At 45.3% G+C, this 114997-nt stretch carries 108 protein-coding genes and 1 tRNA gene (2 of these 109 cut by a window edge); 58 read left to right on the top strand and 51 right to left on the bottom strand.

Going from position 1 to position 114997, the window contains the following annotated elements; genetic code table 11:
* Positions 1-634, bottom strand: partial view of an arginine decarboxylase gene (gene speA / locus R7Z41_RS10230; protein WP_047102851.1) — the 5' end (the start) only. Its footprint begins 1277 nt before the window's first position; 634 of the gene's 1911 nt are visible here — the first part of the coding sequence; it begins with the start codon at positions 632-634; its stop codon lies off the left edge, out of view.
* Between the two features lie 323 nt (positions 635-957).
* On the opposite strand from speA, the gene R7Z41_RS10225 reads away from it, so the two are divergent.
* Complete coding sequence (locus tag R7Z41_RS10225) at positions 958-1683, top strand: MBL fold metallo-hydrolase (protein WP_054574596.1); 726 nt, start codon at positions 958-960, stop codon at positions 1681-1683.
* A gap of 66 nt (positions 1684-1749) precedes the next feature.
* On the opposite strand, the gene R7Z41_RS10220 is transcribed toward R7Z41_RS10225, so the two are convergent.
* From R7Z41_RS10220 to R7Z41_RS10210, 3 genes are all read right to left on the bottom strand, one after another.
* The gene (locus R7Z41_RS10220) at positions 1750-2178 is read right to left on the bottom strand and encodes an ATP-dependent zinc protease (protein ID WP_206970452.1); all 429 of its coding nucleotides are present in this window, start codon (positions 2176-2178) and stop codon (positions 1750-1752) included.
* A gap of 65 nt (positions 2179-2243) precedes the next feature.
* Positions 2244-3149: a 30S ribosomal protein S6--L-glutamate ligase gene (gene rimK, locus R7Z41_RS10215; RefSeq protein WP_005374224.1), complete on the bottom strand. Its 906-nt coding sequence runs from the start codon at positions 3147-3149 to the stop codon at positions 2244-2246.
* A 329-nt stretch (positions 3150-3478) separates the two neighbouring features.
* On the bottom strand, positions 3479-4093 hold the full coding sequence (locus R7Z41_RS10210) for a TetR/AcrR family transcriptional regulator (RefSeq protein WP_025768062.1): 615 nt from the start codon (positions 4091-4093) through the stop codon (positions 3479-3481).
* A 155-nt stretch (positions 4094-4248) separates the two neighbouring features.
* Here R7Z41_RS10210 and R7Z41_RS10205 point away from each other — a divergent pair, with 155 nt between their 5' ends.
* Both R7Z41_RS10205 and R7Z41_RS10200 read left to right on the top strand, forming a co-directional pair.
* Positions 4249-5262, top strand: coding sequence for an MBL fold metallo-hydrolase (locus tag R7Z41_RS10205; protein ID WP_262678641.1), 1014 nt, complete (start codon positions 4249-4251; stop codon positions 5260-5262).
* Between the two features lie 95 nt (positions 5263-5357).
* The gene (locus R7Z41_RS10200; RefSeq protein ID WP_025768060.1) at positions 5358-5702 is read left to right on the top strand and encodes a DUF5329 family protein; all 345 of its coding nucleotides are present in this window, start codon (positions 5358-5360) and stop codon (positions 5700-5702) included.
* Here the strand turns inward: R7Z41_RS10200 and R7Z41_RS10195 are convergent.
* A complete protein-coding gene (locus tag R7Z41_RS10195) occupies positions 5670-6569 on the bottom strand; it encodes a LysR family transcriptional regulator (RefSeq protein WP_206970451.1) in 900 nt (299 codons plus the stop codon). The genes R7Z41_RS10200 and R7Z41_RS10195 overlap by 33 nt on opposite strands.
* 1331 nt (positions 6570-7900) lie before the next feature.
* Positions 7901-8239 (bottom strand): YggL family protein, encoded by a 339-nt coding sequence (locus R7Z41_RS10190; protein ID WP_206970450.1) that lies wholly within the window; start codon positions 8237-8239, stop codon positions 7901-7903.
* A 266-nt stretch (positions 8240-8505) separates the two neighbouring features.
* Here R7Z41_RS10190 and R7Z41_RS10185 point away from each other — a divergent pair, with 266 nt between their 5' ends.
* Positions 8506-10542 carry a PhoX family protein gene (locus tag R7Z41_RS10185; protein WP_149192196.1) on the top strand — a complete coding sequence of 679 codons (2037 nt, stop codon included), beginning with the start codon at positions 8506-8508 and terminating at the stop codon, positions 10540-10542.
* A 99-nt stretch (positions 10543-10641) separates the two neighbouring features.
* Here the strand turns inward: R7Z41_RS10185 and R7Z41_RS10180 are convergent, their stop codons facing one another.
* Positions 10642-12033, bottom strand: coding sequence for a glycoside hydrolase family 1 protein (locus tag R7Z41_RS10180; protein WP_258485236.1), 1392 nt, complete (start codon positions 12031-12033; stop codon positions 10642-10644).
* 147 nt (positions 12034-12180) lie between these two features.
* Entirely contained in the window at positions 12181-14241 is a 2061-nt protein-coding gene (locus R7Z41_RS10175; protein ID WP_262678620.1) for a sensor histidine kinase, read from the bottom strand.
* 178 nt (positions 14242-14419) lie between these two features.
* On the opposite strand from R7Z41_RS10175, the gene R7Z41_RS10170 reads away from it, so the two are divergent.
* Positions 14420-15769 carry a sigma-54-dependent transcriptional regulator gene (locus R7Z41_RS10170; protein ID WP_085569250.1) on the top strand — a complete coding sequence of 450 codons (1350 nt, stop codon included), beginning with the start codon at positions 14420-14422 and terminating at the stop codon, positions 15767-15769.
* Between the two features lie 43 nt (positions 15770-15812).
* Here R7Z41_RS10170 and R7Z41_RS10165 read toward each other — a convergent pair whose 3' ends face one another.
* Together R7Z41_RS10165 and brnQ are read right to left on the bottom strand one after the other, a co-directional pair.
* Positions 15813-17021, bottom strand: coding sequence for a GGDEF domain-containing protein (locus R7Z41_RS10165; RefSeq protein ID WP_054576191.1), 1209 nt, complete (start codon positions 17019-17021; stop codon positions 15813-15815).
* A 103-nt stretch (positions 17022-17124) separates the two neighbouring features.
* Positions 17125-18435, bottom strand: coding sequence for a branched-chain amino acid transport system II carrier protein (gene brnQ / locus R7Z41_RS10160; RefSeq protein ID WP_238852839.1), 1311 nt, complete (start codon positions 18433-18435; stop codon positions 17125-17127).
* 836 nt (positions 18436-19271) lie between these two features.
* On the opposite strand from brnQ, the gene R7Z41_RS10155 reads away from it, so the two are divergent.
* The 5 genes from R7Z41_RS10155 (at position 19272) to R7Z41_RS10135 (ending at position 25098) form a co-directional block, all read left to right on the top strand.
* The gene (locus tag R7Z41_RS10155) at positions 19272-20282 is read left to right on the top strand and encodes a TAXI family TRAP transporter solute-binding subunit (protein ID WP_005374185.1); all 1011 of its coding nucleotides are present in this window, start codon (positions 19272-19274) and stop codon (positions 20280-20282) included.
* A gap of 88 nt (positions 20283-20370) precedes the next feature.
* Positions 20371-22494 (top strand): TRAP transporter permease, encoded by a 2124-nt coding sequence (locus R7Z41_RS10150; RefSeq protein WP_318136356.1) that lies wholly within the window; start codon positions 20371-20373, stop codon positions 22492-22494.
* Between the two features lie 8 nt (positions 22495-22502).
* On the top strand, positions 22503-23735 hold the full coding sequence (gene lhgO, locus R7Z41_RS10145; RefSeq protein ID WP_262678618.1) for an L-2-hydroxyglutarate oxidase: 1233 nt from the start codon (positions 22503-22505) through the stop codon (positions 23733-23735).
* A gap of 195 nt (positions 23736-23930) precedes the next feature.
* Positions 23931-24626 carry a glycoside hydrolase family 19 protein gene (locus R7Z41_RS10140; protein WP_005374179.1) on the top strand — a complete coding sequence of 232 codons (696 nt, stop codon included), beginning with the start codon at positions 23931-23933 and terminating at the stop codon, positions 24624-24626.
* Positions 24571-25098 carry a hypothetical protein gene (locus tag R7Z41_RS10135; protein WP_231970768.1) on the top strand — a complete coding sequence of 176 codons (528 nt, stop codon included), beginning with the start codon at positions 24571-24573 and terminating at the stop codon, positions 25096-25098. Before R7Z41_RS10140 ends, R7Z41_RS10135 begins: the two co-directional genes overlap by 56 nt.
* Positions 25099-25140: 42 nt before the next feature.
* Here the strand turns inward: R7Z41_RS10135 and R7Z41_RS10130 are convergent, their stop codons facing one another.
* From R7Z41_RS10130 to R7Z41_RS10120, 3 genes are all read right to left on the bottom strand, one after another.
* On the bottom strand, positions 25141-25533 hold the full coding sequence (locus tag R7Z41_RS10130) for a cystatin (protein WP_149192193.1): 393 nt from the start codon (positions 25531-25533) through the stop codon (positions 25141-25143).
* Positions 25534-25707: 174 nt separating this feature from the next.
* Positions 25708-26706 carry a cytochrome d ubiquinol oxidase subunit II gene (gene cydB / locus R7Z41_RS10125; RefSeq protein ID WP_065275106.1) on the bottom strand — a complete coding sequence of 333 codons (999 nt, stop codon included), beginning with the start codon at positions 26704-26706 and terminating at the stop codon, positions 25708-25710.
* A 10-nt stretch (positions 26707-26716) separates the two neighbouring features.
* Entirely contained in the window at positions 26717-28105 is a 1389-nt protein-coding gene (locus R7Z41_RS10120; RefSeq protein ID WP_017635517.1) for a cytochrome ubiquinol oxidase subunit I, read from the bottom strand.
* 159 nt (positions 28106-28264) lie between these two features.
* Between R7Z41_RS10120 and R7Z41_RS10115 the strand changes: the two genes are divergently transcribed.
* Both R7Z41_RS10115 and R7Z41_RS10110 read left to right on the top strand, forming a co-directional pair.
* Complete coding sequence (locus tag R7Z41_RS10115) at positions 28265-29509, top strand: NADH:ubiquinone reductase (Na(+)-transporting) subunit B (RefSeq protein ID WP_225478021.1); 1245 nt, start codon at positions 28265-28267, stop codon at positions 29507-29509.
* Positions 29510-29807: 298 nt separating this feature from the next.
* Positions 29808-31208: a tryptophanase gene (locus tag R7Z41_RS10110; RefSeq protein WP_104976313.1), complete on the top strand. Its 1401-nt coding sequence runs from the start codon at positions 29808-29810 to the stop codon at positions 31206-31208.
* Positions 31209-31286: 78 nt separating this feature from the next.
* Here the strand turns inward: R7Z41_RS10110 and R7Z41_RS10105 are convergent, their stop codons facing one another.
* The 3 genes from R7Z41_RS10105 to R7Z41_RS10095 form a co-directional block, all read right to left on the bottom strand.
* A complete protein-coding gene (locus tag R7Z41_RS10105) occupies positions 31287-31898 on the bottom strand; it encodes a DUF2913 family protein (protein ID WP_005384170.1) in 612 nt (203 codons plus the stop codon).
* Positions 31899-31930: 32 nt separating this feature from the next.
* A tRNA-Leu gene (locus tag R7Z41_RS10100) sits at positions 31931-32014 on the bottom strand.
* Positions 31979-32161 (bottom strand): hypothetical protein, encoded by a 183-nt coding sequence (locus tag R7Z41_RS10095; protein ID WP_021035910.1) that lies wholly within the window; start codon positions 32159-32161, stop codon positions 31979-31981. The genes R7Z41_RS10100 and R7Z41_RS10095 overlap by 36 nt, the downstream gene beginning before the upstream one ends.
* A 412-nt stretch (positions 32162-32573) precedes the next feature.
* Between R7Z41_RS10095 and R7Z41_RS10090 the strand changes: the two genes are divergently transcribed.
* Positions 32574-33782, top strand: coding sequence for a NupC/NupG family nucleoside CNT transporter (locus R7Z41_RS10090; RefSeq protein WP_154204160.1), 1209 nt, complete (start codon positions 32574-32576; stop codon positions 33780-33782).
* Positions 33783-33836: 54 nt separating this feature from the next.
* Here R7Z41_RS10090 and R7Z41_RS10085 read toward each other — a convergent pair whose 3' ends face one another.
* Together R7Z41_RS10085 and R7Z41_RS10080 are read right to left on the bottom strand one after the other, a co-directional pair.
* Positions 33837-34925 (bottom strand): DUF3541 domain-containing protein, encoded by a 1089-nt coding sequence (locus R7Z41_RS10085; RefSeq protein ID WP_213916010.1) that lies wholly within the window; start codon positions 34923-34925, stop codon positions 33837-33839.
* A 69-nt stretch (positions 34926-34994) separates the two neighbouring features.
* Positions 34995-35600: an alpha-ketoglutarate-dependent dioxygenase AlkB family protein gene (locus tag R7Z41_RS10080; protein ID WP_213910678.1), complete on the bottom strand. Its 606-nt coding sequence runs from the start codon at positions 35598-35600 to the stop codon at positions 34995-34997.
* Positions 35601-35732: 132 nt separating this feature from the next.
* Here R7Z41_RS10080 and R7Z41_RS10075 point away from each other — a divergent pair, with 132 nt between their 5' ends.
* Positions 35733-37088 (top strand): diguanylate cyclase, encoded by a 1356-nt coding sequence (locus R7Z41_RS10075; protein ID WP_042523392.1) that lies wholly within the window; start codon positions 35733-35735, stop codon positions 37086-37088.
* A gap of 387 nt (positions 37089-37475) precedes the next feature.
* On the opposite strand, the gene R7Z41_RS10070 is transcribed toward R7Z41_RS10075, so the two are convergent.
* On the bottom strand, positions 37476-39032 hold the full coding sequence (locus tag R7Z41_RS10070) for a DUF3612 domain-containing protein (protein WP_080773721.1): 1557 nt from the start codon (positions 39030-39032) through the stop codon (positions 37476-37478).
* A gap of 174 nt (positions 39033-39206) precedes the next feature.
* Here R7Z41_RS10070 and R7Z41_RS10065 point away from each other — a divergent pair, with 174 nt between their 5' ends.
* Complete coding sequence (locus R7Z41_RS10065; RefSeq protein ID WP_005374156.1) at positions 39207-39785, top strand: malate synthase; 579 nt, start codon at positions 39207-39209, stop codon at positions 39783-39785.
* Between the two features lie 90 nt (positions 39786-39875).
* Here the strand turns inward: R7Z41_RS10065 and R7Z41_RS10060 are convergent, their stop codons facing one another.
* Positions 39876-40889, bottom strand: coding sequence for a GGDEF domain-containing protein (locus R7Z41_RS10060; RefSeq protein ID WP_005374150.1), 1014 nt, complete (start codon positions 40887-40889; stop codon positions 39876-39878).
* A 347-nt stretch (positions 40890-41236) separates the two neighbouring features.
* Between R7Z41_RS10060 and R7Z41_RS10055 the strand changes: the two genes are divergently transcribed.
* The 3 genes from R7Z41_RS10055 to R7Z41_RS10045 are packed head-to-tail and all read left to right on the top strand — an operon-like array spanning position 41237 to position 44840.
* On the top strand, positions 41237-42589 hold the full coding sequence (locus tag R7Z41_RS10055; RefSeq protein WP_206970443.1) for a DASH family cryptochrome: 1353 nt from the start codon (positions 41237-41239) through the stop codon (positions 42587-42589).
* Entirely contained in the window at positions 42589-44133 is a 1545-nt protein-coding gene (locus R7Z41_RS10050) for a cryptochrome/photolyase family protein (RefSeq protein WP_206970442.1), read from the top strand. The genes R7Z41_RS10055 and R7Z41_RS10050 overlap by 1 nt, the downstream gene beginning before the upstream one ends.
* The gene (locus tag R7Z41_RS10045) at positions 44133-44840 is read left to right on the top strand and encodes an SDR family oxidoreductase (RefSeq protein WP_017819732.1); all 708 of its coding nucleotides are present in this window, start codon (positions 44133-44135) and stop codon (positions 44838-44840) included. Before R7Z41_RS10050 ends, R7Z41_RS10045 begins: the two co-directional genes overlap by 1 nt.
* 61 nt (positions 44841-44901) lie before the next feature.
* Here the strand turns inward: R7Z41_RS10045 and R7Z41_RS10040 are convergent, their stop codons facing one another.
* Entirely contained in the window at positions 44902-45048 is a 147-nt protein-coding gene (locus tag R7Z41_RS10040; RefSeq protein WP_005374142.1) for a DUF2256 domain-containing protein, read from the bottom strand.
* A 33-nt stretch (positions 45049-45081) separates the two neighbouring features.
* Positions 45082-46224 (bottom strand): peptide-methionine (R)-S-oxide reductase MsrB, encoded by a 1143-nt coding sequence (msrB, locus tag R7Z41_RS10035; protein WP_005374134.1) that lies wholly within the window; start codon positions 46222-46224, stop codon positions 45082-45084.
* A 202-nt stretch (positions 46225-46426) separates the two neighbouring features.
* Between msrB and R7Z41_RS10030 the strand changes: the two genes are divergently transcribed.
* Positions 46427-46825 carry an OsmC family protein gene (locus R7Z41_RS10030; RefSeq protein ID WP_005374132.1) on the top strand — a complete coding sequence of 133 codons (399 nt, stop codon included), beginning with the start codon at positions 46427-46429 and terminating at the stop codon, positions 46823-46825.
* A 129-nt stretch (positions 46826-46954) separates the two neighbouring features.
* Entirely contained in the window at positions 46955-47515 is a 561-nt protein-coding gene (locus tag R7Z41_RS10025) for a sugar O-acetyltransferase (protein ID WP_053349374.1), read from the top strand.
* Between the two features lie 520 nt (positions 47516-48035).
* On the opposite strand, the gene R7Z41_RS10020 is transcribed toward R7Z41_RS10025, so the two are convergent.
* The 5 genes from R7Z41_RS10020 to R7Z41_RS10000 all read right to left on the bottom strand — a co-directional run bounded on the left by R7Z41_RS10020 (position 48036) and on the right by R7Z41_RS10000 (position 52043).
* The gene (locus R7Z41_RS10020) at positions 48036-49094 is read right to left on the bottom strand and encodes a glycine zipper family protein (RefSeq protein ID WP_225478022.1); all 1059 of its coding nucleotides are present in this window, start codon (positions 49092-49094) and stop codon (positions 48036-48038) included.
* Positions 49095-49608: 514 nt separating this feature from the next.
* Positions 49609-49791 (bottom strand): hypothetical protein, encoded by a 183-nt coding sequence (locus tag R7Z41_RS10015; RefSeq protein ID WP_064369688.1) that lies wholly within the window; start codon positions 49789-49791, stop codon positions 49609-49611.
* A 164-nt stretch (positions 49792-49955) separates the two neighbouring features.
* Positions 49956-50642 (bottom strand): helix-turn-helix transcriptional regulator, encoded by a 687-nt coding sequence (locus R7Z41_RS10010; RefSeq protein ID WP_005497912.1) that lies wholly within the window; start codon positions 50640-50642, stop codon positions 49956-49958.
* Between the two features lie 47 nt (positions 50643-50689).
* Positions 50690-51004: a hypothetical protein gene (locus R7Z41_RS10005; RefSeq protein WP_021452372.1), complete on the bottom strand. Its 315-nt coding sequence runs from the start codon at positions 51002-51004 to the stop codon at positions 50690-50692.
* A gap of 115 nt (positions 51005-51119) precedes the next feature.
* Positions 51120-52043, bottom strand: coding sequence for a LysR family transcriptional regulator (locus R7Z41_RS10000; RefSeq protein WP_104980365.1), 924 nt, complete (start codon positions 52041-52043; stop codon positions 51120-51122).
* Positions 52044-52181: 138 nt separating this feature from the next.
* On the opposite strand from R7Z41_RS10000, the gene yjjG reads away from it, so the two are divergent.
* Together yjjG and R7Z41_RS09990 are read left to right on the top strand one after the other, a co-directional pair.
* The gene (gene yjjG, locus R7Z41_RS09995; protein ID WP_005374109.1) at positions 52182-52856 is read left to right on the top strand and encodes a pyrimidine 5'-nucleotidase; all 675 of its coding nucleotides are present in this window, start codon (positions 52182-52184) and stop codon (positions 52854-52856) included.
* Positions 52857-52907: 51 nt separating this feature from the next.
* Positions 52908-53447, top strand: coding sequence for an NUDIX domain-containing protein (locus R7Z41_RS09990; protein WP_225478023.1), 540 nt, complete (start codon positions 52908-52910; stop codon positions 53445-53447).
* 79 nt (positions 53448-53526) lie between these two features.
* Here the strand turns inward: R7Z41_RS09990 and R7Z41_RS09985 are convergent, their stop codons facing one another.
* The 4 genes from R7Z41_RS09985 to R7Z41_RS09970 form a co-directional block, all read right to left on the bottom strand.
* A complete protein-coding gene (locus R7Z41_RS09985) occupies positions 53527-53961 on the bottom strand; it encodes a hypothetical protein (protein WP_104980368.1) in 435 nt (144 codons plus the stop codon).
* 20 nt (positions 53962-53981) lie between these two features.
* The gene (locus R7Z41_RS09980; RefSeq protein ID WP_225478024.1) at positions 53982-54533 is read right to left on the bottom strand and encodes a YtfJ family protein; all 552 of its coding nucleotides are present in this window, start codon (positions 54531-54533) and stop codon (positions 53982-53984) included.
* Positions 54534-54612: 79 nt separating this feature from the next.
* On the bottom strand, positions 54613-55332 hold the full coding sequence (locus tag R7Z41_RS09975) for a carbonic anhydrase (RefSeq protein WP_225478025.1): 720 nt from the start codon (positions 55330-55332) through the stop codon (positions 54613-54615).
* Positions 55333-55410: 78 nt separating this feature from the next.
* Complete coding sequence (locus tag R7Z41_RS09970) at positions 55411-56754, bottom strand: OmpP1/FadL family transporter (RefSeq protein WP_104980373.1); 1344 nt, start codon at positions 56752-56754, stop codon at positions 55411-55413.
* 771 nt (positions 56755-57525) lie between these two features.
* Between R7Z41_RS09970 and R7Z41_RS09965 the strand changes: the two genes are divergently transcribed.
* The 3 genes from R7Z41_RS09965 to R7Z41_RS09955 are packed head-to-tail and all read left to right on the top strand — an operon-like array spanning position 57526 to position 62058.
* On the top strand, positions 57526-58701 hold the full coding sequence (locus R7Z41_RS09965) for an efflux RND transporter periplasmic adaptor subunit (protein ID WP_033906270.1): 1176 nt from the start codon (positions 57526-57528) through the stop codon (positions 58699-58701).
* Position 58702: 1 nt separating this feature from the next.
* Complete coding sequence (locus R7Z41_RS09960; RefSeq protein WP_021484336.1) at positions 58703-60667, top strand: MacB family efflux pump subunit; 1965 nt, start codon at positions 58703-58705, stop codon at positions 60665-60667.
* A gap of 14 nt (positions 60668-60681) precedes the next feature.
* The gene (locus R7Z41_RS09955) at positions 60682-62058 is read left to right on the top strand and encodes an efflux transporter outer membrane subunit (protein ID WP_225478026.1); all 1377 of its coding nucleotides are present in this window, start codon (positions 60682-60684) and stop codon (positions 62056-62058) included.
* Positions 62059-62154: 96 nt separating this feature from the next.
* Here R7Z41_RS09955 and R7Z41_RS09950 read toward each other — a convergent pair whose 3' ends face one another.
* Positions 62155-62697, bottom strand: a complete 543-nt coding sequence (locus R7Z41_RS09950; RefSeq protein WP_005374097.1) for a carboxymuconolactone decarboxylase family protein — start codon at positions 62695-62697, stop codon at positions 62155-62157.
* Positions 62698-62808: 111 nt separating this feature from the next.
* Here R7Z41_RS09950 and R7Z41_RS09945 point away from each other — a divergent pair, with 111 nt between their 5' ends.
* On the top strand, positions 62809-63411 hold the full coding sequence (locus R7Z41_RS09945) for a TetR/AcrR family transcriptional regulator (protein WP_005384344.1): 603 nt from the start codon (positions 62809-62811) through the stop codon (positions 63409-63411).
* Positions 63412-63562: 151 nt separating this feature from the next.
* Here R7Z41_RS09945 and R7Z41_RS09940 read toward each other — a convergent pair whose 3' ends face one another.
* Positions 63563-64819, bottom strand: a complete 1257-nt coding sequence (locus R7Z41_RS09940; RefSeq protein WP_104980377.1) for a type 2 secretion system lipase — start codon at positions 64817-64819, stop codon at positions 63563-63565.
* 466 nt (positions 64820-65285) lie between these two features.
* Here R7Z41_RS09940 and R7Z41_RS09935 point away from each other — a divergent pair, with 466 nt between their 5' ends.
* The gene (locus R7Z41_RS09935; RefSeq protein ID WP_053307150.1) at positions 65286-67316 is read left to right on the top strand and encodes a S8 family serine peptidase; all 2031 of its coding nucleotides are present in this window, start codon (positions 65286-65288) and stop codon (positions 67314-67316) included.
* A gap of 9 nt (positions 67317-67325) precedes the next feature.
* On the top strand, positions 67326-67688 hold the full coding sequence (locus R7Z41_RS09930) for an ATPase (protein WP_213870230.1): 363 nt from the start codon (positions 67326-67328) through the stop codon (positions 67686-67688).
* A gap of 218 nt (positions 67689-67906) precedes the next feature.
* Here the strand turns inward: R7Z41_RS09930 and R7Z41_RS09925 are convergent, their stop codons facing one another.
* The 3 genes from R7Z41_RS09925 to R7Z41_RS09915 are packed head-to-tail and all read right to left on the bottom strand — an operon-like array spanning position 67907 to position 69963.
* Positions 67907-69163, bottom strand: coding sequence for a PTS ascorbate transporter subunit IIC (locus tag R7Z41_RS09925; RefSeq protein WP_005384349.1), 1257 nt, complete (start codon positions 69161-69163; stop codon positions 67907-67909).
* A gap of 9 nt (positions 69164-69172) precedes the next feature.
* Complete coding sequence (locus tag R7Z41_RS09920) at positions 69173-69460, bottom strand: PTS sugar transporter subunit IIB (RefSeq protein ID WP_171342666.1); 288 nt, start codon at positions 69458-69460, stop codon at positions 69173-69175.
* 59 nt (positions 69461-69519) lie between these two features.
* A complete protein-coding gene (locus tag R7Z41_RS09915; RefSeq protein WP_005384357.1) occupies positions 69520-69963 on the bottom strand; it encodes a PTS sugar transporter subunit IIA in 444 nt (147 codons plus the stop codon).
* A gap of 248 nt (positions 69964-70211) precedes the next feature.
* Between R7Z41_RS09915 and R7Z41_RS09910 the strand changes: the two genes are divergently transcribed.
* The gene (locus tag R7Z41_RS09910) at positions 70212-71240 is read left to right on the top strand and encodes a LacI family DNA-binding transcriptional regulator (RefSeq protein ID WP_005442357.1); all 1029 of its coding nucleotides are present in this window, start codon (positions 70212-70214) and stop codon (positions 71238-71240) included.
* An 85-nt stretch (positions 71241-71325) separates the two neighbouring features.
* Here R7Z41_RS09910 and phnX read toward each other — a convergent pair whose 3' ends face one another.
* The 3 genes from phnX to phnW all read right to left on the bottom strand — a co-directional run bounded on the left by phnX (position 71326) and on the right by phnW (position 74740).
* Positions 71326-72141 carry a phosphonoacetaldehyde hydrolase gene (phnX, locus tag R7Z41_RS09905; protein WP_225478028.1) on the bottom strand — a complete coding sequence of 272 codons (816 nt, stop codon included), beginning with the start codon at positions 72139-72141 and terminating at the stop codon, positions 71326-71328.
* An 89-nt stretch (positions 72142-72230) separates the two neighbouring features.
* Positions 72231-73610: an aspartate aminotransferase family protein gene (locus tag R7Z41_RS09900; protein WP_171342664.1), complete on the bottom strand. Its 1380-nt coding sequence runs from the start codon at positions 73608-73610 to the stop codon at positions 72231-72233.
* Between the two features lie 26 nt (positions 73611-73636).
* Positions 73637-74740 (bottom strand): 2-aminoethylphosphonate--pyruvate transaminase, encoded by a 1104-nt coding sequence (gene phnW / locus R7Z41_RS09895; protein ID WP_005432490.1) that lies wholly within the window; start codon positions 74738-74740, stop codon positions 73637-73639.
* Positions 74741-75006: 266 nt separating this feature from the next.
* On the opposite strand from phnW, the gene R7Z41_RS09890 reads away from it, so the two are divergent.
* From R7Z41_RS09890 to R7Z41_RS09870, 5 genes are all read left to right on the top strand, one after another.
* Positions 75007-76017 carry a putative 2-aminoethylphosphonate ABC transporter substrate-binding protein gene (locus tag R7Z41_RS09890; protein ID WP_005384363.1) on the top strand — a complete coding sequence of 337 codons (1011 nt, stop codon included), beginning with the start codon at positions 75007-75009 and terminating at the stop codon, positions 76015-76017.
* Positions 76018-76524: 507 nt separating this feature from the next.
* Positions 76525-77631 (top strand): putative 2-aminoethylphosphonate ABC transporter ATP-binding protein, encoded by a 1107-nt coding sequence (locus R7Z41_RS09885; protein ID WP_206970434.1) that lies wholly within the window; start codon positions 76525-76527, stop codon positions 77629-77631.
* Between the two features lie 8 nt (positions 77632-77639).
* The gene (locus R7Z41_RS09880) at positions 77640-79364 is read left to right on the top strand and encodes a putative 2-aminoethylphosphonate ABC transporter permease subunit (protein WP_005445406.1); all 1725 of its coding nucleotides are present in this window, start codon (positions 77640-77642) and stop codon (positions 79362-79364) included.
* Between the two features lie 9 nt (positions 79365-79373).
* Positions 79374-80078 (top strand): phosphonate utilization transcriptional regulator PhnR, encoded by a 705-nt coding sequence (phnR, locus tag R7Z41_RS09875; RefSeq protein ID WP_005442366.1) that lies wholly within the window; start codon positions 79374-79376, stop codon positions 80076-80078.
* A 66-nt stretch (positions 80079-80144) separates the two neighbouring features.
* Positions 80145-81050 carry an EamA family transporter gene (locus R7Z41_RS09870; RefSeq protein WP_206970433.1) on the top strand — a complete coding sequence of 302 codons (906 nt, stop codon included), beginning with the start codon at positions 80145-80147 and terminating at the stop codon, positions 81048-81050.
* 68 nt (positions 81051-81118) lie between these two features.
* Here the strand turns inward: R7Z41_RS09870 and R7Z41_RS09865 are convergent, their stop codons facing one another.
* A complete protein-coding gene (locus R7Z41_RS09865; RefSeq protein WP_005374044.1) occupies positions 81119-81670 on the bottom strand; it encodes an outer membrane beta-barrel protein in 552 nt (183 codons plus the stop codon).
* A gap of 12 nt (positions 81671-81682) precedes the next feature.
* A complete protein-coding gene (locus R7Z41_RS09860; protein ID WP_005384371.1) occupies positions 81683-82609 on the bottom strand; it encodes a VirK/YbjX family protein in 927 nt (308 codons plus the stop codon).
* Between the two features lie 412 nt (positions 82610-83021).
* On the opposite strand from R7Z41_RS09860, the gene R7Z41_RS09855 reads away from it, so the two are divergent.
* From R7Z41_RS09855 to R7Z41_RS09835, 5 genes are all read left to right on the top strand, one after another.
* On the top strand, positions 83022-83381 hold the full coding sequence (locus R7Z41_RS09855) for a DUF3316 domain-containing protein (protein WP_017819758.1): 360 nt from the start codon (positions 83022-83024) through the stop codon (positions 83379-83381).
* A gap of 217 nt (positions 83382-83598) precedes the next feature.
* Positions 83599-84999, top strand: a complete 1401-nt coding sequence (locus R7Z41_RS09850; RefSeq protein WP_206970431.1) for an FAD-dependent oxidoreductase — start codon at positions 83599-83601, stop codon at positions 84997-84999.
* A gap of 113 nt (positions 85000-85112) precedes the next feature.
* Entirely contained in the window at positions 85113-86237 is a 1125-nt protein-coding gene (locus R7Z41_RS09845) for a M14-type cytosolic carboxypeptidase (protein WP_017819760.1), read from the top strand.
* Between the two features lie 454 nt (positions 86238-86691).
* Positions 86692-87672 carry an OmpA family protein gene (locus R7Z41_RS09840; RefSeq protein ID WP_065275126.1) on the top strand — a complete coding sequence of 327 codons (981 nt, stop codon included), beginning with the start codon at positions 86692-86694 and terminating at the stop codon, positions 87670-87672.
* A gap of 200 nt (positions 87673-87872) precedes the next feature.
* On the top strand, positions 87873-88742 hold the full coding sequence (locus R7Z41_RS09835) for a LysR substrate-binding domain-containing protein (RefSeq protein ID WP_053349355.1): 870 nt from the start codon (positions 87873-87875) through the stop codon (positions 88740-88742).
* A 68-nt stretch (positions 88743-88810) separates the two neighbouring features.
* On the opposite strand, the gene R7Z41_RS09830 is transcribed toward R7Z41_RS09835, so the two are convergent.
* Positions 88811-89686 carry a LysR family transcriptional regulator gene (locus tag R7Z41_RS09830; protein ID WP_047102796.1) on the bottom strand — a complete coding sequence of 292 codons (876 nt, stop codon included), beginning with the start codon at positions 89684-89686 and terminating at the stop codon, positions 88811-88813.
* Between the two features lie 248 nt (positions 89687-89934).
* Here R7Z41_RS09830 and R7Z41_RS09825 point away from each other — a divergent pair, with 248 nt between their 5' ends.
* Positions 89935-90171, top strand: coding sequence for a hypothetical protein (locus tag R7Z41_RS09825; protein WP_318136355.1), 237 nt, complete (start codon positions 89935-89937; stop codon positions 90169-90171).
* Between the two features lie 121 nt (positions 90172-90292).
* Here R7Z41_RS09825 and R7Z41_RS09820 read toward each other — a convergent pair whose 3' ends face one another.
* Positions 90293-91663 carry an L-serine ammonia-lyase gene (locus R7Z41_RS09820; protein WP_005374028.1) on the bottom strand — a complete coding sequence of 457 codons (1371 nt, stop codon included), beginning with the start codon at positions 91661-91663 and terminating at the stop codon, positions 90293-90295.
* Positions 91664-91794: 131 nt separating this feature from the next.
* On the opposite strand from R7Z41_RS09820, the gene R7Z41_RS09815 reads away from it, so the two are divergent.
* Positions 91795-92637: a YdcF family protein gene (locus R7Z41_RS09815; RefSeq protein ID WP_206970430.1), complete on the top strand. Its 843-nt coding sequence runs from the start codon at positions 91795-91797 to the stop codon at positions 92635-92637.
* On the opposite strand, the gene R7Z41_RS09810 is transcribed toward R7Z41_RS09815, so the two are convergent.
* Together R7Z41_RS09810 and R7Z41_RS09805 are read right to left on the bottom strand one after the other, a co-directional pair.
* Entirely contained in the window at positions 92627-93283 is a 657-nt protein-coding gene (locus R7Z41_RS09810) for a hypothetical protein (RefSeq protein WP_005374025.1), read from the bottom strand. The two genes, R7Z41_RS09815 and R7Z41_RS09810, sit on opposite strands and share 11 nt — an antisense overlap.
* Positions 93284-93532: 249 nt before the next feature.
* Complete coding sequence (locus tag R7Z41_RS09805) at positions 93533-93799, bottom strand: DUF333 domain-containing protein (protein WP_005374023.1); 267 nt, start codon at positions 93797-93799, stop codon at positions 93533-93535.
* Between the two features lie 277 nt (positions 93800-94076).
* On the opposite strand from R7Z41_RS09805, the gene R7Z41_RS09800 reads away from it, so the two are divergent.
* Complete coding sequence (locus R7Z41_RS09800) at positions 94077-94595, top strand: NUDIX hydrolase (protein ID WP_005374021.1); 519 nt, start codon at positions 94077-94079, stop codon at positions 94593-94595.
* 435 nt (positions 94596-95030) lie between these two features.
* Here the strand turns inward: R7Z41_RS09800 and R7Z41_RS09795 are convergent, their stop codons facing one another.
* From R7Z41_RS09795 to flgA, 4 genes are all read right to left on the bottom strand, one after another.
* Positions 95031-95777: a lytic transglycosylase domain-containing protein gene (locus R7Z41_RS09795; RefSeq protein WP_054576173.1), complete on the bottom strand. Its 747-nt coding sequence runs from the start codon at positions 95775-95777 to the stop codon at positions 95031-95033.
* Positions 95758-96195, bottom strand: a complete 438-nt coding sequence (gene flgN / locus R7Z41_RS09790; protein WP_005374018.1) for a flagellar export chaperone FlgN — start codon at positions 96193-96195, stop codon at positions 95758-95760. Before flgN ends, R7Z41_RS09795 begins: the two co-directional genes overlap by 20 nt.
* 20 nt (positions 96196-96215) lie before the next feature.
* Complete coding sequence (flgM, locus tag R7Z41_RS09785; RefSeq protein ID WP_005374016.1) at positions 96216-96497, bottom strand: flagellar biosynthesis anti-sigma factor FlgM; 282 nt, start codon at positions 96495-96497, stop codon at positions 96216-96218.
* A 136-nt stretch (positions 96498-96633) separates the two neighbouring features.
* Positions 96634-97431, bottom strand: coding sequence for a flagellar basal body P-ring formation chaperone FlgA (gene flgA, locus R7Z41_RS09780; protein WP_206970427.1), 798 nt, complete (start codon positions 97429-97431; stop codon positions 96634-96636).
* A gap of 77 nt (positions 97432-97508) precedes the next feature.
* Between flgA and flgB the strand changes: the two genes are divergently transcribed.
* Genes flgB through R7Z41_RS09720 form a run of 12 tightly spaced genes read left to right on the top strand, consistent with a single transcriptional unit; the run spans position 97509 to position 107499 of the window.
* The gene (flgB, locus tag R7Z41_RS09775; protein WP_005374013.1) at positions 97509-97871 is read left to right on the top strand and encodes a flagellar basal body rod protein FlgB; all 363 of its coding nucleotides are present in this window, start codon (positions 97509-97511) and stop codon (positions 97869-97871) included.
* A 2-nt stretch (positions 97872-97873) separates the two neighbouring features.
* Complete coding sequence (flgC, locus tag R7Z41_RS09770) at positions 97874-98308, top strand: flagellar basal body rod protein FlgC (RefSeq protein WP_005374012.1); 435 nt, start codon at positions 97874-97876, stop codon at positions 98306-98308.
* Positions 98308-98991 carry a flagellar hook assembly protein FlgD gene (flgD, locus tag R7Z41_RS09765; RefSeq protein ID WP_005384410.1) on the top strand — a complete coding sequence of 228 codons (684 nt, stop codon included), beginning with the start codon at positions 98308-98310 and terminating at the stop codon, positions 98989-98991. The genes flgC and flgD overlap by 1 nt, the downstream gene beginning before the upstream one ends.
* A gap of 27 nt (positions 98992-99018) precedes the next feature.
* The gene (gene flgE, locus R7Z41_RS09760) at positions 99019-100215 is read left to right on the top strand and encodes a flagellar hook protein FlgE (RefSeq protein ID WP_005374010.1); all 1197 of its coding nucleotides are present in this window, start codon (positions 99019-99021) and stop codon (positions 100213-100215) included.
* A 12-nt stretch (positions 100216-100227) separates the two neighbouring features.
* Positions 100228-100959, top strand: a complete 732-nt coding sequence (gene flgF / locus R7Z41_RS09755; protein WP_005374009.1) for a flagellar basal-body rod protein FlgF — start codon at positions 100228-100230, stop codon at positions 100957-100959.
* Positions 100960-100983: 24 nt separating this feature from the next.
* Positions 100984-101769, top strand: coding sequence for a flagellar basal-body rod protein FlgG (gene flgG, locus R7Z41_RS09750; protein WP_005374008.1), 786 nt, complete (start codon positions 100984-100986; stop codon positions 101767-101769).
* Positions 101770-101801: 32 nt separating this feature from the next.
* Complete coding sequence (gene flgH / locus R7Z41_RS09745; protein ID WP_017635111.1) at positions 101802-102473, top strand: flagellar basal body L-ring protein FlgH; 672 nt, start codon at positions 101802-101804, stop codon at positions 102471-102473.
* Positions 102458-103594: a flagellar basal body P-ring protein FlgI gene (locus tag R7Z41_RS09740; protein WP_139831986.1), complete on the top strand. Its 1137-nt coding sequence runs from the start codon at positions 102458-102460 to the stop codon at positions 103592-103594. Before flgH ends, R7Z41_RS09740 begins: the two co-directional genes overlap by 16 nt.
* A gap of 10 nt (positions 103595-103604) precedes the next feature.
* A complete protein-coding gene (locus R7Z41_RS09735) occupies positions 103605-104153 on the top strand; it encodes a rod-binding protein (protein WP_206970425.1) in 549 nt (182 codons plus the stop codon).
* On the top strand, positions 104154-105527 hold the full coding sequence (gene flgK, locus R7Z41_RS09730; RefSeq protein WP_206970423.1) for a flagellar hook-associated protein FlgK: 1374 nt from the start codon (positions 104154-104156) through the stop codon (positions 105525-105527).
* Between the two features lie 13 nt (positions 105528-105540).
* Positions 105541-106440, top strand: a complete 900-nt coding sequence (gene flgL, locus R7Z41_RS09725; protein ID WP_225478030.1) for a flagellar hook-associated protein FlgL — start codon at positions 105541-105543, stop codon at positions 106438-106440.
* 18 nt (positions 106441-106458) lie between these two features.
* The gene (locus R7Z41_RS09720; RefSeq protein WP_136976308.1) at positions 106459-107499 is read left to right on the top strand and encodes a flagellin; all 1041 of its coding nucleotides are present in this window, start codon (positions 106459-106461) and stop codon (positions 107497-107499) included.
* A gap of 124 nt (positions 107500-107623) precedes the next feature.
* On the opposite strand, the gene R7Z41_RS09715 is transcribed toward R7Z41_RS09720, so the two are convergent.
* Positions 107624-110287 carry a DUF2339 domain-containing protein gene (locus tag R7Z41_RS09715; protein ID WP_395219511.1) on the bottom strand — a complete coding sequence of 888 codons (2664 nt, stop codon included), beginning with the start codon at positions 110285-110287 and terminating at the stop codon, positions 107624-107626.
* A 440-nt stretch (positions 110288-110727) separates the two neighbouring features.
* Here R7Z41_RS09715 and R7Z41_RS09710 point away from each other — a divergent pair, with 440 nt between their 5' ends.
* The 4 genes from R7Z41_RS09710 (at position 110728) to R7Z41_RS09695 (ending at position 114894) form a co-directional block, all read left to right on the top strand.
* On the top strand, positions 110728-112527 hold the full coding sequence (locus R7Z41_RS09710; RefSeq protein WP_104976290.1) for a cation:proton antiporter: 1800 nt from the start codon (positions 110728-110730) through the stop codon (positions 112525-112527).
* 238 nt (positions 112528-112765) lie between these two features.
* A complete protein-coding gene (gene fni / locus R7Z41_RS09705) occupies positions 112766-113785 on the top strand; it encodes a type 2 isopentenyl-diphosphate Delta-isomerase (protein ID WP_005373993.1) in 1020 nt (339 codons plus the stop codon).
* Between the two features lie 194 nt (positions 113786-113979).
* A complete protein-coding gene (locus R7Z41_RS09700) occupies positions 113980-114243 on the top strand; it encodes a DUF3012 domain-containing protein (protein ID WP_005373992.1) in 264 nt (87 codons plus the stop codon).
* A gap of 252 nt (positions 114244-114495) precedes the next feature.
* Positions 114496-114894 carry a GFA family protein gene (locus tag R7Z41_RS09695; RefSeq protein ID WP_005388696.1) on the top strand — a complete coding sequence of 133 codons (399 nt, stop codon included), beginning with the start codon at positions 114496-114498 and terminating at the stop codon, positions 114892-114894.
* A gap of 93 nt (positions 114895-114987) precedes the next feature.
* On the opposite strand, the gene R7Z41_RS09690 is transcribed toward R7Z41_RS09695, so the two are convergent.
* Positions 114988-114997: the end of a rhodanese-like domain-containing protein gene (locus tag R7Z41_RS09690; RefSeq protein WP_054579240.1), read on the bottom strand. Its footprint extends 341 nt past the window's final position; only the last 10 of its 351 coding nucleotides appear in the window; its start codon lies off the right edge, out of view; it ends in the stop codon at positions 114988-114990.

Genomic DNA, 114997 nt, shown 5'->3' with positions numbered 1-114997 from the left:
ATTTCCCTGCGCCTTGAGAGGCGAGGCGAATGCGTAAACCAAGGCGCGGTTTTACGCCCAAACTTTTCGCTTCTTCTAGTACCAGATCCAGCTCAGAAAGCTTCTCTAGTACGATGAATACTTTGTGACCCAGCTTTTCACCGATCAGTGCAAGACGCACATACTCACGGTCTTTGTAGCCATTACACACGATTACGGAGCTACCTTGTTGAGCCAATGCAAGTACCGCCAACAATTCTGGCTTGCTACCCGCTTCAAGACCAAGCTGCTTGGTTTCTAGTTGAGCTTGGCTCGCTAGAATTTCATCCACCACTTCACGTTGTTGGTTTACTTTAATTGGGTACACCAACAAGTATTTGTTTGGATATTGGTATTCTTCAATTGCTTGGTTGAATGCGTGGCAAATACCATGCACACGTTGGTGCACGATTTGCGGGAAGCGTACTAATACAGGCAGATTTAACTGCTTCGCTTCTAGCTCATTTACAATAGCGCTGAAAGGGATTTGATGTGCACGATCACTACGTGGTGATACATATACTTCGCCTTGGTCATCAATGCCGTAGAAACCTTGGCTCCAGTAGTGAACGTTGTAGTCCGCGCGGATGCGGTCTAATTTAGTTGCTTTTTCCAACTCGATTCTCACAAAAATGTACTTAACTCCTTAATTAATTAGAAGGAAAAGTACAAAAAAGCAAATCATGAGGTATTTACCTCATACCCTGACACGAACTCCGTGTGCGCGCATTAACGGATAAAAGGGCCCTTGAGTCTAATGATTAAAATCTATCATCTCGATTATGATTTGTTGTCGTCGCTACGTGTGAATATTTGTTTACCGAAGCGTCCATTCTGCTGTTATAGTTGGTCTGACCAGTAAGGATTCGGTCATGAAGCATCTCACTAAAATAAGGACATATTTTGCAGCTGCACAGAATTCAGGGGTACATTCAGACCATGTATCTCGCCGAATATCCCGATAGATTATTGTTGCTTGATGGTGCCAGTCGAGCAGACATTCCTCATCTTAAAGACTTTATTGAACATCAACTCCATCGTCCTTTTTCTGATCTAAAGTTGGTTGTTGTGACCCACATGCATCCAGACCATGCTGGTGGTGCGCACAAACTACGTGACTTAACAGGATGCAAGCTATTGGCCGCAAAGCGAGAGAACCAGTGGTATAGCGGTGTAGACGGTTGGCTAATGCATTTGACCGATTTGATGTTAGCACGCTGGATGGCGAATCGGATGCGTAAACCAAAGCAAAACCTGTGGTATTCCCGCAAGCTAAAGCCAGATATTGAACTTATTGATGGAGAGTTTATTCCTGGATTTGATGATTGGCAGGTGCTAGAAACACTAGGGCATACCGACCGAGATCTGTCGGTTTATCATTCTGAACAAGATGTACTGTATGTGGCGGATTTAATGGTGCAGGTGAAACAGCATCTGATTGCGCCGTTTCCCATATTTCATCCGAATCAATATCGGCAATCATTAAAGCGTGTGTTTGAGATGAATCCGCAATGTTTGCTTTTGGCACATGGGGGAGAGGTGACTTTGGATGAAAAAGCGTATCAGCACATTTTGAATACAGCGCCGACTAAGCCAATGACGCACTGGCGAGTGACAAAAGTTAAAGCGAAGGGATTGTTGTTTGCGTTATTTCGTAGGAAGTAGGCTAAGATAAAGCCAGACGAGTGATGCTCAACAAAAACGTTCGATCACTCATCTGAAGCTACGGGGTTAAGATGCCAATAAGTGAGATTGGCTAGGATCAACCAGCACTTTGTCTGTCATACCCTGACGACCTAACAACATCATGTAAGTCATTTTTTCACGGTTAGTCAACGTAATGTCGATTGGCCATTGTTGGTCGCCCATACGCAGCATCGTTGTGATCACGCAGCGGTGCTCAAAAGTACCGTTAGAAGATTTAACCTTACGGTTTGCTTTTAGTTTCGCTGTGCAGCGAACCACTTGTTCTAAATGGTATACATCTGGGTGCAAATCGAATGCAACATAAGACTGACCATCTTTTTCAAAGCAATCAATATTGTCTACATGTAATGAAGAGGTTTGAGCGCCTGTATCAATACGCGCTTCAAGGTGAGTAATCCCTAACTCTGGCAAGCAAATAGCTTCGGCATTCCCAATGATCATTTTCTGATTCATAGTGTCATCCTAGCGACGAGTAACAAGAGAGCCGGTTTTTGGCTCTCTTGTGCGTTAAACAAAAATCAACCTTTACCGCGAGTACGGTTTGAATTTGGCTTAGCGTTTTTCTCGATAAAATCGAAGATCATACCTGCAATGTTTTTACCCGTTGCTAGTTCGATGCCTTCTAGACCAGGGGAAGAGTTCACTTCCATTACCACTGGGCCATTTTTAGATTGAAGGATATCCACACCACAAAGGTTCAAGCCCATCACTTTCGCTGCATTTACAGCGGTCGCACGCTCTTCTTTGCTCAAACGCACGAGTTGTGCAGAGCCACCACGGTGAAGGTTAGAACGGAACTCGCCTTCTTTTGCTTGGCGCTTCATTGCGGCAATCACCTTATTTCCGACAACAAAACAACGGATGTCCGCGCCTTTTGCTTCTTCGATAAATTCTTGCACCATGATGTTAGCTTTCAAACCCATGAAAGCTTCAATCACGCTTTCTGCCGCTTTATTTGTTTCAGCAAGTACAACACCAATGCCTTGAGTGCCTTCTAGCAATTTAATTACTAGAGGTGCGCCACCAACGTTTTTGATCACGTCCTGAATGTTGTCAGGATGGTGAGCAAAGCCAGTGCGTGGCAAACCGATGCCTTTACGTGATAGCAGTTGCAATGAGCGCAACTTGTCACGAGAGCGGCTGATCGCGACAGATTCGTTGACACAAAATGTACCCATCATTTCAAACTGACGTACAACAGCAGTGCCGTAAAACGTAATAGATGCCCCAATACGTGGAATAACAGCATCGTATTGCGGTAATTCTTCACCCTTGTAGCGGATCTTAGGGTTGTTGCTCGTAATGTCCATATAACAGTGAAGCGTGTCGATCACATCGATTTGATGCCCACGTTCTTCACCCGCCTGTTTTAGGCGCATGGTTGAATATAAATTCTCATTACGAGAGAGAATAGCAATACGCATGGCAATTCCTTAGTAAGTCAGTACCAAATTAAAATATAAGTATAGAGCATAGAATGCAGTAGGCAGGTGATCATGTTATGACATAACCTACTTACTTCAACGATTTAGAATTGTGGTTGAACAACCACGTCGTCAGAGGTGCGCACCTTAGGGCGTTTTTTTGTGAGATGAAAACGAAAAAGCATCGTCGACACGACAAAAATATTTTATCGAACGCTCACGCCTTGCGGTATGAGACTGTCAAGGGTGAGATAAATAAAATTGAGCAAAAATTTCATCGCTTTGTCACGAATTATCGCTTAAAAAAGCGGCCAATTTGACCGCTGTTTTTAGCTGTTTTGATAGTGACTTAAAAAAAGTTCCGCCGTTTGGGTAGCTAACAGCCTAGATTCTTCATTCGACAAAGAGGGGCGAATTCCCATTAACTGCGGCCAGAATGCACTGCCTTTAAGTAAGTTGTGCAATTGAGTGCTTGCTATATGTACATCATCAATTTGCAAAGCGCCACTGTTCGATTTCTCCGTAAGCCAGCGGTACAGGGCGGTTTCCTGTTTCGACATTTGTTCTGCTTGTTCTTTGAGATCTTCTGGCTTAAATAAGAAGTGCCCAAATGCCACTTTTGCCAGCTCAATATAGTTTGGTTCCGTCACCACAATGATCTCGCTGTAGAGTAATTCAATCAATTGATCTTTGAGTGGCAGAGTGGCCAAGCGTTTAATATCGCTTTCCATCATTGACGAACGCCAAAGCTCAGTCAGCAACTCCGTCACGATCGCTTCCTTAGAAGGGAAGTGATTATAGACCGTGCGCTTAGAGACTTGTGCGATTGCAGAGAGCTTATCCATGCTGGTGTTTTGCACCCCAAACTCTTGGAACGCTTGCCTTGCCGCGCACAAGATGGCTTCTCTTTTGGTTTCGCTACGACTTTTTCTTTTTACATTCATAAGCTTGCTAAGTTAAGAAGATCATTCCTTGATCTATTTTACACTAAGTAGTTTACTTTTGATAATTAGAATGTAAACTGCACCGTGTAGTTTACTTTTGTTCGGGTTAACTTTTTATGAAAAAAACTTTGCTAGCCACAGTAGGAGCGTTCGCGATGGGTACATCCATGATTTCTTGTTCTAATGTTGATACTGAAAAAGCGCCAACATACCCGGACAAATTTGCAAATACAGAGTTGGAATACAAAAGCGGTTTGGGCGACATGTTCGAAATCATGAAAGCGTATTTTACGACTGGGCGCCTTAACCCAACACCAACGATTGAAATTCCAGTGCATGCGATCACAGCGCAGCAACTGTTAGAAGAGCAAGATGACGTCATCTATCGTCTGGGTCACTCAAGCGTATTAATGAAGCTCGATGGAAAACTGGTGATGACCGACCCTGTATTCAGTGATCGCGCGTCTCCTGTGAAATGGGCTGGGCCAAAACGTTTTCACAAAACTCCCATCACGATAGAAAATTTGCCAACTATCGATGTGGTGGTGATCAGTCATGACCATTACGATCACCTAGATAAAGCTTCTATTAAAGTGCTAGGCGACAAGGTGGGCACTTTCTTGGTGCCGTTAAAAGTTGGCCAATTACTGGTGAATTGGGGTGTACCCAAAGAGAAAGTGATCGAACTAGACTGGTGGGAGTCACACTCTGTTGACGGCATTGAATATACACTAACTCCGACTCAGCATTTTTCTGGTCGAGGTTTGACAGACCGCGATACGACGCTGTGGGGCAGTTGGGTTATCAATGCACAACAACACAAAGTGTTCTTCAGTGGTGACTCTGGTTACTTCAATGGCTTTAAAGAGATTGGCGAAAAGTACGGTCCGTTTGACTTCACCATGATTGAAACAGGTGCGTACAATGAACTCTGGTCAGACATTCACATGTTCCCAGAGCAAAGCGTTCAAGCACACATCGATGTGCAGGGCAAAGTGATGATGCCGATCCATAACAGCACGTTTGATTTATCAATGCACGATTGGAATGAGCCAATGCAACGCGCGTTAGATATTAGTGAAGAGCGCGGTGTAACGTTAGTGAGCCCTGAGATTGGTCAACGCTTGGCGATTGCGGAGCCTCAGCCTGCTCAGGCATGGTGGCAATAATTGCTGAGCTAAACAGTCAAACACCAGAATAGTTAAGTCACTTATCAGTAGTTACTATTAGTAGTTATGTGGTCAGGGATAAGGATAAAGGTGCGATGAAAGCAAAGTGGACGTTGTTACTTACATTAAGCATTCTGCCTACCTTTGCACTAGCAGGGGTAGAGCAAGATATCTCGACGTTGATAAAACGAGTTGAGCAATCCTCTTGCACCTTTATCCGCAACGGCAAGGCGTACACTAATCAAGAAGCGGCAGAACACATGCGCAATAAATGGGATTACGCCAAAGATGACGTTGATTCCGTGGATGTGTTTATAAAAGAGGTCGCGTCAAAGAGCTGGTTATCTGGCAAACCATATTGGGTAGATTGCCAAGACAAACGCATTACCAGCGAAGAGTGGCTAACATCATTGATGCGCACCACCGATCACATCCAATAACACTTCTTTGATGGTCTGATAGCGCAGAGGTAGAGCACGACTGCGCTTACGAACTAGAAATAGCTCTTCACATACAGTGTTTTTCAGTTGAGCAATGTATAACGTGTCTTTTAGCGGAAAATTGTCGACCGCACTTTGAGGCAGCACGGTGAAGCCAAGTCCTTTGCTGACAGGTAGCAAAATTTGGCTCAATTGATTTACGTAGCCGGATAATGGTAAATCGCTCATCTTAATTTCTTGGAGCTGTGGTTCTTCACACTGGTCAAAAAACAGCGTCATGTAATGCTCGGCATCAGGGTGGCTAATGACACCACAGTCATGCAAGAGTTGTGGCGTTATCTGCTTATTTTTATAATGCTTTGGCAGAACCAAGCACAACCTCTCTTTACCAATTCGCTCACTGTGAAACAGACCTTTGTTGGGAACATCAGTCACGATACCAATATCGATGTGCCCTTGCGTTATGGCGTTGAGAATAGATTGATTTGGCGCGGCTTCTAAATGTAACGATAAGCTCGGGTGCTGTTTTTGCTTCTCCAAAATGGGCCCATACAACATTAACGCCATTGCACCAGAACAAGCCAGTTTACAGTGGCCTGAAAACGCATCATCAAAACTGAGCTCTTCGAGCAGCTTCTTCTCTCTATCTTCTAACTCGAGCGCATATGCGTAGACAATCCTGCCTTGTTCGGTTAATTCGAAGCTTTTGTTTTCGCGCTTGATCAAGGCATGCTGACAACTTTGCTCTAATTTTTTGATGTGTTGGCTGACGCCAGGCTGAGTCATAAAAAGTTTTTCTGCCGTTTGCGTAAAATGACCGACTTCAATCAATGTCTTAAATGTATGTAACCAAACAGGATTAAGCATAGTGTGTGATTTTCTGAGAGCTTTGTTGGGAGACGTAAAGAAAATGATAGCACGGTGTTTTATGAAAACAGAGAAGACTTAAACGATAAAGATGAATCTTTATCAATACATTACAGACAAAATAAAACCCCGCCTGGTTTCCCAGACGGGGCTTATTCTTTTTCGCAGCAATCCAGCTACTAATAGGTGCTCCCTGCATCTATCCTTGATTGTGGCTAAATCCTTTAACCGAGTTCCTTGTTCATCGCCTTCCTAGCGGTGTCCATTCTTGCCTATCATCCTGACGGGCGAACTCTATCCTAGAGCTTAACTACATCCTTGCTGACAACTCATCCTAAGCTATCAAATCTTCATCCTGAAGATACCCAATCCTTTAGGCTTTTTTCCTGTTCCCGCCAACATCCTGTCGACAAATTGAGTATTGATGTTTTGCTGATTTGACTCAATTAACTTTTCTAAATTATTTTTACTTATTATTTTAAGTGAATTTAAATATTACTTTTAAATCATATGTTTAATGTTTTTTCTGGCATTGCTCTTAGACGTGGTTAATCTATTTGCTTACAACTCTTGTAAGATATCTCGCACAAGTTTGGTGGTGAATGTATTAATGAGCGCTTTTTGTTCCGAGTTCTGTGGATTGAACTGGATCACAATGCGTTAAAAGGGAGACGATAAAGATGAAAGTGAATTGATCTTGAGTAGAGATTTGTTTGAAAAGAAATAAAAAATCTTGCGGTTTTTATAAACAGTATGGTAAATCTGAAATGCCCACCTTGTTAATCCTTATTAAGATTCAATGACAGTATAAGTAGGGAACTTGATTGCCATTTTTCTGTCATATCTGGTGAGTAAGTTAACTGTGTCAGATAGATAATATGCCGTTTGCCAGTAAAAACAGGCTGCAAGAAATCGGTAATTATCATTATGTTGTGAAATTGGTCACGGTTAAATGATTGATTCCCTTATAGATTGAAGGGGATACGACCTTAGACAATAAGCTCCATGAGGAGCGTTACTTATATAAGATGAGGGACTTTACTATGAAAAAGACTAGAAGAGCTCAGCTACATCGTGTGCGTATTCAATACTGGAAAGACACGAAAGACGCCCCAGCTAAAAAATCATAGTTAATTATACCTAAAGGCACGAGCTGGCTGTGGAACGCAGTTTCCCGTTGATTGCCAGCTCAAAAACGCCACAATCACTCCGCGCAACTTCCCAAGCACCCTATTTTTAATATCGCATTCTTCCAAAAATAAAAAAGCCAGTCTTAAGACCAGCTTTCTCTACCATTTACTGAGCTCTGCGTATTACAGGTTGCCCTTTAGTTACAGGTAGTTGGCGTCAACTAGTTCGCCCGCTTGCGCGCTTTTCACTTCTGGGCGTGCTTCTAACCATTTGATAACTTGCGCTTTCTGTTCTTCAGTCGCATTGCCGTAACGGTCAGTAGAACATAGGAAGCCTTCAAACAGTTCTAGACCACCGCCACCGAAGCAAAGACCAAGCTCGTCAATGTAGTCGATAAAGTCATCAACGAATGCATCGTAACGGTCGAAGTCGTTAATGTCTGTTTCACAGCTGATCTCGAAACCTAGGATTGCGAACTCACCTAAGAACAGCTTTTTACGGATACGACGGCTCTTGTTACCGATCTTGTCTAATTTCATGATTATCTCTCGTAGATGATTTGATTTCGTACACCTTATACCTTCTATCACACTTTAGCCCAAGTAAAATCAGAATGAAGCGATACAGTTGGTGATTATGTGACCAGAATTTAATTGCTTCGTTAGCTGTGTTGGTTGGTTTGCAGTATTGTTGAAACACAAGTTTCATATGTTTTAAGCACTTTTGTCATTTTTCTTATCCAAACTTCTTGCCGTTCAACTAATCACTTATTTATTAATTAAACTATAAGATCGGGAAAGTAAAAATGAGCAAGGAAACCTTTGACGCGACGCGTTATAACCAAAGTGAAAACAAACCATTTGAAGAAGTATTAGAAGCGAGCCTATCTCGACGCAGCATTCTGAAAGGTGGTTTAGGTATCAGTGCGATGACAGCGTTTGGTGCTTTCGGATTGGCTGGTTGTAACTCGTCTGACTCAGGGAGTACAGTAAGCAGTGGTTCGGGCGCATCTAAAGCCGTTCTTAACTTTGAATCTATCCCTGGCTCACTCACTGACGCAGTTTCAATTCCACAAGGCTACACCGCACAAGTACTAGTACCTTGGGGAACACCACTTAATGCACAAGGCAGCGCATGGCAAAATGATGGTACCAACACCAGTACCGATCAGTTAAATGCGCTAGGCATGCATCATGACGGCATGCATTTTTTCCCATTGAACGATAGCACTACAGATGGCTTGCTATGTATTAACCACGAGTACATCGACACATCAGCACTGCATCCAAATGGTCCGACGGTTGAAAATGGCGTACGCACCATTGTAGATGAAGTGCGTAAAGAGATTAACGCGCACGGTGTGTCAGTGGTTCGCATTCAACTGGAAGACAACATGTGGAAGTTGGTTGATACCGATCCACTAAACCGTCGTTATACTGGTGCGACCGTCATGGATTTGTCTGGCCCGGTGGCCCACACATCTTTAACTGTCACTCGTTTCTCGCCAGATGGCAGCCAAGCGCGTGGTACGTTAAACAACTGTGGCAACGGCTACACGCCGTGGGGCACGTACTTAACGTGTGAAGAGAACTGGCCAGGTTACTTTGTTAATGCCGGGACTCGTACAGAAGAGCAAGATCGCATTGGTGTCGATGATCAAAGTACACGCTACTTGTGGGAGACATTAGCAGGAAATGCAGAAGAGCGTCTTGATGAGTTCTCTCGCTTTAATGTGGCTCCAACAGGAGCAAGTGCGATGGATGATTACCGTAATGAAGCCAATGGTCACGGTTACATCGTCGAGATTGACCCTTACACGCAAAACTCACGTGCGAAGAAACGTACTGCGCTAGGTCGTTTCCGTCACGAGGGCTGTACTTTCGGTAAGCTTGAAGAAGGCAAACCAGTGGTATTTTATTCTGGCCACGATTCTCGCTTTGAATACCTATACAAATTTGAATCTGCGGCAGCGTGGGATCCAGCAGATGCTAACCCTGATAATCGCTTGGCGATGGGTGACAAGTACATGGACGAAGGCACACTGTACGTGGCGCGCTTCAATGAAGACAGCACAGGTACTTGGTTACCATTAACGCTTGATAGCGTAACAACCGCTGGTGGTACGTTAGCGGATCACTTTGATTCACTGGCTGAAATTATCATCAATACTGCGGGTGCGGCGGATTTAGTTGGGGCAACACCAATGGATCGACCAGAGTGGTGTACGGTTGATCCATTCACGGGTTCAGTATATTTAACATTGACGAACAATACGCGCCGTACAGATGAAACCAATCCTGCGAATCCACGTTTGAATAATAAGTTTGGTCATGTTATTCGTTGGGATGAAGGTGCTTCAGCAACTGACTTTACTTGGGATATCTTCGTGTTTGGCTCTCCGGCAAACGGTGATGCGGACACTAACCGTTCGAGCTTGACCGAGCTTAACCAGTTTGCGAGCCCAGACGGATTAGCGTTTGATGGCCGTGGTATTTTGTGGATTCAGACTGATAACGGCGCAGATGAAGTTACGTCTTACACCAATGATCAAATGTTGGCTGTTGTTCCATCTAAGCTAACAGATGAGAATGGTGATCAAGCTGTGATTGGTGCGGATAATCAAGCTGAATTGAAACGCTTCTTTGTCGGACCAAATGGTTGTGAAGTAACAGGCTTTACCATCAGCCCTGATTACAAATCATTGTTTGTGAATATTCAGCACCCAGGTAACTGGCCATACAGTGAAGATGCAGCCGAAGAAACGCCTGCTGGTGTTTCTGTGCGCCCACGAGCGGCGACAGTGGTTATTCGCCGTGAAGACGGTGGAGAGATTGCAGTTTAATCTCTAAATGAATAAACACCTTAAAATTCAAGCCCTGCAATTGCAGGGCTTGATGGTTTAGGCGAATGCCTAGTTGCACTTTATACCTAGACAACAGGCTTAGCTTTTCAATGAACCGCCTGAAGTACGAATCACGTCTTGATACCAGAAAAAGCTTTTCTTGCGTTTACGTTCTAGCGTTCCTTGCCCATCATCATGACGATCGACATAGATAAAGCCGTAACGTTTGCTCATCTCAGCGGTTGAGTTCGCGACCAAATCGATTGGCCCCCAGCTGGTAAAGCCCATCAACTCAACGCCATCCAGAATCGCTTCGTGTGCTTGCACAAGGTGGTCGTTCAAGTAAGCGATGCGGTAATCATCTTGAATCTCACCGTTTTCGTCGATTTCATCATATGCACCTAAGCCGTTTTCTACGACAAACAGTGGTTTTTGGTAGCGATCGTGAAGGAAGTTAAGCAGAATGCGCAGGCCTTTTGGATCGATCAACCAACCCCACTGGCTCTTTTCAAGGTATGGGTTTGGTACGCTATCGACAATGTTACCCACTTCTTTCTGTTTCGGATCCGCACTTGCACAGCCACTTGCGTAGTAGCTGAATGAGATGAAATCGACACTTGCCGATGCAATTTCTTCTAAGTCGCCTGCTTCCATCTGAATTTCGATGCCGTTTTCACGGAAGTAACGCTTCATGTAGCCTGGGTACTGACCACGCGTTTGTACATCACCGAAGAACAACCACTTGTTGTTTTCATGCATTGCAGCAAGCACGTCATCAGGGTTACAGGTGTATGGGTAGTTGATTGCGCCAAGCAGCATGTTACCAATCTTGCCGTTTGGTACGATTTGCTGACACAGTTTTACCGCTTTTGCGTTTGCGACTAGCTGGTGGTGAATCGCTTGGTAAATATCTTGTTCATTGGCGTCTTCTTGCAAACCAACACCAGTAAATGGTGCGTGTAGAGACATGTTGATTTCGTTGAATGTTAACCACAGCTTCACTTTGTCTTTGTAGCGTTCCAGCACGGTGCGAGCATAACGTTCGAAGAATTCGATGACGCGACGATCGCCCCAACCGCCATAGTTTTCAACCAGTGCGTAAGGCATTTCGTAGTGAGATAAGGTCACGAAAGGTTGGATGTTGTGCTCGGCAAGTTCGTCAAAAATTTTATCGTAGAACGCCAAACCTTCTTCGTTCGGTTCTAACTCGTCCCCGTTCGGGAAGATGCGGCTCCATGCCAAAGAGAGACGCAGACAGTTAAAGCCCATCTCTTTGAACAGCGCGATGTCTTCTGGGTAGCGATTGTAGAAGTCGATCGCCACGTCTTTGATACCCGGTGTACGCTCTTCACGGGTTTGATGCGGACTCAAAATACCGTTTGGCAGCATGTCTGATGTCGATAACCCTTTACCCCCAAGGTTGTACGCCCCTTCTACTTGGTTTGCAGCAATGGCACCGCCCCAAAGAAAATGTTCAGGAAACTTAATCATGTTTCTCACTCTTTATCGTTCGGAAGTTATTCGTCTTATTTGCTTGAGAATAGTGTAGGTCAAGGAGGGATTCTTGTATCGAGATCGTGTTTTTCTCAAACAGCGGGGATGCCTAGTTCTAATGATGATTTTGTAATCAATATCACCTTAGGCTGATTTGAACAATAAAGTGAAAGTCAGCCCATTTTGTTCATTCTTATGCACAGTAATTTGTCCGTTCATATCACGCATATTGTTGGCCGTAATCGCTAAACCCAGCCCCAATCCTTCACCAATTTTCTTTGAGGTTTGGAAGGGTTCGAACATGGATTCAAGCATCTCATCCGACACGCCGCAGCCATTATCACTGATGATCAGTTCGACCTGATTGCTGGTTGGGTTGACGATCAAGCTGAGCTGCGGGTTGGTGGTATGGTTCATTGCGTCTAGCGCATTCGAGACAAGATTACCGAGCACCTGAAGCAGTCGTTGTTCTTCACCCATGATATTAGGTAAATCATGAGGAACGCGCACACGCACATCCACCTTGTCTAATTGGGATTGATAAACGCGTAAGGTCTCTTCGAGTGCGGAGGTAAGAGAAATCGCCTGTAGGCTTTCTGGTTTGTTGTAGGCGAACGTCTTTAACTGACTGGTCATGCTTGCCATGCGATCAATCAGCTTCTGCACCAATACATTGTTGGCTTTCATCATCTCGGTTTCACCGCGTTCCGCTAGTAGCTCGTTCGTGGTGAGCAGGGTGCGCAAGCCCGTCAGTGGCTGATTGAGCTCATGAGTGATCGCGCTCGACATGCGACCCAAAGCGGCCATTTTGCTCGATTCAATTAATTGGCTTTGTGCTTCTTTTAGCGCTTGAGTACGCTCTTCTACCCGCTGCGCCAGTTCTTGGTTGACCTGTTGCAGTGATTGCTCGGCTTTTTTCCGCTTGCTGATGTCGATGATCGTCGCAAGGAAATACTGCTCGCCATGCCAAGGGAAACTGGTTAGCGAGAACAAGACAGGGAAGACGCTTCCGTCACTGCGTCTGGCAATGGTTTCGACCGTGCTGATCTCTGCGAGCTCTTTATGTTTAGGTAAATCCTTGAGCAACTTAAGTGTGGTGGAATTGGGATTGCCTGCGTCGAATAATTCCCAAGCAAAAGCATGTCGATTGACGCTTTCTGGTAAACAGAACAAACGCTTCGCCATTGGGTTGAGATCGAACAGTTGACCTTGTTCATCAATCAATAGCAAACCAACGTGGGTCTTATTGATCATCTGTTTCAAGCGGCGTTGGGACTCTTCCAGCAGGGCTTGAATTCGTTGTTGGTTGATGTGTTTTTGGCGACGTTGTAGACCAATGATGACGAGTAATACAACCAACAAGAGCAGCGTCGCTACGCTCCAACCAATCACGTTGATGGTTTGTTGAATCGGCTTAGAAGGGGTGAGGTAGCTGACGTACCAATTCAAATCATCCAATTTAACGGTGTGCGCAAAGTAGCGTTGCTGGTTGAGCGTCCACACACTGATGTTGGTGTTGTCGTATAAGCGCTGCGTTTCTAACTGAACGGTGTTGCTCGGTTCGTTAAACCAGTCAGCGTTATAGAGCGAGCTACTCGATAGGAAAAAGCGTTGCTGGCGATTTTGCAACGTAATGATGTCTTGGCTAGTAATGGTCTGTTCGGTTAATAAGCTAAGGTTGATTTGCACCACCACAATGCCAGCGATATTCAGACCATTGTAGATAGGGGCTGCAAGATAATACAACGGGCTCGAACCTTTGGTTTTGTTCACCAAGGAAACACCGCCGCCTTGATTGTGAATTTGTTCCACAATGGCTTTTCGGTCAGACAGGCTAAAGCGCTCTTCGATCAAACTTGAGACCAATACTTCGCCAGAGTTAGACAGGATTAGCCAACCTTCCGTATTGGCGGCTTTATCGAGTTGAGTCAGCTGGGTTTGCAACGGCTCGTAATAAGTCAGATTCCCTTTCACAAAAGCGATGGTTTCTGGGTTATTGGTGACGAGGTAAGGTAAGTGGTAGAAACGTTTGAGTGCACGGCGGACTTCACCAATATAGTCGAGCAGTTTTTGCTGAGCTTCAGTTTGAGTTTGTACACTCAACCACTGACGGGCAACCTCTCTGCTGGCGCTATAACAAGACAACATCAGCACTACCGCAATTGCGACCACAAGCCATGTTTTGCCATTCCTTTTGCGCTGCATACTGACTCCATTCAGCTAATGCGTTCTCATCGACAGTCATTAAAGAGTGCGCCTAACTGGTTGGATGTTAAAGACTTGTAAGCAAGAAGTGAGATCTAGCTCCTTTTCTCCTCAGTGGTTTTTGCTACCGTTAATAAAGAGCGATTTCTTTCCCATCCCATAAAGCAGGCAGTAACTCATGGCTTTTGACGACATCCCTAAAATTGCACTTATCGAAGACGATGACATTGTTCGTCAGGCTACCAGCCAATGGCTGCAACTGGCGGGGTTTGATGTGACCGCATTCAGTTTAGGCGAAGAGGGCAAAGCGGCCATTCTTAGCCAAGAATTTGATGCGATTGTCAGTGATGTTCGCCTGCCAGACACCGATGGTTTGTCGATACTAGAAAGCCTGATTGCCAATCACATTCCAACGCCAGTTATTTTGATCACCGGACATGGTGACGTCGATATGGCGGTAGGGGCGTTACAAAACGGTGCGTTCGATTTTATCGAGAAACCTTTTCAACCTGAGCGCTTGTCCCAACGAGTGACCGAAGCGGTAGAGAGCTATCGCGCACAAACGTCTACTCAAGATCGCCAAGAGTACCTATCTAGCGTTAGCGGCTTAGAAGAAGTGTTGATTGGGCGAAGCCGAGTGATGCAACAGCTTAGAGAACAAGTTGCCAAGTTAGCGCGCATTGATACCAATGTGATCATTTACGGTGAAACAGGTTGTGGTAAAGAGCTAGTAGCGACCAGTTTGCACAATGAAAGCCAACGTAGAACCCATCATTTTGTGCCAATCAACTGTGGTGCTATTCCTGAGAATCTGTTTGAAAGTGAGCTGTTTGGGCACGAAGCTGGAGCATTTACTGGAGCGGGTAAAAAGCGCATTGGTAAATTGGAATACGCGGATAAAGGCACCTTATTCTTTGATGAAATCGAGAGTATGCCGCTGTCCATGCAGGTGAAAGTGTTGCGTTCATTACAGGAACATACAGTTGAGCGCGTTGGAGGCAATCAACAGATCTCAGTTGATTTGAGAGTGATCGCCGCCGCGAAAGAAGATCTCAATGATCATGATGAGTTTCGTCAGGATTTGTATTATCGACTCAATGTGGCGCAGATCTATTTGCCACCGCTACGTGAGCGAGAAGAAGACGCGTTGATCTTGTTTGAACACTTTGCTCTGAAAAGTAACCCTGAGAGTCGTCCACTGAGTGAAGCTGATAGAAAGGCCATTCTTGCTTACTCTTGGCCTGGTAACGTACGTGAGCTTAGGAATGTAGCGATGCGTTTTGCATTGGATGAAACCGTCTCCGTGATGGAAATTATCTCCAGTCGACCATCCTCAACAACCGAAGAGACGCATGCGGGCGTGCCGTTGGCGATTCAGCTACATAACTTTGAACGTAAGGTGCTACATGATTCTTTAGTCAGGCATCATGGACGCATCAATGAGGTGATGCAGGAGTTGGATTTACCACGTCGAACCCTTAACCAAAAGATGCAGAAGTTTGGTTTGAATCGCTCCGACTATACTTAGTGCGATTTCTAGCTAATGTAAAATCATTGGCATAACAAACACGTTATGCGCTTTTGGCTGGAGCTGGGACAAACTTATAATTTAGGTCTTTCCCTTCTCCAAACAAGGTAACGAGGTTCCTTCCAGTATGTTTAGAGCTATATAGCGCTTCGTCTGCTTCAGCAAGCGCCTCTTGAAGTGATTGCCCCTCAGATAACTGACTGATACCAAAGCTCATGGTCACTTCAGTTTTAAATGATTGCAAAGCGGTTTCAGTTTCGACCGCAAGGCGAATTTGCTCTGCGAAAATTTTGGCTTGCTGTGCTTTTTCGAGCAAAACAATCATGAACTCGTCACCACCAAATCGCACAATGCAGGCTGACTCAGGAAGATGCTTTTTAAAAATAGTGGAGATCGTTGCCATGACGGAGTCGCCAACCGTGTGACCATAGTGATCATTAATCGCTTTGAACTTGTCTACATCAGTCATAATAATGCTGATTGCTTGGCTTTTTTTATGTGCTTTATTAACCAAGTTTGGAACGATTTCTTCCATGGCTCGACGATTATATAGCCCTGTGAGTGCATCTAAATGAGAGAGATCATTAATGGATTGCACCAAGCGTCCGTTAATTAACCACAGCATACTAAAGCTCAAAGCAACGATCAGGCAGATGCTAAATAAGAAAGTCAGCTGATGGATAAGGCCTGCGACCATAAAGCTTGGTAACTCACCTGAAAAAGTACTCCAAAGCGCCCTAAATCCCATAAAAAAACTAAATCCAAAGAAAGAGTAAGCCATTGCTTTAACAGGGAGCTTTAAGTCCTTTTGGGTACCTTTAAGCATAGCGACACCACTAAAGAAGGTGACGATACAAATATACATGCTCAGATAAATAATACGGCTTTTGATAGAAGGATCATGGAAGGTGAAATAGTAAAATGAACCACTGAAAACAGGTGTTAACAAGGTGAGACAGTGAGCCAATTTTAAAGGGTATTGACGAAAAATGCTTACGCTATATAGCGTAAGCAAGAAGCCGACTAATATGAGAGTGTTGGCTATGACGATGGTCAGCCAGTCTGGCGCAGAGCCTCTAAAGCCAAGTAAAAAAGGGCCTAAACCAATGAACAGTAGTGATATCGAGAAGGTTTTTAAGCCTTTGACTCTACCCTGAGTGTATTGATAACAAAGCAGACTAATAGAGTAAATGCAAGAGAACAGAATAACGATAAAGTTCAGTGTTCTGATGTCTAGATACTGATTATCCATAGGCGACCCATATCAATCTTTCATTCAGGCAACTCCTTTGCCTGATATCAATAAGCGAGCTACATAGTAACTCACTTATTGAGCGATGTCTTATGTTAAATGGCTATTCATTCACCAGCTCGAATTGTTCGGTTTGGTTGGTTTTCGTCGTAAACAGCAGACCAACAATCATCATAAATACGCTAGGCATAATCCAGCTAGCAAAGTCATTGTACAGAGGCATGTAATTACCCATCCACTCATCGGTGGAATCTGGCATGTAACCTAGGATGTGCAGCGCATCAACACAACCAAACGTTAAAGCAGTGAACGCCGTCGCTACCACCATGATTTGTGACATCTTGTTGCGCACTGGTGCCATGACCATCAACGCAATCGCGACTGGGTGAAGCGCCACAACCGCTGGCAATGTGATAGCCAATAGTTGCTCTAGACCTACGTTAGCGATCAAACCTGCCAATACCATGGTCGTGATAACGCAGCCTTTGTAGTTCACTTTGCTGAAAGTGTTGTCGTAGAACTCACTGCCTGCGGTGGTTACGCCGATAGCAGTAGTCAAACACGCCAATACCATCACGGCCCCTAGTAATAGTGAGCCAAATGCGCCGAAGTGGCTAAAGGTGAATGCCGTTAAGATGTCGCCACCGTTACTGAATTCAGAGCCTAAGTATGAGCTTGTTGAGCCAATGTAAGCCAATGAGATGTAAACAAATGCCATGGCAACCGCGTACATTAAAGCAGCAATTAGTGTGTATTTTGCAGTGGCTTTCGGGCTATCCACACCCATGCTGCGAATCGCGCGGAAGATAATCCAACCAAAACCGATAGAACCTAGCGCATCCATGGTCATGTAGCCTTGGGTCAAGCCTTCAGCAAATGCACCAGATAGGTATGGTCCCGTTGCGGCAGTTAGCTCACCTGCAGGAGAAACCAAAGCCGTCACAGACATGATGATCAAGATTGCCATCAAGGCAGGCGTTAAGATCTTGCCTAGGTTGTCGACCAATTTACCCGGATATAGGGCAAATAGAATGGTGATAGCACAGAAGGCAATAGTGAAAGGCACCAAAGCTGCATCACCAAACATTGGCGCAAAGCTAAATTGGTAAGCCACGGTAATTGCACGTGGGATCACGAACGCAGGGCCAATCACGATAAACACCATCACCCAAAAACTGGTCGCCAAAGGTTTAGGTAGGGCAGCGGTTAATTTGTCTGAACCGTTTACGATAGCCACCATCACCAGTGCCATCGCAGGCAGACCTACACCCGTCAAGAGGAAGCCAGACATCCCGCTCAGAAAGTTTTCACCTGCTTGGTAACCCAAAAATGGAGGGAAGATCAGGTTACCCGCGCCTAAGTACATGGCGAAAGTCATGAAGCCCAAAGCGGCGATATTGCGTGCGCTTAACATTGTTATTCCTCTTATGTTTCGCTTGGAAGAAACTGAAAGGAATGGGAGGAGTATGTGGTGTTCCCGTCAGCTTCTTCTCAAGCTGACAGAAAGTTTAGATATAGCCTGTCAGCTCTGAATCAGTTTCAGAGAGAGCAGGAGGATCGCAGCAGCAACGCCAGATGGGCGTTTTAAAGCGAATTGTAATTGCGCAGTTGCTGACATGGGTGATCCTTAAAGACGAAAAAATACCAAGGAATACGTTTGCCTTGGCGTGTTGTTACACTAACGAACATAGGGCCATTGGCACAACCCCGAAGTAGAAAATAAGTTGATACGGTCAATGTTTATTTCTGAACTGGTGGATCGAGCTGCTTTTTAAATTAAAAATTAGAATAAATGACTTTTCATTTTTGTAACATGGCTTTCTTTGCTGTATTTTTGTGCTATTTGTAGTCGTTTAGGCTATAAACCTCAGCTGATAAATTGAGCAGTTTAGAATGATGCGCTTTTTCTTCTTATTGTTAAGACGCTCATTAGTTGCAATTCAATCCAAAATTGCATCGGCAAAATATTGCTTATTAGTGAATCGTGCATTTATTTTGTCTTGATCACATTTTATTAACCTTTTGCGATCTAGGCGTGCAACCTTCTCCTCTTCAATGAGCAAGATCTTGCTCATTACTTTGCTATCAAATCAGCATGATTTTGCTCATTTTTGATGTCTTTCAGCTCTTAGTTCAATAAATACAAAGGGTTAAAAGTTGGCATTTCAATTGCTCTAGGGAATGTGTTGTTAATAAAGGTTTAACATGATGTAAATCCCCAATGGTGAAACGACTACACGGAGAGTAATAATGAAAATGAATAAGCTGGTAAAAGCTTTGGCTGTCGCTGTGACTTCTTTTGGTATTGCTGCTAACGCTGCGGCAGAAGATCGTAGCTATATTCTTGCAACGGCATCGACAGGTGGTACTTACTACCCTGTGGGCGTAGCGTTGGCGACGTTAAGCAAAGTGAAATTGGCACCAAAGCACCACTTCTCCCTTTCTGCAATCAGCTCTGCGGGCTCTGGTGAAAACGTCAAACTGCTGAACGAAAATGAAGCACAGTTCGCGATTCTACAAGGTCTTTACGGTGCATGGGCTTGGTCTGGTGAAGGTCCTTATGAGAAGAGCGGTCGCCAAGAGCAGCTGCGTTCAGTCTCTATGCTGTGGCAAAACGTTGAGCACTTTATTGTTCGCTCTGACCTAGCAAAAACGGGCACAGTGACTGACCTGAACAACCTCGATGGCAAGAAGTTCTCTATCGGTAAGAAGAATTCTGGTACTGAGAACTCTGGTCGCCAAATCATGAAAGGTCTGAAGGTCGACCCTGATAAATTCAACCTTGCGTACATGGGCTACGGCGGCAGTGCGAGCGCACTTCAAAACGGCACCATTGACGGCATGAACACGCCTGCGGGTGTGCCAGTTGGTGCCGTAACCCAAGCTTTTGCTGCGCTGGGTAAAGACATTTCGATTCTCTCGTTTACTGACGAGCAAATCAAAGAGGCGAACGGCAACTACAACCTATGGACGAAGTACGAGATTCCTGCGAATACGTACCCGGGGCTAGATAAGCCGATCACCACCATTGCACAGCCTAACTTCTTGGCAGTTCGTGAAGATATCTCGGAAGAAGACGTTTACCAACTAACCAAAGCGATCTACGAGAATCTGCCTTTCCTACAAGGTATCCACAAAGCAACAAAAGCAATGGCGATTGAGAAAGCGATCGCTGGCTTGCCAGTGCCTCTTCACCCAGGCGCGGCGCGTTACTACAAAGAAATGGGCATCGAAATCCCATCAGACCTAATGGCGAAATAACGCTAACTTGGCCCCGAGTTTCGGCTCGGGGCATTTTATCCCTACCGATTTCTAAGATGGAAAAAGCCGCCAGAGCTTGGAGTATGAGATGAGCGACTCAATAGAAAAGGAATTGCAGAAGTTTGAGCTGCCCACGCGCACTGATTTTCCGTGGGTAACCACCACAATCACAGTGTTTGGCGTGGTGTTGTCTGCTTTGCACATTTGGTTTAATACCTTATCGACGTTACCAGAGTTATGGATTTCCGCGACCCACTTTGCTGGCTTTGCGGTGATTTGTGCGCTTTGGTATCCGGCTCATATCTCTCTCAAGCAGAGTAAGATTGCACTCGGTATCGATGTGTTAATTGCCATGGGCGCGGTCGCATGTTTACTCTATATTCCCTATGCCGAAGATGCGCTGTATGAACGTGGTGTTAAGTTCGTGACCAGCGATTGGGTCTTCGCCATCATGGCAATTCTGATTGTGATTGAGCTGATCCGACGCACCATGGGCTGGTTTATTCCAGTGCTGATTGTGGTGTGTTTAAGCTACGTTGTGCTTTGGGGTAAGTGGGCGACAGGTATTTTCCATTTCCCGGGTTTGAGCATGGAAACTTTGCTCTACCGTAGCTTTTATTCTTCTGAGGGCATGTTTGGCTCTATCTCGCGCATCAGTTGGACTTTCGTATTCATGTTCATTCTGTTTGGTGCGTTTCTCGTTCGCTCTGGTGTCGGTGATTACATCATCAATGTGGCACGTGCTGCGGCTGGCAAAATCATTGGTGGCCCCGGTTTTATTGCGGTGATTGGCTCCGGTTTGATGGGCTCAGTATCTGGCTCTAGTGTGGCAAATACGGTTTCAACCGGTGTTATCAGTATTCCTTTAATGCAAAAAGCGGGTTTCCCTTCGCGCTTTGCGGCGGGTGTTGAAGCTGCAGCGTCAACAGGTGGTCAGTTGATGCCACCAGTGATGGGGGCGGGTGCTTTCATCATGGCGTCTTACACGCAAATTCCTTATGTTGATATCATTGCGGTTTCTTTCATTCCTGCTCTTATCTATTTCTTGTCTGTTGCGTTCTTTGTGCGTATCGAAGCCAAACGCAGCGGCGTTCAAAAAATCACGACCAGCGATGAATCTCTATTAAAAGTGTTGATCAGCGGTTGGCACAACCTTATCCCGCTGGCGGTATTGGTTACTTTGTTGGTTCAAGGTTTTACACCGACTTACGCTGCGGGCTTGTCGATCATCTCAGTGGTGGTGGCGTCTTGGTTCTCGAAAGATCACAAGATGGGACCAAAAGCGATCATCGAAGCACTTTCGCAAGGCGCGAAAAACATGGCGACAACTGCCGTATTGCTGGTGGGGATTGGTCTGGTGATCAATGTGATCAGCACAACGGGTATCGGCAACACGTTCTCACTGATGATCGACGGTTGGGCGAATGGCGACTTGTTCATCATGATCGTTCTGATTGCGCTCGCTTCTCTTGTTTTAGGTATGGGTTTACCTGTGACAGCTGCGTATATTGTATTGGGTACACTGTCTGCCCCTGCGCTTTACAAGTTAATTGCCGAAAACCAATTGCTTGAATTGATGGTGTCAGGTCAATTGCCTGAACAAGCAAAAGCCATCTTCATGTTGGCGGCGCCAGAAAAGTTGGAACTGCTTAATGCGCCAATGGCGTTGGAAACCGCGAAAGAAATGGTGGCGCTAGTACCTGCGGACTTTATGGAAACTCTACTGGAGCAAAGCCTGGGTATGGAAGCGGTAGGCTTGGCATTGCTGGCTGCTCACCTCATCATTTTCTGGTTATCGCAAGACAGCAACGTTACGCCTCCAGTGTGTTTGACCGCATTTGCAGCAGCGACCATCGCTAAAACACCGCCAATGCGCACTGGTTTGATGGCATGGAAAATTGCCAAAGGTTTGTATCTTGTACCGCTGTTGATTGCTTACACAGGCTTAGTCAGTTGGGATGTGACGTCGGTAATTACCGTGGGCTTTTTTGCCATCATCGGTACCTATGCATTGATTGGTGCGATTGAAGGTTACTTGGAAGGCCCTCTAAACATTCTGACGCGTCTCTTGTTGGTAGTGGTGGGTACATTGCTGGTTTGGCACGACATACCAATGTTGGTTCGTGTGGCAAGCTGCGCGGTATTTGTCGCGGTGTTAATTTACAGTGGTCGCAAGTTCAAATTGCAACAATCTCAACTATCGGTTTTATAAGAGGTCGTATGAAATCAGTCTATGACTACATCATTGTTGGTGGCGGTATCGTTGGTGTGTCGACAGCATGGCAACTGCAGCAACGCCACCCAGACAAATCCATTTTATTGGTTGAGAAAGAGTCCGGTTTTGCGAAGCACCAAACCGGACACAATAGCGGCGTGATTCATGCTGGAGTGTACTACGCACCGGGCAGCCTAAAAGCCGATTTTTGTAAGCGTGGGGTAGAGCGAACCATTTCGTTCTGTGCTCAGCACGATATTCCGGTGGAGAACTGTGGCAAGTTACTGGTTGCGACCAATGAGCAAGAAGTCGAACGCATGAATGCCCTCTATGAGCGCTGCCATGTCAACGGCATCGACGTAAAGCTACTCGATGAAGTTCAACTCAAGCTGGCTGAGCCAAACATCACGGGATTGGGCGCGATTTATGTCAAAACCACCAGTATTGTGGACTATCGGTTGGTCACTGAGCAGATGGCGGAAGAGTTCAAAAAGCTCGGCGGGCAAATTAGCCTGAGAACCAAAGTGGTGGCTGCCGAAGAGAAGGATGAAGAAGTACAACTGACCTGCACTTCAGACGGTCAAACCATGCAGCTCAATGCCAAATTCTTGGTCACTTGCAGCGGCTTGATGGCGGATCGCATGACTAAGATGATGTCTATTCCGACCGATTTCCAAATCATCCCTTATCGCGGTGAATACTACCGCTTAGATAGCAAACACGACCAAGTGGTGAATCATCTTATTTACCCAATTCCCGACCCTGACTTGCCATTCTTGGGCGTCCACCTGACCCGCATGATTGATGGCAGTGTGACCGTAGGTCCAAATGCCGTGCAAGGCTGGAAGCGAGAAGGGTACGACAAGGTTAACTTCAGCTTGCAAGATACCATGCAAATGCTCAGTTTCTCCGGCTTTTGGAAGGTGACACAAAAGCATCTAAAAACCGGACTGGATGAGTTTAAGAACTCGTGGTGGAAGCCGGGCTACCTCAAGTTGGTCAACAAATATTGCCCAAGCATCAAGGTCGACGATCTCAAACCATATCCTGCGGGTATTCGTGCGCAAGCGGTGTTATCCGACGGAACCTTGGTTCATGACTTCTTGTTTGCCGAAAGCGCCAGAAGCCTGCACGTTTGCAACGCCCCCTCTCCAGCAGCGACATCTGCAATGCCTATTGGAGAGTACATTTGCGATAAAGTAAATGAGAAGATAGAGGCGAAAACCGAGACGGTTTAACAGTAAAAAGCCATGTTAAAATATATGAGCGAAAAGAATGCTTTTCTAGAATATTGACTGGTATGTTATTTGCCGCACAATAATGTAATTAGTATGTAAGAAATGGTTTTAAAATGTCGTAATACAATGTCAACTTCAAATTTTATAGGTGATTTTTTGTTCTTTCAGTTTTAATCTTCATCAGATGGAGGGACTATGATTACAAAACAGCACCTTAGAAAAGTATGGAAGAATGAAACTAAAGTTTCAGAAGACTATTTAGTGATTATAAGCAAAGAACTTTCTATGAAGATCTCTGAATGTAAGTTAGACAGTGAACTGAGACTGTCACACTTTGTCGCTCAATTAGCAAAAGAGGTTGGTCCTGGAATGAGAATGGAGGAAAACCTGAATTATTCAGTTCAAGGATTGAAAAGCACTTTCAGAGTCTATCGGAATAGGCCGGCGTTAGCTGAAAAGCACGGGAGAAAAAATGCCATCAATCAAAAAGCAAACCAAGAAGCGATAGCAAATAATGCCTATGCCATGAAAATAGGCAATGGTGATGCAAGTACCGGAGATGGATGGAAATATCGCGGTAGAGGAATGATACAGTTAACAGGGAAAGGAAACTATTTAGCGACAGAAAGCATACACGCAAATATTTGGAACGAAAATACGAGTTTCTCTTCTTCGCCTCAGTTAGTTGCTCAACCTAAATATGCCATCAGGACTGCTATGATTTTTTGGCTGAAGAATAAGCTATATTTAAAAGCCGATAAGGGAGCATCTAGAACGGTGACTGATAGTATTACTAGGGTTATTAATAAAAATACAGATTCATATGGACAACGACATGAGATATTTACCGAACTGTATAAAAAAGGCATTTTCAAAGAAATTTTTAAGTAGGGCTTTTGGAGCTTGTTTGATAGTACATTACCCTGCATTTTCCTTTCAGTTAACTAGTGTCGACGATGGTTATTTGCTGACTGATAATAAGTTTGAATCGGATTATATGGTATATACTCCGGGCGCGAAGGAAGCGGAAATTACTGATGCATATGACTTCACTTGTGTTGGTAGCAAAATCGAAGTGGTTAAAATTAGAAGTGAAATTAACAATGCCGTGACTCATGGAGAGCAGCTCCAATATTACTTTTTTCTTGTTACTGAGAATAAAGCTTACTGGCCACTTAGAATTGTTGAATCTTTCCAGACCGTGGACAAAGATTCCCAGGAATTAGTGTCAGAACATTTACCTTTCACAAAAAATGATGACCTTGGGTTAGCTTGTGATTTAGTTAGGCCTCAGGTTGAAAGCTATTACTTTTCCCAAGCTTTTGAAGCGATACCTAAACATACCAACAATAAAGGCGACTGAATCAGTCGACTTTATTGTGTCGTAAAGTTGTAGTGTCTATTGCTATTTAGGGCAGAGTTCCCCTTTCTTGCCGTGTCTTTCTATCATGTAATCGCCTCGGGCACTGTGCAATACAATTGCATTCCAGACCTGACCATCTTGCAACTCGAACTCAAACGCATAATGGGTGCCGCCGACCATTTTGGTTCTCACCTCATGAATTGCTTTCAATTTATCATCGGCATTCATTTGATAAAGCACCATGTTGAGTGAGCGTCTGGCGTCAGGAGTTGCCTCAGCAAGTTGCCAACGGCCCTGCTCGTTTGTTGCGGAGCAAATAGACCGCATTTTACTTTTCATGGCGGATGACATCTGCTTGTCTACGGCCAAAGCATTTGGTGAAAACAGTGGAACCGTCAAAGGAATCAAAGTTACCAGAAACCGCTTTAAGGTCATAAAAACACTCCGTTGTTTTACTCTTGCTTGAGTATAGACCTCAATGGCTTCAGATGTGGTGCAGTAGACTCTGGGCCTACAATATCGCAGTTCGTATCAACGAACTGATGATAAACAAGGCGACCACGCTTACCAGCCAAATGCCAATGAACCACAAAATGGGTTTTAGTTTCATCAGTGATATCCTTCTCCACGTTTAATCTTGCCGCGGAAAACCCAGTACGAATAAGCCGTGTAGGCTATGATCAGAGGAAGTAATACCACCGCACCGGCAAGTAAAAATGCCAAACTCTTATCTGGCGCGGCGACGTCTTGATAAGTGAGTGCGAATGGGACCAAGTAAGGGAATGTACTGACACCGAAACCCATCGCGGACAAAAGAAACAGGCCGATCGCAAGAACGTAGGCTCGGACGGCTTTGTGATCGAGTAAGGCTTTGAATAGCTGCCAAATAAGTGCCGCAGCAATAATTGGTAAAATGAAAAACAGTAGCGAGTTTGGTAATGAGAACCAACGTTCAAAGACGATATTTTGGCTCAATGGCAGCCACAAACTGGCGATGAATATACAGGCTACCATCGCTAGTCCCCATCGTCGCGCGACCACGTAATAGCGCCCCATCAGCTCTTCTGGAAGCTTGATTAATAACCAGCATGAACCGAGCAGAATATAAGCACAAACAAGCGCCAGGCCACAAAATACGCTAAATGGTGAAAGCCAATCAAACCATCCACCTGCGTATGCTCGTTCACTAACCTCTATACCTTGGAGCAGGGTTCCGAGCATAATGCCTTGCATCAATGCCGCGGTGAGTGAACCAATGAAAAAAGCGCTATCCCATAAAAACTTTCCGCGTTGTGTTCGGAAGCGATACTCAAAAGAAACCCCGCGCAGAATTAACCCGAGCAGCATTAAAATCAGGGGAGCATAGAGTGCTGGCATAATGACCGCGTAGGCGAGGGGGAACACGGCAAAAAGCCCACCTCCGCCAAGAACTAGCCAAGTTTCATTCCCATCCCAAACAGGAGCGATGCTGTTCATCATCATGTCGCGCTCTTCATCATCATTAGCGCTGAGGAATAGGATACCAATACCGAGATCAAAGCCATCTAACACGACATAAATCAGAACAGCGAGCCCAATCAAAGCGTACCAAATTAATGCGTAATCCATGAGTAAGCTCCTAGGTTAGATGGTTAGAATGTGTGATGGCATCGGTTTTCGTGCCATCAGGAAGTCGGCTATCTAGACCTTCTTCATATCGAGTTGGAGACTTGCGCATCAAACGTAGGAGATAGAAGAAGCCAGCTCCAAAAACCACAAAGTAAACCACGATGAACGCCGTCAGGGAGACGCTCACCGCGGCGGCATCAATAGGCGATGCCGAATTGGCTGTGGTTAAAAGACCGTATACGGTGTAAGGCTGTCGACCGACTTCGGTAGTTATCCAGCCTGCTAAAACTGCAATGAACCCCGCTGGGGCAAACAGCACACAAATACGTTGAAGTGCCCTCGAATCAAAAAGTTTGCGACGTTTTCTTAGCCAAAGGCTCCACAAACCAATAACAAGCATGCCAAAACCAAGCGCGACCATTACTCGGAAAGACCAGAAAACGATAGAGACAGGAGGGTGTTCCTCCTCTGGAAAAGCATCTAATCCCTTCACTTCACCGTTGAGGTCATGAGTTAAAATCAAACTACCGAGTTTGGGGATTTCCAGTGCGTATTCCATGCGTTTTTCTTCATCGTTAGGGATACCGAAGAGGATCAATGGCGCGCCTTGGTGAGACTCATAGTGCCCTTCCATCGCGGCAACTTTGGCGGGTTGATGTTCAAGGGTGTTTAATCCATGCATGTCTCCAGCAACGATTTGAATTGGTGTCACGATGGCAGCCATCCACATTGCCATCGAGAACATAATTCTGGCTAGAGGGTTATGGTTTGCTTTTAGCAAGTGATAAGCGGCAACGCCGGCTACAACAAAGGCAGTAGTAAGGTAAGCGGCGAGCAACATATGAACGAGCCGGTAAGGGAAGGAAGGGTTGAAGACAATCGCCCACCAGTCTTCTGGGATAAACTGTCCGGCTTCGTTGATACTATAGCCTGCTGGTGTTTGCATCCAACTATTAACCGAAAGTATCCAAAACGCAGACAAAAACGTCCCGAATGCAACAATACAAGTCGCGGCGAAGTGAAGCTTCTTACCTACCTTATCCATACCGAAAAGCATCACGCCTAAAAACCCAGCTTCGAGGAAAAACGCAGTAAAAACTTCATAACCCATTAGCGGGCCTAGGATTGGGCCTGTTTTGTCGGCAAACACGCTCCAGTTAGTACCGAATTGATAGCTCAACACGATGCCACTCACCACACCCATACCAAAACTGATGGCAAAGATTTTGAGCCAGTACTTATAGATTTGCATGTACTGTTTGTTGCCCGTTTTTAAGTACAAGCCCTCTAATACAGCGAGATAACTTGCCAAACCAATCGTAAACGCTGGAAAAATAATGTGGAAAGAGACAGTAAAGGCAAATTGGAATCTAGCTAGGTCAATGGCGAGTGTGTCCATGAGCGGTCCCTTTTTCGTTGGATAAACTGTTCGCCGGATTTAAAGAGGAGACAGAAGAGTGGCGAACAAGGTGAAATACGAAGAAGGAAGACGAAGAGATTAAAAAACGATCGCTTTTTACACATGTGCGTACCATCTTTTAGATAAAGGAGGAGCGTTATGAGCCTTAAACATTACTTTGAGAAAGCGACACCTAAGTTTGGTCCAGGTGGGAAGTATCACAAGTTCTACCCACTTTTCGAAGCTGTCGAAACCATTTTTTACACGCCTGGTAAGGTAAACCAGGGCATGACTCACGTTCGAGATAGCATCGATTTAAAACGTATTATGATCATGGTGTGGTTGGCGGTCTTCCCTGCCATGTTCTGGGGTATGTACAACATAGGCCAGCAAGCGAGTGATGCCTTGTTGTATGGAATGGATCAAGCCTCAGCTCAGCAAGCGCTTGTTTCTTCATGGCAACTGAGTTGGGTATGGGGCTCGTTAGATGCGGTTTCACAAGCGGGGTGGGGAAGTAAAATGTGGCTTGGTGCTACTTACTTTCTCCCGGTTTATGCGACGGTGTTTATCGTTGGTGGTTTCTGGGAAGTTCTGTTTGCTATTGTGCGAAAGCATGAGGTAAATGAAGGCTTTTTTGTCAGCTCTATACTCTTTGCGCTGATCCTTCCTCCGACAATTCCACTATGGCAAGCGGCTTTAGGTATCACTTTCGGTATTGTTGTGGCGAAGGAGATTTTCGGTGGTACTGGACGAAACTTCCTAAATCCAGCTTTAGCAGGGCGCGCGTTCTTATACTTTGCCTATCCTGCCAACATGTCCGGTGGTGCCGTGTGGGTCGCGGCTGATGGTTACTCTGGCGCTACTCCACTTAGCCAATGGTATGAAGGAGGGCAAAGTGCTTTGATAAATAATATGACGGGAGAGCCAATTTCATGGGGAGATGCTTTTGTTGGTAATTTACCAGGCTCGATGGGTGAAGTCTCCACGTTGTTGATCGCACTAACAGGCTTGGTTCTCATCTTTATGAAGATTGCATCGTGGAGAATTGTTGCGGGCGTGTTGGTCGGTTTAATCGGAGCTTCATTACTATTGAATGCGATCGGTTCAGACTCTAACCCCATGTTCTCCATGCCGTTCTACTGGCACTTCGTGATTGGTGGGGTTGCGTTTGGTACCTTCTTTATGGCGACAGACCCTGTCTCGGCAGCTTTTACCAATAACGGGAAATGGGCATACGGAGTATTAATCGGCGTGATGACGATTTTTATCCGAGTGCTGAACCCGGCTTATCCAGAAGGCATCATGTTAGCGATTCTATTTGCTAACTTATTCGCGCCACTTTTCGATTACCTAGTCAAAGAAAGTAATATCAAACGCAGAATGAAAAGGGCGAGACCTTCTTAAAATGAGGGTGACCTCACTGAAAATTGATTGAAAACTGCACTATATTGAAAAGGTCAGAGACATAGGGTTTCTGACTTTTTATTTTTATCAGGAGGACGAAGACGATGAGAATAAAGGATATTCTCGATAGCCGTTTGGTGCTGTCGTTCTGGTATAACCTAGACTACTGCTTGTCTCTTCTTAGTAAAATCTCTTCTCGTTGATTTCCTCAATGCAATTGCATTGAAAAGCATTCTATCTATTTGTTTTTTAGTCTTACGTGAAACTGCGTAGGGTAATGCGTATAAGGAAATTAACAATGAAACGTATTCCAGAACCTTTCCGTATAAAAATGGTTGAGCCAATCAAAATGACGACTTTGTCAGACCGTGAAGTCGCGTTAAAAGAAGCGGGCTATAATCCATTTCTTCTTCGTAGTGATGATGTTTATATCGATTTGCTGACTGACTCTGGCACTGGTGCCATGAGTGATAATCAGTGGGCTGGCATCATGATGGGGGATGAATCCTATGCGGGGAGTCGAAATTACTACAACCTGTGTGATGCAGTGGAGCACTTCTTCGGTTATAAGCTCACCGTGCCTGCACACCAAGGGCGTGGTGCCGAGCAAATTTTGTTCCCCGCTTTGATTGAGCGTATGCGTCAGGTGCGTGGTGGTGAAACGCCAGTATTTATCTCGAACTACCATTTTGATACCACAGCGGGTCACATTGAACTCAATGGCGGTAAAGCGATTAACGTGGTAACGGAAGAAGCATTCGACACCACTACGCCTTATGATTGGAAGGGCAATTTTGATATCGATAAACTGGTGGCAACAATTGAAGCGCACGGTTCGCATAACATCTGTGCAATTATCACCACGATTACTTGTAATAGCTCCGGTGGTCAGCCTGTGTCGATGGAAAACATGCGCAGTGTGTACGAGATTGCAACCAAGTACGATATTCCAGTGGTGATTGACTCGGCTCGTTACTGTGAGAACGCCTACTTTATTAAGCAGCGTGAAGCGGGTTACGAGAATAAATCGATTCTGGAAATCATCCGTGAGATGTACCAGTACGGTGATATGCTCACCATGTCAGCTAAGAAAGACCCGATGGTAAACATTGGTGGCATGTGTTGTATTCGTGATCATAAGGAGTTGTTCCAGGCGGTGCAGACGCGCTGCGTACCCATGGAAGGATTTGTAACATACGGCGGCATGGCTGGGCGTGATATGGAAGCGCTCGCTCGCGGTTTGTATGAAGCCGCGGATGAGGATTTTCTTCACTATAGAATTAGCCAAGTTCAATACTTAGGTGAGCGCTTACGTGAAGGCGGTATTCCGATTCAATACCCAACGGGTGGTCATGCGGTGTTTGTGGATGCCGCTAAGATTTTGCCACATATTCCAGCGGATCAGTTTCCTGCGCAGGTATTGTGTAATGCTTTGTACTTGGAAGCGGGTATTCGAGCAGTAGAGATAGGATCGTTGCTGCTTGGTCGAGATCCGGAAACGGGTAAACAAAAAGCGTCAGAGCTTGAGTTGATGCGTTTGACCATTCCACGTCGTGTCTACACAAACGATCATATGGATTACATTGCGGATGCGATTATCGAACTGAAAAATCGTGCACATGAGTTAAAAGGGCTCACTTTCGAGTACGAGCCACCAGTGCTGCGCCACTTTACTGCTCGATTTAAAGAGATCGATTAACTCAAGTTTAAATCTAGATAAGCAAAAGGCCGCGAGTTTCACGGCCTTTTTCGATTCGTTTATTTCTTAGCGTTACAGTTACGCTAACTCTAATGTGATGCGAACGAACTGGTCGTCTTGATACTGCACTTCATAATTGAAGGTACCACTGGCGTAAATGCTGCCAAGGAAAAGTGAGCGTTGACTCATTGGTCCGCGGAACAGCATCGAAATAGGAGCGATTAGGGCGTTATTATCATCGAAGTGCTGATTTAAGTTCTCAGAAAGCACACACAGCAAACAGCCGTGTTGGTCGTGAGATAAGTCGACGTCTTCCGGTCGCGATAATAACACGGTAGTCCCCAGTTTCTTCTCAATCTCGTTGATCAGCAGCAAGTAGCTATCTAGATCGGGTTGAGGATTTCTGGGTTTGTCTGCACCGACGCAGCGCTCGAGTAATTCTTCCAGATTTCCGTTCTCACCTTTTGCCTGCTGAGTCAAAGATTTTAACGGCTTTTTAATCAGCTTATAGCGATTACTCTTCAGTTTTGGTTTCAGCCATTTCTGAAGTAAGTCATTACGTTCTTTAAGGGAGAGGCCATGCGAGGACGCGTGAATTTTAAAGTGCAGGTGTAATAAAGCGTGAACCGCAAGCTCACTCAGAAGTTGGTTAGCATCTGTAGACTGTCTTGCCTGCTTAGAACTTTGCATTACACTCGAACAAAATTAGGGAAGAAGGATAATGGTGCCGAGAGAGGGACTCGAACCCTCACACCAAAGGCACTAGCACCTCATGCTAGCGTGTCTACCAATTTCACCATCTCGGCATCATGATGCTCTGAATACTCAGAGGCCTCGAAAGAAGCAACGCGAATTATAACCAAAATCCACCTGTTGGCGAGAGCAAAATGACGAATTTTGGCTCTTTCGAGTTTGATTGCATATTTATTGGTCACTTTTATGTTTTTTACCATCAACGCCTATCCTTATACCCTTACTTTTATTAATGGTATGACGACAAAAGAGTACTTTTGCCTAAATTTTGAACGCTTGAACGTTTGCGTAAATAAATGTGATGAATATCTCTTTTTGTTGGCTATACTTGCGTCCCGTTTAAGCGGGAATTAGGGTTTAGTTGTTCAGGACCCTTACCCATACAAGCCGTCACATGGAGCAGGCCAAGCAACATGCTCGCCAGCAGTGAATGACCCCACGGACCGGACCAGCTACGTTCAATTGCTTGTATAAGGTAAAAATAAGATGTCGAACTATTCGTTCTGTCTACATTCTGGATCTAAAAGTGAGTTATCACTCGCTGCGTTGTCCCTTTCTTCTGCCAATTCCTTTGGCTCTTTTTTCTTTTTCAACGTTTAGTAGGTCCAGCTCATGAGTGTTCTATTTAGTCTATTTGGTATTGTTGCACTGCTAGGTTGTGCTTTCCTACTTTCTGAGGGGCGTTCTTCCATCAATTGGAAAACTGTATCTCGCGCCTTGATGCTACAAATGGGGTTTGCTGCTTTGGTGCTCTATTTCCCGTTGGGTCAAGCGGCGCTGGCGAGTTTAAGTAATGGTGTCGCGGGGCTACTCAGCTTTGCTGATGAGGGGATTAAATTCCTCTTTGGTGACCTCGCTTCTTCTGGCTTTATCTTCGCTATTCGTGTCCTCCCTATCATCATCTTCTTCAGTGCTCTTATCTCCGCCCTTTACTATTTGGGCATTATGCAAAAAGTGATTCAATTTATTGGCGGCGCTATCCAGAAGTTCTTGGGTACGAGTAAAGCAGAGTCTTTGGTTGCAACAGGGAACATTTTCTTATCTCAAGGCGAGTCACCGCTTCTTATTCGTCCATTTCTTTCTAACATGACTCGCTCTGAACTGTTTGCTGTGATGGCTGGTGGTATGGCTTCAGTGGCGGGCAGTGTGCTTGGTGGTTATGCTGGTTTGGGTGTCGACCTCAAATACTTGATCGCGGCAAGCTTTATGGCAGCACCAGGTAGTTTGATGATGGCAAAAATCATCGTTCCTGAGCGTCAAACGCCAAGCGATTACAACAATATTGAGCTAGATAAATCAGAAGAAAGTAACGTTATTGATGCGCTAGCAAGCGGTGCCATGGGCGGTATGAAAGTTGCCGTTGCTGTTGGTACCATGCTTATCGCTTTCGTGAGTGTTATCGCGATGGTGAACACGGGGCTAGAAAACTTGGGTGAGATATTTGGTTTCTCTGGCGTAACGCTACAAGCGATTTTTGGTTATTTGTTTGCACCTCTCGCATGGTTGATTGGTGTGCCAAGCCACGAAATTCTAGCTGCGGGTTCATACATTGGTCAGAAAGTGGTGATGAATGAGTTTGTTGCGTTTATCGATTTTGTGCAGCACAAAGCGACACTGTCTGAGCATACTCAAATTATTATCACTTTTGCGTTGTGTGGTTTTGCGAACATTGGCTCAATTGCGATTCAGTTGGGTTCTATCGGCGTGATGGCACCTGAGCGCCGCAAAGATGTTGCAAGTCTAGGCCTAAAAGCGGTTGCTGCTGGTACACTCGCTAACCTGATGAGTGCGTGCTTAGCGGGCATTTTTATCTCGCTCTAATTTAGATTGAAGATACACACTAAAAACCCGCCTAAATGGCGGGTTTTGTTATTTCTAAGGCTTGGGCATTAAGCCGTAAGGTATCGATTTAAAAGCCTCTGGGTGCTCTTGATAAGTTGGCGCTTTATGTACCCCTTTCCAATCGAGCAGCATGATGGCTAGTACGTTACGGTGTTCGCCGTACTTGAGATCAAAGTTACCGTCGACCGACGGAATCATCCCTTTTTCTGCGTTGATTGCGTGACGAATGGCTTGGCGGGTTTTCTTTACGACCGGATCATGGTCCAAGCCTGCTAACAAAAACGAAATGCCGACTTCCGCAATCACGTCTTCTTTGGCGCGCAGTAGGATAGTGTCGATGTTGTTGCGAAAGTAATCATAAATCCATTGGTGTTTCTTCTCGCTTACTCGCTCCTGATAATACTGTGAATCGGCAAAGATGATGTGCGTCATACCATAGAGTTTGTTCCAATACTGCTGAGCTGAAAGCATCTTATCTTTATCGTCGGGGTAGGTGTTCCGGAAGGTTTGAGTGAATTCCTCGACCACATCTTGCTCTCCTAGCTGACGAAGCCAGTAGACTTGGTTTGCAAGCTGAGCTGCCCATGCCTCTATCATCTCTTTGTCCGTAACGTAACGCGAGAAATCGTAGCGCCTAATAATTTTTCTCAGCGTTTTGTCTTGTTTATGCTTTAGGCCATATTCGTTTGCTCTTGCCATTGCGCCAAGCAAATCCACACCAAGATAAAGGTACTCAGGATGGTGTTTAGTCACGGTATAGCGTCGCTGACCTCGTTCGGTTTCTTTCTCTTGATACGTGGTCAGCCTTTGAGATGAATAGAGAATGATGTCTTCTGGTTCAACGACTTCATTAGCAAATTGGTTTAACCGGCTGGCTACTTGTGCCATGTCGGTCCAAATGGCAGCGTGATATTTCTCATCTAATGTTTGGCGGTACATGCGTAAGCCAAAATGGCCCTCTTTAAACGCCGGGAAAGTGAACAGTTCTTGTTCGTAGGTACTACGAATCAACTGCGCTGATTGAGTATTATCGAGAAGCGGTACCTCTTCCTGTGATGCCTGAGCTGCAAAGGTAAGTGAGCAAGAGAGTAAGACCGCTAAGCTAAGAGGTTTAATACGCATAAATCCATTCCCTATGAAGTCCTGAATCTAAACCTACCATCAATATTAATTGAGAATGTAAAAGCTGAGTCAATAGTTGAAAATTTGCCTAAAAGTCAGGTTGATACGTTCATCTTTGGTTTTCGCGGTTTTTGGTACGCAGTGCTTCCAGTGATGCTGAAGCTCGCCAGCCATAATCAGTAAGGAGCCGTGAGAAAGCTCGTATTCAATCTCAGTTTTACAATGTAAATTTCTAAGCAAAAATCGACGTGTTTCACCTAAGTTCAAAGATGCGATAACAGGGTTTCTACCTAACTCTGGTTCATTATCTTGGTGCCAGCCCATTGAGTCTTGGCCGTGTCGATATAAGTTAGCGAGAACAGAATTAAAAGTGACATCAGCAACTGATTCACAACGCACTTTGAGCTGAGTTAACTCAGGAGTCCAAGGGTGAGGCTGCATGGTTAAGCCTGAGTAAGTATATGCTGCATCACCGTGCCACGCTTGTAAGCGAGGTTGAAGTACTGACTTGCCGAACATAGTAACGTGTTCTTGGTGCCATGGCAGTGTCTTTCGAAGTTGGTCAAAGTAATTATCCGCCTCAAGATGGTTAAGAAATTGAGGATCATAATAAAGTTTTCCTCTTTCTACTTCTTGCCATAGATCGCCGCCAAATAAATCGCCTTGTTGATGCATCATCTCACACCTAAAACATAAAAGTTGTCAATCACTGTTACCTTTCTGATTATGATTGGTTATTCTTGTGATAATAAGAATTTTAACAATAAATAAAAAATCTCGTAGTTGTATACGAGTTGTGGGGAGAAAATGCGTTATTTACCCAGAAAACGATGCTATTTTGCATTGTTCTTCCTCACCTTTTTCGCTTTGTGTATTGGGGTTATCGAGCTGTTAAATCGAAACCAGCAAGAGCTTCACAAAGAGCGAGTTCAAGTTGAGGCCAAAGAACAACTTTCCATTCTCCGTTCCAATTTGGAAGCGGTACTTATGGCGGATATCTACAAAGCCAGTACTTTAGCGACACTCATTACGTTACTTCCTAAAAACCAAGAAGAAGAATTGAGTATCGCCGCTCACCGAATCCTAAATAAAAGTAAACATATTACAATCATCGGTATCGCGAAAAATGATGTAATTAGTCATGTATTTCCACGCCAAGGTAATGAGCGCCTAATCGGCCTTGATTACCGCGCAGTGCCACAGCAGTGGGTACAGGTGCAAAAAGCCAAGGATGTACAAGAAATTTTCATCGCAGGGCCAGTGACTTTGATTCAAGGTGGCCGAGGTTTGATCGTGCGTGTGCCTGTTTTTCTTGATCCTCCAATGAATCAGGACTACTGGGGAGTGATCAGTGCGGTGATTGATTTCGATGCTCTGATGAGAGAAACCGGCGTAATTGATTTCTCGTATCGTTACCCTTTAATGATCCGTGGTTACGATAGCGGTGGCTCATTTGGTGATGCTTTCTTTGGCGCGCAAAGTGTAAATAGCATGGCATATGCAAAAGAGATGGTTCATTTTCCTTATGGTGGGTGGAGTATGGTGGTTTTCTCTGGAGGCAAAGCTGATCGCCAAATCTCTTGGCATCAGTTGCATTTAGCTAGAGTAATCGGCTATCCCATTATATTCGCACTTAGCCTCGCGCTGTTCGCCATTTATCGACTGTATACCATTGCAGATGACAGAGCTTTACACGATGAACTCACGCGTTTACCAAACCGTCGCTATTTTATGAAGTTTTACAAGCAGCAGTTTGAAATAGCGAAACGTTATAAAAAGCGTTATAGCTTCGCCTTAATTAATATTGACCTAGATAGGTTTAAACACATTAACGACACCTATGGTCACGACGCAGGTGACAAAGTTTTAATCGCTACGGCTGAAAGGGTAAAAAGCTCTCTGCGTAAATCAGACATCGTGGCCAGAATGGGCGGTGATGAGTTCTTAGTTGTAGTTCATCACCCAGGAACGGAAGAAAATGTTCAGTCTCTTCTACAAAAACTTCGATTAGCGCTATGCTCTACGCCCGTCATTTACGATGAAACGCTTATCTATTTGAAAGCCAGTATTGGGTACGCGATATTTGACCCGCAAATGTCATCTCCTGAGCAAATGATGAAAATAGCCGATGAGAGAATGTATCAACAAAAGCATGGCGGATGAGCCTGAACCCAGTTTCAATAAGGGGTTAGAGGAATGGTAAAGTTGGGAGCCCGAAATCTCATCATCATTGAGGTGCAAGAATATGTGACTTCATATGTTCACAGACACTTTGCTGAGAGAGTCGTTATTAGCAGTGCATTCAGTGGCACATTTGCATAATGTTGCATTTTGCAAATGCAGTTTGCGAAATTAATGGTTAATAAAGCAACGATATGCATCTGGATCTACTAAAAAACGGCTTTTTTAAAGTTGGCACGCATCGTGCTTTACTTAGAGTGACCCTTATTAAGCCGAGGGTCACCTAGCCAACTGACGTTGTTAGTGAATACAAATTGTTCACAAGTATATACCGCCAATCACGTTTATTGTGATTGGCGTTTTTTCTTTCTAAAGCCCGATGATATTCACGTCGCTGCCCGTCTCATCAGCTTCTCCGCACTTGCTGTAACAACTAGGTTGTCTTGGACAAACCGCCCCTCTGGAGCAGATCAACCTTGCTTGGGTTTGAATCCCGCGCTCTATCCAGTTGATGTTTAATATCTTAGCGATAGTCGTTAAGTCTTTTTTGATGTGGGGAGGAATAACACTACTTCCGCCGGAAGCGACACAAAGGGACTTAAGTTCTTCCGCTATGGAAACGGCATCGCCACCTTGTGCAGAAATGGCAGGGTTAAGATCAATACCGGCACATAGCACGCGATTATTCCCCGCAGGATCAAATACGTTGACCGATTCGCAGCAGTAGATACGTGGCTCGTCGCCAACATTTAAAATCGAAATTTGCGCTGAACTGGTATCCAAAGGCTGGGAAAGGCGTCGGAATACGGCCCAGTGCTGGCAAGGGTCGTTCACTTTGCGCATGTTGCCCCAAGGCAATGGAATACCATTTCCGCGATACACGGCTTTTAACTTGCCGGGGCCATAGGCATCAAAATAGTGCCAATGAGGGTAAGGCGAGACCACCGTCATGCGACGCATTGCAACAGAAGGAGAAACTCCCGCCTTTTTGTGAACATCAATCTCGTAACCAGAACGGTCAAGCAGCTGACGAAAGGGTACTTTGGGGCAGAGTAGGGCACCGGCAAAGAAGCTGGACTCAAAATCACGCCAAGCTTGCAGGATATCTTGCGAATTGAGTTCAGAGTTCGACACAGGGCTGTCCATTTGCTCCCAATTGTTTTGATGCCCGATAGATAAAACGTTATTCATTGCATCGCTGCTATGGAGCACTCGATGGCCGATATATACCGCCAAGTCATACTTCAATCGGGTTGGATAGTCACGCATTCGTTTATTGAGATAAATAGTCCCAGGTGGCTCCATGAAAGACGTAATCAACTGTTTGGCGCTGACGCCCAGTTCATCAATCACATCTTGTGGCGCTCGATCTACCCAGCGGATATCCAATCCCATACTCTTTGCAATGTCTACGAGATCTTCTACAGATAGATTCAGCCGCTTCAAGCCGACCTCTTCGGCGGCGCGCTCTAAATCAGGAAAATGGTTTTGATGGTTTTCTTGGTGTGCGCGGATCAGTAAGTGGGCGAATTGACGCCCCGTGATACCTGTTTGGGAGAGCATTTCTGGTATCGCGATTTGAAGAATATCATTGGAGAACAGGAAGCTCGGCTCCAACGCCATGCCACTAATCCCACCACGATTCCCTTTGTTGGGTGTGATGGCTTCTAATTCGGGTTCATCATCTAAAAACCACGCCGGATCTTTTTGAAAAACTTCCGCGATCACTTCGAGCATATCTATACTCGGTACGCGTTTTCCGCGCTCAATCATCGAAAGGTAAGAAACCGAAGGAGCGTACTCTGGATTAATTCTTACGCAACGGGCAGATAAATCTTCCATCGTTAAATGGTTGTTTTTTCTTAGATTACGAATTTTCGTACCAAGAAAATGAGACTGACGAATAAGGCTTTTTGACACAGACATTTTGTAAAATTCACATTGTAAAATTTTTGTTGTGAAATTGTAGTCAATATTTCGCTAGTCTACATAATGAGCAGGCAAGGAAATTAACCATCCACTTCACAGAATTGCCTGAAACTTAAATAAAGGATTTAAGTTTTTACTCTAGGACGAGTTTTTAAGTGCGAGGATATGACGATGAATATGCTGAACTTCGATAAAAAAGAGATGCAACAACAACAACGCCCATTTATCGCTGAAGCCGTATTTGCCGTCGAAGCGGTAAGTGCTGAGCAGCAGAGTGAGAAACAAGTAAAAGCGAAGCAACTACTAGACCGCATGTTTCCATTGGAGAACGGGTCGCACCAAGATGTATCAAGTTACGTGATTGATTACCGCCATGTTTTGGCTTATTTCAAAGACGGTACACACAGCGGCCTGAAAAGCCCAAAACACTTCGTGGCGTACACTGGTGAAAAGGAAGATCCAAAATCGATTTTGTTTAAAGATGATTCGGGTAATCATGTAGAAGTGCTGTTTGGCTGTCACAAAGGCACTGGTTGCGTGGAATTAGTGGACATTGACGATATTCAATTGGAAACTCGCACGACGTTTCATCCTGAACTAACTGGCAATGCACCAACCGCGATGCGCCATTGGATAAGTCTAATCAAAGGCGACAAAAAAGGTAAGCCGATGGCATGCAGTGAAGATAAAGAATATACCGCAAAAAATGGTGACGACTACATTCTAAGTTACTGCTACAGCGTCGATTAAGATACTCATGATTGGATATAAAAACCCCGCACTTTACGTCGCGGGGTTTTCTTTTTCATCGTAAAAGTCGTTTTCGCTTAGTCAGTTTATTTAAATTGGCATCACGCGGTTACGACCGAGTTGTTTTGCTTCATAAAGCTGTTTATCGGCTTTATTGATTAAGGCTTCAGGCGTATCACCCGGCTCAAATTCTGCTACCCCAAAAGAAGCGGTAATGCTGTGAACTTGTGTGCCTGAGCGCTTATCTCTGATACGCAGTTTTTCTATCATCCGGCGTAGTGTGTCTGCATATTGGCGAGCAATTCGCAGAGATTTGTTAGGTACAATTAACGCGAATTCTTCACCACCAAAACGGTACGCACATATCCCATCTCGACAACTTTGTTGTAGCCGGCGGGCAATGGCTTTTAATACTGTATCGCCAAAAAGGTGCCCGTAATTGTCGTTAAATGATTTGAAATGATCGATATCAAGCATGATCAAGGTCATTGCCTGATTTGATGCAATAAGTGAAGAGAGATCTTTGTCAAATGCTCGGCGGTTGTATAGGTTTGACAAACCATCGAACAACGCATCTTGCTGTACTTCAGCCAGTTGGTTTTTGAGGCGAGAAATTTCTTCACTCGCGTTAGTCAATTGGCTATTCAAAAACTTTGTTGAGTGACGAATTTCGTGTGACTCTGCGACAAGTTGACGAATCACTACCATCACTTCTTCAATGCTTAGGCTATTGTCCTCAACTTTTTCCAGTTTATTAAAGCTTTTGTCTACCATCTCAGAAAAGGAGGAAGTATCTGAAATTGTATCGCTCATTGAACTGGATACTTCATGTAGCAGAACTTCTACATTGGTTCTAAGATCTTCAAGGCTGGTTTCTGCTTTGCTGGCCACATAGTTGTTGTAAAGCTGTTTATTGGTTGCTGGCGGGCAAATACCGTAGTTTTCTAACACCGTGTCTAACTCAAAGTTGAGTTCTGGAATGGTCTTGTCAACGTAGGTATACCAAAGCGCGTAGTTGGCTGGCGTGGCAGCAACATGGTTTTTGATCATCAGTGGGACCGCTTTTTTTAAATTAGCGGTTGATTTCTTAAACTCGTCGGTCATTTCTGCGATGGTACTAGCAAAATGGGATTGGGCTTAGATTAACGGATATTAACTAATGTCGCTTTAATTTTTATCACTTTTGCATGGTTTATATAGAAAATGAGTGATTAAGATCGTGATCAATACCGTTGGATTCAAATTTTATAAAATATCAGTATGAAACATGTACAGGCATTTGGTGGTATTGCGTGTTTTGAGATATCCAGCAAATGGATTCCGTGTAAACGTTAGTAACCTAATGATCGTCAAACTCTCGTTTTCGTATAAAAGCAAAAAATTAAAAGGCTTAACGTCAGGGTCTCCGTGAAAGAACTCGTAGACGAAGAATTAACATCTGAGGGTGCGAATTGAAAAAGAAAATAGGACTTTATTGGTTCACGAACGACTTGCGATTGCACGACAACCCACTGTTGAAAAGCGCCAGTGTAGAAATGGACGAGTTAATTTGCTTGTATTGCTACCCTTCAATGACGCCTTACTTGCATCACTTTGCGCAGGAAGCCTCTTTCGGGCGTGCGAAATTGCAGTTTCTCGATTCATCGCTTAGTGAACTCAATCAATCTTTGAATCACCTTGGTCAGCGATTATGGGCAGTTGAACTGACGCCCGATCAAGCAATCAAGTATGCTGTTAATCGCTTCGGCGTCACACATATATATGCTGACGCCTTTCCCGGTTCGGATGAGCAGCAAGCGTTAGATCGCGCAGTTGAAGGTGCGTCCCATGTAAAAATAAAACAGCACGCAATCCGGACCCTGTTAAGGGAAGAACAACTGCCATTTGACTTGAGCAAACTGCCTACGACTTTCACGCAGTTTAGAAAGCAAGTTGAAAGTTTAGACATCTCTCGGCCCCACGAGAGTATCCGTTCGTTACCTCCAATTCCTTTAGGTGTGAATCTGCCTTCCGTTACTGCATATTACTTTGACACAAAAGCTACGTTTCATGGTGGAGAAAGCCGCGGGCTTGAACATTGTCGCCAGTATTTTGCTTCCACACTAGCCAGTGAATACAAACAAACACGCAACGGTTTAGATGGCATGGATTACTCCACCAAGTTCTCTCCTTGGTTAGCTCATGGGTGCGTTTCTCCGAAAACCATTTATGCCATGTTGAAACGCTATGAAGCCGCGAATGGTGCAAATGATTCAACCTATTGGATTTATTTCGAGCTGCTTTGGCGTGAATACTTTTATTGGTATGCCCGTCGACACAAGCGACAGCTCTTCCGATTCGGTGGCATCCAAAATCGAGCACCACTCACCAGCTTTTACGCGCACCGTTTTCAACAATGGAAGAAAGGTGAAACGCCATTTCCTATCGTCAATGCGTGTATGCACCAGCTCAATGAAACCGGTTATATGTCGAATCGTGGCAGACAGTTAGTCGCCAGCTGTTTGGTGCATGAGCTTGGCCTCGATTGGCGTTATGGCGCGGCGTACTTTGAGTCACAACTGGTTGATTACGATGTGGCATCAAACTGGGGAAATTGGCAATACTTAGCAGGCGTTGGTGCTGATCCGCGTGGTTCACGACAATTCAACCTCGAAAAGCAAACCGAAATGTACGATCCGCACATGGAGTTCATCGATAGGTGGCAAGGTCGTTGTGCTGGCGCGCATTTGGATAGTGTAGACATGGTCGATTGGCCGATTGTGATGGGCAGCAGTGACAAAGCTTCGTCATCGGAGAAACCGTAATGCAATTTGAAACCGTACGATTGATTTTGGGCGATCAACTTAACAGTGAGCACTCTTGGTTTCATCAACCGGATGAGCAAGTGCTTTACTTGATTGCGGAGCTCAAGCAAGAGAATACTTACGTCATGCATCATATTCAGAAAGTGTGTGCGTTCTTTTCTGCAATGGAACAGTTTGCGAAAGAGCGTCAGAGTGAAGGTCACCAAGTTCAGCACCTCACGTTGGATGACACACAATCCTTCGACGATCTTGAGCAAGTCTTGCAACACTATGCGAGTGAAGTTGGTGCAAGTAAGTTTGAATATCAACGCCCGGATGAATACCGTCTGCTGGAGCAGTTAGCCAAACTAAAGCTTGATGGAGTCGTGACGCGTTGTGTCGATTCGGAGCACTTTTTGTTGCCGTTTGAGGAAATAGAATCGCAGTTTCCTCAAGGCAAACACATCATGATGGAGCACTTCTACCGCCGGATGCGCAAGCGCTTCGACATCTTGATGCAAGACGGAAAGCCCGTCGGCGGAAAATGGAATTACGATGCCAATAATCGTAACAAGCTCAAAGCCAAAGACATTGAACAACTGCCACAACCTTTGATGTTCAGTACCGACGTGCGCGATATTACTGAGCGGTTGGCACGACATGACATCAAAACCATCGGAAATCTTGAAGGAGACTTGTTGTGGCCGATCAATCGCGCGCAAAGCCTCTCTTTACTCGCGCATTTCTGCCAAGTCTGTCTGCCGTTATTTGGACGTTTTCAAGATGCCATGACAGGCCAGCACGATGCTAAGTGGAGCTTGTATCACAGCCGAATTTCATTCTCGCTTAACAGCAAATTACTGCACCCGAGAGAAGTCATTGATGCTTCACTCAAGGCATTTCATTCCAACGCGGACATCGACATTTCTCAAGTTGAAGGGTTTATTCGCCAAATCTTAGGATGGCGAGAGTACATTCGAGGGGTCTATTGGACAAACATGCCTCATTACCCGAAAAACAACGAATTGGGCGCAGAAAGAAAGCTGCCAGATTTCTTCTGGAATGGTGAAACTAAAATGGCTTGTATGCGCAATGCGATTGGGCAGTCCCTCGATTACGCCTACGCACACCACATCCAACGTTTGATGGTCACTGGTAACTTTTGCTTGCTAACCGAGATCGACCCAGATCAAGTGGATGAGTGGTATCTCGGTATCTATGTTGATGCGATTGAATGGGTCGAAATGCCGAACACACGTGGCATGGCATTGTTTGCGGATGGCGGCATTGTTGGCACCAAACCTTACGCGGCGAGTGGTTCTTACATCAACAAAATGAGCGACTACTGTAAGGGTTGCCATTACGACAATAAGGCGAGGAGTGGGGAAGGATCGTGTCCGTTTAACAGCCTTTATTGGCGCTTTATGAACAAGCACGACAAGCGCCTCGCAGCCAATCCACGAATCGGGATGATTTTCCGCTCTTGGGACAACATGGAAGAACAACAACGCCAAGCGATTCTTGATACCGCAGAGCACTACATAGAAAACGTGGAGAACTTGTGATGGAAATACTCATCGTCGGTGGCAATGGTGGAATTGGTTTGGCGATGGTGAGAGAAGCCGCAGCTCGGTTTCCTCAAGCTCGCGTGCATGCCACTTATCGTAAGCAGCAACCAGATTGGCAACACCCAAATGTCGTTTGGCATCAAGTGGATGTATCGCAAGACGAGCAGGTAAAAGCGTTCAGTGAGCAGATTGAACACGTCGATTGGTTGGTGAACTGTGTTGGTATGTTGCACACCCAAGAGAAAGGCCCTGAAAAGAATCTTAGCTCGCTCGACGCAGACTTCTTTCAGCAAACCATCACGGTTAATACTTTGCCAAGTTTACTGTTGGCAAAATACTTCACGCCCAAGCTAAAGCGCAGTACTGCACCCAAGTTTGCGACCATTTCGGCCAAAGTTGGCAGCATTAGCGATAATCAGTTAGGTGGTTGGTACAGCTATCGAGCATCGAAAGCCGCATTAAACATGTTCCTAAAAACCATGTCGATCGAATGGCAAAGAGTGGTCAAACATGGCACGGTGCTTTCACTTCACCCTGGCACCACAGATACCGCTTTGTCGGCACCTTTTCAAACCAATGTCCCAGAGGGAAAGTTGTTCACGCCAGAGCGAGTTGCTAAGGATTTATTAGGCTTGATAGAAAAAGCAACCCCGCAAGATAGCGGGGCGTTTTGGGCTTATGATGGGACGTTATTACCTTGGTAAGAGAACGCGTACAAACGTTAATACAAATGAAATAACATACTCCAGAGAGGGTCGGAGTGACCTACGTTTTCGTTGATTTATTTCTTCGGCAACGCTCAGAACAATAAACGATTTCCTCCCAATTTCGCGCCCACTTCTTTCTCCAAGAAAATGGGCGCTGACAGACCGGACAGACTTTCATGGGAAGGTTGGATTTAAAACCTTTCATCGCGCTGAATGTTCACTCCTAATTTGGTTAAAACTACTTATCAAATAGGTACAGGTAATCGCCGTAGCCTAAACTCGCCATCTTGTTCACAGGTACAAATTTCATCGCAGCAGAGTTCATACAATAGCGTAATCCCGTCGGCTTCGGACCATCTTTAAACACATGACCTAGGTGTGAATCACCAAACTTACTGCGGATCTCCGTTCTAGGGTAGAGCAGTTTATAATCGGTTTTCTCCACGATGTAACCCGGGTTAATTGGTCGAGTAAAGCTTGGCCAACCTGTGCCAGATTTGTATTTATCAGTAGAAGAAAATAGCGGTTCACCGGTCACAATATCCACATAAATTCCCGCTTCTTTGTTGTCCCAGTATTCATTATCAAACGGACGCTCCGTGCCTTCTTCTTGCGTCACGTAATACTGTAGCTCTGTTAAGTTTGATTTGATTTCAGACTGAGCAGGTTTACTGTACGCTTTCACTTTCGAAAGCAGCTTTTTTTCTTCAATCAACTGTCGAAGTGTTTTAGGACTTTCTTTTCGATCTTCACCAAATACTTCGTCGAGATATTTATCGCGACCTGATGCGTAGCGGTAGTATTTGTACTTCAAGCTACTCTTCTTGTAGTAATCCTGATGGTACGACTCCGCAGGGTAAAACTTTTCAAACTCGATCAGCTCTGTTTTCAACGGTTTTGGATAGATCATCGCCTTGTCGATTTCCATCATAAACTGCTTAGCAATCTGCTTTTGCTCCGCATTATGGTAGAAGATCGCTGGACGGTATTGAGGACCACGGTCAACAAATGAACCTTTATCGTCGGTAGGGTCGATATGACGGAAGAAGTAGTCCAGCACTTGCTCGTAGTTCACGACAGCAGGATCGTACTTCACCTCAATCACTTCAATATGACCAGATTTACCAGAAGAGACTTGGCGGTAAGTCGGGTTTTCAATATGACCACCTGAATAACCTGATACAACATCGATTACGCCGGGCAGTTGCTCTAAATCCGATTCTGTACACCAGAAACAACCGCCAGCTAGCGTTGCGATTCTTGTATTCTCTGAAGCCTTCAGCTTATCCATCGTATCGGCGGTACCTGTTTTACTCAATAGTAGAAACAAGACTGGAAGTGCGAAGGAGAAACCGGCCAATAACTTAGACATATTCTTCATAGCTACCTCATCGTTATTTTTGTAGAAAGTGTTACTTAAATAAAAAGTGTTACGTATAGAGAAAGGTAACCGAGCGAAAAAATTACAGTAATGTTGAAAATTCCGTTGCCCTTTTATGCGATAGAGCTAAAGTATCGACAAGAAACACACCGCTAGTAAGGGCAACGATGCCTTGAATAAGCGATGCTAAATGAGGTAAATCATGCAAGCTGAAGTTAAATGGATAGAAGATTTTAAATTCCTTGGGCAATCTCAGTCGGGCCACTCCGTAGTGATGGATGGCAATGGCGGTGCAACCGCACCAAGCCCAATGGAAATGGTACTAATGGCTGCTGGTGGCTGTAGCTCTGTCGATGTTGTTGATGGTTTGAAAACAGCAGGCCAAAAGGTTTCGTCAGTTAATGCCAAGCTAACCACAGAGCGTCGTGAAACCGCGCCGCGTATCTTTACGCAAGTGAATATCCACTTTGAAGTGTCAGGTGACGAGCTTGACCCAGAAGTCGTAGCAAAAGTGGCGGCTGACTCGCTAGAAAAATACTGCTCGGTTTGCTTAATGCTAGGCGAAGGTGTTGAGATGACCCACAGTTGGGAAATTGTGTAAGTCGACAAACTCCACAAAATATAAAAACAGGAAAGAGAAAAGTCCGGGCTTTTCTCTTTTTTTATTTCACAGTTCACGTACCTTGTGAAGAATCTGAAAGCAGTAATTGCAGGTTGTAGGAGTCTTCCAGTGACAGAACTAGAAAAAATGATGTCTGGCCAGGTCTTTGATGGCATGGACAAAGAAATTGACGCCATTAGAAGCCATGCTCTTCAAGCACTTAGAGCACTTAACAATAACACCGACGAAAGTCAGCGCGACGAATTGCAAAAGCAGCTATTTGGCAAGGTAGGCCGTTGTATTGTCCAGTCCCCTTTTCATTGTGAATTTGGTAAGACCATCGAAATAGGTGAAGAAACTTTTATCAACATGAACGTGGTCATGCTCGATGGTGCCAAAATTACCATTGGGAACCACGTGCTCATTGGACCGAGCGTGCAATTCTATACCGCTTCTCATTCTGTTGATTACCGAAGTCGTCGACGTTGGGAAACGTTTTGTAAACCTATCACGATTGAAGATGATGTGTGGATTGGCGGAAATTCCGTCATCAACCAAGGTGTAACAGTTGGCGCTCGCTCGGTGATTGCGGCGAACTCGGTCGTTAACCATGATGTGCCGCCAGATTGTCTATACGGAGGCACGCCAGCTAAGTTGATTCGTCGTCTCAACGAAGAAGAATTATTGTAAGAGAGCAAGCGTCGTTGTGACAATTATATAGCTTTCGAGAAGAATATAGCTTATTCGAGTTACATTAAGCCCAAATAAGCTATTTCTACATTATTCAACTTCAAAGTTTCAACTTGAACTTGAAAAACAATAAGGTATTAAGGGTTTAAACTATCTACTAATGCGAGTATTCCAGCTGAAGAGAATACGACTATCAGCATAGAGGAGTTTATAATAATTATTCCTATTAATAGAATTGATAGTGAGCGGTACCATCTAGGCACTTCTTTGGAGATATCGGGTAACTTTCGTTTTTTACCTGAGCTAGGTTGGACGATTAAACGAACAAACATCAATGTTCGGAAAAATGCGTAAGGCCATCCCGTAAATAGAGCTAGTTCGAAAGTGTTAAAATAAGGTTCTGTAAAGTAACTATTGACAACTTTTTTTGGCATTAAAATATGCATGATACCTATAAATAATGTCTGGAGAAAAATAATCAATATTCCAGAAAACATTAAGTATCCAATAATATTCCAAACTAATTGCATATGGCACCCAAGTTTGTCTTTGAAACTAAGTCAGGCTGAGAGCCTAAGTTGTTGTATGTAAGCACAGCTGCTTTACCGGAGGCGTACCCAATAGCGGTAGTACCGGCAGCGAGTACAATGGCAGTCCCCCAGCCAATAGGGTTTGATACTAAAAATAGACCGACTAACGCGCTGGTACCCATTCCTACAACTGTGCTAGTTATTGACTCAACAAAAATTTCATTCTTCTCATGTTGGTCTTGTGTATTCGCAATCTGAATGCAGGAAGCCGTCAGACCAACACCGACTAAAACATGTCCGCCCACTTTAGATGCTTGAGCTATTTTATTCAGTTTTTCGGCTTGTTTAACTATATGAGCATTCGCAGGTAACCCTCCACTTCGAGCTATGCGAATAGACTGGTGAGTCGTTTTGTTGCCAAATAACAGCTTTTCCATAGGGCCAACATTTTTCTTTAGTAGGTCTAAATGTTTTTTACGTCGACCATCATATTGTCCTTTACTTATTACTCCGTTTTTATAGTTTGCGTAAAGGTCGTTGATGTTCTCAATGAGCTTAATATTTCCTTTACTCATCAAGTTACCTGTAGCACCCATCAAGGTACCTCCTGGAATAGTAATCATATTGGCGTTGTTTTCTAACCATGCCAACGCCCAAAACATGTCAGCATGGTGCGGTGGAACTTGATTTGAGATTGATTTTGGAGGTTGATTGTAGCTGAGAAGATTGGGAGGCAAAACTTTATGGGGAGGAGAGCTGGGCATTTGAGGTTTAGACGCTGGGTAGGTCCCTAGCTTCGCGATACTTTTAGGAGGTAACGCATTGTTACTTTGAGTTTTAAGTTGAGAGCTTGATTTGGGTAGAGCTGATAACCAAATGATATCGCCAGCTCTAATGCGGTTAGGATCTGAAATATGCTTGTTTAATGTCATTATATGAGTCAGTACCATCTGATAGTCCTTGCTACCATATGGAGCACCATACATGTTTAATATAATTGATGATAAGTTATCATGAGTTTTTATTTTATACTCAAATAATCCCGACACAGAGCACCTCTAGCTAATAATTTGTTTGTGCAGATACTAACAAAAAACTATATTTAATAAGGTTTATTTTTTGTATTCTAGACTTTCATTTTAAAAAGTTAAAAATTAGCTGATGTATTTATTATTTGTATGAAATTGTTAATGTGATTTTTTACATTTAAAGTGTGATATTAAACTTGGTTGGATAAGTGAAGGTCATACATGATTTGCTAGTGATAAAAAACCTGCGATAAAAAATACAAGTGCTAACATTGTAGAGTTTATGATAATTACCCATATTATTATGAAGGATAATAGGCGGTACCACCTAGGCCCCTCTTGGGATACATCAGGTAACTTTCGCTTTTCACCTGAGCTAGGTTGAACGATTAAACGAACAAACATCAATGTTCGGAAAAATGCTTAAGGCTAACCTCCAAATATAGTTGGTCGTGTATAAAATGGATAACGTGTAATGGCGAGATGTAAGCCTTGCACAACTAACAAAGGTTGGTTAAACAAGGCTAATAGTCGGTTATGGATGAATAACGATTTGTTGCTCCTCAGTCATCACAAGTATCGCTTTGCTTTGTTCGATAAGTTGGGCAGCATAAGAAGGGGTAACGGCCTGCATATCACCTTTAGATCGAAGAGTTAAAGACTCCCACGCTTGATCTCTATATTTCCCTGCTTGGGTGTATTGAATCAGTACTTTCATAGCTTCACGCTCCGGTGTGGTTGACGTGCTACTTAAGTTAACGATCTTAGGTTGGTTGCGCATCTGTTAAAAATGAAACATTAGTTTAACCAAATGTGCCTTTCCAAATATCGCGCATTGAGCAGAGCAATTTAGAATCCTTGTGATGGAAGGATGAAGAACACTCAATCTTTCGATTCATACTGCGCAATATAATGTTTGAGAGATTTGGTTTCCGCACTCTGAAACTCTTCATCGTGCATACGCAGTGCTTGGATACGGTCGAGGCGGAACTGGCGGTAGTCATCGCGCAATTCGCACCAGGCGACCAGCGTCCAGACTTTGCCCCAAAAGAACTGGCCTAACGGTTGGATTTTTCTCTCGGTCACCTGTCCGCTTTCATCTTGGTAATCCAAACTGACCTTAAACTGATGATCAATCGCGTGGCGCAGAAGCTGCCCTCGTTTGGCAGTCTCGGATTGGGTGTGATAATCGGGCACAATCAGCGGACAATCTTCCACTTGTTGTTTGAGCTTATCGGGCAATACCGAAAGTATTTTGGTGGACGCAGAGTGAGACGCTTCGGCGAGTTCGGCATCCGACCAGGCTCGAACCATCCGCATACCCAGTTCAAGCGCCATCATCTCTTTTTCTGAGAACATCAAAGGCGGCAGATGAGAGCCAGCTTGCAACAGGTAGCCGACACCTGCTTCACCTTGAATCGGAACACCAGAACTGAGCAACGACTGAATATCGCGATAAATCGTACGTTCGCTAACTTCCATTCTTTCTGCGAGCTCTTTCGCTGTCACGGCGTAACGCTTTGCGCGCAGAAGCGTCAGTAGCTCAAACAGTCGTTCTGATTTGCTCATGATGTTCCTTATCTAGACCTACTGGTTGTTAGTGGTAGTGTGGCTGATTACTTCTCTAGCTCACTGCACATTTTTAAGTTGTGATGTTTAAGCTCGAAGCTTTCGCAGTCAATCATTGATAACAGAGGCTGAAATTCAGCGGCTTGCTTAATCTGTTTTCCCGCCTGTTTTGCATCGTCCATTGAACGCCAGTAAATGATGTCTGTCCACACATCGTCCGTCGCTTCGTGACTGAGTGAGCGATACAAAAAGCCCGGCAGATTCTTCACAAACGTTTGTGACTGTTTGGCAGCGGCGATCACGTCTTGCTCTGTTGTGCCTGCGGTTAGACGAAATTGCACAGTTTCGATAACGGTTTCCATATTGTGATTCCTTATTGGTTTTGGCGGATTGCCTGTTGAGTTCCAAATAAGGTTACGCGGATGGAATGTCAGAACATGTCAGTAGTGAAATCTCACTCACTTATCATCAATATGGTTATTTTTCTGGGCTGTTGTAACGATCCCAATAAGGTAAATCTGTGCCGAGTTTTTCGCTGATAAAATCGATAAAGGCTCTTACTTTCAACGGCATGTGCTTGCGCTCAGGAAAAACCGCATAAATGGCGTGTTCTGGCAGAGAATACTCTTCCATCACCGGTTTTAGATTTCCTGCGGCAAAGTCTCTCCCTGCAATAAATGTTGGCAGCTGCGCAATGCCCGAACCTCTTAACAGCAACTGGCGAATGGCTTCGCTGTTATTGACGATAAAGTTTCCTTTTGGAAGTACCTTGTATTCGCTGCCGTTGTTGATGAACATCCATTCGACGCCGCCACGGAAATAGGAGTAGCGCAGGCAGTTGTGACTGACTAAATCACTTGGTTTTTGTGGTGTGCCGAACTCCGCTAAGTAATCTGGCGAGGCACAAAGCACACTTTTACAAGGGGCGAGACGTTTTGCGATTAGATTGGAAGAGGTGAGTTCACCAATACGGATCCCCAAATCAAAACCGTCTTTAACCAAATCGACCATTTTGTCTTCGAGGCTTAAATCCACTTCAATTTTCGGGTAACGAGCGAGAAACTCGCTGATCAAAGGCGCGATATGCAGTACACCGAAAGACATCGGCACGGTAATTTTGAGCCGACCTTGTGGAGAGCCTTGCAGTTCCGATACCGCGTCTACGCCTTGTTGGGCTAGGTTGAGCGCTTGAGAGGCGTACTCAAAATAGCGTTCTCCTGCTTCGGTCAGGCTCAGCTTACGCGTGGTTCGGTTAAGGAGACGAATGCCCAAATCGTCTTCTAGTTGGTTGATGCGTTTGCTGATCGCCGATTTCGTCAGATTCAGCTGTTTGGCCGCAAGGGAAAAGCTGCCGCATTCGACAACAGCAACAAAAACGGGCAGGGAGGCAATCGCGTTCACTTCAATCTCCTATTATCGTGAAGCATTTATTGTTGAGCACAAGGATACAATTAATTTCCAATTATAGAGATTATCTTCAAGAAGAAAACAATCTAGACTATGCACCAGTATTACGACCTTGATTTTGGGAAGAAGAAAATGAAGTACGATTGGATCCTGTTTGACGCTGACGAAACCTTATTCCACTTTGATGCTTTCAAAGGTTTGCAGCTTATGTTTTCTCGCAAAGGCGTAGATTTTACTGAACAAGATTTTGCTCATTACCAAACCGTAAACAAACCGCTTTGGGTGGATTACCAAGACGGCAAAGTAACGGCAGATGAGCTAAAACATAAGCGTTTTACCGAGTGGGCTGAGAAGTTGAATACCACAACAGCAGATCTCAACAGCGCATTTTTAGAAGCAATGGCCGATATTTGCAGCTTGTTGCCAGGTGCAAAAGAGCTGATGGAAGCGCTGCAAGGCAAAGCTAAAATGGGCATCATCACCAACGGTTTTACAGAGTTGCAAGCAATTCGCCTTGAGCGCACAGGGATGACTGAGTACTTCGATAAAGTGGTGATCTCTGAACAAGTGGGCGTAGCAAAACCGGACTTAGGTATTTTTGAATACGCGATGCAGCAAATGGGCAACCCATGCAAAACGCGCGTACTGATGGTGGGTGACAACCTGCATTCCGATATTCTGGGTGGTAATAATTTTGGTATTGAAACTTGCTGGTTAAATACCACAGGCGCAAGCGTCGATGAGCGTATCGCACCAAATTATACCGTTGAGTCTTTGAGTGAACTAAAGAACATTTTGGTGGCGTAACCGAATCGGGTATTATTCCGCAGTAACCCTCAGAAAAATCAAGGAATAACCATGTCAGACATCAAGCAGTTAGACAGCAAAGTCGTTTACCAGAACAAGTGGATGACGGTGCGTGAGGACAAAATTTTACGTCCGAGCGGCGCAGAGGGCATCTATGGTGTGGTCGACAAACCTGATTGTGCTTCGATTCTGGCTATCGATAACGGGATGATTCACTTGGTTCAGCAGTACCGTTACACCGTAGGTCAACGTTGTTGGGAGATCCCACAAGGGGCGTGGGAATCAAACCCAGATGCGGATCATCTTGAGCTTGCCAAAGGCGAGCTGCGTGAAGAAACGGGCACGCAGGCGAGCGCTATGGCGTATGTCGGCGCGCAGTTTATCGCATACGGCTTTTTGAATCAGACATGTCACGTCTACTTCGCCAGTGATTTAACGGACGTGGGCAATCAACTCGACAGTGAAGAAGAGGATTTGATCACTCGCGCTTTTTCTGTTGAGGAGTTCGAACAGATGATGATCGACGGCACGATCAAAGATTGTGTCACCATCGCCGCTTATGGTTTGGCGAAGCTGAAGAAATTCATTTAGTTATCCATGACGATTTTTTAATGAAAACAGCGGCCTAGTGCCGCTGTTTTTAGTTTGGGTGAGCTCGTTGAGCCATTGCTTACTCGTCGATTTTCTTACCTAAGATTTCCACTTGCGCTTTTTTGGTCACCCCCGCGACTTGCAGCGCAGTGCTGCCAACCGATTCATAGTTCAACTCGATTTTGTCTAACTTCGCGTTATCTTTTGTTGGTAGGCTTAAGCTTCTTGATGACATGCCTTTAGTCAGAACACCTAAACTGTCGAACGTCTTTTCCTGACCATCTTTCATGATTACTTTAACGCTTTTCAGATCGACCGTACCTTGCGTACATTTGATTTTGATGTGGCTGAAACGAGCGTTAGCAAATGGTGACAGTGGATTGACTGTGTCGGTTTCCGATTTAAAACTGACGGTTTTATCTGCAATCTTGTCCCAACCGTTGTCTCCAGCAATCGATTGGAAAGAGGCTACAGCCGCTAAAAGACAGAGCGCGATGGTGTTGAATAGTTTCATAACTTTTCCTTACCTTAGGTTTAGATATTCTGTTTAATCAGTTCGATGACGTGTGTGACTTCGTCTTGAGTTAAAGCCCCTTCTTTCACGAATAAAATTTCGCCTTGTTTATTTTGTACGATAATCGCAGAACTTTCTTGCTGCAGATCCCAAGTTGTTGCTAATACGCCATTTTTGTCTAACACCATGGAAGACCAAAAGAATGTCTTTTTGCTGTCCTCTGCCGACGATTTTACAAATGTACCGGTTCCCCATATGGCGTCTTCTTGGTTGATTACGGTTGTGGTCTGATACTGATCTTCAGGAAAGTGAGCGGCAGTGATTGCTGACATCAGCGGCGCGTTCATCTCTTTAGCTTTACTACGACCTGCAATGGCTTGTATCACACGGACTTTGCCTAACATCTGCTGAGTTGCCCAAGGTTGATAAGCCACATCGTCTCCTTGCAGCGTCATTTCGCCATAGGTATCAATGCTGACGGATGGGGTAGTTTGACCGACAGAAAGGTTATGAGAGAAGGCGAGTGTCGGGGTGAGTGCGAGTAAGAGTGACAGAACAGATGGAGTTTTCATTGGGGGTTCCTGTAACGAAGTGAGGTTAGAGCGAATCAAAATAAGGGGCAAATACGATGCCCCTTATCGGATGTGGCGTTTAGTTAGAAAGTACAACGCGCGCATTTAGCGGTTGCAGCGGACGATTGTTTTGTCCCATGACTTCCATCAGTTTCGCGGCTTGATCTTTGGATAAGGTTTGAGTGTCTTTAAGCACAAACCAGCGCACACCTTCTGAACATGGCGGTGTGGTTAAAGAGCCGTTAAATCGATAGTAGTTTTCAGTTTTTGGCAGTAAGTCATTAATCTCAAAATTATCTTTAAAGAGCGTGGTTTGATTCTCTTGTGGGATTGCGTTGATCAGTTTAGACAGCGCTGCGTTTTGATCGCCAGCATCAAACATCACCGAAATTACCGCCAACTCGCCGTCTGCGTTGGCGTGTACAAAGTGCGCTTCAAGTGGATATTGGCGGCCTTTGATTTGGTTTTCTGAAGGTGTGTGGAAATGGAACTGTTGCAGCTCGAACGTCTCGCCATCGATGGTGAAGCTGTTACGTCCGTTCACTTGCGCTTGCAGCGTATGACCATTGTTGGTTAAACCAATGACCTGACCAGTGTACGAAAGGTTCAGTGCTTCCAGTTTTGCGTCGGCTGGGTTGTCGATGTTGATTGGGCTTTGGTTTTTCGTGGTTGCGCAGTCTTTGGCGATGTCTCCCCAGTGTTCTGGCCCGTGTTTTTCATTGCCATAGCCCCATTCCGAAGCCTGAGCCGCGCCTAGAGTGAGAAGTGAGAGTGAAAAAGCAAGTAGTGTTTTGTTCATAATAATGTCTCTGTTCGGTCGCCTTGATAAGCGTTGTTACAAGGCAATGACCTAGAGGTCTGATCACTGCCTGACAAATTAGAAACGGTGGCTGAGCTGGGTACCAATTAGGAACGCATTTGAATGGGTAACGCCCGTCACCATCGGTGCAGGAACACCTTCATACGCGTACTCTTCTACGTTGACATCTTCACCAATCAAGTACGTCATGCCGATGTCAACCGTGGTATCTGATGACCATTGGTAAGAGGCACCCGCAGATAACCAGTGACGGTTTGAATCTGGGATAGAAAGCGAAGTCAGCTCATCGACAGGTGTTTTGTCGAACATGTAACCCGTGCGAAGTGTCCAACGTTCATTGGCGTACCAAGTCGCACCGATGGAGTAGTGCGCGGAGTCTTGCCACTGAAAATCTTTTAGCAACTGATCATCAGCTTTCAAGCTGTCAAATGCTGACCAACCAATCCACTGCACAGAATAGTGCAGGGCAAATTTAGGTAAGACGCGGTGATAACCGGAAAACTCCGCAATATCCGGTAGCGGCATAGCAAGCGAGTCGTACGATTCGCCAGCAAAGTGGATGTCACCCTTGGCATCAATGTTAGGGCTGTGCTTGTAGCTTAAACCTAAGCGATGACGTTCGTTAAACTCGTACATCATGCCAATGTTCGCGCCCAGCCCAATGCCGCCAGCCTCCACATCAAGTGCGTTGCCTTTTACGGATCCACAGTGTTGTTCTAGTTCGTTTCCAAGTATGTTCCCACCAACGCAAACACCCACGTCCATATCGCGGTACAGCTCACCAGAGCCGTAAATCACATCAATACCACCACCGATACTAAAACGATCGTTCACCTTGTATGCCAAGCTTGCGCCAAGGTTGACACTCGCTACGCTGGTGACACCGCCAAAAACAGGTGCGCCATAGTTTGGTTTAAACTCCATGTCGGTTCCGAAGTTGGAATATGCCGATAAGCCTAGATACCAGTCGTCGTTGATAGGGTGAATAAAGTAAAAATTGGGTACAACGGCTGGTTGACCAACGCCATCGACGTCATCAATGTCGGTCACGGTTTGAGAGAAGGACGGGGTAATGTCAACTTGAGGGGACGGAGGAAAACCGCCCATACCAACATTGACATCTGCATTAATATTAGCTCGATGATATTGCGCATTTTTAACGGTAACGTCAGGTTTGACGTAAGTGACACCGAACGATAAGGCATTTTGTTTAAACAGCGTCATCGCTGCGGCGTTGCGGCTGACTACAGATGCATTATCACCAATGACGGCATCACCAGCAAAAGCACGACCAAGACCCGTCGCAGAATGTTCGTTAATTTGAAAACCACCGGCATACGCCGTCGAGGAGGCTAACCCGATTAATAAATAAATCGGTGAAAGAGTTAATTGTCGTTGCATGTTTTTCTCATGAATTAATTAGAAGTTGTATTGCAACTAAAATTAGTAAAATAAACAAATCTGACCAGTGTGTTTAGGAGTAAAACTAACAGTGTGCTGACAATAAGTAAATTTAACTTAATAAATATTTATTGTTGAATTTATTAATGCTTCATGGCGTGAATATAGTAGTTATTTTAAGTGTAAATTAAACCCTGAACCTCTATTTTTATTTTTGCGGTATTACTTCTCTATTTTTATTGTGCTGACTGTTCCCTAACAAATAGAGGGAAATCCAGCGATAAAGTGTCCGTGATGGAAACTCTGAGTCATTTGTATTTCCATTGCATCCCAACGTTGGTAGTTCGAATCAGCAAGAGAACTATCGTTTAAACCCACATGACACACTCCTCTCGGTCTTACCTGTGTTATGTGGGTATTTTTTATTTAACTTGCCACTTAACTCCTCTTGAAATTCAATAATTAAAAATGGCCATAATGAAATTTTAATGGATTGCATATTGAATAAGTTAAGATTTTTACTGGTTTGTTGGTATTTAAAAGTTTTGTTTATAATACTTATAACTTGAATTTCTATATTAAAAATGGTCTTTGCTATACGTATTGAATAATAAAGCTTTGAAGTGACTATAATATCTCTGATTTTTCACGTTAGTGAAGTTATTCATTCAGTTTCTTGACGTTAATTTACCTATCTTTACGTCTCGTACCCTGTACGGCTAAGACAAATAGCAGTATAAAATCAAAACGATTATTTACTTCACTCCTGCTATGAAACTCAATAAAAAATGGCTCGTTTTGTGTGGCCTACTTGCTATTGGTGCTGGTGGTTATCATTATCTGCAACGTCCAGAACCCATTTCTCCTTACGCGACAGAAGTCGTTCGCAAAGGCAATATCGAAAAGGCGGTATTAGCTAACGGCATGTTGCAAGCGTCCAAATTGGTGAATGTAGGTGCGCAAGTATCTGGGCAAATTCAACGCCTCGCTGTGAACTTAGGGGATGAGATAAAACAGGGGGACTTGATTGCACAGATTGACAGCCTGACTCAGCAAAACAGCCTCAAAGAAGCCCAAGCGTCTCTTAATAGTCTCAACGCTCAGTACCAGGCTAAGCAAGCGCAGATTAAACAAGCAAACTATGAATACGTGCGCCAAAAAGGCATGTTGGCAGCGAAAGCGAGCTCACGAGCTGATTACGAGAATGCCGAAGCGACGCTCGCCATCTACAAAGCCGAGTTAGCGCAACTGGATGCCGAAATCGAGAAAGCCAAAATCAACGTCGACAATGCGCAGTTAGATCTCGGTTACACCACCATCAACGCACCGATGGATGGCACGGTGGTCTACACCGCGGTGGAAGAAGGACAAACCGTAAACGCCAATCAAACCACGCCAACGATTATCGAGTTAGCCAAGTTAGATACGATGACGGTGAAAGCCGAAATTTCGGAAGCCGATGTGATTTTTGTTCACCCAGGCCAAACGGCGCTGTTCACCATTTTAGGCAAACCGAATCAGCAGTTTAAAGGTACATTGCGCGCCATTGAGCCGGGGCCAACCATCATGGATGGCGATGACAGCGATTTGAGCATTTCAGATAGCGACGCCATTTACTACAACGCTGTATTTGATGTGAAGAACCCGCAAGGTATTTTGCGTATTGGCATGACTGCGCAAGTTTCGATTGTCCTTGAGCAATCGGAAAATACCTTGATTGTCCCTTCACAAGTGCTGCAAAAATCTGGCGGCAAAGGCAACTATACCGTGCCAGTGCTTGAACAGGGCCAAGTGGTGGAAAAGCCCGTGACAGTGGGTATTAACAACAAAGTGAACGCAGAAATTCTCTCAGGTTTGAAGGAGGGTGACCAGGTTGTTCTTGGCAATGCTATGGATGGAGAATCATCAAGCCGAGGTGATCGTCGTCGACCTCCAATGAGGTTCTAAGATGAGTGACGTGCTTTTAAAAGTTGAGGATTTAACTCGACGTTTTGTCTCTGGCGACGAGTCGCTTACTGTGTTGAACCACATTAATTTAGAGATAAAACGCGGTGAAATGGTCGCGATCGTGGGGGCTTCGGGCTCAGGTAAATCGACGCTGATGAATGTGCTCGGCTGCTTGGATAAACCGTCCAGCGGTCGATACTTCATTAATGGGCAAGATGTATCGACGTTGGAATCCGACCAACTGGCGGAGCTGCGCCGCGAGTATTTTGGCTTTATATTCCAGCGTTACCATCTGCTGGGGGATTTAACCGCGGTGGCAAACGTGGAAGTACCTGCGGTTTACGCGGGAGTTCCTCATCGTCAAAGAACGGAGCGAGCGCAGTCACTATTGGCTCGCTTGGGGCTGGAAGATCGTTTGACTCACAAGCCCAGCCAACTGAGTGGTGGCCAGCAACAGCGCGTGAGTGTTGCTCGTGCACTGATGAACGGTGGTGAGGTGATTCTCGCCGATGAGCCCACTGGCGCATTAGACAGTCACAGTGGGCAAGAGATGATGGCACTGCTTAAAGAATTGCATCAACTTGGGCATACGATCATCTTAGTGACTCATGATATGAACGTGGCGAACTTTGCGGATCGCATCATTGAAATCAAAGATGGTGAAATCATTGCAGATACGCCAAATGCACAAGTTGTAATCAATGAGCAAGCAGCAAATACACCGAGCGCGTCTTTTCATCGCCCAGCGCAAGCCGCCAGTAAGTGGTGGAAGTGGGACAGTTTTATTGACGCGCTCAAAATGGCGCTGCTGGCGATGTCTAGCCACAGAATGCGCACGTTTTTGACCATGCTCGGCATCATTATTGGTATAGCCTCGGTGGTTTCCGTGGTGGCACTAGGTAATGGTTCACAACAGCAAATTTTGTCGAATATTTCATCCATGGGAACAAACACCATTGATGTCAGGCCGGGCAAAGGGTTTGGTGACCGCCGCTCCGGACGAGTGAAAACGCTAACCGCCGACGATGCTAAATCGTTGGAGAGTCTACCTTTTGTCGACAGTGTCACGCCGTCTTTATCCAACAGCTTAACCGTGCGTTACGCCAATCAGGATGCAACCGCGTCTGTGGAAGGGGTTGGGGAAGATTATTTCCGTGTGCGCGGTTATGAGATCGCCAAAGGTCAGTTTTGGGATGAAGAGAGTGTGAATTCGCTCGCCCAAGAAGCAGTGATTGATGACAACACCAGAAAGGAAATGTTTGCGGATAGAAATCCGATTGGTGAAGTGATTTTTCTAGGTTCATTGCCAGTGCGTATTGTGGGTGTCACGCAGAAAAAAGAAGACGCGTTTGGCAACAGCGACGCGCTGAAAATTTGGGTGCCATACACCACCATGTCGGGACGAATGATGGGACAACGCTACCTCAACGGCATTACTGTACGGATTGATGAGAACGCCCCAAGCGCAGCGGTAGAACAGAGCATCATCAACTTGTTAAAAATGCGTCACGGTACAGAAGATTTCTTCACGATTAACACTGACACCATTCGTCAGAGCATCGAGAAAACCACCGCCACCATGACGTTACTGATCTCAGCGATTGCGGTGATCTCCCTAATTGTCGGCGGAATTGGCGTAATGAACATCATGTTGGTGTCGGTGACAGAGCGCACGAAAGAGATCGGTGTGCGAATGGCAGTGGGGGCGCGGCAAGCGGATATTTTGCGTCAGTTTTTGATTGAAGCGGTACTAGTGTGTTTGTGTGGTGGTATTGCTGGTATTGGGTTGGCGTTTTTGATTGGTTTTGCATTCAGTACATCTGGCAGCAGCTTCCAAATGATTTACTCAATGAACTCGATCATCTGGGCGTTTATTTGCTCAACGTTGATTGGCATCGCTTTCGGCTTTTTACCCGCTCGCAATGCCGCCAAACTCGATCCGATAGAAGCGCTAGCGAGAGACTAAAAATGAGTAACACAATGAAATTCAAGACTCGATTGGTCGCGGCTGCCTTAAGCGCAGTGTGGTTGTCAGGTTGTGGTTCGCTTATGCGTAGCGACTATCAAGCTCCTGAGGTGCAAGTGCCTGCAAATTGGCAACAGATGCATGTTGCGGGTGATGTCAGTATGGATCCTTGGTGGTTGGCGTTTAACGACCCAACTCTTAATCAATACATTACTCAGGTGTTGGCTCAAAATAACGATTTGACGCTGGCAACGCTAACGCTAAAGAAAGCGCGTTTACAGCTGGGTTTAGCGCAAGATGACCTTTTCCCTACGTTGAGTTCTTCCACATCAGGACAAGTTCAAAAATCTCTTGATAGCGGGGAATCGGCAGATAGTTACAGCACTAACTTATCCGTCAATTACGAGTTGGATTTATGGGGAAAAATCTCGGCAGACGTTGACCAAGCCAAGTGGTCGGCGATGGCAAGTCAACAAGATCGCGAGGCGACCGCACAAAGTTTGGTAGCAACGACGGCATCGCTATATTGGCAAATCGGCTATCTGCAACAGCGCTTAAACCTCAGCCAGCGTAATGTGGTAGACGCAGCTCAAACGCTACAATTGATTGAAAAACAGTACCAACTTGGCGCTGTGGATCAGTTAGATGTGCTTGAAGCCAAACGTACGTTGGCAAGCTTACAAGCGCAGCAAAGTGAGTTTGAACAGAGTTTACTTGAGGCAAACAACGCCTTTGCGATTTTGTTCAATCAACCGCCGAAGAGCATCAGTGCGACCATCCAAATGCTGCCTGAAGGCGATATGCCATCGTTGAGTGTTGGTGCTCCGTCTGATTTATTGATCCGCAGACCCGACATTAAAGCAGCGATTTACGAAGTCAAAGCCGCGCTAGCAAATAAAGACGCAGCAGATTTGGACTATTTGCCTAAGCTGACGCTCACTGGGGCTTTGGGTGGATCGTCACAAGCGCTCAAAGACCTGCTTTCCAACCCGATCGGCAGTTTAGGTGCGGATATGACGCTACCGTTTTTGCAGTGGAATGAGATGAAAAACAGCCAAGCCATTGCCGATTTAGACTATCAATCGGCCATTGTGAGCTATCGCCAAGTGTTGTACGCCGCCTTCCAAGATGTCGAAAATGCCTTGTCAGCACGAGAAAAATTGAAGTATCAAGCGGCGCGTTTACAAGAACAATATGATGCCGCAAGTGCCGCTGAGTCCATATATGCTGCGCGGTATCAGTATGGCTCGACATCGATCATGGACTATTTGAATGCCCAAGAAGACACCAGAAACGCACAAGCTTCTTTGTTGGAGAACCGCTACAACCAGTTTCTCACTCAGGTTACGCTTTACCAGTCTTTAGGAGGAACCGACGTTGCGCCGTTGTAATTAGGTGTCAGCTCACACTAGCGAAGCGCCATGCAACAAAGCCTTTTTTGAAGGTATTACTGGTCCCATGAATGGGACCAGTAATAAAAGCTTAAGTTACTTGGCGAACTTCTTGAAAGGTGCATCAACCGGGGTGTCAGCTAGGTGATTGGTGTAGTTACTCATCACTTTTTGCGCTAGACCAAGAACAATTTCAAGCAGTTGCTGCTGTCCGTAACCTGCCGCAAAGAATTTCTCTATCTGAGACTCTTCCACTACACCACGTTGACGCACCATTTGAAGCGTTGTTTCTCGTAGTGTTTCAAGTTTTTCGTCTGCCAATGGTGTTTGGTTGACGAGAGCATCAACAATCTCCTGATCCACTTTCATTGACGCCGCGATCGCACTATGAGCAGGAACGCAGTAGTGACAACCATGTTCAACGTTGATGGTTTGCCATACGACGGTCAATTCTTCTGCGTTAAATGATGTTTGTTGAAAGAGCTCATGCACAACTTGATAACCCTCAAGCAAGGTTGGCGCTTCAGCCATAACAGCATGAAGATTTGGTAGCATGCCAAACGCTTTGACTGAATTTTCAATCAGATGCTTTGATCCTTCGGGTGCGTTTTCTGCGGTATACAGTTTAAATTCTGCCATGTTTAAATCTCCTGTAATTGGATATGAGCGGATTAGGCAAGAACAGGATAGTTGATTTTGAGCGGTCGCTCAATATAAAATTGAGCACATGTTCAAAATTGATAATTGCTCATGGCGAATACAAAGAAATTCCAACGTGATGAAGTGGTGAAAGCTGCCTCGGATCTATTCTGGAAGAAAGGTTTTCATGCAACATCTACACGTGATTTACAAGATAGCGTTAATCTGCGTCCTGGAAGTATCTATGCGACGTTTGGGTCAAAAGAGGGGCTATATTGTGAAGCGCTAAAAATGTACGTTGCGAACTTACAAGCCCTGTTTGAGTTGCATTTAGCTCAGAACACAACGGTTCTAGATGCAATAGAAGCTTTCGCGATTGATGTGGTTATCAATCAGCGAGACTCCAATCCCAGTGAAGTGTGCATGTTAGTCAAATCAGCAAGTGAATTTGCTGAGGATTTTAATGCGCTGCGCAATCAAACAAACAGCTTAGCAAACCAATTTGAATCTTTTCTTGCAAAGCTGTTTGAGCGAGCAATCGAGAATGGCGAAATTGAAGCCCAGGATACATTGCTTCTTGCTCAGTTGTTCCAGGTTCAGTTTACGGGTATACGAGCCTACTCATACCGCAGTGATGATGAAACCTTAAAGACGTTGATCTCTATTATGGTGAACAGCTTCCGCGGTAACGTACCAAAACAGAACGCTGAATGAGACTGCTCAAAGTCAACGTCTCTAAATCAACGGCTTGAAGTAAGCGAGCTCAAATAAACCCGTTATCGGGGGTCGATATCGATAAAAAATGACCACGAAGCATCGTGGTCATTTTTATGCAGATTAACTTGCAATGAACAACAACGGCTTATTAAAAGCGAAACTCTTCTAAGTTATTGCTGCTTTCTAACATTTTTTCAGCCACATAACGATGCGTTGCTGTGGTTGGGTGAGTCACATCCCAGAACACGAACTTATCTGCGCCAGATGCTGCACATTCAGAACGTAATGAGTGAGTGTACATGTAGTCAACAGAGGATGAACGGTTGATGTCTAAGCAAGGGTCGCTTGCATTTACGAAACCGTGTTCTTCTGGTGCCGAGGTTAACTTCTCAAACAGTGCGTGTGTATCAAACAATGCGATGTTGTAGCCTTGGGCTTTGTAGTACATCGCTTGTGCTTTGATGAACTCGTTCATCTTCAATACTTTCGCACGAATCGTTTCAATTTCTTCCTGTGTTGAGTATTTGAACTGTGGTGCTTTGGTTGCATCTGGCAGTGTCATCAACATGAAGTTCTTCGCGCCAGCGTCTGTTAAACGAATCAGAGCTTCAGCGTAATCCGCTTTTACTTCCGGCACGCTACGGTTGTAGTTCATGAAATCATTTAAACCAAACTCTAACGTAAACAATGTGTTAGCAGGGTTGTAGTTCTTCGCCAGCTTTGTGTAGGTTAAGTAAGAAGAAACTTGTTCGCCGACACCAGTTAGCGCGATGTATTGGTTTTCACCTGCTGCGCCACCAACTGCCCAGTTGTATAGCGGTAAGTTTTTGGCTTTAGCAACGTATTCCGTCCAAACAAAACCGTTTGAGAAGTGACCCAAGAACCAGCTATTCGGGTTAGGAAAGCGCCATTGGGACGCGTTAAAGATGTTGCCTGTATCAGACAAGCTATCGCCTAAAGCCACTACTTTGTTTATCTGATCTGGTTGCATTGCAGCATCATTGCTCCAGATCGTGTGGTTATAAGAATAACGATTGTCGGCAGCAAAAAATGTAATGTCTGCGTTCTCGTTCGCTAGATCTAGTGTTTCTTCACAACGCTGGCGAATTACGTTTTGTGAGGTATTGGTGTAGAACATGTTTTTAAATGAAACAGAGCTCCACCAATAACCATCGATAGTGAAGTCACTACCATCTTTGTTTTTTGCCCATTTCCAATCGGTAGCCGCATCGTCCTTAGAGTGGCTCGTACGATACCAGCATCGAACGTACGTATAAGTTTGATTTTCTTGCGCGCTAACCACTTCAGCCGCAGAAACCATTGCCGGTGATAAAGTTGGCTCCTCTGCAATGGCGGAGGCAAGCGGAAGTAATGCAGTTAATAGTGTGATTGTTTTTTTCATCATTCACTCTTCTTGTAATGGTTATTGTTCCGAATGCGTGAATACGCTCGGCTATAACAGTATTTAGATGAGAATTTTTCTCACTAAACCTTCTAATTCTGAGTAAATGCTCAAGACAGTCAACAACTAAATATTCAATATTTCAGTTTTGGCACCACGGTCAAAAAATCCATTCAGCATAGCAATCGATTAAATGGGTGATATTTAGAATAATTACTCACTAACATTAATTTAACATTCACTTTTTGTTAATTAAGTAATTGCTTTATAAGGCTTTGTTGATGATTTTTAATGTTAACTTAAAGTGTTTATTGAATGATCTTTTGTACAAATTTGTATATTCATGAAACAAATTGTTTGGCATTTTTGCTCTGTAAACTATAGCTGAAGCTCTCATGTAAACATCATGATGATGACTTTTCATGAGAATATAGTGAATAAAAATTAGCTCAAATAAGGAATAGGGCAAATGCACTACACAACAAGTAAAAAACAAGGCTTATTTTCGTTGTCTGCCGTAGCAATAGCACTGACCACTTCGATGTCAGCGTTTGCGGCTCCACCAATGGGATTTGATGAATCTAAGTTACCGACGAAGTACATCGTCAAATTCAAAGAAGATGCAGTCAGCCGTTCTTCAATGGGGGGTAACTCATTCTGGGGGCCACGAATCGCGCAGGAGTCTGTTCTAGAACAGGTGAAGGCACGTAAGGTGGAAAAACTGGGCAATCGCGCCATTTACAGCGTTGAATTGGATGGCGATGACTTAGAGCCGCTTCGCAACCGTAGTGATGTGGAATACGTGGAAGTCGATCCACCTCGCTATTTGCTCAGCGAAACGACCCCATGGGGATATGAAGCGGTTAATGCTCAACTGCTAGCCGACTTCAATGCGGGTAATCGCACTGTATGTATTATCGATTCAGGGTACGACATTTCGCACAACGACCTAAGCGGTAACCGCGTTGCTGGTACTAACGATAGTGGTACGGGATCATGGAGTGATCCGGGTAACAACAATGCCCACGGTACTCACGTCGCGGGTACGATTGCTGCGATTGCCAACACCGAAGGTGTAAAGGGTGTGATGCCAAACCAGAATGTGAATTTGCACATCGTGAAAGTATTTAACGAATCGGGTTGGGGTTACTCATCTGGGCTTGTTAAAGCAATCCAGACCTGTGCCGATAATGGTGCTAACGTTGTGAACATGAGCCTTGGTGGTAGTCAATCAAGCCGAACTGAGCAAAATGCACTGCAAAATATTTACGATCAAGGCGTTCTATTGATCGCCGCTGCGGGCAATGATGGCAATACAGCGCACAGCTATCCAGCTTCTTATGACTCAGTGATGTCTGTTGCGGCTGTTGATAATCAAAATGATCATGCAGCGTTCTCACAATCTACTAATCAAGTTGAGATCTCAGGCCCGGGTGTGGCGATCTTATCAACGGTTACGGTAGGTGAAGGTAAACTTTCTGATATTACCTTGAATGGTGTAAGTCAGTTTGATCGTGGGATTGTTCCTCACAATCGTTTGATCAATAACGGTTCTTCGTATGTTCCGGATCCAATCGCTGGTTCAGTAACGGCAACGCTAGATAGCTGTGATGTATCTGGCGGTAATGTTAACTGTGGTGATATGTCGGGCAAAATTTGTTTGACTGAGCGTATTGGCAACCAGTCTTCAGGAAACTACCCTGAAGTGGATGCGGTTCAGGCTTGTTACAATGCGGGTGCGCGAGCTGCAATCGTATACAGCAACTCTGAACTACCTGGTTTACAAAACCCATTCTTGGTAGACACAAACAACGCTTATCGTATGGTTTCGGTAACGGTTGATCGTGCATTTGGTCAAGAGCTATTGGGGTATGTTGGTCAGGAAATTACTGTTGCAACAACCTCTGGTGAAGATTACGAGTACTACAATGGTACATCAATGGCGACACCGCACGTAACGGGCGTAGCTGGCTTGGTGTGGAGTTACCACCCAACCTGTACAGCAGCGCAAGTACGTAATGCCCTAGTGAAAACTGCAACAGATATTGATGTTGCTGGTCGAGACAACCGTACTGGCCACGGCCTAGTTAATGCTGAAGCGGCGAAGCTGTTCTTGGACGCTGGCTGTAATGGACCTGATGGTGGTAGCTCTTCGGACTCTAGCTTCTCAAATACCAGCCCTGTTGCGATTCCAGATAATAAATCTTCTGGCGCAATCAGTGCAGTAGAAGTCGATCGCTCTGGTGATTCAGGCACAGTAAGTATTGACGTTGATATTAGCCACACTTACATCGGTGATCTACGAGTGACTTTAACGTCACCGACTGGTGGAGAAGTTGTACTTCACAATAATACTGGCGGTAGCGCTAACGATATAAAAAACACGTTCCAAGCGGATTTTTCTGGTTTTGAATCGCAAGGTACATGGGAACTAAAAGCGGTGGACAGTGCCAGAAGAGACACAGGCACCATCAACAGTTGGACTCTGACCTTTCAATAAGGAGTGACTATGAAGAAGTTGACCTTACTTTCTTTGTCTGTGGTAGGCGCTACCGCACTATTGGCAATCGGACTGAGCTCAAGCAGCTTGGCAAACAATCAAGGATTTCCTCTCGTGGATGAACGCCAAGATCAAGCCGAGCAGCAACCTGCGCGTTACTTTGTTAAGTATCATGAAGGAAAAGAGAGCGAAGTGAGAGCGCTTCTTCGTCAGCACAACATTGAAGTGGTCGACGCTCTGGTGAAACAACACGTGTTGGTTGTGGTGGGTGAACAGGCGGAAGTCGAGAAGCTCGCGGATCACGATGCGGTCGAATACACCGAGCAAGAGCCGACAAGAAAGCTGCTATCTAACGGAAGTACGCTTCAATAAGCTAAACTTGCTTAAGATAGTGCCAAAAAGAAAAACGCCCCTCACGTGAGGGGCGTTTGTTTTCTTTCTACGATTGTTTTGTATGATTATTTTTTATGACTGGTTTCTTCTAAAGCTAGTCGCTTGCTATGACTAGAGATTCTTGAAGATTGATGCCGATGAGCCTATTCGCGCCTCAATCAAGTCAGTTATCAGCTAGTCATATTCAGACTAACCACTTAGCGAACAATCAGACCCAGTAGGATACCAACAGCGCCGAAGTCTGCGTCACTGAAGGTCGTGTTAGCAAAGCCTAGGTCACCAAGTACTGGCATTAGGAATACTGGTAGGAAGGTAATCAGTAAACCTTGCGCAAAAGCACCTAAGATTGCACCGCGACGACCACCTGTAGCGTTACCAAATACACCTGCTGCAGCACCTACGAAGAAGTGTGGAACGACACCAGGGATAATCACAGTAAGACCCATCACGTAAAGTAGGAACATACCCAAAAGACCCGCCGCAAAGCTCGATAGGAAGCCCACCAATACCGCGTTTGGTGCGTATGGGAATACAACCGGACAATCAAGCGCAGGTTTCGCGTTTGGTACTAGTTTGTCTGAGATGCCTTTAAACGCCGGAACGATTTCTGCGATAACCATACGTACACCTTGAAGGATAACGTACACACCACCGGCGAATGTGATGGATTGCATCAGTGCGAACATGAACCAGTGCTTACCACCGCTAACTTCGCGTACAAAGTCACCGCCAGCGAAGATACACGTCACCATAAAGATGATGCCCATGGTGAACGAGATTGCTACAGGCGTATCACGTAGGAACAACAAGCTCTTAGGTACGTTCATCTCTTCAGTAGAGTGTTCTTTATTACCGAACTTGCTGCCAATAAAGCCCGCTAGTACGTAAGAAAGGGTAGAGAAGTGACCAATCGCAACGTCGTCAGAACCTGTTACTTGCTTCATGTACTTGTGAGCAATCGCAGGGAAGAACACCATCACAGAGCCCACAACTAGAGAGCCAAGCGCGATCAGTGGAACACCTTTCATGCCGCTAGAAGCAAGGATCGCCGCTACCATCATTGACATAAATAACGTGTGGTGACCCGTTAGGAAGATGAATTTCCATGGCGTGAAGCGAGCGATCAGAATGTTCACTAACATACCGAAGAACATGATCATCGCCATCTCTTTACCAAACGCTTCTTGTGCGATAGAGACGATAGCTTCGTTGTTTGGAACCACGCCAGTGATGCCGAACGCGTGTTGGAAAATCGTCGCGAAGTCACCCAGAGAAGTTACAACCAGACCCGCACCCGCACCAAGCACGATGAAACCAAGAATAGTTTTTACCGTGCCTTTAATACACTCAGTGACTGGTTTTTTCTGGGCAATTAAGCCGATTAGGGCGATAAGACCTACCAGAACCGCCGGCTCTGATAGGACGTCGTTCATTAAGAAACTGAAAAATTCCATAACGCCACCTTATAGAGCGCCAAGCTCTTGAAGTGCTGCAGATAGACGCTCTTTCATTGCCACTTTGTCGACCATGTTATCAAGCGCAACGATTCGTGGTTCAACGCCAAGCGCGTTCAACTGTTCAACGATGTCGTTAGTACCGATGAAGATGTCACAATCCGTACCTTTTGCAGAGCCTAGATCGATATGATCCACTTCTGCGTTTACATTCAATTCTTTCACGATGCCTTTGATGCTCATTTCCATCATTAGGCTAGTACCAAGACCGTGACCGCAAACAACCATAATTTTCATAATTCAGACCTTTTCTTTTTATAGGGGTGTATGCCCATTTTTTAAGGGCACATCAGGAGTTAGTATTTTTCGATGATCGCGAGAACATCTTGTGTGTTTTGAGCGGTGCAGATGGCTTCTACATGCTCTTCATTCATAAACAACTCAGCCAGTTTAGAAATCGCATCCACGTGCGAGTTACTGTCTGTCGCGGCTAGCGTAACCAGCATTTTTACTGGGTCGTTACCTTCAGAATCGAAGTTCACGCCGTTTTGAATCACTGTGATGGCAAGAGACAAACGGTTAACGCCATCTTCAGGGCGAGCGTGTGGCATTGCCATACCAGGACCTACCACGTAGTAAGGACCGAGCTCTTCGTGTGAGCGGTAAATAGCGTCCACGTAGCTTGGCTCAATCGCGCCATTTTCAATCAGTGCTTCACAGGATTTGCTCACCGCATCTTTCCAGTCAGTAGCATCAGAATGGATGCGAATCACATCAGAGGTAATCAGTTCACGTAGCATTGGATCTTTCCGGTTTGTTGTTTTGTTGATGGGTACTTTATCGATCAATTTGTCAGAAAAACCTGAGAATGATCACAAATGGTAGCGCTATCTGATAGCGCTATCATAAATTGTGATAGCGCTACCATTTTTATCAGTCATCCGAGTTTCATATGCTTGTGATCGACTTCTAATGCGCTAATATCAAAACCACTAAAACGCTGTGGTAAGATGTCGCGGCAGAAAATAGAGAACACTAAATAAGAACAATGAGCGAACCTCGCAAACGAAGAAGTACTGGCAATGTCACCTTGGCGGACGTCGCTAAAAAAGCCGGCGTAGGCACCATGACGGTGTCGCGAGCATTACGAACGCCCGAGCTAGTATCTGACAAGCTGAGAGAAAAGATTCAACAAGTGGTTGATGAGCTCGGCTATATCCCGAATAAAGCGGCAGGGGCTTTGGCGTCTGCTGAAAGTTACTCCATCGCTCTTATCATTCCTTCCCTGTTTGAAAAAGCGTGCGCGCTTTTCTTACCGAGCTTTCAACAAGCGTTGAACAAAGCGGGTTATCAGTTACTGCTTGGCTACAGCGACTACTCGGTAGAGCAAGAAGAGAAACTGCTTTCGACATTTCTTGAGAGCCGCCCAGCCGGAGTCGTGCTGTTTGGTAATGAACACAGCCAACGTACTAATCAGCTTTTGGAAGCCTCGAACACGCCAGTATTGGAAATTGCTGAGTTAAGTTCGAAAGCCAGTTACCTCAATATCGGTGTTGACCATTTTGAGGTGGGTAAAGCCTGTACCAAGCATGTGATTGAGCAAGGCTTCAAGAACGTGGGCTTCATTGGTGCGCGTGGGGATCACTCCACTTTGCAACGTAAGCTACACGGCTGGCAAAGCGCGATGATTGAGAACTACCTTGCACCGGACCATTTCTTAACCACCCACGAAGCGCCATCTTCACAATTAGGTGCGGAAGGGTTGGCAAAGTTATTGCTGCGCGATTCAAGTTTGAATGCTCTGGTATGTAGCCATGAAGAGATTGCGATTGGCGCGTTGTTTGAGTGTCATCGCCGAGTGCTGAAAGTCCCGACTGACATTGCGATTATCTGTTTGGAAGGCTCTTCTATGGGTGAGCACGCCTACCCAAGTTTGACCTGTGCGGAATTCGATTACGAACGTATGGGGACGAAAGCCGCAGACAAGTTACTGCAAGCCATTAAAGGTGAGCCTGTAGAACATGCAACGGACATGGGCTTTAAGCTAAAACGCCGAGCGAGTACTGCGATCAACTAACCTCATTTGGTTAGAAACTAATACGTGATACAAAAAACCTCTCGATGCTGAGAGGTTTTTTATGTGTGAGAATAATGATTCTCTACTACGGACGCTCACCTGCTGCTAAGCGACGTTCGATATCTGCAACCACTTCAGGGAAGTCAGCAATGGTGTCGATGAGGTAATGCGGCGAGCTCTTGAGCAATTTTGCACGCGCTTTTTCACGGGCGGCATTAAGCGTTGCTTCGTCCGCAGCTTGGTATTCTTCAAACGTTAGACCTGCTTCGTTACCAGAAAGTAATAGACCAACGGTCCACATACCGGCGTTATGACCTTCATCGATGCCCGGTGCGGCGTCATCCACTTTGACACACGTATTAACGTCCGTTACATTCAGCTCAATCACGTTTTTCAGTGCCATAAATGGTGCTGGGCGACCACCTTGCGGCAGGTCATCCGTTGCTACCACGTAATCCGGTTTGTAGCCGTAATCCGCTGCCACTGGAATCAGTACGTCCATCACTTCGCGAGGGTAACCAGAACAAGAACCGATCTTGATGCCTTTGTCTTTCAGAGCGTTCACAACTTCAATCGCATTAAGGATTGGCTCTGCGTGGTCAGCCACTTTTGCTTTTTGCAGCGGCATGAATGCTGCGTAGATAGCGTCGATGTCTTCGCTGGTCATTGAGCGACCAAACTTCTCATTCCAGCGCTTATCAACTGCAGGAATACGACCCACTGCTTGGATGTGATCCCACTTACCAAGACCCATTGGTTCGCGCGCTTCTTCAAGGTCGATTTCAAAATCAAAGCCTTGTTTGAACGCTTCCACAAAGATGCTGGTTGGCGCAAAAGAGCCGAAATCGACGATAGTGCCAGCCCAGTCAAAGATCACTGCTTGAATTGGTGAGTTGCTCATGTTCAATCCTTTTTCTTGCTTGCCAGAGCGCTGCCTACACATTGGAACCGCGCTCTGGATAAATTGGTTTTTGTTGAGGTCTATTGACCCTAAATGTAGTTAAAGTCTTTATACACTTTGGCGATGGCTTCTTCGAAGATCGCCAACGCTTCTGTCAGTTGTTCGCGAGTGATGATCAGCGGTGGGCTGAGTTGAATCACGTTACCTTGCGATACCTTGAAACTCACTCCGTTGTTGAGGCATTGGTACAGCACAGCTTCCGCTTCGTCATACGCGCGTGCTTTGCTTTCGTGGTCAGTGACCAACTCAATGCCCCACAACATGCCGATGCCACGCACATCACCAATCACTGGGTATTTGGCTTTCATCTCTAGCAGCTTTTCACGCATGAACTGGCTGTCGGCTTTGGCTTTATCTAGCAAGCCGTCTTGCTCAATGGCTTCCATGGTTGCCAGTGCTGCAGCACAACCGATAGGACTTTTCTCATGAGTGTAATGACCCATGGAGATTTGCTCGGCGGTGTTGTATTTGTCTTTGGTTACCATGGCTGCGATAGGCACTAAGCCTCCGCCCAAACCTTTTCCGATGCAGAGTATATCTGGCTCGATGTCGTAGGTTTGGTAGGTAAACCATTCACCGCTGCGACCCATACCGTTAGGGATGTCGTCGATGATCAGCATGACATTGTGTTTGTCACAGATTTCACGGATGCGTTTCCAGTAGGCTTTACTTGGCACTTGAACATCTGTGTTGCGAACCGCTTCTGCGATAAACGCGCCCACGCCGCCTTCTTTCTCAATCACGTATTCAAGGTAATCGGCGTAATGCACATCGCTGCTGTCCGCAACTGGGAAAGCGCCACGGTAAGATACGGCTGGTGGAATGCGTTCAACACCTGCCATTAATGGCCCCATGCCTTGTCGGAAACACGCTTCGCCACCTACTGAGATGGCATCCAACGATGCGCCGTGGAAGGAATCCCACAGAGACACCACCTTGTAGTTGCCCGTGATGTGGCGCGCTAGTTTAAGTGCCATGCCAACCGCAGATGTGCCACCTGGAGCAAACAGCACGCGGTTCAATTCGCCGCCACAGATTTGGGTGAGCTTTTCGGCACATTCAATTGCGGTCTCGTTGGTAAAACGACGTGGTGAAAACGGCAGTTTGGCAATTTGCTCTTGCACGCGTTTAATCACATGCGGATGACCGTAGCCCAGCTGATGGACGTTATTGCCATGGAAATCCATGTACTTTTTGCCTGTAGCATCTTGGATGTAGATGCCTTCTGCTGCTTCCAAGGTATCTAAGCAAGGTGTCGACATTGCTTGATGAAGAAATACCTCTGAATCACGCTTTAACAAGGCTTGCGTGCGTTCGTCATCCATCGATGCATTCCAAGCTTGGCGCGCTGGTGTCGTGTTGACATCGCCTTCGCTACGGAAATGGGTCGGTTTGATATTCTGAGTCATAACGCTTTCTCAATCAGAAGGTTGCTTTACGCAACTTGCCAGTACATTGCTTTTTCAATCGCACCGATTAAGCGCTCGATATCTGCTGGGTAAACTTCTCCAATGTTGCCGATGCGGAAGCAATCTGCGTTCGATACTTTACCCGGATAAATCACGAAGCCTTGCTCTTTCAAACGCGTGTAGAACGCTTTGAATTGGTAATCACTGTGCGTCGGAGAGTAGAAAGAAGTGATGATTGGCGAGTGAAGGTCATCACTCAGTAGCGGTTCGAAACCCAAAGAGCGCATACCTGCAACCAGTGTTTTCTGGTTAGTTTGGTAGCGGTTATGACGAGCCTCAATGCCGCCTTCTTGTTCCAGTTCTAGCAATGCTTGGTAGAAAGCGCGAACTGTGTGCGTTGGAGACGTGAAACGCCATTTGCCGTGGTTCACTTCCATACAGTGCCACTGGTCGTAAAGATCAAGGCTCAAAGAACGCGCCTGACCTTGGCACTTTTCTAGCTCAGTTTGTTTCGCAATCACAAAGCCAAAACCCGGTACGCCTTGAATACATTTGTTTGCAGAGCTGATCATAAAATCGATGCCTAGCTCTGCGATATCGATAGGAATGCCACCAAAGCTCGACATGGCATCGAGAATCACCACTTTACCGTGTGCTTTTGCCGCAGAAGCAAATGCCTCAATTGGGTTAAGCATGCCAGTGGTTGTTTCACAGTGAACAATTGCCACGTGTGTGATAGCAGGATCCGATGCCAATGCAGTTTCCACCTCGTTCAAGTGTGGCTGTGATGTTTCGCCTGGGGAAACTACATGGCATGGAATATTTAGGTAATCAGCGATCTGAGCGATACGCGCACCGTAAGCACCGTTGTCGACAACCAACAATTTTCCATCTTTGCCAATAGCACTGCCAATCGTTGCTTCTACTGATGCGGTGCCGCTACCTTGCATTAGTACGCTGGTGTAACCGTCTTGCTCCGTCGCCAGTTTTACAAGCTTAGTGCGGATCACTTCTACAATGTCTTTGTTGTATTCATCATCCCAAGTACACCAGTCTTTTAGCATGGCTTCACGTACTGTTTCAGAAGTAGATAGAGGACCTGGAGTCAGTAGTAGGTATTCGTTTTTCATCTCGATTTCCATCAGAATAGGCTAATTGGTCTACACCAAATTTCAAGTTCACTCTAGCGAGGAAGAAAAGGGCAGTAAATAGGCGAATCTCCAATTTCATAAAACTTTAATATCCAGAAAATGGCGGATTAATTGAACGATTATTCATCGATAATTTTCGTAAAACTGCCATTTAATGGTCATGAATTCGTCACAAAGGCTCAGTAGGGTGTATATCGTCAACTGGTACAGACCAAATGAAAACTTAGCCAAATTAACTGGAGAAAATGATGAAAAACCGTTTGATGAAAGGATCGCTGGCTGCACTTGTCTCTCTGCTAGCTACGAATGCAATGGCAGCACAGGAAGTCACGGTTTACACCGCTTTCGAAACTGACATTCTTGCTAAATACAAGTCTGCGTTTGAGAAAGATAACCCAGATATCAAGATTAAGTGGGTTCGCGATTCCACCGGTATCATGACGGCGAAATTGCTGGCAGAAAAGAACAACCCTCAAGCGGAAGTGGTTTGGGGTCTTGCTGGCTCGTCAATGGCACTGCTTAAAGATGAAGGTCTTCTTAAGCCTTACACACCAAAAGGTTTGGAAGAGCTGCACGCGAACCTAAACGACCCTCAATCAAACCAAGCTTGGTTCGGTAACGATGCGTTCTTCAACGCAGTTTGTTTCAACGAAGCGGTAGCGAAACAACTTAACCTACCGAAACCAACGTCTTGGGAAGACCTAACAAAGCCGGTTTACAAAGGTCACATTGCAATGCCTAACCCTGCGTCTTCGGGCACTGGCTACATGCAGGTTTCTGCTTGGCTACAAAACATGGGTGAAGATCAGGCATGGAACTACATGCGTGACCTAGACAAGAACATTGCACACTACACGCACTCTGGCTCTAAGCCATGTGTTCAAGCGGGTATGGGCGAAGTGGCTATCGGTATCTCGATGGCGAGCCGCGGCGCGAAGCTGAAAACACAAGGTGCACCACTAGCGGTTATCACACCAAAAGGCATCGGCTGGGAATCAGAAGCCGTTGGTCTTGTAAAAGAGTCGGATGCAGCGAAGCGCGTTGTCGACTGGTCAATCTCTAAAGCAGCAAACGAGCTTTACGTAGAAATGTATCCGGTGGTTGCACATAAAGAAGTGAAAGCGACTGTGTCTAACTTCCCGAACGTTCAAGAGAACATGGCGAAGATGGACTTCGCGCAAATGGGCAGCAAGCGTGCAGAGATTCTAGCGGCATGGTCTGAGAAGTTCGACGCGAAATCAGAGCCAAAGTCTTAATCGAATTTGCTTTGAGTTGAATGTTGAAATCCACCTCGATTGAGGTGGATTTTTTGTTTTCTCTGTTATTTCAGAGTTTGTTGAAAGTAGATTCCTAGTCTCACCTAGGTTCGCTGGAATGACGGACTTAAGAAAGTTGGGATCTTCTATCCGCACTCACAACGTCATTCTCGAGAGCGACGAAGGAGTGAGTCGGGAATCTCAGAATATAGTGCTTGTAAGAGATTCCGGATGGCTCGCTTAGGCTCGTCCGGAATGACGATCTTAAGTATATGGAGTGAAGGTCAAAACTTGTCGTTCTGAGCCGCGAATGTGATTTCAGAATTTATGATCCACACTCATCACGTCATTCTCGAGAGTGACGAAGGAGCGAGTCGGGAATCTCTAATTGTCACGTAAACAAACTTCGCTTCCCTTCATCTATTTGTCATCTTCTGGCTATAAATTTGTCATTGGAACGTAACACTCCAAAACTAAAGTTGGTATATACCATTTGGAGCGTGTGTTATGTCAACTAACCAACATTACCTAAATATCGAAAATGTAGTGAAGCAATTCGGACAGTTCACTGCATTAAAGAAAATCTCGCTAGCGATTGAAAAGGGCGAGTTCGTTTGTTTTCTTGGTCCTTCTGGCTGCGGTAAAACCACTCTGCTACGTGCCATTGCAGGTTTAGACTTGCCAACGTCTGGTGCGATTTTTCAAAACGGTCAAGAGACCACATTCTTGCCACCAGAGAAGCGCGATTTTGGCATCGTATTCCAATCTTACGCGCTGTTTCCGAACCTTACCGTGCAAGAGAACATTGCGGTGGGTTTGAAGAACCAAGGCATGTCGACCAAAGAAGCGTTAGAGAAGGTAGATTACTGGTTAGAAACCATTGGTCTTCCAACCTCTGGCGAGAAATTTCCTAACCAACTTTCTGGTGGTCAGCAGCAGCGTGTCGCTTTGGCTCGTGCATTGGCGTTGTCTCCGGGTCTACTGTTATTGGATGAGCCGCTGTCAGCGCTGGATGCAAAAGTACGTGTTCACTTACGTGATGAGATTTGTAAGTTGCAACGCAAGCTTGGCATCACCACCATCATGGTTACGCACGATCAGGACGAAGCGCTGTCGATGGCGGATCGTATCGTGGTAATGAACCATGGCGTGATTGAGCAAGTCGGCACACCGCAAGAGATCTACCAGCAACCAGCAACGCGCTTTGTCGCTGAGTTTGTCGGCAGCATGAACTTTATTGAAACCTCAGTCGCCACGGACTCCCAAGTACGCATTGCAGAAACCCTAATGCCAGCGCCCAGCTTGACTAATCGTAAGATCCAACGCGGTGACCGCTTCGACCTTGCGGTGCGTCCTGAAAGCATCAAATTCGTTGAAAACTACACCAACTCTTTACCTGTGCGAGTTACCGCAACCGAGTTTTTGGGGGCGTTTTTCCGCATTGATTGCGTATTGCAAAACGACAGCTCAACGAAAACCATCGTCGTGGATGTACCTATGGAAACGGTTCAAAAACTCAATATCAAAGCGGGCGATGTACGTTACATCCAGTTTGCTGAAGAAGGGCTGCATGGTTACGCCGTGCCCTCGGTTGATAAAGCGCTAGCGGCGTAGGTGTAAACATGGATGCGAAGACAATGACGATGAATAGCCTGACCACACAAGACAAAGCAAAATCCTTACTCGGACGTGTCAGCCGCGACAACCTTGTGTTGTTCGGTTTGCTCGCAGGCTTGTCGACCATGATGGTGCTGTTCATCTTAATGCCGCTTTGGGCAATGTTGACCAAGAGTGTGCAAAATGCCAATGGCGAATTTGTCGGATTGGCAAACTTTGCGACGTACTTTTCCTCTTCAAGCTTATGGGTATCGGTGGGCAACACCTTCACTTTGGGCGTGATTGTGACCTCGGTAGTTGGTGTGCTTGCGTTCGGTTATGCCTACGCGCTGACTCGTTCATGCATGCCGTTTAAAGGTTTGTTTCAAATCCTAGGCACTGCGCCAATTCTCGCGCCTTCGTTGTTGCCGGCGATCAGTTTGATCTTCCTTTTCGGTAATCAAGGCATTGCTAAAGAGATGCTGTTAGGAAACTCGATTTACGGCGTGATTGGTATCTCGATGGGTTTGATTTTCTGGACCTTCCCTCATGCATTGATGATCTTAACCACTTCGTTGCGCACTTCTGATGCCCGCTTGTATGAAGCAGCCCGCGCACTTAAAACATCGCCCATCAAAACCTTCTTTATGGTGACGCTACCTGCGGCGAAATACGGTTTGATCAGTACGCTTATCGTCGTCTTTACACTGGTTATCACAGACTTTGGTGTGCCGAAAGTGATTGGTGGCAGCTACAACGTTCTGGCGACTGACATCTTCAAGCAAGTCGTGGGGCAACAAAACTTTGCCATGGGGGCGGTGACCAGCATTATGTTGTTATTCCCTGCGGTAATGGCGTTCGGCGCAGACCGCTGGGTACAGAAAAAGCAAAAGAGCTTATTCGACACACGCTCGGTGCCTTATCAGCCAGAACCTAACAAAGCGCGCGACAGCATTTGTTTGGTTTACTGCAGCATCATTTCTATCGCAGTGTTGGCAGTGCTAGGCATGGCGGTGTATGGCTCGTTAGTTACGTTCTGGCCTTGGAACAAAGCGCTGACGCTAAACAACTACAACTTTGCCGAAATGAGCACTTACGGTTGGAGCCCATTCTTCAACTCGCTAACGCTGGCAGGTTGGACGGCAGTTATTGGTACAGCCATCATCTTTGTTGGTGCTTACTGCATTGAGAAAGGGCGCGCGTTTGGTCCAATTCGCCAAGTGATGCAAATGCTCAGCGTGGTGCCGATGGCGGTTCCGGGTATGGTGCTTGGCTTGGGCTACATCTTTTACTTCAACGATGCGAACAATCCTTTGAACGTACTTTATGGCACCATGGCATTCTTGGTAATTAACACGGTAGTGCATTACTACACAGTAGGTCACATGACCGCCCTGACAGCGCTAAAGCAGTTGCCATCGGAGATTGAAGCCACGGCGGCATCGGTGAAGCTTCCTCAATACAAGTTGTTCTTTAAAGTGACATTACCTGTGTGTTTACCTGCGATTTTGGACATTGCGACTTACTTGTTTGTTAATGCATTGACCACGACTTCTGCGGTAGTATTCCTTTACTCAACCGATACGATTCCGGCTTCGGTCTCGATTCTGAATATGGACGATGCAGGTCAAACTGGCGCTGCAGCGGCAATGGCTGTCATGATCATGATTGCTGCCGCAATTGCGAAGATTGTTCAGATGACTTTGGGTAAATTGTTAGAAAATCGCACACAAGCTTGGCGCAAAAGATAAGGACACTTCGTGCAATACGTAAAAATTAAAGATTCGATTGTTGAACAGATTGAAGCGGGCATGCTATCGCCGCGTCAAAAACTGCCAGCAGAGCGTAAGTTGGCGGAGTCGTTCGATACTACACGCGTCACTCTGCGTGAAGCTTTATCACTGCTAGAAGCGGAAGGTCGAATCTATCGCGAAGATCGCCGAGGTTGGTTTATCTCACCTGAGCCATTGCGTTACGACCCAACCCAAACGCTAAACTTCCCGAACATGGCGAAAGCGCAAAATCGTGTGCCAAAAACGGAGTTGGTTGCAGCAAAAGGGACGTTGGCAAACAAACAAGCTGCGCGTTTGCTGGACTTGCAGCCTTTCTCGGATGTGTATCGAGTTGACCGTGTGCGATACCTTGAAGATAGACCTGTGGTGTTCGTAACAAACTACATTCGCCCAGAGCTGTTTCCGAACCTGTTGGACTACGATTTATCAAATTCACTGACGGACATTTACCGCGATCATTATGGCGTGACGTATCAAAAGATTCGCTACCGCATTTCAACCAGCACTTTGTTGGGGGAAATGGCTCAGGCACTGCGTGCGACAGCCGGTACGCCAGCGATGGTAGTGGAGCGCATCAACTACAACCAGCACGGTGAGTTGATTGATTGCGATATCGAGTATTGGCGACACGATGCCATCAGCATTGAATCTCTGGCGGAACTCAATCGTTAAGTGGATTTTCTCATTATCTAAGGCTCCATCTCGGGGCCTTTATTTTATTCAAACAGGAACATTGAAATGGATTTGTTGGCGATTGGTCTCGTCGTTTTTTCTGCTGTTCTCCATGCGGGTTGGAATATCCTTGGTAAAAGCAACTCAGGCTCTGGACTCGCGTTTACTATGGCGGCCAGCTTTTCTGCATGTTTCATTCTTACCCCTTATTTGATTTGGTATTTGGCAACCATTGGCTGGACATCATTACCGAGTGAGTTTTGGGGATTGCTGTTCATTAGCGGCATTTCACAAATGGTTTATCTGGTCGGTTTGATTGTCGCTTATAAGCACGCGGACGTGGGCGTGGTTTATCCCATTGCTCGGGCGTTGCCTGTGATGATGGTCGGCGCAATCAGTGTGGCATTAGGGCATGAATTATCCAGTCAGCAGTGGCTTGGATTCTTGCTGATAACCCTTGGTTGTATGCTGGTACCACTGACGAATTTTCGTCAAATGACGTTGAGCTCTTATTTGAATGTTGGTGTGTTCTGGGCATTGATTGCCGCAATAGGCACAACGGGTTACTCGGTGGTCGATAAAGAAGCGCTGAGTTTACTCACAGGGCAAGCATCAGAGATCTTGAATGATCAATACAGTGCAATCTTCTACTTAGGCGTGCAGTTTTTGGCGATTGGTATTCCTGCCCTTGTATGGTGCTTAGCTACGGGCAAGCCAGATGAGATTAAGACAGCGTGGCAGATCCGCAAAACAGCTAGCATGGCAGGGGTAATGATGGCATCTACCTACGGCTTGGTACTGTTTGCGATGACCATGACAGACAACGTGAGCTTGGTCGTAGCACTAAGGCAAATCAGCATTGTGTTTGGATTGTTTATGGGGATTTGGTTTCTGTCTGAGAAATGGTATCTCACCCGAGGGCTTGGCGTTACTTCTATCGTGGCGGGGGTCATTCTCGCGCTTGCGTATTGACCTATATTCACGAAAAAAGGCAGCGAATGAGCCTCTCGCTGCCTTTTGTATTAACGTGTAAGCCTTGTTTAAAAACGCAGTTGCGCACCAAACATCACGCCGCTAGAGTCAAAATCGCTGTTTTTTGAGTACACATATTCTGCATTCAAACCAAAGTGTTTATAGCTCCAGCCGATACCGCCAGCCGCTTCACCTCCGACACTTGAGTGTTCGATGTTCTTGCTCTGACCGTTCACTTTATAAGTGTATTCGAGAGTGTAGAGAGTGACACCTGCCTTGCCGTACAGTTCGAAACCTGAACCCAGAGGATAGCTAGCATAGCCACTCAAGCGAGGTCCGGAGAAGCTCGTATCGGTGACTTCTGAAATCGGACTCACGAGTATCGAGCCGATACCGTCAAACGCGCCTTTATAACCTGCTTCGATACCAAAGTTATGTGTTGGCATGTAGCGGTAATATATTTCACCTAAGAACATGTCGCCTGATTCTTTGCTTGTCGGAGCATCGTAGTTCACATCGCCATAGCCAATGTTTGTACCTATGATGTGCTCACTGGTTTCTGCATTGGCTGACAAAGAAAAAGCCGACAACACTAAAGCAGTAATGAATGAATAACGCATGAACGCTTCTCCTTAGCTTTTAGCTTGCTCGCCTTTTAATATTTGTTCGAAAGTGATCTTGGTGTTGTCTAGCCATTCATAACGGCGACGATACATCGAACGCTTAGAGCGCGACATGCCTTCGATATCTCGACGGGGTGCATTTACATCAATTGAGTAAAAATGACGATTGTATTCGGTGCCGCCTAATTCTTGCCAGAGTGCATCGTAATCTGTTTTGATTCGCCCTTTGCTGTAGCGCTTAGCTGCGTAAGTATGGGACTGCGTTTTCACTGCTAGAATCGTGTTCACTTCCCAAATTTGTGCGAGCAAAGTGAGCAAGCTCACCATCAAGCTTTTTGGTCTCTGTCCGTAAAGCTTACGAGTTAGCTTTTTAATTTTCGCGTTGTTTTCTTCACTGCTTCGCGGTCCTTGTAAGCCGCCAATCATAATGCTGCGTCCAGATTCGATGTGACCGAGCGTAAAAGAGAGTGTGTAGAAGTTGCCATCTTCAGCGCTGTGCAGCACTAGGCTCATATCGCCTTCTTTTTGATAACGTGCTTCGTATACTAATCTCACCGAGTACAGGATTTCGTCAATTTCAAAAGAGGCTAATGTTAGGCCTTTCGAGTCTGTGTAGATTTCTTCGATTGTTTGTTTAGAAAACAGTTCTGAAATCGTTTTATAGTGATCAACCACCAAGTTAGAACGATCGAACGCTGAGTTGTTTTTGATGATATACGGACGAAACGGCTTCTCTAAAAATCGATGCGTACGTGTACAAAGCAACTCTAACAATGACGATTCAATATTGTCTGAAAGGTGCTTAAACGCACGTTTGTAATAAAGCGCACGTAAGATGAACTTAGCTCTGTAGGTCCAAATTGGCTTGTAGACATCAGCATAATCATCTGAGTAAATCGATTTGCTATGGTAAAAAATGGATTTGTTCGCGGTCATTTTCACTCCAGATTAACTTGTGCTCAATAGCGACAATTAAGAACCGACGGACGAGCAGCGAAGAACCCGAAAAGGAGGAATGCAAAGCACGACTGAAAAGAGGTGGTTTTTGCTGTGTCCGACGTTTGTGTAAGGTTTTGAACACTGTTCTTTTGCTGGGATTCTAAGAGAAAATTGACCTTAGGTATTGTATGGTTTGGTAAGGAAGTGTCAGGTTGAAACCCATTGTTCAAAAGAAAGAAAATGCGAATGTCGGCTGAATATGACGTTGAGTTGCTAAGTTAATGTGAAATAAGTTGAACGAAAATTGAACATTATTTGAAATTGTTTTGACGTGTTTTAGGTCTTTATACGTACCTTATAAGTATCGAGCCAATTTTGGCCCGATGTAAAGGTAAGTAAGGAGAGGTTTATGAAACGCTTAACAACTTTAGCAAGTACGATTGCTCTGATTGCTGCACCTTCTATGGCTCTTGCTGGTGGTTATCAGTGGACAAACGATACCGAAACTATCCATGGCGACGTAATGGATAGCAAACAAGCGGCTTATGAAATGGGCCGAGACATGATCCAAAGCTACCAAAATAAATCATCTGGACAACTCCGTGATGAGTTTACGAGCCTTACAACGTATGTTGATCGCCAATCGTTTTCTATCACTGACTCAAAAGTCATGGTAAATGAGTTCTTGCAAAGTGACGGGCAAGTTGTTTACCAGCCTATTCTCAATGTTCAATACGAGTACCGCATGCGTGATACCGGTAAATACTAACCAGTAAGACGGACTTGAATTGTTTACCACTAATATTTTTTGCTGTTTGTTTTGGGGAGCCACGAGCTCCCCATTTTTTTTGTCGAAAGCGAAAATTTTCACACTCTCAGTGCAACATTTTCTATCGCTCAGCGTTAGATTTTCTTGCTCGTTGATTGTCATCATCGTTTGTAAAGTGTTTGCGGAAATGGATGTAACGCACTAACGAGGATACCCGATGACACATCATTCATATTGGTTCAAGCAGGCAATTGAAGCTGAGCAACCAGAAACGCCACAACCGTTACAGCAGAACATTAATACTGACGTTGCGATTGTTGGTGGCGGATACACCGGACTTTGGACCGCGATTATGATTAAGCAGCAATCTCCGGAAAAAAAGGTAGTCGTGATTGAAAAAGGCCTTTGTGGCAGTGGTGCATCGGGCGCAAACGGCGGTTGTATGCTGACTTGGTCTACCAAGTTTCCGACATTGAAACGGTTATTCGGTGAAGAACATGCTGCTTGGTTAGTAAAAGAGTCGGAACAAGCAGTGCTAGAGATTGACGACTTTTGTCAGCAGCACAACATTGATGCGCACTTATCTTTGAAAGGGGTTTATTACACTGCAACCAATCAGGCTCAAACTGGGGGAATGCAGCCAGTTGTGGACGAGTTAAAGCGATTAGAAGTGAACAGTTGGCGTCGTTGCTCGGTGGAGGAACTGCGTGCCAATGCGGGTTCACCTCGACATATAGAAGGCTTTCACTCTCCAGTTGCAGCCAGCGTTCAACCTGCATTATTAGTGAGGGGGTTACGCCGTGTTGCTATTGATCTGGGTGTAGAAGTTTATGAGAACACGCCGATGACGCGTCTAGATTATGGAAAACCTGCCACTGTCTGTACACCTAAAGGAAATGTTCAAGCGCAGCAGGTGGTATTGGCATTAAATGCATGGATGGTGGAGCAGTTTAAACAGTTCAAAAACAGTATCGTTGTGGTCTCTTCCGACATGGTGATCACCAAGCCGCTTGGTGACGCACTACCTCTATCTGGTTGGCAGGCAGGTTCTAGCGTGTTGGATTCACGTATCTTCGTCCACTATTACCGAGATACGCCAGATGGCCGTTTGATGTTGGGGAAAGGCGGCAATCAGTTTTCTTTCAATAACCAAGTTGACGTAATGTTTAACAAGCCAACACGCTACCAAGGTCTACTGCGCAAGTCGTTCGATAAGTTGTTTCGTCATTTGAGAGGAGAGGAGTTTGCTTATTCATGGACGGGGGGCTCTGATCGTTCTGCTACTGGTTTCCCTTTTTTCGGCGAGCTAGATAAACAGAGCAATATCTTTTACGGATTTGGTTATTCAGGCAATGGTGTAGCGCAGACTCGAATGGGCGGAAAGATCTTATCTTCATTGATATTGGGAATCGATAACGAGTGGACGAACAGTGGTTTAGCCAAAGGACCGTTGGGGTATTTCCCACCAGAACCGCTTCGCTGGACCGGGGCTATGATAGTGCGCAACGCGGTACGTCGAAAAGAGGAAGCAGAAGATAACGAGAAAACGCCGTTTATCTGGGATAAGTGGCTAGCAAAACTCGCGGGACCAGCAGGCAAAGCGGATAAGCTTGACTAAACTGAAGACTTTAGCCACAAACGAGACAGTTTGCAGTGAAAGTCATTGGGGCGCGATGAAGCCTTGTGTTAGCCTCTGTCTTTCAAGCTCAGATTTAAAAGGTGAGTCATAAAGTGAAAGTATTCAGCAACTTCGATAGCGGCAGCATTCACGTAGTGAAAGCGGACGACAAAAACGACATCCAACTCAAAATTCCTAACGACAATATGTCGGAATTCTACCAGTGGTTCCACTTCCGTCTTGAGACAGAAGCCGAGCAATCACACACCATCAAATTGCTTGATTTGGCTAAATCGGCTTATCCAGAAGGATGGCAAGGTTACGATGTGGTTGCGTCTTACGATCGTGAAGAATGGTTCCGAGTACCGGCAGAGTTCGATGGCGACACGCTGACTTTCACTGTAATCCCTGAGCGCAGCTCAATTTACTTCGCGTACTTTGCGCCATACACGTACGATCGTCATTTAGACTTGTTACACATGGCACAAAGCGCGCACCACTGCCAACTAGAGACGCTTGGTCATACGCTAGATGGCAATGACATGAGCTTGCTTACTTTCGGTGAGCCAGAAGAAGGCAAAAAGAAAATCTGGATGATTGCACGTCAGCACCCAGGTGAGACCATGGCGGAATGGTTCATGGAAGGTATGATCCAACGTCTGTTAGATGAAAACGACACGGTTGCGCGTGCATTGCTTGAAAAAGCGGTGCTTTACGTCGTACCAAATATGAACCCAGACGGTGGTATTCGCGGTCACTTGCGTACCAACGCAGTAGGTGTAAACCTAAATCGTGAATGGCAAACGCCATCAATGGAAAAGAGCCCAGAAGTCTACCTTGTGCGTCAGCGCATGCTGGAAACGGGTGTTGACATGTTTTTAGATATTCATGGCGATGAAGCGATTCCGTATAACTTCGTCGCTGGCTCAGAAGGTATTCCTTCTTACGATGAAAATCTTGCCGCTTTAGAGACATCATTTAAGCAAGCGTTACTGACTATTACGCCAGAGTTCCAAGATGAGATTGGTTACGATAAAGATGAGCCTGGTAAAGCGAATTTGACGGTGGGTTCAAATTGGGTTGCAGAGCAGTTCAAATGCTTGTCTTACACAATCGAAATGCCATTTAAAGATAACAACAATCACCCAGATCCACTTTACGGTTGGTCTCCTGAGCGTAGTGTCTTGTTTGGGCAAGATGTATTAGCTGCAACGTTAACCGTAGCGGATAAAATTTAGCGCGACGAGTTAACGCTTTTTCATTATTTCGAAAACAGCTCATTTAAATGAGCTGTTTTTTTGTGCTCTCCAGATCCACGCTCCCCTGTAAAAATTTGTTGCCATTCACAAGCTTAAATGATGATTCTTAAATTTGAGAAAGTGGCTTTTTATGGTGATTTGCGTCACAGAAAGTTGGCTTCTTTGTGATATTCTCCGCAACGAATTGACTATGGCTAAACCAACGCAACGAACTTTGTTTTTCGGTTGGGTATGCGGATGAAGCTCATGAATAGATGGTCTTGAGGTTACCTTTTTCCGTTTTACGTCATTGGCGTTTGAATATCATTTTTGATTCTTTCCTACGCTATTTAGCTATTTCTATTCGAAGAAAAGAGAAAGTTACGGCTTCATATTTTACGGCAGTATGCTGCCGCGATGTGTTGCTTTGTGTACAAGAAAAAGGAAAAGAATAATGAAAAAAATCGCTATAGCAGTGGCTACTGTACTTGCTGGTGGTGTGATCTCAAACGTTGCACTTGCTGACACTTACATGGGCGGTAAAATAGGTTACAACTCTCTAAACGATGCGTGTTACCTAAACGAACCTTGTGACGACGACAGTTTTGCAGCATCTATGCACTTAGGCTACAGCTTCAACAAGTACGTTGCAGCAGAGTATGGTGTTGATTACCTTGGTGACTTCACTGCAAACTTCAAAAAGCCTGGCCTAAACACCGTTGATGGTGATCTTTGGGCGTTGACGCTTGCTCCTAAATTTAACCTACCACTAACGGATTCTTGGAATCTATTCGCGAAAGTTGGTGCTGCATACATGATGGCTGGTGACGAGAAAGATTTCGTACCAACTGGCTCTCTGGGTGCTGAATACCAAATCAACTACAACTGGAGCCTACGTGCTGAATACCAACGCTACCAAGATATGTCTGATGATGTAATTGAAGACATGGATTCAGATTTCTTCGGTATTGGTTTCAACTACAAGTTTGGTTCTGAGCCTGTCGTTCAAGAAAAAGCCGTTGAAGAGGTAGTAGAAGCACGTCCTGCAACACGCATTGTAGATCACGTTTACCCTGCTCAAACAACAGCGACAGTACAATTCGACTTAGAAAGTGCAGAAGTGAAAGACGCGTCGAACCTTTCTGGTACCGTTGATTTGATGAATACTTACCCACAAGCTCAAGTTGAGATCACGGGTTACAGCGATACGACAGGTTCTGCTGCTTACAACAAGCAACTCACAGAAAAACGTGCGAAAGCCGTTGCTGACGAGTTCCAAGCAAAAGGTATTGCGGCTGAGCGTATGACAGTGAAAGGCATGGGTGAAGCTAACCCAGTGGCAAGCAACGAGACACGTCAAGGTCGTCAAATGAACCGTCGTGTTGAAGTGGTTGTTCCTGCGTTTGAATACCAAACAACTGAAAAAGCAGAATAATTCCTGCTTAAGATAAAGTTCCAAAAGCCAGCGTGTATCACGCTGGCTTTTTTGATCCCGCTTAACTAACTCAGTAGTTGTGTAGAAACATAGTTATATCGGGACGCTTTGACATGTGCTCAACATACGTAAACTCAGCACCTTCATCAATTTGTCATCACCAGTTCATAGCATGACAGCCAAGTGTTTGGGAGAATGATATGCAAAGTTTACCGCCGCTCAATTTGCTCCGAGCTTTTGAAGCCACGGCGCGACTACAGAGTTTTACAAAAGCCGCAGAGGAGCTAAATGTGACTCGTGCGGCCGTAAGCCAACAGGTGAAATCGCTAGAGTCACAGCTCAATGCGACGTTATTCGAGCGCAAGGGCACGCACCTTACGCTGACCTGCTCCGCACAAGAATACTGGCCTGTGGTTAATCATGTGCTTCAAACATTATCGACCACGACGCAGCATTTATTTACTCGTCCCAAGAATACGCAAGTTAACTTACATGTCGCTCACAGCTTTTGCTCTCAGTGGTTAATGCCAAGATTGGCTGATTTTCAGCGACAATTCCCAGACATCTCCTTTAAAATCTCGACTACTGCTAATACAGTTCCAAGCGCCAGTGCGATTGCGGATATCGAAATTATTAACGGAGATGGAGATTGGCAAGAGCAAGAAGCCATACGATTAACCCAAGAAAACTGGATCGTTGTCGCAAGCCCCGGCTTTATGCATTTAAACCCGATAAATGACCTCTTGCAGTTAGCTAAAGCGCCTAAAATTTGTACTGGCGGTTATCATGAATCTTGGCAAGAGTGGCTTACGCACCAAGGTTATCAAGGGAAGGTGAGCAAAGTCGTCGCCGAGTTTGAACACTCATTGCTTGCTATTCATGCTGCGATGAATCAACTTGGCGTGTTGCTGGTAAGAGACTTTCTTGTTGAGGATGAGCTGCAACAGGGCGTATTAGTCCAGGCTGGAAATTGGAATATGCCAAGTTCTGGTGCACATTATATGATGGTTCGAGCATCCGAAAAATCACACGTAAACACCTTTGCTCAATGGTTAATACAGAGTCTTTAATGTTCGTTCAGCGAGTGAGTAGAGCGCATGTGTGGTTTGGCTATTATTAGCAGTAGCAAGTCATCAGTCTAGGACTGAGCGACATGCTTAATTACATCTAATAACCACTGATTTACCGGAGCTTGCTGTTGAGAGCGACGACAGCTCATCACGTAGCGAACATCAAGCTCTAGCCCAGCAGGAAGCGCGATACTTCGGCAACCCTTAGGAACATGTCCACTCATCGTTATGCCAAAATGATTCGTTTGCAGAAGCACTTTTTGAATCATCGCTGGGTGCTCAATTTCCACTTTAGGTGTGGTTCTAAAACCCATATGTTTGAGCCTTTCCAACACAGGGTATCGGTAGTCGTTCCATCCCGGCGTTTTAAAAAGTATAAAAGGGTATTCTTCTAGCTCTTGGGAGTTTTGAGCGGGATGATCTTGTCGAACAAAAAATACCGCTTTTCCTCGCCCCAGTTCGGTCTGAACAATTGACTGTGGCAGATCTTCATCAAAGTAATGAATCGCAATGGCGTTTTCACCGTCAATTAATCGTTTTTTTGCTTCGCTACCCCAGCGCAAACATGAGAATTTTGCTTCTGGAGCGTGCTTTAGTAACTCCAAGTAAAACTTGTCACCGAAGTACTCCCAAAACAATGTGTTGGCATAAATAGTGATTGAGCCGTCAAAATGAGCTGGTGAAAAATGCTGTGGTTTGATGGAATCAATACTGTTGATTATTTGCTCAAAATGCGCAATGTTCGCTTCCACAAAAGCTGTTGGTTCAAAGCCATTTTTGGTCTGAACGAATAGCGGATCATTGAGCTGAGTTTTCATCTTTGTCAGATTTTTGCTGATTGCTCCTGACGTTTTACCGAGTGATTCTGCGACTAACCGGACGTTACGTAACTCATACATCCGTTTTAATACCAAAATATTTTGAATATCCAGATTAACGCTCATACATTGTCTCGCTTGGCTTTTGTCGACAAATCATATCGCTGAATTTCTTAAGAAAAGACAACGCTCGGTCAATTTAAGTTGCTGCCTTATCCCTGATTTATTGAAGGTAACGATAAGTTATTCTTGGTTACATCAGTTTATTAGCATGGATTTCCATTTGGTAAATAATGACTTTCCTCGTATGAGCGCGTTTCTGTTGTTACAGTTTTTCCACCGAAAGAAAGTAAGAACGATAATAGAGGTGATGTATGAAAAAACTAATCGCACTTGTTTTGATGGTTTGCTCAACAAACGTAGCATTTACTGGCGATGGGTCATACACGGGCACGATTGATATGACGATGGCAACGAAAAATCAGGTTGACGTAGAGCGTGCAGATTCTCAATTGACGCTGAAGGGTCGCAATGAAATGGCCTATGGCGGTGTAACAATCCATTCGGATGCTGCAACTCAAAAAATTGAACTTCGTGGTCGACGTGATTAATCGAATAGTTTCTTGTTAAGAAAATGCCGCGAAGAACGCGGCATTTCTATATGTAATATCATCAGATCATAATTACCAGATAAGCGTATGGTGAGAAGCTAAGCGCAATGACCACTTGCCATTATTCGCATGGCGGTGCCATATGAATGACAGCTAAGCCCCCCAAAGAGGTTTCACGGTATTTTTTATTCATATCTTTACCAGTCTGATACATGGTTTCGATAACTTTATCTAACGAAATTAAGCATTTACTTGTGCGCTTTAATGCCATACGCGATGCATTAATCGCTTTCATTGCTCCCATGGCATTTCTTTCAATACAAGGTACTTGAACCAAGCCGCCAATCGGGTCACAAGTCATACCCAATGAATGCTCCATCGCAATTTCCGCAGCAATACAAATCTGCTCGTTACTGCCCCCTCTTAGCGCTGTTAAGCCAGCGGCAGCCATGGATGAAGAAACCCCAACTTCTCCCTGACACCCCACTTCTGCACCAGAAATTGACGCGTTAGTTTTATATAAGATGCCGATAGCGCCGGCGACTGCGAGAAAGTCTTTTAGCTGTTTAACATCGAGCTCTTTGATGAAGCGATGGTAGTACATCAATACCGCCGGAATCACCCCTGCTGCACCATTCGTTGGAGAAGTGACGACTTGCCCTCCTGCTGCATTTTCTTCACTAACCGCAAAGGCAAAGAGATTGATCCAATCCATGATCTCCATCGGATCGTTTTCAACTGCAGCGTTGGCTTCGAGCTTTTTCAAAAGGTTTGGTGCTCGACGAGTGACATTTAGACCACCTTCCAAAATCCCTTCCGTATCGAAGCCACGTTGCATGCAGAGCGACATCACTTTCCAAATTTGCTCTGCTCTTTGGTTAATTTCTTCGTCTGAGCGAAATGCGAGTTCGTTTTGGAGGATCATGCCTCCCAAGCTGAAACCGTTCGTCTCGGCTTTTTCCAGCATCTCATCTGCGGATGTAAACGGAAATGGTACTGCGACCTCATTTTGTTGCGTGCCGTTCTCTAGTTCGTCGGCGGTGGCGATGAATCCGCCCCCAATGGAGTAATAAATTTCAAACGCTACTTGATCTCCAGCTGCGTCTAATGCCGTAATCGTCATACCATTTTCATGCAGGGGAAGGTTGTCGCTATGAAAGACGATGTCATGGTCGTAGCTAAACTCAATCTGGTGTGTACCGGCGAGCATGAGCGTATTATTGTCTATGGTATTTTGTAGCGCACTTTTGGCACTGCTCATTTTGATGGTATCAGGTTTATTTCCCATCAAACCAAGGACCGTGGCTCGGTCTGTATGGTGCCCTCGACCTGTCAGTGACAATGAGCCATAAAGGTCCACTTGCACCCGATGCACTTTCGCCATAGAGTCGCTAACTAGCTGAGTGAAATGGAATCCGGCAAGCATAGGACCATTAGTGTGGGAGCTGGATGGCCCGACACCAATTTTAAATATATCGAAAATCGACAGCATAATTGACTTCCTTTAGCAGTGAACCTTTATAAAGGTCTCTAGAACAGTGTTGTTAACTAGATGTTAAAGCTTGTGGGTCGGGAGTGAAAGAAGATTTTTGTAACACTGCCAACTAAGCGCGAGATTTTAAAATGAAGTTAGACAACATCGTCATCGTTTTAGGTAAACGCCTCGTCAATAACAGGTTGACCTCTGAGGGCATAACAAGAGTCGAAGCTTTGTCTTGTAGGACTGCATCACTACCGACAGAGCGAACGGCGATTATTTTTTGTGGCGGAGTAACGCAAGGACAAAGTGTTTCTGAAGCAGAGGCGATGTACGCGTATTTTAGAACCCTAAACGCAGAATCTGTGAATCCGTTCCCTGAACGTCATATACTCTTAGAAACGGAGTCGTTGAACACGTTTCAAAACATGCGTTATGTTTCCCAAGTTTTGTGCAAAAGTGGGTTGTTCGAGTTATGGTCGGGGCATCCGGTTGAGGTTATCTTGCTGTCTAATGACTACCACCTCGAACGAATCATTGATATCCAGAATTTGATGGATGAGCAAGGCTTATTACGAGTACTTAAATCCGATTGCGAATCCATGGGGGTGACTCTCAATATTCCACTGGATATCAGCAAACATATTAGCGTGCCATACCCACATAAAGGGCTTATGGCGGAGACATTCTTGCTACTCGATGAACTCACAACCTACCGAGTTTATTTAGAAGGGGTCAAGCATGGCGTATTTTTCCGAGATTTATCAATTGTCCGAAAAAAGCCACTTATGATCGCAAGAGATGCTATTCACAAATTGCTCTCTTTCCCGCTCGATAAAGAGGCTTTGCAACATATTGGAGAAATGAAAAAGGCCGTCGAAATGACGGCCTTGGATGAATCTATAGGTGCTGCGGAAAAGGCATTAAGTATCTTCCATCCGATACTGACTGCATTGAACCGTCGCTTTGACCCAGAGTCTATTCATTAAGCTCGCGTTTTGTGCGGACGGCGCTTAATGCGATCAAACAGTAGCAAAGCAGTTCTATACCTTCTTCTGAGATATTTTTAACATCACGGATGTAATTTTCGTCCATCACTTGTTGCCAAAAACTGCCCATACCATACAAACGAGAGAAGACTAATAATAGCATCACAGCGCCAACTAATAGCTTCATATGTGGCACCGTTAAAATGGTCGCCATTTCGTTCATGGTACCTTTACCACCTTGGTAAGCTTTGGCGCAAGCCAGTGCGGTGACAGCAAGTGCTGGGAAAACCCAAGAGCCATGATGAATCATGTCTGTCCAATAGTCCGTTTCGCGAATAATCAGTACTGCAAAAAATCCTGCAATCAAAATAGCCGCATGCTTTAGCTGAGGCTGTTGTTTCGATAAGCTGAAAAACGACCATGATGCAATAGCAAGCATCACAAGCTGGAGCGTTTCTGTAACGGAAAGCTCGCCAAGGCTTGATCCCAACACGACATAATCAAGACGAAGACTAAGGTTAACGAGAATACTTATAGCGACAATCATCAAGGCGTTTAAACTCGATTTATAAATAATGCGCTTTGATTTTTCAGTGACAACGTTGCTTGGGGCTGACTCGGCTTCTTTTACTATTTGTGTTTTCATCTTGCTCACCTGTCCCAGAAAATGTGGAAGAAATGTGAATTAGTGTGATCTGTGTTTGGAATTTTATTGTCCAAGTGGAAAGTTATGTCAGGGGAATGTCAAGAATAGAACACTGTTCGATATAGGGTCGATGTGCGGTAAAGTCAGAGATATGTAAAAACAACGTAAGAACACTTTGATAAATCAAATAAAAAAGGAGCCCAAAGGCTCCTAAGTGATAGAGGGAAGGTGACGTATCGATAAAAATAATTAGTAGTTGTCACCCTCATTTTCTTTGTGATTCTCGCGATAGTATTCCCATTGCTCGACGCGTTCATTGTCCGACAGCACACAGTAAGTGACACGTTCGCCGTTTTCCGACACGGTATCCAGCTCACCACCTTGCTGAACACAGTATACGGCTGCGGGATTTGCAACGGAGGTATACTCAGTTGATCGGGTCGCTCCCTCGTAAGTTGAACAACCAGCCAGTACCAATGTTGCAGCCATAGCCATCATTAAATTTGTCTTTTTCATTCTTTATCTCCGCATGGGGTGGGCGAGTATTGTATTGATTATAGGCAACTTTAAGAGATTATTGTCTTATCGATGTTAAAAGTAAGAGGGACGTATAAGAATTTAGATATTCTCATTTATTGCTGATTAGCACGTCACACTTCTGTTCTTGGCGTATTGTTGTGAAGGTCATATCAATCACTTCCTGACAAGCGCTCGAACGTACCTGGCCTACAACAATGATTTAAAGTGTGAAATTCGGTAATATGCGCACAAAACATTGACCGTGGTATTTTCGATGAGACATTTAAAATCGACCGTTCATCCAGACATAGAGCATTTGGATGACAAAATTGTTTTTCAGCGCAATGCAGCGCGAGCCATTGTACTTGATGGTGAAGATGTGCTGTTGCTCTATACAGAACGTTACCATGACTACACGCTACCAGGCGGTGGTATTGATGATGGTGAAGATGTCATTGCTGGATTAGTCCGTGAATTAGAGGAAGAAACGGGCGCCCAAAATATACATGGTATTAAGCCTTTCGGAATCTTTGAGGAGTTTCGTCCGTGGTACAAGGATGACGCTGACGTGATGCACATGGTGTCGTATTGTTATACATGTAAAATCGAACGTGAGCTAGGCGAAACGGCGTATGAAGATTACGAAGTTAAAAATGGAATGCGCCCGGTATGGATGAACATACACGAAGCAATTGCACACAATGAAAAAACGATGGCAGAAAGCCCGAAAAAAGGCATGAGCATTGAGCGCGAAACGTTTTTACTTCAGTTGATTTCTAAAGAATTACTATAAACAGCTAGTTTGCAGCATTACGACTTAGCTTCTGTTGGCTCTATTGTGGGCAAAGATTTTAGAGCAATAAAAAAGTCCGGACTCCCCCCCGGAACCCGGACTTATTCCAGACGCGCAAGCGAAGCGTCATCTTGATATGTTAGATTTGTTTCGAACTATGAAAACAATAGCTGTTTTACATTTAGTGTGTAAATAATTATTAGGTCTGACCATTGGTTTTCATGTTTTTTTGCAAACGCAATGTGACGCATATCTACCCAATTGCCAAGCGCAATTGGGGCGCTTTTTAGTAAACCACTACTCTTTCTTATCTTTGAGATACCTTACCTCAACTTTTTTGCACACGTTTGCATAGAGATCACGAGTTTTCAAATTCGCCGAACAGGATCTTGTAATTTTACGTTTCTCTGACATTGAGCTCTGTCGTAGCTTTTATCACAAATTAACTAGCGGAGGCAGTCGGCTAAAGTCGACCAGCGGTTGTGAAATCATAGGAGCGTCTGGAGCAAACAAGAGTAAAGGTTGAAATGATGAGGATTGTAACTGACCGATATCTATCAACTTTTCCAATGCATAGAAGCGGCTGACATATTGGCGAGTCTCGTTAGGCAGCGTGAGTTGTTGGAAATCTCGACTTCCTGCTCGCTGAATAGCACGTGCAACACGTCCTTCTCCGGCATTGTAGGCAGCTAAAGTGAGAGCCATATTTTGATCGAATTTGTTGTATAAAAACGCCAGGTACTTGAGCGCGGCCGTTGTGCTGGCTTCTGTGTCAAAGCGATCATCTTGTTTTGTATTTATCGTTAATCCGAACCGTTTCGCTGTGGTTGGTATCAATTGCCAAAGTCCGGCGGCGTTAGCGTGAGAAACGGCTTTGGGGTTGTAAGAAGATTCTAACATTGGCACTAAGGCTAGGCTATTTGGTAATGAGTGGTTTTGAAGCTGTTTGAAAATGTGGTTAATTACCGGTTTGGATGAATCGAGACGCTTGGCAATTTGTGGTTTGTATGGTGCTAATACTTGATACTGCGTTTGAATATCGACAGCATTTGGTTTTGCCTGGCATGTGATTGGAAGGTAGGACAGAAAGGCAATAAAAATAAAAAGGCCTACAGTACTCAGCCGAGATGGCGACTGAATCTGTAGGCAAGACGAACATCGTTTAGAACGATTTATCTTCATAAGTGTGTTGCACAGGTTGTTTGAGTTGACTGACCAACTCATGGAACGCCGCAGAGCTGTGGCCATTGCTCTGATTGTATTGTTGGCACTGACTTACCAACGTTTCCAATAGCGCCCATTGTTTTCTAGCTTGCATACCTATTTGGGCAGGCAAAGCATTGAAAATTCGTTTTACGCTGGCGTCATTACACGCTAATCCCAGCGCTCGCATACACTGGCTTCTGTCATTGGCGGAGCGGCTGAGTTTATTGAGTATCGGCATTTGTTTCTGAACATTGTCGTTCAGTGCCTCTCCATCAAACTTTAAGTACAATACCTTTTGCTGCTGAAGCAAAGGAAGCAGTTGTTGATAAAGCTTAATATCCTCAGATATAGAGCGAACAAATTGTTGAATTCGCTGCGATACTGCGCTTGCCATGATGTCTTCCTAGCGTTTTATTACTCGTGACCTGTATGGAACTGCATGATTGCCTTGGATAGCACTTTTGTATCTAGGCTAAGTTCACCACGCGCTAATGCGTTGCGTACTTGTTCTACTTTTTCCATATCAACATCAGGTAGTGATGCCATTTCAGCTTGAGCGCGATCTATCGCTACGGTATTCGCTTGAAATGCAGGCTCGTGTACTTTGCTCTGTTCGACGACGTCGACAGGCTGTTTGCTTGCTTGCTGTAATTTTGTTTGTGGGACATGACCGCCCGCGACTTTGTCGATTTTCATGCTGTGGTCCTCATCATCATGTTCTAAATTAAGTAGGCGGTTAGAATGTGATAAACATTAAATATTTTTTTTGTACTCGAAGTTCAGTGTTACTGACGAGAGCCAAAATTAAAAAATGTTACCCCGAGTCAAAAAATCAAAATTGAGTATGAACCTGGTTTAATCCAGTTACGACTGCTCTTATGACCTTGCCCGAACTTGGGTTTTCCACGTCAATTTGTTGCCCTTTCGCTCCATCTTCTAAGGCGACTCCTTTTGTGCTGGCACTAAATCCATTTTTGCTCGCAATGACTATGACTTCATTGCCTTTCTCGATTAGAGGTGGGGCCGACAAATTGGATGGATTAACCACTTGTCCAGCCCGCAAACGACGAGAGGTTTCTAAGCCTACTGCTTGCTCGGGGCGAGTATAAAAATCGTCTTGGCGAGAGATGGTTCGGGTTTCAAGCTTTATGTGTTTAGCCGTTACGACTTCATTTCGGCCAACCGTGGTTGTCGCGACCAAAACAGGCAGAGTCAGCGAAGACTTTATCGTAACGTTAATTCGCCATGGTGATGCGATATTGTCGCAGCTGACTGAGCGCTTGAGGTTACCGACTGGCAACGTGTTGTTGTCACGACCTGTGATAACTAAAGGCGATTGACATTCTGGCAAGTGATTGGCTGAACCGGGCACCCACATGTCGAAGTCTAGTTTGTACTCCCCCCACTGATTGGAGAGCGCTACGCGATCCACCTCTTGTTCGAAATCCGTTGCTACAACGGACCTTATCTCTTCAACGCTTAGGGTTTTGTTATTGGTGTTGGCGAATGCTTGTTCTGATGCCAAAGCGAGTAACGTCAGCATTATTGTTGAGGAAGTAGACATTTTCCTCTTGTTTTTAATGCTTTCCGAGAACCGGAAGTTTGGCTTCCATCCTTGTTTGTAAATCATTGATATATATAGCTATTTTTTATGGCACGTATCTTGTTTGTATGTTGGCGTATTCGAGCCAACTGTAAGGAAGATGCATGGCGATCACATTTGAAAATGCTTTAGGAGTACATCCAGAGGCACTTAATTTTCGCGTTCAGCGTACCAAAGTCCTCGCCAGTAACCTAGCAAATGTTGACACCCCTGGGTATTTGGCGAAAGACCTAAGTTTCACCACCGTAATGAACCAAGTAACGGCAGGTGGTGTGAACAAACCGGTGCCAAAGTTCCAGGTTCAGGCCCAATACTCGGTGCCTTACCAGAATAGCAAAAATGGCAACACCGTAGAGCTTGGTGTTGAACAAGCAAAATTCACGCAAAACAACATGGACTTTCAAACTAGCCTGACGTTTCTCAACATGAAATTTAATGGCTTAGCGAAAGCGATTGAGGGACGTTAATTATGTCATTCACTGATATTTACTCGATCACTGGTTCCGCGATGACAGCACAAACTGTGCGTCTGAATACGGTAGCCAGTAACTTAGCAAACGCAGATGCAGTATCTGCAAATCCAGAAGATGCTTATAAAGCGCTTAAGCCAGTATTTGCGACTGTGTACCAAAAAACGCAAATGACAACAGAAAATGGAGCTTATCCCAATGCAGAAGTTCGCATTGTTGACGTTGTTAAAAATGCTGGAGATGCAGAGAAGCGTTTTGAGCCGAACAACCCACTGGCTAATGATGAAGGCTATGTGTTTTACCCAGATATTGATGTAGTTGCTGAAATGGCAGACATGATGTCCGCAACACGCAGCTTCGAAACGAATGTTGAAGTATTAGCCAATGTAAAAAGTATGCAGCAAGGTCTGCTTAGATTAGGGCAGGGCAGCTAATGAGTATTGCACAATACACCCCTTTATCGTCTGACGCTCCAGTAAATACAAAAGCAAAAGACAGCAACGGTATCTCACCAAACCCTAAAGACATGAACAGTGCTTCTTCATTGGAGAATGAGTTTATTTCTTTGATGGTGGCTCAAATTCAAAACCAAGACCCACTTAATCCCCTTGATGGTACGGAATACGTTGGTCAATTGGCTCAGTTCTCGCAGGTACAAAGTACCGAGAATATGTCTAAGACAATGCAACAGAGCATGGTGTTACTGGACAACATGCAAGTGCTATCAACAGCGGGCCTTGTTGGGCAAACGGTTTACGTCAATGCGGATGAATTTCAGCTTGGTGAAGACGTACAAAACGGAAAAATCGAACTCGCTCATAGCTCAAACCAAGTCACGTTAGTTGTTAAAGATGAATTTGGTCAATCAACTAAAGTGCCACTAGGTGCTCACGGCAAAGGTGACGTCGACTTTTCAATTAATCCTGAAGAACTTGGTCTTAAACCAGGCAAATACTCAGTGGCCGTAGAAGTGCAAGAAGGGCAAGCAAGTCCAAATGTGCTGATGGCAGGCACTGTTGAGCAAGTGCGCATTCCTAATACCGGTGGCGCAGCATTAGTCAATGTCCATGGCGTTGGCAACGTTCCTTTCTATCAAATCACTCAGTTTGGTGCTTAACCAAATACGGAAATCAGAGGTCTATTTATGAGTTTTAACATCGCACTAAGTGGTCTGGACGCGACCAACACAGAGCTAAACACAATCAGTCACAACATTGCCAACGCATCAACGTATGGTTTTAAAGGTGGCCGCACAGAATTCTCCGCTGTATATAACGGCATGCAACCTGGTGGTGTGGAAGTCGCGTCAATTTCACAGAACTTCGACAAAGACGGCAGTATCACAGGAACTGGCCGTGCGATGGACCTAGCTATTAATGGCGGTGGCTTTTTTGTTACTAAAGATAATATGGGTCAAATGTTGTACACACGTTCAGGTGTGTTCTCAACGGATAAGAACAACTTTGTTACGGCTAACAGCGGTGCAAAGCTTCAAGGTTACAGTGTCGATAGCAACAACAACCTAATGACAGGTTCTGTGGGTAATATTCAGGTATCGACTTCCTCACTGAATGCTAAAGCAACAGACAGCTTAGATTTTGTTGCGAACTTCGACGCAAGCGCGTCTGTTATTGATAAAGCCGTAACGCCATTCAATCCAAAAGATCCAAGCTCATTTAACTCGTCTTACACAACAAAAGTCTACGACTCACTGGGTAACTCGCACACGGTAACTCAGTACTTTACTAAGACTGCTTCTAACTCGTGGGAAGTGAACGTTCAAGTAGATGGCGGTACGACGCCAGTAGCAACTGTGCCTGTAACGTTTGGTAAAGACGGCTCGCTTTCAGCACCAACTGCGCCGTTTAATGTTTCATTCCCTGCTGCAGGCGCGAACGCGATGAGTGTAGACATTAACCTGAAAGGCAGCACGCAATTTGGTGCAGCTTTTGGCGTAAGTACTAATAGTCCTAACGGTTACACATCAGGTGAACTTGCAGGTGTACGCGTTGAAGGTAACGGCATGGTTTACGCGACTTACACTAACGGCCAATCACAGCTACAAGGTCAGGTTGTTCTTGCTGATTTTGCAAACACACAAGGCTTAGCGAAAGTGAGTGGAACATCATGGACTCAAAGCTTTAGCTCAGGTGCTCCAATTATGGGTGTTCCGGGTTCAGGTACGATGGGTGACCTAACTCCGGGTGCATTAGAAGGTTCTAACGTTGACTTAACCAGCGAGCTTGTTGCTCTAATGACTGCACAACGCAACTACCAAGCAAACGCAAAGACAATTTCTACCAGCGACAAGCTTACTCAAGCTTTGTTTAACGCGGTGTAATGGGAGTTTTGCATGGATAGTTTGTTATTTACGGCAACGTCGGGTGCCAGCCGAGTTCTTAAAGCGCAGCACGTTCGTTCAAACAACTTATCAAATGCTGATACTGCGGGTTTTCGAGCGGATATGGAGCGTGTGCGTAGTGTAGAGATGCAAGGCCCAGGTTTTGATGGTCGCACTATGGTTGTGACCAACTCTGCCTCAACACGTTTCGACGCTGGCGATATTGTGAAAACAGGACGTCCGTTGGACGTTGCGGTTATGGGGGAGGGATATCTCTCTGTAGAAACCCCAGCGGGTAACGAAGCTTACACCCGTGCAGGCAATATTCAGGTCGATACTTTTGGCGCTCTAACAATCAATGGGTTCCCTGTCCTCGGTGACAATGGTCCTTTGGTTGTGCCGGATTATCAAAAGATTGAAATCAGCGAGCGTGGTCAAGTCTCAGTGATCCCACCAGGTGGCGGCGCAGAAATTGTGGCAGGCACTTTGAAGTTGGTTAAACCGGAAATTAATCAACTGCAAAAAGAGAGCGATAGCTTGCTGCACAGCGTAGATGGCGTGCCATTCGCGGCAGATGAAACCGTGCAACTCTCTCCTGAGCACATTGAGGGCAGTAACGTATCTGCTATTGATGAATTGGTTAGTGTGATGTCGCTGACGCGCAACTTTGAAATGCAAGTTCGCATGATGAAAACGGCGGAAACTCTAGCAAAAGCTGGTAACAAATTAATGGCGGCGAGCTAAGTCTCGCCCCGCAAGGAGTAAAAAATGCATTCAGCATTATGGGTAAGTAAGACAGGCATGGCAGCGCAAGACACGAAGATGACTGCCATTTCTAACAACCTAGCAAACGTAAACACGGTTGGCTTTAAGCGTGACCGAGTCGTATTTGAAGATCTTTTCTACAGCATTCAGCGTCAACCAGGCGCACAAGTAGACCAAGTTAACGAACTACCAAGTGGTATTCAGCTAGGTAGCGGTGTTCGCGTTGTTGGCACACAAAAAGTGTTCACGCAAGGTAATACCCAAAACACAACGCAAGAGTTGGATCTTGCTGTAATGGGTCAGGGTTTCTTCCAAATAGAAAACTCGGACGGACAGATCATGTATACACGTAATGGTCAGTTCCATCGAAACTCAGAAGGCTTAATGGTGAACAGTCAGGGCCTGCCTTTAGAGCCTCAAATCCAGATCCCAGACAATGCGGTCTCTTTCTCTGTGGGTGTTGATGGCACAGTGACTACAACAACAGCAGACGATCCAACACCTCAGCAGCTTGGTCAAATTACACTTGCAAAATTCATCAATCCAGCCGGCTTAGAGGCCATGGGTGGCAACTTATTCCGTGAAACGGAAGCCAGCGGTCCAGCTGATGAGCTGATTGCAGGGGCTGATGGCGCCGGCATTATCAAGCAAGGTGCACTGGAAGGGTCAAACGTACAAGTAGTAGAAGAGATGGTCGACATGATCACCACTCAACGTGCGTATGAGATGAATGCGAAAGTGGTCTCTGCTGCAGATGACATGCTGAAGTTTGTTTCGCAATCAATGTAAGTATGAAATTGGTGATGATGAAGGAAAAAGCAATGAAATGGCTTTCTAAGAGTTGGGCAGTAGCCGCCGTGTTGCTGGTGGGATGTGCTGGCCGTCAGGAATTTATTCCGCCTGAGCCGAATGCTGAGGAATATGCACCACCAACGCTCGATTACACGCTGCCGGAAACCCAATCTGGTAGCCTTTATCGTCACCAATACACGATGACTCTGTTCCAGGATCGTCGTGCTTACCGAGTTGGCGATGTATTAACGGTTCAATTATCAGAAGAAACCTCATCGAGTAAAAATGCGGGTACTAAGTTCGGTAAAAGTTCAGCAATTAACTTTGTGGCGCCGACCATAGGCACGAAAACTATCGATGAGTTAGGGGTTAGCGTGGATGGCAAACGTAACTTCGATGGCAGTGCATCAAGTTCACAAGGCAACAAGCTTCAAGGTGCCATTACGGTAACGGTACACGAAGTATTACCTAATGGCGTATTGCGTATCAGCGGTGAAAAATGGCTTCGTCTGAATCAAGGCGACGAGTTTATTCGTCTAACCGGTATCGTCCGTGTGGATGATATTAACCGCAGTAACCAAGTTTCTTCTCAACGAATTGCTGATGCAAGAATTACCTACGCAGGTCGCGGAGCGCTAGCTGACAGCAACGCAGCCGGGTGGCTAACTCAGTTCTTCAACAGCCCATGGGTACCTTTCTAATGAAGACAATGCAATCTTTCTTTATGTCTCTCCTATTGGTGTTGACCTTGGGACTACCAGGCACTTCACGTGCTGAAGCGGAAATTCCGATCATGGACTTGGTCGATGTTCGCGGCATTCGAGAAAACCAACTGGTTGGTTATGGTTTGGTAGTTGGCTTAGCCGGACAAGGTGACCGAAACCAAGTGAAATTTACCTCTCAATCTATTACCAACATGCTACGTCAGTTTGGGGTTCAAATTGATGACAGTATGAACCCTAAGCTACGAAATGTGGCTTCTGTGAGTGTGACAGCGTCCGTTGACCCAATGGCAGGCCCAGGACAAACGTTGGATGTGGTTGTGTCTTCAATCGGTGATGCAAAGAGCCTTCGCGGTGGTACGTTATTGCTAACGCCTTTACGTGGTATTGATGGCGAAGTGTACGCGATTGCGCAAGGTAACGTGGTTGTGGGCGGCTTATCTGCAGAGGGGCGAAGTGGCTCCAAAGTAGAAGTAAACACACCAACGGCGGGTCGCGTTCCGAATGGTGCGACTTTAGAGAGAGAAATCAAAACCGATTTCAACCAACGTGATGAAATCACCCTAAACCTGCGCAAGCCTAGCTTCACTACAGCAAAAAATATTGCGCGTGAAATTAACAACACTTTTGGACCTAAAGTTGCAGTTGCGATCAATAAAGCGCGCATTGATATGCGTGCACCAAAAGATACACAGCAGCGTGTCGTCATGATGTCGATGCTTGAAGAAATGAGCGTCGTTGAAGGCCGTAAACCTGCTCGTATTGTCTTTAACTCTCGCACTGGCACCGTAGTGATCGGTAAGAGTGTCAAAGTGAGTGAAGCAGCAGTAAGTCACGGTAACTTGACCGTGCGAATTTCTGAATCACAACAAGTTAGTCAGCCTAATGCGTTTGCAAATGGCGATACGAAAGTCGTTAACCAAACGGACCTTGATGTGAATGAAGATCTCGCTCAGATGGTGATTTGGCCTCCAGGCACGGAACTTAACACCATAGTTAATGCGGTAAATAGTTTAGGTGCCACGCCTACAGACTTGATGTCTATCCTGCAAGCTTTGAGTGAAGCGGGTGCATTGAACGCTGAATTGGTCGTGATATAAGGAGTTAAGGATGAAGCTAGACAGTACCAATGAACAAACTCAGTTAAATTCGATGTTTTATCACGACAATAGTGCATTGGCTAACATCAAGCATAGTCGTGATCAAGAAGGCGCACTTGAAGTCGTCGCAGGTCAATTTGAGGCAATGTTCCTACAAATGGTGTTACGCCAAATGCGCAGCAGTAGTGATGCTCTTGCTGATAAAGACAGCCCGTTCGCCAGTCAGCAACAAGGGGTATTCCGTGATATGTATGACGGTCAGCTGGCGATGGAACTAGCAAAGAAACAGAGCTCAGGCATTGCCAATATGCTCATCCAGCAGCTGAGCCCGTCTATGCGTGAGGTTGCTTTCGATGCTGCGCGCAACATCTCATCCGCTAACGATGGTAAAGCTTCGAATTCTGAATCTATCTCACAAGTAGATTCTAAAGAGGTGGAGAAGAATTCAAGCCTATTTAATACCGCTTCTCAAGCCGTCGCCTCTGTTAAACAGGTATTCGGTGAGGCCGGTATGACTACCGCGTTTTCTCAGCCGTTGATCAGAAAAATGGAGCTGTAAATGAACCTAGTTAATATTGCCCTTTCAGGTTTAGGCGCGAACCGTGTGGCCCTAGACGTAACCGCGCAAAACGTGGCAAACGTGAATACCGTGGGTTACAGTCGTCAACAAGCGTTGATGGCGTCTGTCGATGATGGTAAAGCCAATCGCTTAAGTCCAGGTTTAGGGGTAGAAGTCACTAGCATTCGCCGCGTTACTGATCAATTTCTGATTAAGCAAACGTGGTCGACTAACAGTATGGCGGCATACGCATCTGGATACACCAGTAACATGAGTCAGCTGGAGAATACGCTTGGTGCCGATGGTTTCAGTATATCGGCTGGCTTGGACTCGCTAAACGCTGCGCTTAACGATGCGACCGTTAAGCCGGAATCCATACCTTACCGCCAGCAGATCATTAACGAATCTGAAGCTTTGGCCCGCCGTTTTAATACGCTTACCGAATCTTTATACAATCAACATAAAGACATGAGCGATCAACGTAATGCAGCGCTTAACCACGCGAATAGCCTTATGGAAAATATCGCGAAGGTGAACAAGCAACTGGTAGAGATGCAAGGTACAGGTGGTAACCCATCACAGTTAATGGATGAACGAGATAGGTTAATCGGTGAGTTATCTCAAACCATTGAAATCAAAACAACACAGCAGCATGACGGCAGTGTTCAGGTCACACTAACCTCTGGTCAACCGCTTGTGATGGGTACGGACCATGGCAAACTGGAAGCCATTCCTGACCCGAGTGATCCTTACTTGGCGAACTTACACGTCACGTTCTCGAATCAAAGTTTTGCGATTGGTGACTCGCTTGGTGGCAAATTAGGTGCGATTAATGACTATCAAACCGAAGTGTTGAAACCAAACCAATTGGCTCTGAATGACATGGCGAAAGCTCTCGCGGATGAATACAACGCCGTGCTTGCGACTGGCAAAGACTTAAATGGCAACCCAGGTAAACCTTTGTTCAGCTATGACCCAGCAAACCCTGCAGCCAGTTTGGATATTACCAAGCTAACTCCAGATGAGCTTGCGTTCTCAAGTGATGGAACACCTGGTAACGCAGATGCGTTGCAATCATTGATCGAGTTAAGCAACAAGCCAGTGGCGGTATCAGGTTACGGCTCAGTAAGCTTGAACGATGCCTTTAGTTCAATGGTGGGTCAAACCGCAATTAAAGCACGCCAAGCTAATGCTGATTATCAAGCGAAGTTAGCCATGAACAAGCAAGCGCACGCAGCTCGCGATAATGTTAGTTCCGTAAACAGCGATGAAGAAGCGGCTAACCTAATGATGTTTGCTAATGCGCACAATGCCAACATGAAAGTGATCAGCACAGCAAATCAACTGCTCGATTCTATTCTGCAGTTATTCTAAGAGGAAAGTTTAGATGCGAATTAGTGACAATCAATTTAGTCAAATGATGTTGCACAGCTTGCAGAGCAATAGCGCGGGATTAGGCGAAGCTCTGCAACAGATGTCTACTGGCAAGCGCTTAACCAAGCTGTCTGATGATCCAATGGCTTCGATCAAGTTGCTTAACTTAGACCGAGAAACCAGTGCGATTGCTCAGTACAAAAACAACATTGAAAACGTAAAAACGACGCTATCGAGTCAAGAAACCCATTTAGATTCGATCAAAGAAAGCTTAAAAAGCATGCGAGACATCGCGCTTTGGGGTGCGAACGGCTCTCTTACTGACGAAAGTCGTGGCGGTATGATTACAGAGCTTAAGAGTTACCGTGACTCTATTGAGTCGTCTTTTAACGCGCAGGATGAAGAAGGGCACTACCTTTTCTCTGGTACTAAAACGGATACTGCGGCTGTAAGTAAAGCGAGCGGCAGCTACGTAATTGAAGGTAATAGTGACAAGCGCGTAGTAACAATTGCTAAAGGTGTCACGATGGATTCCAATATGACTGCAAAAGAAATATTGGACCTTGGGGGAGGCCATAACGTGCTTAACCAAATTGATGCGCTGATCAAAGAGTTTGAGAGCCCTACCGCCAACTTCAGAACTGAAGTTGAGGCGAGTATCAGCGCTATCGACGATACTTTTTCAAACGTACTAGGGACCATGACTGAGATTGGTGGTCGACACAACAACTTAGATCTTGTTGGTGGCGCGCACAGTGAAAACAAGCTGTTCGTTGACAAAGTATCTGGAGACCTCTCTGCTCTGGACTATGGTGAAGCGTCGGTACGATTGAGTAATTACATGGCCGCTTTGCAAGCAACGCAAGCAAGCTATGTGAAGATCGATGGTTTGTCGCTGTTTGACCGTTTATAAGGTTAGGAAGTTCTTTTTATGGTAATGAGTACAGTAGAGGTTAGACCCCATAGCATACGCTTAGGTGGACAAGAACAAGCCTCTATCATGCCGACCCGTTCTGCAGACTCAAGTACGGCAATTAAACCGCGCCCGGCGCAAATTCAGGCTGACACTGCGTCAGCCTACTCTGTATCTGGTATTCAGCTTACGCAGGGTCAGCAGCAAGCCACGGCGGTTCAGATCGCGTCCAAATCACTGCAGGTGATTGGCAAAGAGCTCACGCAAATTAAACGTGGTTTGACGCAAGCTGTTAATCAAGGCGTACAAAATGTTCCTGGTTTGCAGGATACATTGGTTCGCTCTAAAGCCACCATCCAAAAAGTCGTTGAGCAAGCACGTTTCGATGGCCAGAAAGTCCTAAATAACGAACTGCACTTAAAACTGGATAAAGCGGATATTCGTCGCTTTTCTATTCCAGGTTTGAATGTTCATCGCTTAAGCGACAAGGCCGAGCAAATCCGTTTGGATTTTCCTCAAGGTCAAGCGGTGATGATTCAGTTTGATGGACAATCAGACGGTGAGCGAACGGTCAAAATGCTGGATCGCAGCTTGATTGCGTTAGGAATGCGAGCCTCATTAGCCGATGATGGCAGCATTTTATTTGAAGCCAGAGACAACGCTTATCAACAAATGCAGCAAAAGGTGATGGTAACGGGGGAAGGGCACCGATTCCCTGCGGGACAGCCTAACGTTTTGAACTTAAAGTCTGAGCCAGATGGTATTGCGGAGCTCGGGTTTGATCTAGGCTCACGCGACGGCATCAAGCAGACGATTGCCAAAGTAAATCAGCATCTGAAACAAGTTCAAACGAGTTTGCAAGAAGCGAAAGCTTTTCATGGTGAACTGAATACTCAAATGCGTTCTATCCAAACCAAAACCGCACAGCTTTCAGTCAATGAGGTGAATGCAAAACTGGATGGATTCATGCAAAAGTCTGGCGAGTTTACTTCGACTTTTCAGGCATTGAATGCGCAAGCAAACGTGCGTCGTCATACCGTGGTCGCTTTACTGAAGTAACGAACACTCCAATGATTCCCGGCTTTACTGAAGTAACGAACACTCCAATGATTCCCGGCTTTACACTGTTATCGTCCCCCAATAACGAAAACAGCGCACTGTCGGGAATCTCTCTTCGACTCGTCTAGGGCTCGAGTGCTTTTGCCACCGAACGATTCAATTTCTGGAATAGCCATCCAAGTGCTATCAAAGACGCACCTAAGCCTAAGAAGCTTATCGCTCGCCAGAACCCATCCAGAGAGCTCACATCCCATAAGAATACTTTCAGTGCGACACAGGCAAGGACCACTAGACCGACACGCTGCATCATCAGCCCCTGTTGGGTCACGCCGCGCCAAGTCAGCAATCCACCTACGAGCAAGCCAGCCACTGAATAACTGAACAACTCAGCCATGCTGGTTGGCTGATACAGCATCATCGATGTGGTTTGCCAGAATTGACGGATAGACATCCCCAACCAAATGGCTGCAAGTAAAAAGCCTAGACTAGCAATCGCAAATCGATGAACTTGCAACGTATTCCAGCGTTTAAAGGCTGCGATAAGCAGGATGCAAGCTGGTAACAGCCAGCCGATACTCAGCATGTTAAAGATGGGAAGTGCTTGTGCCGAGACGTTATCAGTCACCAACGGCGATTCTGCCGTATTAAGCAAAATAATCAATATAGCGAACGCGCACCAAAGCAAGTAACTATAGATTTCGTAGATACGGCTTAAGCGTTGCGCAAATTGGCTGCGGTAGCTGTATACCAAACCCATAACTAATGCTTGATTGGCAAAGACTGCCGCACTTGTGAAGTCGATGTGCCCCAAGTAACCATATTGCCCCGTTAACCAGTAGTTAGTTTGGGTGAACAATGCCATTAAGAATACATGTAAAAACGCCCCTTCAAACCAGTTGGTCAGTTCTCGGTCCACTTGTTTTAGTGTTGAACGAGCATAAGACAAGATGAAGAGAGAAGGCATATAACTCACAAGAACCCAAGCCCAATGCCCGGCTTCTACCGGTTGCCATTCGGGTATGAAAGGTAGCAGCGTGAGTCGGATAACCAGTATTCCCATTGCCACTTTAATCGCCCAACTCGCAGGTCGAAATAACCCGACTTGAGCCTGTAAGGCCATTATCGCAACTTGTATTGAGATTGCTGTTGTTAACCAAGTATCGCTCAACCAAACAAAAGCGATACCTACGATTAAAGCATGCATAACGGCAGAGCATTCTAATGCCAACGAACGTGCACGCTGACCAAGCACAACATAGTAAGTGGCCATCAATGCGCAGAAGGTAGTCCAATACCACAGGTAGCCTTGCATAAATTCGTCAACATAAAGCAACGTAATTAAGCTCATCGCGGGAGCCAGTACCAGCAGAAGCAGCCCACTGAGTTGCGAACGGTCACTAAGTGATTGGCAATATGTTCGATAGCCGATCAGTGCAATACTCACCGCCAATGCGAATAGAATGCTAGCTTCTCGCTCTAACATATACAGCGCATCAAAAGCGATGGTAAGAACAATCAGCGCGGTTGCTGAGACGAGAATAGATGGCAAAAATACACGTAATGACCAGCCTGTACGAAGTGCTGGTAGCCAGATGATCGCAACAAGCAGCGTATAACAGTACGCCATTTGTAGAGTGTTCAGCTCCGGCATTCTGGTGACGGCAGAAAAGGTCAATAAAGCAGTTGCGAGAGCGGTAGCGGTCGGCGAGTTTGTCCACTTGCTTTGATAGTGACGAAAGCGAGGATTGAGCATCCAACCCATTCTCGGAACCGCGAAAATGAGATACAAAGTGATGGAGAGATAAATCGCGAGCCACGAGAACAACCGTTCTGTTGGTACACTCTCAATCAACAGCAACATCCAAATGACATGTGGAATCGCGATACTTGGCGTAATCCATGCCCTACGCACTTTTTGCATCAATAAGGTCGCCGCGAACGAAATTGCGCAGATGTATCCGGCTAACAAAAAGTAGTTGGGTTCATTACCTCCAATCCACAGTGGTGCTGTGTAGCCACCAATTAAGCCAAGCACGGCCATTAACGGCCCTTGTCGCAATGATAATGCTAAACTGAAAAATGCCGCTGAAGCCAAAATGATCAACGAGATACTTGGCGTTAGCATTTGATAAACCACAAAGGCAAAAATGACGGTGCAGTAAATGCCCGTTAATCCCGTACCGGTAACGGCAGCAGGAACATACGTAAAGCCTTGGGCTCGTGCTGCCCGCTGCGGATTCTGTTGTTCTTTACGGTGAAACCACTCGCCAACAAGCACCATAAGTAATGAGATCACAAAGGCAAAGGACACTCGCATAAATGGCGAAAACTGGATGTGACTACCAATCACCTGTACGAGATAACCTCCACCGATCAGCATGGCCAATGCGCCTACCCAAACCAACCAATTTTCTTGGATGTTGCTAAGCAGGCTCTGAACTTTACTCTGAAGGAATGACTCATTTTCTTGACTAAAAACATCCAGTTGCACTTCTCTTATCTGGGCGTACCCTTGATTCGCAGCGCTCTGGTCCAAGTCTAGGTTGGCAGCTGGATCATGTTCCCCAGAGGATGAGACATTTTTCTGTTGTGATTCTATGTGAGGTGACGTCGCTACAGATGGTGTGTCTTTTTCGATGCTGGATTGTTGGTGTACTTGTTGGTTTGAGCCCCCATGGACACTGGCTCGTAGTGATGTGACTTCCTCACGAAGTTTGGTTAGTTCTTTTTCTAAAAGTGCAGCTCGGTTGGCGGCTTTCACTCCGATGAGGATGGCGAGACACGCCATGAACAGTGCTAGTATTACGTACAATCCATTTCTCCTTGCGTACGTCGCGTGACCCACGATTCTTAACTTTGAGCACTTACGCTAAAGCTTAGTTCATGCTCTATGCCTTAGCCTCATATAGTGCTAGGTTCCGCGCTTTCTTCAGAAATCATTCTACATAATGAAACTCAATGCGTAATGATGAATTCGACAAAGTCGCACACTTGTGTGCCACTTTAAGACCTGATGAACAAAAATGAGTCGTTAAGTCATTGGGGGTCAACTATATTCATAGTTCTGATGCGATCGCCAAATGACTTCAAACATGTGCGTTTCGTAGCGATGTCATCGAAGGTCAGTCGTTTGATTTGCACGTTCGGTTGTTTCTATTTGACCGTAAGGCTGAATGTATTCGGGTATAGCGCATTCACGCGAAAAAAGACAAAAACAGGTAATTATTGATGCAAGTGGGTAATGAAGCGCTGGTGCTGTCAGCGGTTGGGGTTATTGGTTTAGGTTGCCAATGGTTAGCTTGGCGATTGCGTTTGCCAGCGATTTTATTTTTGTTGTTGGCAGGGCTGATCGTCGGGCCATTTATGCAGTGGTTAAATCCTGATGAGATATTAGGTAATTTGCTCTTTCCGTTGGTTTCTTTAGCGGTGGCAGTGATTTTATTTGAAGGCAGTTTGACCTTAAATTTTAAAGAAATTCGTGGCGTGAGTGGTTCGGTATGGAGCATTGTTTCCATCGGGGCGATCATTTCGTGGGCGGCGACCAGTATTGCAACACACTATTTCCTCGGCTTTACTTGGGAGCTTGCCATGTTGTTCGGCAGCTTAACCGTAGTAACAGGGCCGACGGTCATCGTGCCACTTCTACGAACCGTAAGACCTAACAGTACGCTTGCTAACATTTTGCGATGGGAAGGGATTTTGATTGACCCGCTCGGTGCGCTTTTTGTTGTGATGGTTTACGAGTTTATCGTATCTCACAGCGCGATAAATAGCGTCGAAGTGTTTGGGACGATCATTGCTGTCGGTGTCATGCTAGGTGCGGCCTCAGGCTATGCAGTTGCGACGATCATGCGTCGCTCTTGGCTACCGGAATATTTGCAGCCATTTGCGGTTTTGATGGTGGTTCTAGGTGTATTTTCGGTCTCTAACCACATTGAGTCTGAAGCTGGGTTACTAACCGTCACCGTAATGGGTATGTGGCTCGCAAACGCTAAAGACATCAATATTCAGCAAATTCTGCACTTTAAAGAGCATTTAACCATTTTACTGATCACCGGATTGTTCATCTTCCTTGCGGCTCGAATCAGTTTGGATGATTTTGCTGCGCTAGGTAGCGGTGCGTTATTGTTATTTGTATTTATGCAGTTAGTGTCGCGTCCGTTATCGATTTTTCTTTCAACCTTCCGCAGCAACTTGCGTCTCAAAGATAAGCTGTTTTTGTCTTGGGTTGCACCGCGCGGTATTGTTGCTGCTTCGATTTCGTCTCTTTTCGCGATCAAATTGACCGAATACGGCATTGATGAAGCGATTTTACTGGTCCCTATGACCTTCATGGTGATTATAGGAACGGTCGTGTTACAAAGTGCGACGGCACGTCCTGTAGCGCTGACATTGGGCGTCGCAGAGCCAGCACCACGCGGCTTCTTGTTGATTGGTGCTAACCGAGTAGCAAGAGAAATAGGGCAGGCGTTGTCGCGTTATGACCGTCGCGTATTAATGACTGACTCAAACTGGGAGTACATCAGTCAGGTTCGTATGTTGGGACTGGATTACTATTACGGCAACCCTATTTCTAGTCACGCGGACGACAACTTGAACTTGATAGGAATAGGTCAAGTGGTTGCATTAACGCCCGATCAGCATTTCAACATTATGGCTTGCATGCAATTCGTCGACGAGTTTGGGGAAGATAAAGTTCACTGCTTACAAAAAGTGAAAACCAACAGCAATGACAGCGAGAAGCACTCCGTGGCTCAGGAGTACCATGGTAAATTGCTGATGGGCGGCAATGTAAGCTATACCCAGCTAGCCAGTATGTTAAGTCGTGGTGCAGAGGTTAAACACACGAAATTGAGCGATAACTTCACGTATCAAGATTATTTAGCGCATCACAAAGGTAGTTCAGTTGTACCGCTGTTCCATGTAGAAGAAAAAGGAAAAATTCAATTCTGTGATGATCCCGAACAGTTTGAACCAACGACGACAAGCACTGTTGTGTCGCTAATTCTGTCGGACAGCGTAAAGTAAACTACAGAGCAATGTGATCCATTTGCATCATGGGTATCGTACGCTGATTATCTCAATTTGAAGAGAAACTTGCCGGCTTGTTGAAAACGGAAAGCGAGTTTCTTTTCTTATAATGTCAGGGGCAGTCGAGATTCATTACTCGTTTCGGAAAAGTAATCCGGCAAATTCACAAAATTCGCATTGACGTTACTGATAAGGATCGCAATACTGCGCGACTGTTTTACTTTAGGGTGACATTATGGCTCCGCAAACTAACCGAAAAGATTTACACCTAGATGCTGTTTTACATCATGATATGAGCATGAAGCATAAAACGGCGGGTTTTGAGTCTGTCGAGTTCGAACACTGTGCGCTGCCAGAATGTGACTTTCACGCGATCGATTTATCGACAGAGTTTCTTGGTCATCAATTAGCGCTACCGTTTTTGATTAGCTCGATGACTGGCGGAGCAAAAGACGCAGAAACGATCAATTGTCGTTTGGCTGAAGCCGCAAGTGAATTAGGTATTGCCATGGGTGTGGGCTCGCAACGGATTAGCTTAGAAGAAAGTCAGCATTCGGGCTTGGGTAAAACCATTCGTGAGTTGGCGAAAGAAGTACCGTTGTATTCCAATCTTGGAGCCGCTCAATTGCTCGATAAAGGTAAACTCGATAATGCGCAACGTGCGGTTGAGGCGATTCAAGCCGATGCCTTGTTTGTGCACGTTAATCCAATGCAGGAAGCGTTTCAGAAAAATGGCGACCACAATTGGGTTGGTGTTTTCCAGGCAATTGAGATGCTTAAATCTCGCGTGAAGGTTCCTATCATTATCAAAGAAGTCGGTTTTGGTATTAGCGGACACGTTGCGCAGCGATTAATTGATGCTGGTGTGGATGCAATTGACGTTGCGGGCGCGGGTGGCACAAGCTGGAGTGCGGTTGAAGGGTATTGCCAAGATAATCCGAAAATGCAGCGTGCAGCCGAGCTTTTCCGCGATTGGGGTGTCCCTACAGCAACATGTTTGGCTCAAATCCGCGCACTGCATCCTACATTACCCTTGATCGCCTCGGGAGGTGTTCATAACGGACTTGAAGCGGCGAAAGCCATTCATTTGGGGGCTAATCTCATTGGGCAAGCTGGTGCGGTATTAAAAGCTGCGACGATCAGCACGCAGTCTGTCGTCGATCACTTTGAACAAATGGCATTAGAGCTGCGTTTAACGTGCTTTGGTACTGGCTCTTTTAAGGTTGGTGAGCTAACAAAAGCGCGCTGCCTATAGCTTTTAGAATGGCGCGCTTTACACAGAGTCGCTCAATAATTTTTCGATGTCTTAACACGTAGACTGATAATTTCGTTATAGTTGATACAAAAGTCACTTCAGCTAGTGACGCCTTTATTCAGACACTTGAATGGGCACGTGTTGAAGAGATTGAGTTTAATTTTACTATTGTTTGCAACTGGAACCTTAAATTTATGAAAAAACTAGTCATGCTGATGTTGGCGGCTTCTGCTTTGACCGCTTGTAGTGATGAAGTGGGCACTGAAGGCTGGTGTAACGACATGCGCGATAAGCCAAAAACAGAATGGACAGCAGACAACGCGGTAGACTTTGCAAAGCATTGTGTTCTGCAAGATGGTGTCGGCAGCGAGCAATGGTGTGAAAACCTGAAAGATAAGCCGAAAGGTGACTGGACTGCAAACGAAGCGACCAGCTTTACTAAACACTGCATTTTTTAAGCACAGCGGAAAGCGCCTTTTCTGAGGCGACATTCTGTGAGGTAAACACCAAGCGTTATTGCTTGGTGTTTTTGTATCTAAAATAGCTCGATTTTTCACGTGTCGAGCGCACTTCCCTCTGAATGGAATGTTTTACATTTTCGTTTCATTTTTGAAAACCTGTATTGCCTGTCTTTAATTTTTCGTATTGCAGTGGCATGGTGTCGAGATAGCCATCTAATTCAATTAGATTCATAACAAAAAGGAATTCAAATGGAAGTACTAAAAGGCTCATGTCTGTGCGGCAAGGTAAAGTTGGAAGTGGCAGATGAATTCAAGTACATGGGAAATTGCCATTGCTCTGAATGCCGCAAGTTCACAGGTTCTGACTATTCATCTGCCGGTGGTATTGCGTTGGATAAACTGCTTATTATCCAAGGGAAAGAAGATATTCAAACTTATCAGAAAAGCGAAAATACCATGCTATGCTTTTGTCGCCACTGCGGATCAAGTCTGTATTCGAAAAAGAACAATGGGATCGTCAATATTCGCCTTGGTATCTTGGATGACACACCTTCTCACAAGCCTGATTTCCATATTTTTGTCGCGTCGAAAGCGCCGTGGCTCGAGATATCGGATAACCTGACTCAATTTGATGCAGGGCCAAAATAGAGTTGTTGTAGATAAGTATTTAGAAACAGAGCGCGTTACAATACGCTTGCGACACGCTCTGTGCTTTTACTTTGTATATTAGAACGGAGACGACTATTTGGCG

It is taken from the genome of Vibrio sp. 1457, assembly GCF_033340195.1.
Lineage (GTDB): Bacteria > Pseudomonadota > Gammaproteobacteria > Enterobacterales > Vibrionaceae > Vibrio > Vibrio alginolyticus.
The sequence above is the reverse complement of the archived record's forward strand: the minus strand, read 5'-3'. Positions and strand labels throughout refer to the sequence as shown.

What these genes read in the sequence shown, in the direction of transcription:
- R7Z41_RS10130 (WP_149192193.1), bottom strand. Translation starts at nt 25,533, where the DNA reads ATGACCTTAAAGCGGTTTCTGGTAACTTTGATTCCTTTGACGGTTCCA.
- R7Z41_RS10170 (WP_085569250.1), top strand. Translation starts at nt 14,420, where the DNA reads ATGGCTTTTGACGACATCCCTAAAATTGCACTTATCGAAGACGATGAC.
- R7Z41_RS10050 (WP_206970442.1), top strand. Translation starts at nt 42,589, where the DNA reads ATGCAATTTGAAACCGTACGATTGATTTTGGGCGATCAACTTAACAGT.
- R7Z41_RS09890 (WP_005384363.1), top strand. Translation starts at nt 75,007, where the DNA reads ATGATGAAAAACCGTTTGATGAAAGGATCGCTGGCTGCACTTGTCTCT.
- R7Z41_RS09815 (WP_206970430.1), top strand. Translation starts at nt 91,795, where the DNA reads ATGAAGTTAGACAACATCGTCATCGTTTTAGGTAAACGCCTCGTCAAT.
- lhgO (WP_262678618.1), top strand. Translation starts at nt 22,503, where the DNA reads ATGAAATCAGTCTATGACTACATCATTGTTGGTGGCGGTATCGTTGGT.
- R7Z41_RS09955 (WP_225478026.1), top strand. Translation starts at nt 60,682, where the DNA reads ATGAAATTCAAGACTCGATTGGTCGCGGCTGCCTTAAGCGCAGTGTGG.
- R7Z41_RS09740 (WP_139831986.1), top strand. Translation starts at nt 102,458, where the DNA reads ATGGGTACCTTTCTAATGAAGACAATGCAATCTTTCTTTATGTCTCTC.
- R7Z41_RS09935 (WP_053307150.1), top strand. Translation starts at nt 65,286, where the DNA reads ATGCACTACACAACAAGTAAAAAACAAGGCTTATTTTCGTTGTCTGCC.
- R7Z41_RS10155 (WP_005374185.1), top strand. Translation starts at nt 19,272, where the DNA reads ATGAAAATGAATAAGCTGGTAAAAGCTTTGGCTGTCGCTGTGACTTCT.
- phnW (WP_005432490.1), bottom strand. Translation starts at nt 74,740, where the DNA reads ATGAAAAACGAATACCTACTACTGACTCCAGGTCCTCTATCTACTTCT.
- R7Z41_RS10190 (WP_206970450.1), bottom strand. Translation starts at nt 8,239, where the DNA reads ATGAAATTAGACAAGATCGGTAACAAGAGCCGTCGTATCCGTAAAAAG.
- R7Z41_RS09850 (WP_206970431.1), top strand. Translation starts at nt 83,599, where the DNA reads ATGACACATCATTCATATTGGTTCAAGCAGGCAATTGAAGCTGAGCAA.
- flgD (WP_005384410.1), top strand. Translation starts at nt 98,308, where the DNA reads ATGAGTATTGCACAATACACCCCTTTATCGTCTGACGCTCCAGTAAAT.
- R7Z41_RS10165 (WP_054576191.1), bottom strand. Translation starts at nt 17,021, where the DNA reads ATGGATAATCAGTATCTAGACATCAGAACACTGAACTTTATCGTTATT.
- flgF (WP_005374009.1), top strand. Translation starts at nt 100,228, where the DNA reads ATGGATAGTTTGTTATTTACGGCAACGTCGGGTGCCAGCCGAGTTCTT.
- R7Z41_RS09930 (WP_213870230.1), top strand. Translation starts at nt 67,326, where the DNA reads ATGAAGAAGTTGACCTTACTTTCTTTGTCTGTGGTAGGCGCTACCGCA.
- fni (WP_005373993.1), top strand. Translation starts at nt 112,766, where the DNA reads ATGGCTCCGCAAACTAACCGAAAAGATTTACACCTAGATGCTGTTTTA.
- R7Z41_RS09910 (WP_005442357.1), top strand. Translation starts at nt 70,212, where the DNA reads ATGAGCGAACCTCGCAAACGAAGAAGTACTGGCAATGTCACCTTGGCG.
- R7Z41_RS09885 (WP_206970434.1), top strand. Translation starts at nt 76,525, where the DNA reads ATGTCAACTAACCAACATTACCTAAATATCGAAAATGTAGTGAAGCAA.
- R7Z41_RS10185 (WP_149192196.1), top strand. Translation starts at nt 8,506, where the DNA reads ATGAGCAAGGAAACCTTTGACGCGACGCGTTATAACCAAAGTGAAAAC.
- R7Z41_RS09940 (WP_104980377.1), bottom strand. Translation starts at nt 64,819, where the DNA reads ATGATGAAAAAAACAATCACACTATTAACTGCATTACTTCCGCTTGCC.
- R7Z41_RS09920 (WP_171342666.1), bottom strand. Translation starts at nt 69,460, where the DNA reads ATGAAAATTATGGTTGTTTGCGGTCACGGTCTTGGTACTAGCCTAATG.
- R7Z41_RS10070 (WP_080773721.1), bottom strand. Translation starts at nt 39,032, where the DNA reads ATGTCTGTGTCAAAAAGCCTTATTCGTCAGTCTCATTTTCTTGGTACG.
- R7Z41_RS10085 (WP_213916010.1), bottom strand. Translation starts at nt 34,925, where the DNA reads ATGCGTATTAAACCTCTTAGCTTAGCGGTCTTACTCTCTTGCTCACTT.
- flgB (WP_005374013.1), top strand. Translation starts at nt 97,509, where the DNA reads ATGGCGATCACATTTGAAAATGCTTTAGGAGTACATCCAGAGGCACTT.
- R7Z41_RS10080 (WP_213910678.1), bottom strand. Translation starts at nt 35,600, where the DNA reads ATGCATCAACAAGGCGATTTATTTGGCGGCGATCTATGGCAAGAAGTA.
- R7Z41_RS10015 (WP_064369688.1), bottom strand. Translation starts at nt 49,791, where the DNA reads ATGAAAGTACTGATTCAATACACCCAAGCAGGGAAATATAGAGATCAA.
- R7Z41_RS09970 (WP_104980373.1), bottom strand. Translation starts at nt 56,754, where the DNA reads ATGCAACGACAATTAACTCTTTCACCGATTTATTTATTAATCGGGTTA.
- R7Z41_RS09870 (WP_206970433.1), top strand. Translation starts at nt 80,145, where the DNA reads ATGGATTTGTTGGCGATTGGTCTCGTCGTTTTTTCTGCTGTTCTCCAT.
- R7Z41_RS10205 (WP_262678641.1), top strand. Translation starts at nt 4,249, where the DNA reads ATGGGTACATCCATGATTTCTTGTTCTAATGTTGATACTGAAAAAGCG.
- R7Z41_RS09805 (WP_005374023.1), bottom strand. Translation starts at nt 93,799, where the DNA reads ATGAAAAAGACAAATTTAATGATGGCTATGGCTGCAACATTGGTACTG.
- R7Z41_RS10200 (WP_025768060.1), top strand. Translation starts at nt 5,358, where the DNA reads ATGAAAGCAAAGTGGACGTTGTTACTTACATTAAGCATTCTGCCTACC.
- R7Z41_RS09925 (WP_005384349.1), bottom strand. Translation starts at nt 69,163, where the DNA reads ATGGAATTTTTCAGTTTCTTAATGAACGACGTCCTATCAGAGCCGGCG.
- R7Z41_RS09715 (WP_395219511.1), bottom strand. Translation starts at nt 110,287, where the DNA reads ATGGCGTGTCTCGCCATCCTCATCGGAGTGAAAGCCGCCAACCGAGCT.
- R7Z41_RS10105 (WP_005384170.1), bottom strand. Translation starts at nt 31,898, where the DNA reads ATGCAAAGTTCTAAGCAGGCAAGACAGTCTACAGATGCTAACCAACTT.
- flgA (WP_206970427.1), bottom strand. Translation starts at nt 97,431, where the DNA reads ATGATTTACAAACAAGGATGGAAGCCAAACTTCCGGTTCTCGGAAAGC.
- R7Z41_RS09915 (WP_005384357.1), bottom strand. Translation starts at nt 69,963, where the DNA reads ATGCTACGTGAACTGATTACCTCTGATGTGATTCGCATCCATTCTGAT.
- R7Z41_RS09900 (WP_171342664.1), bottom strand. Translation starts at nt 73,610, where the DNA reads ATGACTCAGAATATCAAACCGACCCATTTCCGTAGCGAAGGCGATGTC.
- msrB (WP_005374134.1), bottom strand. Translation starts at nt 46,224, where the DNA reads ATGAAGAATATGTCTAAGTTATTGGCCGGTTTCTCCTTCGCACTTCCA.
- R7Z41_RS09825 (WP_318136355.1), top strand. Translation starts at nt 89,935, where the DNA reads ATGAAAAAACTAATCGCACTTGTTTTGATGGTTTGCTCAACAAACGTA.
- R7Z41_RS10140 (WP_005374179.1), top strand. Translation starts at nt 23,931, where the DNA reads ATGATTACAAAACAGCACCTTAGAAAAGTATGGAAGAATGAAACTAAA.
- R7Z41_RS09700 (WP_005373992.1), top strand. Translation starts at nt 113,980, where the DNA reads ATGAAAAAACTAGTCATGCTGATGTTGGCGGCTTCTGCTTTGACCGCT.
- R7Z41_RS09720 (WP_136976308.1), top strand. Translation starts at nt 106,459, where the DNA reads ATGGTAATGAGTACAGTAGAGGTTAGACCCCATAGCATACGCTTAGGT.
- R7Z41_RS10195 (WP_206970451.1), bottom strand. Translation starts at nt 6,569, where the DNA reads ATGCTTAATCCTGTTTGGTTACATACATTTAAGACATTGATTGAAGTC.
- R7Z41_RS10120 (WP_017635517.1), bottom strand. Translation starts at nt 28,105, where the DNA reads ATGGACACACTCGCCATTGACCTAGCTAGATTCCAATTTGCCTTTACT.
- R7Z41_RS10060 (WP_005374150.1), bottom strand. Translation starts at nt 40,889, where the DNA reads ATGACCGACGAGTTTAAGAAATCAACCGCTAATTTAAAAAAAGCGGTC.
- flgK (WP_206970423.1), top strand. Translation starts at nt 104,154, where the DNA reads ATGAACCTAGTTAATATTGCCCTTTCAGGTTTAGGCGCGAACCGTGTG.
- R7Z41_RS09865 (WP_005374044.1), bottom strand. Translation starts at nt 81,670, where the DNA reads ATGCGTTATTCATTCATTACTGCTTTAGTGTTGTCGGCTTTTTCTTTG.
- R7Z41_RS09795 (WP_054576173.1), bottom strand. Translation starts at nt 95,777, where the DNA reads ATGAAGATAAATCGTTCTAAACGATGTTCGTCTTGCCTACAGATTCAG.
- R7Z41_RS09855 (WP_017819758.1), top strand. Translation starts at nt 83,022, where the DNA reads ATGAAACGCTTAACAACTTTAGCAAGTACGATTGCTCTGATTGCTGCA.
- R7Z41_RS10225 (WP_054574596.1), top strand. Translation starts at nt 958, where the DNA reads ATGTATCTCGCCGAATATCCCGATAGATTATTGTTGCTTGATGGTGCC.
- R7Z41_RS10030 (WP_005374132.1), top strand. Translation starts at nt 46,427, where the DNA reads ATGCAAGCTGAAGTTAAATGGATAGAAGATTTTAAATTCCTTGGGCAA.
- R7Z41_RS10180 (WP_258485236.1), bottom strand. Translation starts at nt 12,033, where the DNA reads ATGATTAAGTTTCCTGAACATTTTCTTTGGGGCGGTGCCATTGCTGCA.
- flgL (WP_225478030.1), top strand. Translation starts at nt 105,541, where the DNA reads ATGCGAATTAGTGACAATCAATTTAGTCAAATGATGTTGCACAGCTTG.
- R7Z41_RS09820 (WP_005374028.1), bottom strand. Translation starts at nt 91,663, where the DNA reads ATGCTGTCGATTTTCGATATATTTAAAATTGGTGTCGGGCCATCCAGC.
- R7Z41_RS10045 (WP_017819732.1), top strand. Translation starts at nt 44,133, where the DNA reads ATGGAAATACTCATCGTCGGTGGCAATGGTGGAATTGGTTTGGCGATG.
- R7Z41_RS09950 (WP_005374097.1), bottom strand. Translation starts at nt 62,697, where the DNA reads ATGGCAGAATTTAAACTGTATACCGCAGAAAACGCACCCGAAGGATCA.
- R7Z41_RS10005 (WP_021452372.1), bottom strand. Translation starts at nt 51,004, where the DNA reads ATGGAAACCGTTATCGAAACTGTGCAATTTCGTCTAACCGCAGGCACA.
- R7Z41_RS10210 (WP_025768062.1), bottom strand. Translation starts at nt 4,093, where the DNA reads ATGAATGTAAAAAGAAAAAGTCGTAGCGAAACCAAAAGAGAAGCCATC.
- yjjG (WP_005374109.1), top strand. Translation starts at nt 52,182, where the DNA reads ATGAAGTACGATTGGATCCTGTTTGACGCTGACGAAACCTTATTCCAC.
- R7Z41_RS10065 (WP_005374156.1), top strand. Translation starts at nt 39,207, where the DNA reads ATGAATATGCTGAACTTCGATAAAAAAGAGATGCAACAACAACAACGC.
- R7Z41_RS09840 (WP_065275126.1), top strand. Translation starts at nt 86,692, where the DNA reads ATGAAAAAAATCGCTATAGCAGTGGCTACTGTACTTGCTGGTGGTGTG.
- flgN (WP_005374018.1), bottom strand. Translation starts at nt 96,195, where the DNA reads ATGGCAAGCGCAGTATCGCAGCGAATTCAACAATTTGTTCGCTCTATA.
- brnQ (WP_238852839.1), bottom strand. Translation starts at nt 18,435, where the DNA reads ATGTTAAGCGCACGCAATATCGCCGCTTTGGGCTTCATGACTTTCGCC.
- R7Z41_RS09990 (WP_225478023.1), top strand. Translation starts at nt 52,908, where the DNA reads ATGTCAGACATCAAGCAGTTAGACAGCAAAGTCGTTTACCAGAACAAG.
- flgE (WP_005374010.1), top strand. Translation starts at nt 99,019, where the DNA reads ATGAGTTTTAACATCGCACTAAGTGGTCTGGACGCGACCAACACAGAG.
- R7Z41_RS10095 (WP_021035910.1), bottom strand. Translation starts at nt 32,161, where the DNA reads ATGGTAAAAAACATAAAAGTGACCAATAAATATGCAATCAAACTCGAA.
- R7Z41_RS10115 (WP_225478021.1), top strand. Translation starts at nt 28,265, where the DNA reads ATGAGCCTTAAACATTACTTTGAGAAAGCGACACCTAAGTTTGGTCCA.
- flgM (WP_005374016.1), bottom strand. Translation starts at nt 96,497, where the DNA reads ATGAAAATCGACAAAGTCGCGGGCGGTCATGTCCCACAAACAAAATTA.
- R7Z41_RS09960 (WP_021484336.1), top strand. Translation starts at nt 58,703, where the DNA reads ATGAGTGACGTGCTTTTAAAAGTTGAGGATTTAACTCGACGTTTTGTC.
- R7Z41_RS09710 (WP_104976290.1), top strand. Translation starts at nt 110,728, where the DNA reads ATGCAAGTGGGTAATGAAGCGCTGGTGCTGTCAGCGGTTGGGGTTATT.
- R7Z41_RS10010 (WP_005497912.1), bottom strand. Translation starts at nt 50,642, where the DNA reads ATGAGCAAATCAGAACGACTGTTTGAGCTACTGACGCTTCTGCGCGCA.
- R7Z41_RS10135 (WP_231970768.1), top strand. Translation starts at nt 24,571, where the DNA reads ATGAGATATTTACCGAACTGTATAAAAAAGGCATTTTCAAAGAAATTT.
- phnX (WP_225478028.1), bottom strand. Translation starts at nt 72,141, where the DNA reads ATGAGCAACTCACCAATTCAAGCAGTGATCTTTGACTGGGCTGGCACT.
- flgG (WP_005374008.1), top strand. Translation starts at nt 100,984, where the DNA reads ATGCATTCAGCATTATGGGTAAGTAAGACAGGCATGGCAGCGCAAGAC.
- flgH (WP_017635111.1), top strand. Translation starts at nt 101,802, where the DNA reads ATGAAATGGCTTTCTAAGAGTTGGGCAGTAGCCGCCGTGTTGCTGGTG.
- R7Z41_RS09985 (WP_104980368.1), bottom strand. Translation starts at nt 53,961, where the DNA reads ATGAAACTATTCAACACCATCGCGCTCTGTCTTTTAGCGGCTGTAGCC.
- R7Z41_RS09860 (WP_005384371.1), bottom strand. Translation starts at nt 82,609, where the DNA reads ATGACCGCGAACAAATCCATTTTTTACCATAGCAAATCGATTTACTCA.
- R7Z41_RS09835 (WP_053349355.1), top strand. Translation starts at nt 87,873, where the DNA reads ATGCAAAGTTTACCGCCGCTCAATTTGCTCCGAGCTTTTGAAGCCACG.
- R7Z41_RS09735 (WP_206970425.1), top strand. Translation starts at nt 103,605, where the DNA reads ATGAAGCTAGACAGTACCAATGAACAAACTCAGTTAAATTCGATGTTT.
- flgC (WP_005374012.1), top strand. Translation starts at nt 97,874, where the DNA reads ATGTCATTCACTGATATTTACTCGATCACTGGTTCCGCGATGACAGCA.
- R7Z41_RS09965 (WP_033906270.1), top strand. Translation starts at nt 57,526, where the DNA reads ATGAAACTCAATAAAAAATGGCTCGTTTTGTGTGGCCTACTTGCTATT.
- R7Z41_RS09810 (WP_005374025.1), bottom strand. Translation starts at nt 93,283, where the DNA reads ATGAAAACACAAATAGTAAAAGAAGCCGAGTCAGCCCCAAGCAACGTT.
- R7Z41_RS10110 (WP_104976313.1), top strand. Translation starts at nt 29,808, where the DNA reads ATGAAACGTATTCCAGAACCTTTCCGTATAAAAATGGTTGAGCCAATC.
- R7Z41_RS09830 (WP_047102796.1), bottom strand. Translation starts at nt 89,686, where the DNA reads ATGAGCGTTAATCTGGATATTCAAAATATTTTGGTATTAAAACGGATG.
- R7Z41_RS09945 (WP_005384344.1), top strand. Translation starts at nt 62,809, where the DNA reads ATGGCGAATACAAAGAAATTCCAACGTGATGAAGTGGTGAAAGCTGCC.
- R7Z41_RS10220 (WP_206970452.1), bottom strand. Translation starts at nt 2,178, where the DNA reads ATGAATCAGAAAATGATCATTGGGAATGCCGAAGCTATTTGCTTGCCA.
- R7Z41_RS10040 (WP_005374142.1), bottom strand. Translation starts at nt 45,048, where the DNA reads ATGAAAGGTTTTAAATCCAACCTTCCCATGAAAGTCTGTCCGGTCTGT.
- R7Z41_RS09880 (WP_005445406.1), top strand. Translation starts at nt 77,640, where the DNA reads ATGGATGCGAAGACAATGACGATGAATAGCCTGACCACACAAGACAAA.
- rimK (WP_005374224.1), bottom strand. Translation starts at nt 3,149, where the DNA reads ATGCGTATTGCTATTCTCTCTCGTAATGAGAATTTATATTCAACCATG.
- R7Z41_RS10075 (WP_042523392.1), top strand. Translation starts at nt 35,733, where the DNA reads ATGCGTTATTTACCCAGAAAACGATGCTATTTTGCATTGTTCTTCCTC.
- R7Z41_RS09800 (WP_005374021.1), top strand. Translation starts at nt 94,077, where the DNA reads ATGAGACATTTAAAATCGACCGTTCATCCAGACATAGAGCATTTGGAT.
- R7Z41_RS10090 (WP_154204160.1), top strand. Translation starts at nt 32,574, where the DNA reads ATGAGTGTTCTATTTAGTCTATTTGGTATTGTTGCACTGCTAGGTTGT.
- R7Z41_RS09980 (WP_225478024.1), bottom strand. Translation starts at nt 54,533, where the DNA reads ATGAAAACTCCATCTGTTCTGTCACTCTTACTCGCACTCACCCCGACA.
- R7Z41_RS09695 (WP_005388696.1), top strand. Translation starts at nt 114,496, where the DNA reads ATGGAAGTACTAAAAGGCTCATGTCTGTGCGGCAAGGTAAAGTTGGAA.
- R7Z41_RS10150 (WP_318136356.1), top strand. Translation starts at nt 20,371, where the DNA reads ATGAGCGACTCAATAGAAAAGGAATTGCAGAAGTTTGAGCTGCCCACG.
- cydB (WP_065275106.1), bottom strand. Translation starts at nt 26,706, where the DNA reads ATGGATTACGCATTAATTTGGTACGCTTTGATTGGGCTCGCTGTTCTG.
- R7Z41_RS10175 (WP_262678620.1), bottom strand. Translation starts at nt 14,241, where the DNA reads ATGCAGCGCAAAAGGAATGGCAAAACATGGCTTGTGGTCGCAATTGCG.
- R7Z41_RS09975 (WP_225478025.1), bottom strand. Translation starts at nt 55,332, where the DNA reads ATGAACAAAACACTACTTGCTTTTTCACTCTCACTTCTCACTCTAGGC.